This window comes from Vibrio sp. MED222, from assembly GCF_000153005.1.
Lineage (GTDB): Bacteria > Pseudomonadota > Gammaproteobacteria > Enterobacterales > Vibrionaceae > Vibrio > Vibrio tasmaniensis_A.
Genome location: NZ_CH902606.1, coordinates 613,934 through 729,276 on the forward strand (window position 1 = coordinate 613,934; position 115,343 = coordinate 729,276).

The 115,343-nt window shown below is 43.2% G+C and carries 90 protein-coding genes, 2 tRNA genes and 1 pseudogene (1 of these 93 cut by a window edge); 37 read left to right on the forward strand and 56 right to left on the reverse strand.

The window, feature by feature from the left end; translation table 11 throughout:
• From MED222_RS18815 to MED222_RS18795, 5 genes are all read left to right on the forward strand, one after another.
• Positions 1–449, forward strand: a 449-nt coding sequence (locus MED222_RS18815; protein ID WP_009845489.1) for an FKBP-type peptidyl-prolyl cis-trans isomerase, incomplete at its 5' end; no start/stop codon positions are given.
• 154 nt (positions 450–603) lie between these two features.
• Entirely contained in the window at positions 604–1,194 is a 591-nt protein-coding gene (locus tag MED222_RS18810) for a TetR/AcrR family transcriptional regulator (RefSeq protein ID WP_009845490.1), read from the forward strand.
• 137 nt (positions 1,195–1,331) lie between these two features.
• Positions 1,332–2,363 (forward strand): NADP-dependent oxidoreductase, encoded by a 1,032-nt coding sequence (locus MED222_RS18805; RefSeq protein WP_009845491.1) that lies wholly within the window; start codon positions 1,332–1,334, stop codon positions 2,361–2,363.
• Between the two features lie 34 nt (positions 2,364–2,397).
• Positions 2,398–3,018 carry a glutathione S-transferase family protein gene (locus tag MED222_RS18800; RefSeq protein WP_009845492.1) on the forward strand — a complete coding sequence of 207 codons (621 nt, stop codon included), beginning with the start codon at positions 2,398–2,400 and terminating at the stop codon, positions 3,016–3,018.
• Positions 3,019–3,169: 151 nt separating this feature from the next.
• Positions 3,170–4,852, forward strand: a complete 1,683-nt coding sequence (locus MED222_RS18795; RefSeq protein ID WP_009845494.1) for an RluA family pseudouridine synthase — start codon at positions 3,170–3,172, stop codon at positions 4,850–4,852.
• A gap of 80 nt (positions 4,853–4,932) precedes the next feature.
• Here the strand turns inward: MED222_RS18795 and MED222_RS18790 are convergent, their stop codons facing one another.
• The gene (locus tag MED222_RS18790; protein ID WP_009845495.1) at positions 4,933–5,313 is read right to left on the reverse strand and encodes a DoxX family protein; all 381 of its coding nucleotides are present in this window, start codon (positions 5,311–5,313) and stop codon (positions 4,933–4,935) included.
• 116 nt (positions 5,314–5,429) lie between these two features.
• Here MED222_RS18790 and MED222_RS18785 point away from each other — a divergent pair, with 116 nt between their 5' ends.
• On the forward strand, positions 5,430–6,326 hold the full coding sequence (locus MED222_RS18785; RefSeq protein ID WP_009845496.1) for a LysR family transcriptional regulator: 897 nt from the start codon (positions 5,430–5,432) through the stop codon (positions 6,324–6,326).
• Between the two features lie 51 nt (positions 6,327–6,377).
• Here the strand turns inward: MED222_RS18785 and MED222_RS18780 are convergent, their stop codons facing one another.
• The 3 genes from MED222_RS18780 to MED222_RS18770 all read right to left on the reverse strand — a co-directional run bounded on the left by MED222_RS18780 (position 6,378) and on the right by MED222_RS18770 (position 8,816).
• Positions 6,378–6,671, reverse strand: coding sequence for a YkgJ family cysteine cluster protein (locus tag MED222_RS18780; RefSeq protein WP_012600484.1), 294 nt, complete (start codon positions 6,669–6,671; stop codon positions 6,378–6,380).
• A 197-nt stretch (positions 6,672–6,868) separates the two neighbouring features.
• On the reverse strand, positions 6,869–8,053 hold the full coding sequence (locus MED222_RS18775; RefSeq protein ID WP_017097507.1) for a D-alanyl-D-alanine carboxypeptidase family protein: 1,185 nt from the start codon (positions 8,051–8,053) through the stop codon (positions 6,869–6,871).
• A gap of 178 nt (positions 8,054–8,231) precedes the next feature.
• Positions 8,232–8,816: a DUF4136 domain-containing protein gene (locus MED222_RS18770; protein WP_009845499.1), complete on the reverse strand. Its 585-nt coding sequence runs from the start codon at positions 8,814–8,816 to the stop codon at positions 8,232–8,234.
• 268 nt (positions 8,817–9,084) lie between these two features.
• On the opposite strand from MED222_RS18770, the gene MED222_RS18765 reads away from it, so the two are divergent.
• Positions 9,085–9,339, forward strand: coding sequence for a YgjV family protein (locus MED222_RS18765; protein WP_009845500.1), 255 nt, complete (start codon positions 9,085–9,087; stop codon positions 9,337–9,339).
• Positions 9,340–9,429: 90 nt separating this feature from the next.
• Here MED222_RS18765 and MED222_RS18760 read toward each other — a convergent pair whose 3' ends face one another.
• The gene (locus MED222_RS18760; RefSeq protein WP_009845501.1) at positions 9,430–10,893 is read right to left on the reverse strand and encodes a sensor domain-containing diguanylate cyclase; all 1,464 of its coding nucleotides are present in this window, start codon (positions 10,891–10,893) and stop codon (positions 9,430–9,432) included.
• A gap of 292 nt (positions 10,894–11,185) precedes the next feature.
• The gene (locus MED222_RS18755; RefSeq protein WP_032555055.1) at positions 11,186–14,344 is read right to left on the reverse strand and encodes a chitinase C-terminal domain-containing protein; all 3,159 of its coding nucleotides are present in this window, start codon (positions 14,342–14,344) and stop codon (positions 11,186–11,188) included.
• A gap of 450 nt (positions 14,345–14,794) precedes the next feature.
• Between MED222_RS18755 and MED222_RS18750 the strand changes: the two genes are divergently transcribed.
• Positions 14,795–16,381: a BCCT family transporter gene (locus MED222_RS18750; RefSeq protein WP_009845503.1), complete on the forward strand. Its 1,587-nt coding sequence runs from the start codon at positions 14,795–14,797 to the stop codon at positions 16,379–16,381.
• A gap of 142 nt (positions 16,382–16,523) precedes the next feature.
• Here MED222_RS18750 and MED222_RS18745 read toward each other — a convergent pair whose 3' ends face one another.
• Positions 16,524–16,886, reverse strand: a complete 363-nt coding sequence (locus MED222_RS18745) for a RidA family protein (protein ID WP_009845504.1) — start codon at positions 16,884–16,886, stop codon at positions 16,524–16,526.
• A gap of 281 nt (positions 16,887–17,167) precedes the next feature.
• Here MED222_RS18745 and MED222_RS18740 point away from each other — a divergent pair, with 281 nt between their 5' ends.
• Positions 17,168–17,614, forward strand: coding sequence for a DUF417 family protein (locus tag MED222_RS18740; protein ID WP_009845505.1), 447 nt, complete (start codon positions 17,168–17,170; stop codon positions 17,612–17,614).
• Positions 17,615–17,727: 113 nt separating this feature from the next.
• On the opposite strand, the gene MED222_RS18735 is transcribed toward MED222_RS18740, so the two are convergent.
• The 7 genes from MED222_RS18735 to MED222_RS18710 all read right to left on the reverse strand — a co-directional run bounded on the left by MED222_RS18735 (position 17,728) and on the right by MED222_RS18710 (position 26,046).
• Positions 17,728–18,246, reverse strand: coding sequence for a GNAT family N-acetyltransferase (locus tag MED222_RS18735; protein WP_009845506.1), 519 nt, complete (start codon positions 18,244–18,246; stop codon positions 17,728–17,730).
• A gap of 210 nt (positions 18,247–18,456) precedes the next feature.
• Entirely contained in the window at positions 18,457–19,911 is a 1,455-nt protein-coding gene (locus MED222_RS18730) for a hypothetical protein (protein ID WP_009845507.1), read from the reverse strand.
• A 128-nt stretch (positions 19,912–20,039) separates the two neighbouring features.
• Positions 20,040–21,449, reverse strand: coding sequence for an EAL domain-containing protein (locus MED222_RS18725; RefSeq protein ID WP_032555056.1), 1,410 nt, complete (start codon positions 21,447–21,449; stop codon positions 20,040–20,042).
• 954 nt (positions 21,450–22,403) lie between these two features.
• Positions 22,404–22,556, reverse strand: a complete 153-nt coding sequence (locus MED222_RS22405; RefSeq protein WP_009845509.1) for a hypothetical protein — start codon at positions 22,554–22,556, stop codon at positions 22,404–22,406.
• Between the two features lie 94 nt (positions 22,557–22,650).
• A complete protein-coding gene (locus tag MED222_RS18720; protein WP_009845510.1) occupies positions 22,651–23,007 on the reverse strand; it encodes a hypothetical protein in 357 nt (118 codons plus the stop codon).
• Positions 23,008–23,250: 243 nt separating this feature from the next.
• Positions 23,251–24,498, reverse strand: coding sequence for a RidA family protein (locus tag MED222_RS18715; RefSeq protein WP_009845511.1), 1,248 nt, complete (start codon positions 24,496–24,498; stop codon positions 23,251–23,253).
• Positions 24,499–25,161: 663 nt separating this feature from the next.
• Positions 25,162–26,046: an AraC family transcriptional regulator gene (locus MED222_RS18710; protein ID WP_009845512.1), complete on the reverse strand. Its 885-nt coding sequence runs from the start codon at positions 26,044–26,046 to the stop codon at positions 25,162–25,164.
• Positions 26,047–26,239: 193 nt separating this feature from the next.
• Here MED222_RS18710 and MED222_RS18705 point away from each other — a divergent pair, with 193 nt between their 5' ends.
• The 6 genes from MED222_RS18705 to MED222_RS18680 all read left to right on the forward strand — a co-directional run bounded on the left by MED222_RS18705 (position 26,240) and on the right by MED222_RS18680 (position 32,186).
• Complete coding sequence (locus MED222_RS18705) at positions 26,240–27,388, forward strand: iron-containing alcohol dehydrogenase (RefSeq protein WP_009845513.1); 1,149 nt, start codon at positions 26,240–26,242, stop codon at positions 27,386–27,388.
• A 235-nt stretch (positions 27,389–27,623) separates the two neighbouring features.
• Positions 27,624–28,370 (forward strand): amino acid ABC transporter ATP-binding protein, encoded by a 747-nt coding sequence (locus MED222_RS18700; RefSeq protein ID WP_012600470.1) that lies wholly within the window; start codon positions 27,624–27,626, stop codon positions 28,368–28,370.
• Positions 28,370–29,167 carry an amino acid ABC transporter permease gene (locus MED222_RS18695; RefSeq protein WP_009845515.1) on the forward strand — a complete coding sequence of 266 codons (798 nt, stop codon included), beginning with the start codon at positions 28,370–28,372 and terminating at the stop codon, positions 29,165–29,167. The genes MED222_RS18700 and MED222_RS18695 overlap by 1 nt, the downstream gene beginning before the upstream one ends.
• 12 nt (positions 29,168–29,179) lie before the next feature.
• Positions 29,180–29,989, forward strand: coding sequence for a transporter substrate-binding domain-containing protein (locus MED222_RS18690; protein ID WP_009845516.1), 810 nt, complete (start codon positions 29,180–29,182; stop codon positions 29,987–29,989).
• Positions 29,990–30,122: 133 nt separating this feature from the next.
• On the forward strand, positions 30,123–31,049 hold the full coding sequence (locus tag MED222_RS18685; RefSeq protein WP_032555058.1) for an amino acid ABC transporter permease: 927 nt from the start codon (positions 30,123–30,125) through the stop codon (positions 31,047–31,049).
• 192 nt (positions 31,050–31,241) lie between these two features.
• Positions 31,242–32,186, forward strand: coding sequence for an ADP-ribosylglycohydrolase family protein (locus MED222_RS18680; protein WP_009845518.1), 945 nt, complete (start codon positions 31,242–31,244; stop codon positions 32,184–32,186).
• Positions 32,187–32,358: 172 nt separating this feature from the next.
• Here the strand turns inward: MED222_RS18680 and MED222_RS18675 are convergent, their stop codons facing one another.
• Positions 32,359–34,365: a TonB-dependent siderophore receptor gene (locus tag MED222_RS18675; RefSeq protein ID WP_009845519.1), complete on the reverse strand. Its 2,007-nt coding sequence runs from the start codon at positions 34,363–34,365 to the stop codon at positions 32,359–32,361.
• A 20-nt stretch (positions 34,366–34,385) separates the two neighbouring features.
• Here MED222_RS18675 and MED222_RS18670 point away from each other — a divergent pair, with 20 nt between their 5' ends.
• Positions 34,386–35,495: a helix-turn-helix domain-containing protein gene (locus MED222_RS18670; RefSeq protein ID WP_032555060.1), complete on the forward strand. Its 1,110-nt coding sequence runs from the start codon at positions 34,386–34,388 to the stop codon at positions 35,493–35,495.
• Between the two features lie 47 nt (positions 35,496–35,542).
• Here the strand turns inward: MED222_RS18670 and MED222_RS18665 are convergent, their stop codons facing one another.
• The 3 genes from MED222_RS18665 to MED222_RS18655 all read right to left on the reverse strand — a co-directional run bounded on the left by MED222_RS18665 (position 35,543) and on the right by MED222_RS18655 (position 37,739).
• The gene (locus MED222_RS18665) at positions 35,543–36,013 is read right to left on the reverse strand and encodes a GNAT family N-acetyltransferase (protein ID WP_017101368.1); all 471 of its coding nucleotides are present in this window, start codon (positions 36,011–36,013) and stop codon (positions 35,543–35,545) included.
• Between the two features lie 44 nt (positions 36,014–36,057).
• The gene (locus tag MED222_RS18660; RefSeq protein WP_004731484.1) at positions 36,058–36,396 is read right to left on the reverse strand and encodes a zinc ribbon domain-containing protein YjdM; all 339 of its coding nucleotides are present in this window, start codon (positions 36,394–36,396) and stop codon (positions 36,058–36,060) included.
• Between the two features lie 179 nt (positions 36,397–36,575).
• Complete coding sequence (locus MED222_RS18655) at positions 36,576–37,739, reverse strand: threonine/serine exporter family protein (protein WP_009845522.1); 1,164 nt, start codon at positions 37,737–37,739, stop codon at positions 36,576–36,578.
• Positions 37,740–38,263: 524 nt separating this feature from the next.
• Here MED222_RS18655 and MED222_RS21380 point away from each other — a divergent pair.
• The 3 genes from MED222_RS21380 to MED222_RS18650 all read left to right on the forward strand — a co-directional run bounded on the left by MED222_RS21380 (position 38,264) and on the right by MED222_RS18650 (position 39,026).
• Positions 38,264–38,338 (forward strand) — tRNA-Gly (locus tag MED222_RS21380).
• 38 nt (positions 38,339–38,376) lie between these two features.
• Positions 38,377–38,451 (forward strand) — tRNA-Gly (locus MED222_RS21385).
• Between the two features lie 317 nt (positions 38,452–38,768).
• Positions 38,769–39,026: a hypothetical protein gene (locus tag MED222_RS18650; protein ID WP_004731488.1), complete on the forward strand. Its 258-nt coding sequence runs from the start codon at positions 38,769–38,771 to the stop codon at positions 39,024–39,026.
• A gap of 108 nt (positions 39,027–39,134) precedes the next feature.
• On the opposite strand, the gene copI is transcribed toward MED222_RS18650, so the two are convergent.
• From copI to MED222_RS18625, 5 genes are all read right to left on the reverse strand, one after another.
• Complete coding sequence (gene copI / locus MED222_RS18645; protein ID WP_009845523.1) at positions 39,135–39,707, reverse strand: copper-resistant cuproprotein CopI; 573 nt, start codon at positions 39,705–39,707, stop codon at positions 39,135–39,137.
• A 107-nt stretch (positions 39,708–39,814) separates the two neighbouring features.
• Positions 39,815–42,958, reverse strand: a complete 3,144-nt coding sequence (locus MED222_RS18640; protein WP_009845524.1) for an efflux RND transporter permease subunit — start codon at positions 42,956–42,958, stop codon at positions 39,815–39,817.
• Positions 42,955–44,697, reverse strand: a complete 1,743-nt coding sequence (locus tag MED222_RS18635) for an efflux RND transporter periplasmic adaptor subunit (RefSeq protein WP_009845525.1) — start codon at positions 44,695–44,697, stop codon at positions 42,955–42,957. The genes MED222_RS18640 and MED222_RS18635 overlap by 4 nt, the downstream gene beginning before the upstream one ends.
• 11 nt (positions 44,698–44,708) lie before the next feature.
• Positions 44,709–46,151 (reverse strand): TolC family protein, encoded by a 1,443-nt coding sequence (locus MED222_RS18630; RefSeq protein ID WP_009845526.1) that lies wholly within the window; start codon positions 46,149–46,151, stop codon positions 44,709–44,711.
• Positions 46,152–46,250: 99 nt separating this feature from the next.
• On the reverse strand, positions 46,251–46,715 hold the full coding sequence (locus MED222_RS18625; protein WP_009845527.1) for a hypothetical protein: 465 nt from the start codon (positions 46,713–46,715) through the stop codon (positions 46,251–46,253).
• Positions 46,716–46,948: 233 nt separating this feature from the next.
• Between MED222_RS18625 and MED222_RS18620 the strand changes: the two genes are divergently transcribed.
• Positions 46,949–56,431 carry a VCBS domain-containing protein gene (locus MED222_RS18620; protein ID WP_009845528.1) on the forward strand — a complete coding sequence of 3,161 codons (9,483 nt, stop codon included), beginning with the start codon at positions 46,949–46,951 and terminating at the stop codon, positions 56,429–56,431.
• Positions 56,432–56,527: 96 nt separating this feature from the next.
• Here the strand turns inward: MED222_RS18620 and MED222_RS18615 are convergent, their stop codons facing one another.
• The 12 genes from MED222_RS18615 to MED222_RS18560 all read right to left on the reverse strand — a co-directional run bounded on the left by MED222_RS18615 (position 56,528) and on the right by MED222_RS18560 (position 73,776).
• Positions 56,528–57,841 carry an HlyD family type I secretion periplasmic adaptor subunit gene (locus tag MED222_RS18615; RefSeq protein WP_009845529.1) on the reverse strand — a complete coding sequence of 438 codons (1,314 nt, stop codon included), beginning with the start codon at positions 57,839–57,841 and terminating at the stop codon, positions 56,528–56,530.
• On the reverse strand, positions 57,834–60,086 hold the full coding sequence (locus MED222_RS18610; protein ID WP_009845530.1) for an ABC transporter transmembrane domain-containing protein: 2,253 nt from the start codon (positions 60,084–60,086) through the stop codon (positions 57,834–57,836). The genes MED222_RS18615 and MED222_RS18610 overlap by 8 nt, the downstream gene beginning before the upstream one ends.
• Positions 60,083–61,729: an ABC transporter transmembrane domain-containing protein gene (locus tag MED222_RS18605; protein WP_009845531.1), complete on the reverse strand. Its 1,647-nt coding sequence runs from the start codon at positions 61,727–61,729 to the stop codon at positions 60,083–60,085. Before MED222_RS18605 ends, MED222_RS18610 begins: the two co-directional genes overlap by 4 nt.
• 178 nt (positions 61,730–61,907) lie before the next feature.
• A complete protein-coding gene (locus tag MED222_RS18600) occupies positions 61,908–62,543 on the reverse strand; it encodes a CatB-related O-acetyltransferase (RefSeq protein WP_009845532.1) in 636 nt (211 codons plus the stop codon).
• Positions 62,544–62,963: 420 nt separating this feature from the next.
• Positions 62,964–64,076, reverse strand: coding sequence for an NADH:flavin oxidoreductase (locus MED222_RS18595; protein ID WP_032555063.1), 1,113 nt, complete (start codon positions 64,074–64,076; stop codon positions 62,964–62,966).
• A 323-nt stretch (positions 64,077–64,399) separates the two neighbouring features.
• On the reverse strand, positions 64,400–65,089 hold the full coding sequence (locus tag MED222_RS18590; RefSeq protein ID WP_009845534.1) for a hypothetical protein: 690 nt from the start codon (positions 65,087–65,089) through the stop codon (positions 64,400–64,402).
• Positions 65,089–66,279, reverse strand: a complete 1,191-nt coding sequence (locus MED222_RS18585) for an OmpP1/FadL family transporter (RefSeq protein WP_009845535.1) — start codon at positions 66,277–66,279, stop codon at positions 65,089–65,091. The genes MED222_RS18590 and MED222_RS18585 overlap by 1 nt, the downstream gene beginning before the upstream one ends.
• A gap of 93 nt (positions 66,280–66,372) precedes the next feature.
• Positions 66,373–67,185 (reverse strand): crotonase/enoyl-CoA hydratase family protein, encoded by an 813-nt coding sequence (locus MED222_RS18580; protein WP_009845536.1) that lies wholly within the window; start codon positions 67,183–67,185, stop codon positions 66,373–66,375.
• A gap of 253 nt (positions 67,186–67,438) precedes the next feature.
• Positions 67,439–69,433, reverse strand: a complete 1,995-nt coding sequence (fhuB, locus tag MED222_RS18575; RefSeq protein ID WP_009845537.1) for a Fe(3+)-hydroxamate ABC transporter permease FhuB — start codon at positions 69,431–69,433, stop codon at positions 67,439–67,441.
• Positions 69,433–70,386, reverse strand: a complete 954-nt coding sequence (locus MED222_RS18570) for an iron-siderophore ABC transporter substrate-binding protein (protein WP_032555065.1) — start codon at positions 70,384–70,386, stop codon at positions 69,433–69,435. The genes fhuB and MED222_RS18570 overlap by 1 nt, the downstream gene beginning before the upstream one ends.
• Before the next feature lie 90 nt (positions 70,387–70,476).
• A complete protein-coding gene (locus tag MED222_RS18565; protein WP_009845539.1) occupies positions 70,477–72,606 on the reverse strand; it encodes a TonB-dependent siderophore receptor in 2,130 nt (709 codons plus the stop codon).
• A gap of 261 nt (positions 72,607–72,867) precedes the next feature.
• Positions 72,868–73,776 (reverse strand): AraC family transcriptional regulator, encoded by a 909-nt coding sequence (locus tag MED222_RS18560; RefSeq protein ID WP_009845540.1) that lies wholly within the window; start codon positions 73,774–73,776, stop codon positions 72,868–72,870.
• Positions 73,777–73,995: 219 nt separating this feature from the next.
• On the opposite strand from MED222_RS18560, the gene MED222_RS18555 reads away from it, so the two are divergent.
• Both MED222_RS18555 and MED222_RS18550 read left to right on the forward strand, forming a co-directional pair.
• Positions 73,996–74,754, forward strand: coding sequence for a siderophore ferric iron reductase (locus tag MED222_RS18555; RefSeq protein ID WP_009845541.1), 759 nt, complete (start codon positions 73,996–73,998; stop codon positions 74,752–74,754).
• A 76-nt stretch (positions 74,755–74,830) separates the two neighbouring features.
• On the forward strand, positions 74,831–75,616 hold the full coding sequence (locus MED222_RS18550) for an ABC transporter ATP-binding protein (RefSeq protein ID WP_009845542.1): 786 nt from the start codon (positions 74,831–74,833) through the stop codon (positions 75,614–75,616).
• A 148-nt stretch (positions 75,617–75,764) separates the two neighbouring features.
• Here MED222_RS18550 and MED222_RS18545 read toward each other — a convergent pair whose 3' ends face one another.
• Positions 75,765–76,958: a multidrug effflux MFS transporter gene (locus MED222_RS18545; RefSeq protein WP_009845543.1), complete on the reverse strand. Its 1,194-nt coding sequence runs from the start codon at positions 76,956–76,958 to the stop codon at positions 75,765–75,767.
• Between the two features lie 297 nt (positions 76,959–77,255).
• Between MED222_RS18545 and MED222_RS18540 the strand changes: the two genes are divergently transcribed.
• From MED222_RS18540 to MED222_RS18520, 5 genes are all read left to right on the forward strand, one after another.
• Positions 77,256–78,341, forward strand: a complete 1,086-nt coding sequence (locus tag MED222_RS18540; protein WP_009845544.1) for a PQQ-dependent sugar dehydrogenase — start codon at positions 77,256–77,258, stop codon at positions 78,339–78,341.
• A 448-nt stretch (positions 78,342–78,789) separates the two neighbouring features.
• Positions 78,790–78,999 carry a cold-shock protein gene (locus MED222_RS18535; RefSeq protein WP_004731543.1) on the forward strand — a complete coding sequence of 70 codons (210 nt, stop codon included), beginning with the start codon at positions 78,790–78,792 and terminating at the stop codon, positions 78,997–78,999.
• Positions 79,000–79,114: 115 nt separating this feature from the next.
• Positions 79,115–79,654 (forward strand): YaeQ family protein, encoded by a 540-nt coding sequence (locus MED222_RS18530; protein ID WP_004731545.1) that lies wholly within the window; start codon positions 79,115–79,117, stop codon positions 79,652–79,654.
• Complete coding sequence (locus MED222_RS18525; RefSeq protein ID WP_009845545.1) at positions 79,647–80,228, forward strand: hypothetical protein; 582 nt, start codon at positions 79,647–79,649, stop codon at positions 80,226–80,228. Before MED222_RS18530 ends, MED222_RS18525 begins: the two co-directional genes overlap by 8 nt.
• A gap of 509 nt (positions 80,229–80,737) precedes the next feature.
• Positions 80,738–82,210, forward strand: coding sequence for a C69 family dipeptidase (locus MED222_RS18520; protein ID WP_009845546.1), 1,473 nt, complete (start codon positions 80,738–80,740; stop codon positions 82,208–82,210).
• 65 nt (positions 82,211–82,275) lie between these two features.
• On the opposite strand, the gene folE is transcribed toward MED222_RS18520, so the two are convergent.
• A complete protein-coding gene (folE, locus tag MED222_RS18515) occupies positions 82,276–82,929 on the reverse strand; it encodes a GTP cyclohydrolase I FolE (RefSeq protein WP_004731548.1) in 654 nt (217 codons plus the stop codon).
• A 216-nt stretch (positions 82,930–83,145) separates the two neighbouring features.
• On the opposite strand from folE, the gene moeA reads away from it, so the two are divergent.
• The 3 genes from moeA to MED222_RS18500 all read left to right on the forward strand — a co-directional run bounded on the left by moeA (position 83,146) and on the right by MED222_RS18500 (position 87,535).
• Positions 83,146–84,381, forward strand: a complete 1,236-nt coding sequence (moeA, locus tag MED222_RS18510) for a molybdopterin molybdotransferase MoeA (protein ID WP_009845547.1) — start codon at positions 83,146–83,148, stop codon at positions 84,379–84,381.
• Between the two features lie 12 nt (positions 84,382–84,393).
• Positions 84,394–85,143: a molybdopterin-synthase adenylyltransferase MoeB gene (gene moeB, locus MED222_RS18505; RefSeq protein WP_009845548.1), complete on the forward strand. Its 750-nt coding sequence runs from the start codon at positions 84,394–84,396 to the stop codon at positions 85,141–85,143.
• Positions 85,144–85,399: 256 nt separating this feature from the next.
• Positions 85,400–87,535, forward strand: coding sequence for an LruC domain-containing protein (locus MED222_RS18500; protein ID WP_009845549.1), 2,136 nt, complete (start codon positions 85,400–85,402; stop codon positions 87,533–87,535).
• Between the two features lie 111 nt (positions 87,536–87,646).
• Here the strand turns inward: MED222_RS18500 and MED222_RS22805 are convergent.
• A pseudogene (locus MED222_RS22805) lies at positions 87,647–87,865 on the reverse strand (hypothetical protein); the annotation flags it as partial.
• Between MED222_RS22805 and MED222_RS18490 the strand changes: the two are divergent.
• The 4 genes from MED222_RS18490 (at position 87,762) to MED222_RS18480 (ending at position 92,541) form a co-directional block, all read left to right on the forward strand.
• A complete protein-coding gene (locus tag MED222_RS18490; protein ID WP_442852139.1) occupies positions 87,762–88,376 on the forward strand; it encodes a hypothetical protein in 615 nt (204 codons plus the stop codon). The pseudogene MED222_RS22805 and the gene MED222_RS18490 overlap by 104 nt on opposite strands.
• A gap of 227 nt (positions 88,377–88,603) precedes the next feature.
• The gene (locus MED222_RS21770; protein ID WP_083784002.1) at positions 88,604–88,918 is read left to right on the forward strand and encodes a hypothetical protein; all 315 of its coding nucleotides are present in this window, start codon (positions 88,604–88,606) and stop codon (positions 88,916–88,918) included.
• A 35-nt stretch (positions 88,919–88,953) separates the two neighbouring features.
• The gene (locus tag MED222_RS18485) at positions 88,954–89,802 is read left to right on the forward strand and encodes a sulfurtransferase (protein WP_009845552.1); all 849 of its coding nucleotides are present in this window, start codon (positions 88,954–88,956) and stop codon (positions 89,800–89,802) included.
• Positions 89,803–90,237: 435 nt separating this feature from the next.
• Entirely contained in the window at positions 90,238–92,541 is a 2,304-nt protein-coding gene (locus MED222_RS18480) for a putative bifunctional diguanylate cyclase/phosphodiesterase (protein WP_009845553.1), read from the forward strand.
• A gap of 137 nt (positions 92,542–92,678) precedes the next feature.
• On the opposite strand, the gene MED222_RS18475 is transcribed toward MED222_RS18480, so the two are convergent.
• The 13 genes from MED222_RS18475 to MED222_RS18415 are packed head-to-tail and all read right to left on the reverse strand — an operon-like array spanning position 92,679 to position 103,855.
• Positions 92,679–93,245 (reverse strand): OmpA family protein, encoded by a 567-nt coding sequence (locus MED222_RS18475; RefSeq protein WP_012600426.1) that lies wholly within the window; start codon positions 93,243–93,245, stop codon positions 92,679–92,681.
• Position 93,246: 1 nt separating this feature from the next.
• Positions 93,247–94,563 carry a vWA domain-containing protein gene (locus tag MED222_RS18470; RefSeq protein WP_009845555.1) on the reverse strand — a complete coding sequence of 439 codons (1,317 nt, stop codon included), beginning with the start codon at positions 94,561–94,563 and terminating at the stop codon, positions 93,247–93,249.
• A gap of 1 nt (position 94,564) precedes the next feature.
• Positions 94,565–95,149, reverse strand: coding sequence for a tight adherence pilus pseudopilin TadF (gene tadF, locus MED222_RS18465; protein ID WP_009845556.1), 585 nt, complete (start codon positions 95,147–95,149; stop codon positions 94,565–94,567).
• On the reverse strand, positions 95,139–95,675 hold the full coding sequence (locus MED222_RS18460; RefSeq protein ID WP_009845557.1) for a TadE/TadG family type IV pilus assembly protein: 537 nt from the start codon (positions 95,673–95,675) through the stop codon (positions 95,139–95,141). Before MED222_RS18460 ends, tadF begins: the two co-directional genes overlap by 11 nt.
• On the reverse strand, positions 95,672–96,802 hold the full coding sequence (locus MED222_RS18455; protein ID WP_009845558.1) for a tetratricopeptide repeat protein: 1,131 nt from the start codon (positions 96,800–96,802) through the stop codon (positions 95,672–95,674). Before MED222_RS18455 ends, MED222_RS18460 begins: the two co-directional genes overlap by 4 nt.
• Entirely contained in the window at positions 96,799–97,665 is an 867-nt protein-coding gene (locus MED222_RS18450) for a type II secretion system F family protein (protein ID WP_009845559.1), read from the reverse strand. Before MED222_RS18450 ends, MED222_RS18455 begins: the two co-directional genes overlap by 4 nt.
• Complete coding sequence (locus MED222_RS18445; RefSeq protein WP_009845560.1) at positions 97,665–98,579, reverse strand: type II secretion system F family protein; 915 nt, start codon at positions 98,577–98,579, stop codon at positions 97,665–97,667. The genes MED222_RS18450 and MED222_RS18445 overlap by 1 nt, the downstream gene beginning before the upstream one ends.
• Positions 98,576–99,841 carry a CpaF family protein gene (locus MED222_RS18440; protein ID WP_009845561.1) on the reverse strand — a complete coding sequence of 422 codons (1,266 nt, stop codon included), beginning with the start codon at positions 99,839–99,841 and terminating at the stop codon, positions 98,576–98,578. The genes MED222_RS18445 and MED222_RS18440 overlap by 4 nt, the downstream gene beginning before the upstream one ends.
• A complete protein-coding gene (locus MED222_RS18435; protein ID WP_009845562.1) occupies positions 99,838–101,031 on the reverse strand; it encodes an AAA family ATPase in 1,194 nt (397 codons plus the stop codon). Before MED222_RS18435 ends, MED222_RS18440 begins: the two co-directional genes overlap by 4 nt.
• Before the next feature lie 2 nt (positions 101,032–101,033).
• Positions 101,034–101,495, reverse strand: coding sequence for a hypothetical protein (locus MED222_RS18430; protein WP_009845563.1), 462 nt, complete (start codon positions 101,493–101,495; stop codon positions 101,034–101,036).
• Positions 101,495–102,820, reverse strand: a complete 1,326-nt coding sequence (locus MED222_RS18425) for a type II and III secretion system protein family protein (protein WP_009845564.1) — start codon at positions 102,818–102,820, stop codon at positions 101,495–101,497. Before MED222_RS18425 ends, MED222_RS18430 begins: the two co-directional genes overlap by 1 nt.
• Position 102,821: 1 nt before the next feature.
• Entirely contained in the window at positions 102,822–103,598 is a 777-nt protein-coding gene (locus tag MED222_RS18420; protein WP_009845565.1) for a pilus assembly protein CpaB, read from the reverse strand.
• Positions 103,599–103,648: 50 nt separating this feature from the next.
• Positions 103,649–103,855, reverse strand: coding sequence for a Flp family type IVb pilin (locus tag MED222_RS18415; RefSeq protein WP_009845566.1), 207 nt, complete (start codon positions 103,853–103,855; stop codon positions 103,649–103,651).
• Between the two features lie 210 nt (positions 103,856–104,065).
• Between MED222_RS18415 and MED222_RS18410 the strand changes: the two genes are divergently transcribed.
• The gene (locus MED222_RS18410) at positions 104,066–104,524 is read left to right on the forward strand and encodes an A24 family peptidase (protein WP_009845567.1); all 459 of its coding nucleotides are present in this window, start codon (positions 104,066–104,068) and stop codon (positions 104,522–104,524) included.
• Here the strand turns inward: MED222_RS18410 and MED222_RS18405 are convergent, their stop codons facing one another.
• The 3 genes from MED222_RS18405 to MED222_RS18395 form a co-directional block, all read right to left on the reverse strand.
• Positions 104,525–105,409, reverse strand: a complete 885-nt coding sequence (locus MED222_RS18405; protein ID WP_009845568.1) for a LysR family transcriptional regulator — start codon at positions 105,407–105,409, stop codon at positions 104,525–104,527. It lies immediately after the preceding gene.
• Between the two features lie 548 nt (positions 105,410–105,957).
• Positions 105,958–108,975, reverse strand: coding sequence for a M6 family metalloprotease domain-containing protein (locus MED222_RS18400; RefSeq protein ID WP_009845569.1), 3,018 nt, complete (start codon positions 108,973–108,975; stop codon positions 105,958–105,960).
• A gap of 269 nt (positions 108,976–109,244) precedes the next feature.
• Positions 109,245–110,237 carry a sugar-binding transcriptional regulator gene (locus MED222_RS18395; RefSeq protein WP_009845570.1) on the reverse strand — a complete coding sequence of 331 codons (993 nt, stop codon included), beginning with the start codon at positions 110,235–110,237 and terminating at the stop codon, positions 109,245–109,247.
• A gap of 459 nt (positions 110,238–110,696) precedes the next feature.
• Here MED222_RS18395 and tal point away from each other — a divergent pair, with 459 nt between their 5' ends.
• Positions 110,697–111,647: a transaldolase gene (gene tal / locus MED222_RS18390; protein WP_009845571.1), complete on the forward strand. Its 951-nt coding sequence runs from the start codon at positions 110,697–110,699 to the stop codon at positions 111,645–111,647.
• A gap of 87 nt (positions 111,648–111,734) precedes the next feature.
• Positions 111,735–113,726, forward strand: coding sequence for a transketolase (gene tkt / locus MED222_RS18385; protein WP_009845572.1), 1,992 nt, complete (start codon positions 111,735–111,737; stop codon positions 113,724–113,726).
• Positions 113,727–113,911: 185 nt separating this feature from the next.
• On the opposite strand, the gene MED222_RS18380 is transcribed toward tkt, so the two are convergent.
• Both MED222_RS18380 and helD read right to left on the reverse strand, forming a co-directional pair.
• Positions 113,912–114,262 (reverse strand): VOC family protein, encoded by a 351-nt coding sequence (locus MED222_RS18380; RefSeq protein ID WP_009845573.1) that lies wholly within the window; start codon positions 114,260–114,262, stop codon positions 113,912–113,914.
• Between the two features lie 87 nt (positions 114,263–114,349).
• Positions 114,350–115,343: the end of a DNA helicase IV gene (gene helD / locus MED222_RS18375; RefSeq protein WP_009845574.1), read on the reverse strand. It continues 1,082 nt past the right edge of the window; the window shows 994 of its 2,076 coding nt (coding positions 1,083–2,076); its start codon lies off the right edge, out of view — the gene reads right to left on this strand; its stop codon occupies positions 114,350–114,352.

Here is a 115,343-nt window from a genome sequence, read left to right on the forward strand (position 1 = left end):
TTGTCTTTATTTTGGCTGGCTTCATGATCTACCGCACTTGGATGAACCATAAATCTGGCGAAGAAAATATTGAACAAGGCCAACAATTCCTTATCGAAAACGGCGCTAAAGAAGGGGTTGTTACGACTGAAAGTGGTCTTCAATACCTAGTTCTTGAAGAAGGTACTGGTACAGAGCACCCAACTAAGAACAGCAAAGTAACGGTTCATTACCACGGTACACTTATCGACGGCACTGTTTTCGACAGCTCTGTTGATCGTGGTGAGCCAATCTCATTTGCTCTTAAACAAGTGATCAAAGGCTGGCAAGAAGGTTTGACTTACATGGTCGAAGGCCAAAAAGTTCGCCTGTTTATCCCAAGCCAATTGGCTTACGGTAAAGGTGGTTCAGGCCCTATCCCACCATCAGCAACTTTGATTTTTGATGTTGAGTTAATCTCTATCAAATAATTGAAGAGACTGATTTAAGCCCTAACATACGAGCTATGTTGGGGCTTTTTTATATGTGAACGTTTGAATATTTGAAGCCACTTTTGTAACGACGGAATATACCTCAAAAAGCCGAAGACTAGACGACTGGTCTAATTTAACTTATGGTAAGCCCATGAACGATAAAACGAACGACACACGCCTGCATGTTTTAGATGTTGGCTACCAATTAATAGTGAACAACGGCTTTAACGGCGTTGGCTTATCGCAATTGCTTAAAGAAGCGGATGTTCCAAAAGGATCGTTTTACCACTACTTTAAATCTAAAGAGCAATTTGGCGAGGCTCTGATCCAGCACTATTTTGAGACCTACATCAGCAGAGTTGAAACTATTTTGGTTCATGGTGAAGGCAACCATTACCAGAGAATTATCAGTTATTTCACTCGATGGTCACAGATTGAAAACGGTACTTGTAACGCTCATAAATGCTTAGTCGTTAAGCTCAGCGCCGAAGTTTCTGATCTTTCTGATCCTATGCGCCAAGCGCTATTGAAAGGTGCTGAGAAAGTGACGCATACCATCGAGCAGTGCATTGTCGGTGGTATTGATGATGGCTCGATAAAGGTTGAAGAGAGCCAAGAAACCGCTCAAAATCTATATTCTATGTGGTTAGGCGCAAGCTTATTAAGCAAACTAAGCCAGAGTTCACGTAGCTTAGAATCAGCTTTAAACCTAACCCAACAGATTTTAAAAGGTAAAAACTAACCACGTACTGTGTTTAGTCTTTACTAACGACAGATAACCCGCCCTCTTATCATTTGATGACGGCGGGATTTTTAGACAACAAGACTAGACGACTGGTCTAATTCTAAATAAACATAATATAAAATTAAGGATACCCAATGACTCAACAAGACAACCGCCGCATCGTATTGGCTTCTCGCCCAGTAGGCGCACCGACTCAAGATAACTTCCGTTTGGAGGCAGTAGCCGCACCAACAATTAAAGACGGCGAGATGTTACTTCGCTCAGTTTACCTTTCTCTAGACCCGTACATGCGTGGCCGAATGAGCGATGCTAAATCTTACGCAGACCCTGTTGCGATTGATGAAGTGATGGTCGGTGCAACCGTGTGTCAGGTTGAAGAGTCAAACAATAGCGATTTTGAAGTTGGCGAATGGGTACTGGCTTACACCGGTTGGCAAGATCTTGGTGTGTCTGATGGTGAAGGCCTAATCAAACTAGGTAAAGAGCCTACACACCCTTCTTACGCACTAGGCATCATGGGTATGCCAGGCTTTACTGCGTACATGGGCTTACTTGATATCGGCCAACCTAAAGAAGGCGACACTCTAGTCGTTGCGGCTGCAACAGGTGCAGTAGGCGCAACCGTTGGCCAAATCGGAAAATTAAAAGGCTGTCGTGTCATTGGCGTTGCTGGTGGTCAAGAGAAATGTCAGTACGCGAAAGAAGTGCTTGGTTTTGATGAATGTATCGACCACAAAGCCGACGACTTCGCGGAGCAACTGGCTAAAGCATGTAGCAACGGCATCGACGTTTATTTTGAAAACGTTGGCGGCAAGGTGTTCGATGCGGTAATGCCGTTGCTTAACACTGGTGCTCGCATTCCTGTTTGTGGCCTTATTTCACAATACAATGCGACATCACTTCCTGAAGGCCCAGATCGCATGTCTAGCCTTATGGGCACTCTTTTGGTCAAGCGTATTAAGATGCAAGGTTTCATTATCTTTGATGATTACGCACACCGTTACAATGAGTTTGCTGTTCAAATGACAGAATGGTTGTCTCAAGGCAAGATGCATTACCGTGAGCACCTAGTTGAAGGCCTAGACGAGGCGCCACAAGCATTCATGGGTCTATTGGAAGGCCAAAACTTCGGTAAGCTTGTTATCAAAACAAACGAAGCTAAATAAATTCAAAAACTGAACCAGTTAACTAGGTAAAATCATGATTACTTTGCATCACCTAAACAAATCTCGCTCAAAACGCATCATCTGGCTATTGGAAGAGCTTGGAGTAGATTACCAAATCAAACCATACCAACGAGACAGTGTAACGTTTCTAGCGCCACCAGAATTGAAGGCCGTTCATCCTCTTGGTAAATCTCCGGTTATTGAAGACGATGGCGTCGTGATCAGCGAATCTGGTGCTATCACCGAGTACCTAATCGACAAATACGGTCAAGGTAAGTTCGCACCAGTGCGCGGCACCGCTGACTACGTGGAATACTCACAGTGGCTTCACTTCGCTGAAAGCTCTGGTATTCTGCCAATGCTACTTAAAATCTTTGTGATGAAAGACGGTTGCGAGACTAATTTCCTTGGCGGCTACGCTGATGATGAAAACCAAAAGATCCTAACCTTTGTCAACGAAGCGCTTGAAGGTAAAACTTACCTTGTTGCTGATACTCTGACGGGTGCCGATTTCATGATGTCGTTCATCGTAGAAATCGTGGGTAACTTCGGTGCCACTGCGCTCTACCCTAACATTGCTAAATACGGTGATCTTTTAACGAGCCACCCTGCTTACCAAAAAGCCGAGCAACTAGAGCTAGAACACTCGAACTGATCGAGTTTCAATCAAGCTCGGACGCGCTTCGGATAAGCAAAAGCAACTAAATGAAGCCAAAGCCGATTTATCTTTCGCTTTGGCTTCTCATTTGCCTTCATTTCGACAACAATACCGAACTCTAACTGAACAGCCATAGAGTTTGATCTTCATGTCAGCAAACCTTGCTCAATACACACCACTGCACCTAAAAAACGACAATACGAATGTAGACTTACCGCTACCGACTCGTTTTACGTTTCCGTACTACTACACACCACATCCAACGTGTGAGTTTGCCATGCAGCAACTTCAGCAGTCGTTACTCGACTGCGGTGTGAATGAAACATCGCAAGGCAACCTCTACGCCGTGCTTCTTGTTCAGAACCCAACTACACAAGAGCTAGGTTACCTTTCTGCGTTTTCAGGTTTGCAGTTATATCCGTCTTTGGCCTCTCAGTTAAACAACATTAACTTTGTTCCATCAGCCTTCGATTCAGAACAGTTTCAATCTCACAACAGTGCAAACCTTGCTCGCCAATCGCAACTAGCGGATGACATTGAAAAACTACAACAGTCGCACAACCTAGACGCATTATTGGCTGAATTTGAAGAGTTAAAAATCGAATCAGCACAAGCTATCGAAGCCTTTCAATTAGCCTTGGCAGCAAACAAATCTCAGCGTAACGAACTCAGAGAACAAGCCAATCAAGAAAAGGCATTGGGGAATCTAGAGTCAGCAGCGAATTTGCTCAAACAACTGGGCAATCAAAGCAGCCAAGAGAAACGCGACTTAAAAGCACTTAGAATCGAGTGGAAACAAAAGATCGCAGAACGCCAGTCGCAAGTTGATGCTATCGAAAGCGAACTCACGAGCCGCAAGCAAGAGTACCAAGCGATCTCAGCCGAATTAGAAGCGCAACGGTTGTCTCATTATCGCTTTAACAACCAAGCTCTCGAATCAAAGAACCTGCTTGAATTGTTAGATGGCAAAGACGCTCTTGAAGGCTCTGGCGACTGCTGCCTACCTAAGCTGCTTAATTTTGCTTTTGAACACGGCTTTCAGCCATTAGCATTGTCTGAGTTTTGGTGGGGATTGCCTCCAACGGCTGTCATTCGCCAGCACGCAAACCTGTACCCGGTTTGCCAAAGTAAAAGCTTCGAGATCCTCGACCACCAGCTAAACGGCATCGAATTAGAAGAGAACCCGCTTATCGTGAACCCTGCGGTTGGTAAGTCGTTTGATATTGTCTATGAAGATGACGAGATCGTGGTGGTGAATAAACCCGAGGAGTTCTTGTCGGTTCCTGGTAAGTTTATCGAAGACTCTGTTTATACCCGTATTAAAGCGCGTTATCCCGATGCAACAGGCCCTTTGATTATCCATCGATTGGACATGTCGACGTCAGGCTTATTGATCTTGGCGCTGACCGCAGAGTCCAATAAACACATCCAGAAGCAGTTCATTGATAGAACCGTAGAGAAACGATATATAGCTCTGTTAGATGGTGAAATCGACGGCAAATCTGGCGATATCAGCTTGCCCTTGCGCGGCGACATAACAGACAGACCAAGACAATTGGTTTGCCATGAACATGGACGTAATGCTGAAACTCATTGGGAAGCGGTCAGCACCAACAATGGCAAAACCAAGGTTCACTTGTACCCTAAAACAGGACGAACCCACCAGCTGCGCGTACACTGTGCTCACCCGTCAGGCCTTGGTGTACCGATTCGTGGTGACGACTTATACGGATACAAACGTGAGCGTTTACACCTTCACGCTGGCTACTTAAAACTGATTCACCCAACAACCGGTGAATGGCTCGAGTTTGAAGTGCCTTCTGAGTTCTAAACCGTTTCCATTTGGTAGGGCTTCGTGCCCTACTCTTATTTCCTTTGCCTCTCATAGCTATCGCTACATGTCGAATAAACTTAGTACGATGCAATGACCAAGAAGCCAGAACCCAACAGAGTAACCATCGCGGGAATACCATCCTTCCACGTATCGAATCTCAAATGAAAGTAAATCGCCCCTAGTGAAGTACTCGCTAATATCAAACCTCCCATCAGTTGCGTATGTTCAGGTGCTAAACCAACCAAAGCACAGAGCAACAATACAGCTCCAGTAAACTCAACCATGCCAACTAGAAACATGATGACGCGATTTAATCCATAGCTTTTAAAAAAGCCAAGCTGGATTTCAAACACTTTCTTTTGCCAAGCAATTGTCTTGATTGAACTCGCCAATAAAAAGAACACCACTAGTAATACACTCACTACTGTACTCATGTTGCCACCTTTCTTAAGAATCATTAACGTAGTGGAATCATTTAACCATTCATAAATAGAACGATAAATGCTAGTTTTATGATAGTTAGGATTCCAATTTGGAATGATTGGGTTTAGGTACAAGATATAGGACAACTAGAATGGATAAAATTGAGTGTATTCGTATCTTCGTGGAAACTGCGCAGCTGAACAGTTTTACTGCTACTGCCAATAAACTCGACGTGACACAAAGTGCCGTAAGTAAAAAGATTGCGTGGTTAGAAAGTGATTTAGGAATGACGCTGTTTCAGCGAAACAGTCGCAAAATATCCCTAACCCATGCAGGCAAAGACTACCTGACTTATTGCTCCCGTTTACTCGAAGAGATGTCTACCATAGAAAGTAGGCTCAAGCGTGAAACAGAATCCGTGGAAGGTGAGCTTAAGATATCTGCGCCAAGTGCTTTTTCATCGATGTTACTCAGTGAGCCACTTCAAGCTTTCATTGAACAGCACCCAGGTATCCGCATTAACCTCAGCATCGATGACCGCATCGTCAACCTTAATGAACACAATATTGATGTTGCCATCCGCGCGTCACAACTCAAAGACTCAGGGCTAAAAGCACGCTTCTTGTTTAACAACAAAGTTCACTACTTCGCATCACCAGATTATCTAGAAAAACAAGGGATTCCTCTGTATCCACAAGATTTGAGCGAACACCAATGCTTAACCTACTCCCTGATGAGCCCTGCGAATGAATGGCGTTTTACCGACAAGAGCGACAAAACTAATACCATTAAAGTAAATCAAATATTCACTTCAGATAGCCCAGATATGCTACTTAAAATGGCTCGACAAGGTTTAGGTATTGTTGCTTTACCGGATTGGATGGGCAAAGAGTATGTTGAGAAAGGAGAACTAAAAAGGTTATTGGAAGATTGGAGTAATAACCAGCTACCAATGTACGTGGTGTATCATGCGAGCGATTATTTGCCCCAAAGAATCCGAGTGTTTATCGATTTTCTTGCGAAGTATTTGAGCGCAAGGAATAGTTAAAGCTCTAAGAACAGTTAGAGCTCAACTAACATCGATAGCTAAGATAAAGTCTTAACCCATTACATCCTTGCGCTGATCAACACATTCAAAAGAGGCCATTTCGAATTCACGACAGATCCAAGGTCGGTTTTCGTAAATAGTACACATCAGTGTTTCTCTATCTACAGCAGAACACCAACCGTCGTCGAGTCGCAACATCGTTTCGCCGCCCCATTCATCATAAGCGATATGCTCTTCAGGTACGCCTGTATCTGTGATGATCATAACCTCTAAACGACAACAGCATGCCTGACAATTAGCACATGTTACTTCGGGTTCGGTTACGTTCTTTATCTCAATCGTCATAAGTGACTACGCTGCTAAATTTTGCGTATAGTAATCGAAACCGACCGCTACGGCTAATAAAGATAGTGCGGCGCAGTGTTTTGATTGATGTAGAAATAAAAATAGGCGCTGTGATTTACTCACAACACCCATACTATTTATGGTTTTCCATCGCGACTTGTCGCCACTATCTCGCTTTACAACAGACTAGCCTCGATTTAGAACAGACTAGCGAAAAATAGCTTTACGTAGTCCATCAAGCGTTTGAACAAGCCAGCCTGCTCTACCGCTTCCAACGCGATCAAAGGTTGAGTTTGAACATCTTCACCATCAACGGTGTAATGAACAACGCCTAAGGTTTGGCCTTCTGAAATCGGGGCTTTCAGTTCAGATATTAGTTCAATCGATGCCGTTAACTTTTTGCTGTCTGACTTAGGCAGCGTAATAAACGTATCTTCTGCAACGCCTAGCTTCAACGTATCTTGAGCACCAAACCACACCTTCTCTTCAGCGACTTGGTCACCGCCTTGATGAGGGTTTAGCGTATCGAAGAAACGAAAACCATAGCTCAACAATTGTTTGCTGTCTGACTCACGACTCTTAACGCTTGATGCGCCCATCACAACCGCAATAAGTCTCATCTCACCTTGTGTCGCCGAACTCGCTAAACTGTAGCCGGCACCAGAGGTGTAGCCTGTTTTCATGCCATCGACCGTCAAGCTTCTATCACGTAATAAGCCATTGCGGTTGTGTTGTGTAATCTTGTTGTAGCTAAACGAGCGTTCGCTGTATAAACCATACACATCCGGTAAATCGCGAATAATCGCACGGCCTAATAGAGCGATATCATAAGGCGTTGAATAGAGATCGTCCGCATCTAAACCATGTGCATTCGCAAAATGGGTATTTTCCAGTTTTAGCGAAGCTGCCCAAGAGTTCATCAAGTCAACAAATGCATCTTGTGAGCCAGCAACATGTTCTGCAATCGCAACACTCGCATCGTTCCCTGATTGAATAATCAAGCCACGGTAAAGATCCATCATCGCGACATCAGTGTTCACTTCGATGAACATTTTTGAAGAATCAGGGAAGTTTTTCGCCCATGCGTTTTCGCTAATTCGCACCTGATCATCCGCAGAGATGTTACCTCGTTTCATCTCTTGTCCAGCCACATAACTGGTCATAAGCTTGGTTAAACTCGCTGGGTTCAACTTAGTGTGTGCGTTTTTTTCTACCAGCACATCACCAGAGTTAAAATCAATTAACACATACCCTTTTGCGCCTAGGCTAGGTGGGCTTGGTACTATAGAAGGTGCCGCGACAGCAGTATTTGCTACGATCGCTGCGTTACTTACAATGAACATACTTAATAGAGGGAGAGAGTATTTTGAGAACCGTTTCATTGAATTAAACCTAAGTTAACGTTTTGTTCAGTATAGACAAATGCTAGCAAAAGAAGCGCGAACTTTACGTTGCTTTACGTATTTGTACGGTTCGTTACAAATAAAAAAGTATAATCTGCGACCTGTCCGTTTTTTGCACAAAAACGATTGACTCAATGAATGCATTCAACACTTCGCTTTACCTCTCGGGCATACGTCTAAATAACATTTCAACAAAGCCCATAACCCGCTGTTTGCTTTCGCTCGGCTCTAAATCAGGTTGGATACCAGACTGCGCCAGTGCTTGCCACTGTATAACTTCCGAATTAGGAACAAAAAAAGCAATATACAAAGATCCTTTCTCGCTTACCTTTCCATCATCACTATAAAATGGCACACCTGTAGATAGCTGAATCGCATCAAAGATCGATTCATCGTTCAGTTCAGATTCTTCAGCTAATCCAAAACCCACTACGACATCACCAGCCCCGGATTTCAACTGATAACCTTTCAATGAAAGTTGTTCTTTAATCGCTTCGCGTACAAGATCAGTGACGACCGTCTTGTCATATTTTTCAGAAAGGTACACTTGCTCTGATTCGGGATGCCATGAGTACGTGACTACCCCATGCTTCATGAAATCAAAGTCACCACTGGTCACCACGCCATAATTGTGAGTTGGAGTCGTTTCATTGGTTGTACACGCTGTCAGTCCAATCGCTATCAAAGCCAACAACGCGACTTTATTTACGCCTTTTGTTGCACATATGAATCGTTTTATCATTCGCGGCTTCCTTTCCTATACAAGAATAATTATCAATTTGACCTTCAACATAAACAGTAATTATATTAATAGAAAGATCATTAAACGTTTGCGTAATCGCTAACCTTCACTTCTACTCATTTTGGGGGTTTAACCACAGAAATAGACTCGGTATAGTAAACTTAGTTAAACATAACCAAACCATTCGGGGCACGGAGCTTCCTCAATCATCTCATGAAGAGAAGAATTGGTACCGATAAAGCATCGGCAAATTTAAGAGGGTCACACAATGGAATTCAATATGGTTGAAATTTTAGGTTACGCGGCATCTATTATGGTCGCAATTTCATTAACAATGAAAGATATCGTGCGTCTGCGTGTCCTTAACTTTGTTGGCTGTACTCTATTCACAGCATACGGCGTTATGATTGATGCATGGCCAGTGGTTGCAACCAACGGTTTCATCGCTTGTGTGAACATCTACTTCCTTGCAAAAATGCAAAAGGAAAAAAAAAATGAAGCGATGAAAGCAGCAAAAGCTTAGATTAACGGCTAGCACTTTCAAACAATTCTAAAAAAGCCCAAATAGAACGTTCTATTTGGGCTTTTTCATGCTTATCAATTTTAGAAAACTTCAATGCCAGACAATACGATATTGACTCTCTCTGTATACCTGTGTGTTATTGCGTCCATTCTTTTTCGCTTGATAAAGTGCTTTGTCAGCTTGGTCTATCGTGCCTTCTATGTGGAACAGTGCATTTGCATAGCGACACCCAACACTGACCGTTACAGGTAACACTAACCCCTCAATTTTTTCGACGCTACGCCTAAGCTCTTCCGACAACTCGTACAATTGATATTCATTGCAATCAAAAGTCACAAAGATAAATTCCTCACCGCCATAGCGAGCAATTAGACGATTTTCATTTGCAAATTGCTTCAATACTTTTGCAACGGCACAGATCACTCTATCGCCTTCATTATGCCCGTGTAGATCGTTTACCGATTTAAAATGGTCAATATCTAGAAGAATGATACCAACACCTTTTAACGGATAAGGCGAACACTCTAAAATTCTCATCTTAACCTGAGAAATAAAGTCCCGCCGATTACTCAACCCCGTAAGATAATCTAAGCTAGCTACATCTAAGATCTTTAAATGACGGTGCCGCAGGTAAAGCACCAAAACGGCGATGATGCTAAGCAAACTTATAACCAAGGTCATCAAACTAACTAGCAATAAACTGTGGTTCTTATTGAGCTCTTGCTCCAAAACTCCAGCAGAAATGATCCAATTCAGATATGGGTAGAACTTATAGAAAATGTTTTTGTTTGTCGTACCGTTGTCATCTGAAATTGAGTAACTAAAATGCCCTTCAGGCTCAGCAACGACCTTATCGATGAGCAACTCTGATGAATAACCAATTAAGGCTTTCAAGTGTTCGTGTTCAAAATTGGGTCGGAGGACTAGCTCGCCTTGCAAATCAACAATATATACATAACCACTATCGCCATATGAATACTTTCTTAGTTTATCTTTAAGCGCTTCGAGATCGACCAAGTACATGAGTTCATCTTTATAAGTGGTCGCCACCAATGTATTACCACTCGGTAGCCTCACTGAATACGCGACCTTCGCACGCTTGCCGACTTCATGTGGATTAGCATGAGAATACTGAGTCATTCCAGACTTTGAGGTCAGTTGCGTTTGAATATGGGTTAAATGCGCGCGATTTTGCCCTTGTAAAAACGGATGATACAGGTGGACACCTTGTGGTGACATCAAATAGATATAACCTGACTCTCCAATCACCAATTCGTTAGCAATTCGGATGACTTCTTTAACTTCTTGTTCTGGAGTGACACCTAGTGTGTGAGAAGCGACAGTATCAGTCACACCTTTGAGATAGGTTTTAATAGCTTCGTTAACGGTAGTATCTACGATGTCGTAGCTTGCGTTTACAATAGTACGGAAGAAGAATTGATTAGACTCTAAAAGTGATTCTTTGGTTCGGTTAAATTGAATAGCGGAGAGGACCAGAGATACTAGGGCCAACACGATGGAAAAGTTGAGGATATACTTACGTCTTACTTTCAAAATTACCTCATAGCTTTTAAATTTTAGGTAACGCTAATGTTCTTATAAGCAGACTGTTTTATATCACATTTATCTATTTTACTGAACGATAGTCGATATTAATAGCGCCCTTCATGTGCAATCTGTGACTTATAGCAAAAACGCCGAACTGGATTCAGTTCGGCGTTTTGATTTTACGTTTAAATTGATAACTTAATTTATACTAAAGCCCTGATAAATCGACTTAAAAGCATTCGCATTTATTACCTATTACTACGCTCTATTGTCTATAAATACATTGCTTAGCCTTAAATTAAGAGCACACTTTGGTCCAACTGCCGTCACTACCCGGCTCGGCACTTGTCCACCAGTTTGCTTGGTAAACACTACCGTTATGAACCACTTGGTCGCCCGTGTTTGCGTGGCTTGGGTTACCCGCCCAATCTTTCTGAGGTAAGTCGGGATATACAGCTAAACCCGCAGTATCGCATGTACCTGGGTTGGTACCGCCATCACCAGGATTACCGCCACCAGTACTGATATCACCCAGTGGTAGATCCGGCTGCTCAAAGCTAAATGCATAATCGACACTATTCACATTCACTGTATAGTTTGCAGGGCCAGAAATTGGCAAGTAATAAACCATATCGAGTTCATACACACCACCAGCAGGAAGCTCTTTCCATGCAGGTAATGTAAACGCTACTCTGTGCATCGGACCATCTAGACCACCAATATTATTGGCACGAGTGTGACCAGAAGCAATCACAGACAAACCACCGCCCGATTGATCTTTTGCGTTATCAGGTGCAGACACTGGGATATCGAACTGGAACTCAGTACCACCAGGAAGCGCTTGACCTGTATTGTTTGTAAACGTGATCTTAGGGTTAATTGGATAGTTTTGATCACCGACTTTGAAGCCACCTACAGAAACAGTAATATCTAATGCTTCCGTTGGGATAGCACCCGTTGCAACCTTGTTTCCATATGGAGTAGCTGACTTAAACTTATCGTAGATAGCTTTCGTCATAGTGTTACCCATATGGAACTCACCGTTTCCGCTATTACACGCCTGTTCGGTTGTATCGATTGAAGTTCGGTTACCGTTCGCATCGAGTACGTAACAGTTGTAATCCCCTGCTAGTTCCCAGAACATGATGCCACCGATTTCTTTGTCGATAACGTAATCGGCTTTCACATCGATAGAATCTTTATCTTCCGTTGAAAGGAATACGCCCTTCTCTGCGTTCCACAACCAAGGAGCAACAGCCACGCTGTCATAGTTACGCGTGTAAGTCCCCATTAGAACATCTGAAGGATCGTTAACAGGATCAAGCTTGTAAGCTGCTGCATAAGAACCCCAAATGCCTTTCTCTAAGTTCTTCGCATGCCACATTGGGTTTGAACCTGCACCCATTTCGTTGCCTTTCGGATCAGTATCGTGCCACATGTTATCGATACCAATTGCGCCATGGCCACAGTTGTTCTTCTCGCCTTCACCAGTACCTGCTGAACATTCAGCTTGGTTTGGCAGTGCTGCTCGGCCCCAAAGACCATTCTCACCACCAGTTACACCTTGCCAACCACGTGTGTAGTAAGGCACACCGATGTTAATACGACCTGCTGGCATAGAACCACGGAAGTAGTGGTAGGCCCAATCCGTATTCAGGTAACCGATACCGCCGTAAGCCGCTGTGCCGTATACGTTCCACTGTGCTAACTCTGAATCTTTACCTGTATCAAACAACGCAGCGTTATGGCCTACGTGATCGTTCCACGCACCGTGAAGGTCATAAGACATGATATTTACGTAATCGAGATATTTGGTTACATCGAATGTTTCCATACCACGCAGTAGGTAACCCGAAGAAGGCGCCGCGATCGTTAACATGTAGTGATTGCCATCTTGCGAAGAGGCTGCATCAAGCTTCTCACGCAACACTTTCATCAACACTTGGTAAGAAGCCCATAGGTATTGACGACGTGGTTCCATAAAGTCTTTATCGTACGGATTACCTGCGCCCGCCATTGACGTCGGGTATTCGTAATCGATATCTAGACCATCGAACTGGTATTTACGAAGCATTTCAACCGCTGAAGTTGCGAATGTTTCGATACCTTGATGGTTAATAGAACCGTCAGCATTGGTCGTCATGGTATAGAAACCACCATCAGCCACTCGGCTACCATCAGTGGCGAAGTGGCCACCGGTCTCCGCCCAACCACCGATTGAGATTAAAGTCTTAACATCGTGTTTTTTCTTCGCTGTCGCTAATGCACCGAAGTGACCTTTGAAGCCTAATGCTGGGTCAACTTCCACGCCCGGCCACTCTTTACCAACCGCTGCGTTGTTCGGATCGTTCACATCACCCACGTTTACTTTGCCATCTGAGCCGATGCTCACGAAAGCGTAGTTAATGTGTGTGAGTTGTTCCCAAGGAATGTCATTTACTAGGTAAGCAGCTTGTGGGTCATCCCCTGCACGCCAGCTGGTGAAGTAACCAATGACACGACGTGGGTGATCCGCGCCCATTTTCTCACGGCCTTCATCATCGTAAATCGTACAATAAGGAACATCGACACCTTGAGTTTGATACAAGCCATCAGGTCGACAAGTGCTCACCGTTGGTACGCCATTCACCGTCAAAGAAGCCAGCGCTGAATCTGTCGTTGCGCCTTGATTGTCAGTCGCTTTTGCGTAAACCGCTAAAGAACCCGCTTGAGTGGTTGTGTAGTTAAGCGTGTATGGGCTTGTCGCAGCCGTTCCGACTAAAGAACCTGCCACATAAAAATCGACCTTATCAACCGTACCATCGCTGTCTGTTGCCGTTGCGGTAAGCGTTACCACACCACCAACATCAACCGAAGATGCAGAAAGCGCAACCGATACTGTCGGCGCTTCATTTCCAGGTGTAACTGAATCGACAGAAATAGAGACCGCGCTCGCTAAGCTAGCCGCGCCTTCATTGTCTGTAGCAACAACCGAAACCTGATGGCTACCAGACGTTGCAGCCCAAGCCGCTTCGAAAGGTGCAGCTGTTACAACCGCAACTGAAGTTCCATCAATGAAGAATTCAACCGAGGTAACACTGCCGTCAGAATCTAGCGCCGTTGCACTCAACACCACGTTATCGCCTTCAGTGATTATGTCAGAGGCTGATGGAGTCGTTAACGAAGCCGTTGGCACTTCATTGGGCGTACCACCACCGCTACACACATCAACCTTCTTCCATTGTGCATGGTCACCTTCGAATTGGTTTGGGTTGTTATTTTGATTCCAATAATTGGCTTTGTAAGCACTACCGTCATGTGAAACTTGATCGCCGCCGGTGTAAACCGTGGCAGGATCCCACGCTTCTAACGTTGAGCAATCCACAGCCGCATAGCTATTGAAAGCCATTAAGCATGACGCAGTGAGAGTACTGAGTGTAAAAACCTTTTTGGCCACTCTTCCTTGATTTAGGTGCATGTTTGCAGTCCCTTAAGTTGTTGTTTTAAGATATTTAAAGTAAATGACACTTTTTTTGCCACTTAAATTTCTTCGCAAAACAACTGTAGGTAACAGTGCCAATTAAACACCTAAAATATTCCTTATTTATAAAATGACTCGCATTAATTTGTTTATAGCATGCAATGACTCGACACTTATTTTGCACCAACAACTAATATTAATTTATTTCGCAAAGCTAAAAAAATAGTGTCTCAAAATTTAGAAATATGATTTAGATTCGATGAGAATTCGTATCAAAACTAACCAAAAAGTAGGGAATTAGGGGCGATTTGAGATTATTTTATGAAATTGCCCACTTTTGGATAACAAATATGTTAGTATCAGCGGCTTTTTTGACGAGCCTCACATTTTTATCCGAATGTGGGAGAAATACATAGGCTTGAAAGAGCCAAATATAGCGAAGAAATAATGTCCAACTTGACGCAAGTCGCCAACGAAAACATCAACGCAGAATCTACTTCTATCGATTTCAATAGAGCTCAATCTTTGGGTGAAAAACTGGAACTCGGAAACCCAGTCTTTTGGCTGAGTGGCAGTTTCCTGACCCTCTTTGTCATCCTTGCTTTCACCAACACCTCCGTATTGTCCGAACTTGTCAACATCGGCTTTAGTTACTCAACTAAATGGTTCGGTGCTTTCTGGCAAGTCCTACTACTACTCAATTTCATTATCGGTTTAGTGCTTGCACTAAGTCGCACAGGCCATGTTCGTTTAGGGAAGCTTGCCCTACCAGAAATGACCACGTTTAAATGGATGTCTATCGTCCTATGTACACTCCTTGCGGGTGGTGGCGTGTTCTGGGCAGCTGCAGAGCCAATTGCTCACTTTGTTTCAGCTCCACCGCTGTATGGCAATGCAGACCCTCAAGCGATGGCATTCAATGCACTATCACAATCTTTCATGCACTGGGGTTTCCTTGCATGGGCTATCTTAGGTGGTCTCTCTTCGATTGTGCTTATGTACTTGCACTACGAAAAAGGCCTTCCTCTTAAGCCACGCACCCTGCTTTACCCAGTACTGGGCGACAAGGCAATCAACAGTTGGATTGGTAACGTCGTTGATGCGTGCAGCATTGTGGCAGTAGCCGCAGGTACAATCGGCCCTATCGGCTTCCTTGGCCTACAGATCAGCTATGCGTTGAGCGAGCTGTTTGGGATTTCTGATAGCTTTGCTACCCAAAGTGTCGTTATTCTATTCGCTATTGCAATGTATACGCTGTCGGCATTAAGTGGTCTAAGTAAAGGCATCCAACTGGTAAGCCGTTACAACATCATCTTATCGGTGTGCCTAATCGTTTACATTCTCCTTGTTGGCCCAACCAGCTTTATCATTGATGGTTACCTACAAGGCATCGGTGAAATGGTCGACAACTTTATCCCAATGGCGCTATACCGCCAAGATACTGCGTGGCTAGGTGGCTGGACTGTATTCTTCTGGGGTTGGTTCTTAGGTTATGGCCCAATGATGGCGATCTTCATTGCTCGTATCTCACGTGGCCGAACTATTCGCCAAATGATCGTTTCTATCAGCATCGTTGCACCGCTTGTGACTTGTTTTTGGTTCAGCATTGTTGGTGGTAGTGGCTTAGCGTTTGAATTAGAGAACCCAGGCGTAATATCTAGCGCATTCGAAGGTTTCAACCTTCCAGCTGTACTACTAGCTATTACTTCGCAACTACCGTTCCCGACTCTGATTGCAATCCTGTTCCTTATCCTGACGACCACGTTCATCGTGACCACAGGTGACTCAATGACCTACACCATCAGTGTAGTAATGACTGGCACAACAGAACCTAACTCAGCAGTTAGAACATTCTGGGGCGTCATTATGGGGGCAGTGGCTATCGCGCTTATCTCAATGGGCTCTGGCGGCATCTCAGCTCTGCAGTCGTTCATTGTGATCACTGCCGTTCCTGTTTCGTTTATCTTGCTGCCATGTCTATGGCATGCACCGAAGATCGCGAAGCAGATGGCAAGAGATCAAGGCCTCGCTTAATACCTAATCCGATTTAGTTTCGGATAGCGTAGAACACTAAAAAGCCACTCAAGTGATTCACCTGAGTGGTTTTTTTATCTGTTCGCTGTCGACTTTATTAATAGTTATGTCTACTAGCGCTTGTATCTACCGAGATTTCGGCTTATTGAAACTTTTCACCAGCAGCAACCATGAATGACATCTCAACCAATAGTTCAGGGTTAGCGAGTTCTGCTTTCACGCACGCACGGCTTGGCGCGCAGCCTTCAGGGAACCACTCTTCCCACACTTCATTGAGTGCATCAAAGTTAGCGAAATCCGTTAGGTAAATAGTCACTGACAATACACGAGATTTATCGCTGTCTACCAAACTCATCATTTCTTCAGCTTGTTCGAAGATTTGCTGAACCTGACTCTTAATTCCTGCCGTTGTATCCGTCTCTGGTACTTCAACAAAGCTTGCAATACCGTTAAACACAGTCACATCAGACCAACGCTTGGTCGGGTTAATTCTATGAATTTTCACTGGTTATACTCTTCTTATAATTAGGGTGCACATCAGCGTAATCTAATCCAAATTCCTAACATTGAAAACAAAAATTAGAAAGCTCGTAGTACCGGCTAAACAGCACTATCGCCAACCTATGACTTTGGTGTTCAACATCACTAGCCTACGCATTAATATCAAAACAATAAATCACCATCTATTGAGTTTCTAGATAAATATATTAAGTATTACTCTCAACGCGAAATTTAATCTGAACTCTTGCGGTCATATTCAGAGATTTTATTAAATGGAGTACTTTTATGCATGTTCAAACCTATGATTTAAAACAGAGTAACGTCGGATACAGCCTAGGCGTGATTGGTGTAGCATTAGTGTTAGCTTGGATTGGTATTTACAAGTTTACGCCAACTGAAGCGATGCTAATTGAGCCTTTAATTGCAAACCACCCAGCAATGAACTGGCTTTACAAACTGTTCTCAGTACAAGCTGTCTCTAACATGGTGGGTGGCGCGGAAATCGTTGTTGCGATTGGACTGCTCGTTGGATTTAAGAAACCGACAATTGCTTTCTATTCAGGTATTGCAGCAGCGGCTATCTTTGTTGTGACACTGAGCTTTCTAGTCACCACGCCAAACGTTTGGAAAGTATCGGATGGCATCTTAGTCACTAACTTCTTCCTAGTGAAAGATATTCTGTTTTTGGCTATCGCTATTAGCGTAATCGAACGTAACAAGCCTCAGAAGTAAATGTAAATCTAATAAGTGGCCGTAAACCTAAAGATCTATTTTAAGTAACATAAAACCATAAGCTGGCTAGAAGGACGCTGCCAGCTTCTAATGAATAAGGCACTGATACTCACCTACTCAGCTAATACCTTACGATAATAATTAGCGTCTTGATTTTGCCCTTTGAATAACGCGTAATTCTCTACACGCTCAACTAAGCCAAAACCGGCCTTGGATAAAATCTTGTTGGAACCAACATTACCCCCTAACGCATAGGCATCCACATATTTAAGGGAAGAGTGCTCCGCCAAATAGATAAGTAACTTCCTCACCGCGTTAGACGCAATGCCTTTAGAACTAAAGGAGTGACCCACTCGATAGCCTAGCTCTCCTCGTTCTCCGTGTTCGTCGATGTCACGTACATTAATCCTACCGCAGATAATCCCTTGTTCATCTTTTATCAACATAGGAATCATCTCATCACTTTCATATTCCGCTAAAAAACTAGCAATCTGCTTCTCTACACCTGAAAGTGAATAAAAACTTTCTTCCCGTGGTGGTACAGACATCTCGAACCAATCTCTATTGTCTACTTCAAATTCCAAGAGCGCCCTAGCATCACTTGTTTGAAGTAAATGCAAAAATACATCCATACGAGTACTCCCAATGGTTATTTCGAAAGCCTTGCCTACGATTGAAATTCGAGTACCCAAATCTCTGAGTAAACGGTACGTCACTACTTATTTCAGAGTTAGCAGCTGAAAGTGAGGTTCTAGTGGGCATAGGAAGATATTTTTTAATAGAAGTGAATGGGGCGTGACATTTAAGCAACCCACCCCATCAATTATATACATACTTAACGACTACGGTTTACTCGATACTACCCAATTAGTTCCGTCAGTACTTTTTTCGTATACAGAAGTTTGATCTGACGATGTTATTCTTCGTGAATATGTCGTCGGAGATGCACGAAAGAGTGTTTTCCAATAGGTGATTTCTTTACTCTGATCATTAACTATCTTTGACCGTATGACCTTAGATGCGTCACCTAATTCATTACTAGAGTAATCTTTATATCTACCCATAATGTTTGTTTTGATATTTTCAGTATCTAAACTATTTAAATGACTTTTAACATTAACGACTGTCGATAATCCAAAGTCATCGCCTTTTCCAAAAGTATGCTCATTCCAGTCGACATAAGTACGATTTAATTGTTCTTTGATGCTCTTGTTATATTTCCAAGTTGAAGTAGTTCTAGAGACTATTTTATTTGTTAGATCCAGAGATTGACAATTTACTAAGTTATGTATATTACCATCGTAGGCAATGTTAGATAGTACATTATCAAATTTATCATCTTTAATAATGATTTTCTCTGTGAATGTACACCCCGGACGGATGCTGCTATTAAAGTTGTTAATACTAGCAATATCAAAAGTATTGTTGTAAACACCCCACTGAGTTGAAAGGTTAACCGATGTGGACTCAGACAACACTTCCACCTCTGTTAACAAATCATCGCTCATTTTTGTGGTTGTTTGCTTTGCTGATTGATTAGTACCTAGAGAAGAAATATAAACCTTTTTATACCAATTCCTAGCGCCGTTTTCATCTTTGAAGTAGTAATGAACTTGCACATAGCTATTGGGGTTGGTTTGTTGTAAATCTTTTGTATCTGTGAACGATTTCTTTAGACCTGTTACGATATTTTGGGCCTTTAAGGCAAGGTCACTATCTTCGGATGCAATAAAGTCACCATAAATTTTAGCCTCAGAAATATTATATGTGCGAATTGTTTCTGTAAGAGCATGCTCTAACGCTTGAGCCTGTTTAGTTTGTTTTTCTATATCGCTCATTAGATCCTGACACGTATAGTTACTTTTACCATTACTGGTTTCTACTGTCGCCCATAAAGATGAAGTTAAAGGGGTGATAAAACGGTTTTTGAAATCGACCTGTTCTTTAAATTCAGGGGGTAAGACCATACGATAAGCATTTTTTACAGGCCCCAAATCTTCATCAATAGCGCCAACAGGAACATCTACTATCGTTGGAGCATAACCAAGGCATTTATCTTGGGTTTCATTTAGGTCAAGCTCATAACTACCACCTTTTGTAGTTAAAGCTCTAGGTTCAGTGTTTGCGTTATACTTACCATCATTATTTATATCTAGAAAAACGGTAGCGCCTACAATATAACCATCGATTACTTTTCCAGTAGCTTTTTTGTGAATTGTCGGATTACTCCCACCATCACCGCCACCACCACAAGCTGATAAAGCCAGAACGCACAAAATTGGTATCATCATTTTCATTTAAATGGATCTCTATTATTTGTTGAGATTTAAAAATATTAAAATAGTAATACTCTTAAATTAGTTAACGAATTCGATTTTGTTTAATGTCATTTACAGCCCTTCACATATTATTGCCCATACATATATCAACCTGTTTTCACATTGCTAATTAACCTTCTTGGTTTGGAAAAGTGAAAGCCTTGGAATAAGATGTTAGATTTTTTTGGAAGTAGTCGTAGATGTTGAGGATTTTCAACGCCTTCGACAATCAAGGTTACATCAATACGCTCAGATAGCTTAACCATAAACTTAAGTGTCTCATTGGCCACAATATCTTCCTGACATTTTTGTAGTAACGACTTATCTAGCTTAATAAAATCAAAATATTTTTCTGATAAAAGGTTAAAATTGGAGTAACCACATCCAAAATCATCAATAGCAAATCGAAAACCTGCCCCTTTAAGAGCAATTATATTTTCTTTAGCATAACTATGTAAAAGACCCTCACTATATTCAACTGTTTCAAATATTATCTTACTTCTTAACTCTGGAACTAATTTGGTTAATTCCATTACATCATCATAAAAGTCAACGATACTTAAATCTGCATGACTAATGTTAACACTGATATTAGGAAGTGTATCTTGAGTGTTTTTTGCGTATTCAATTATTTTTTTAAAAATTATAATGGTTAATGAGTAATGTAGGTGCGGCTCCGTTGCCAATAATGGCATAAATACACCAGGACCTCCGAACTCTGTGCGTTTCCACCTAAGCAATATTTCCCAAAGGTACTCTTTAGAAGTATTCATACTATAAACGACGGGTTGATAAAAAAGCTCGAACTGAGTCCCTCCCTTTTTTATATCGTGATGTAAAGCTTGGATTACCGAACGGGTTCTAACGTTTTTTTCATAGTCATTAATGTTATATATGTAGACACCATCAATAGATTGAAGTGACTTTTTAACACTGTAAGCCATTCTTCTAAACAACTGATTTTTATCTTGGGGTTTATCAAAATTAGATAGGATCATGCTAGCAAGAGAATAATCAAAAGTTAGGGTTTTATCGCCTACTTTCTTTTCATGAGGCAAAGAGAATTGAATTTTTTGTTGCTGCTCAAGGATTTTTTTTTCTTCCCAGGGAGTATCGCTTTCAAATACAAGAACAATGTATTTGTCTTCAAACAAACCGATAACCCTTGGTGAAAGTGTCTCACTTAGGTAGTGATGTAATTCTGTTTTAACTATTCGACTAGTTTTTGAATCGAAAAACTTATAGAAATCTGCAGATCTCCCAACACAGATTACATGCATGATCTTGTAGGTACTTCTGTTTGTTCTTAATAATTTTTCTTGAATATAGTTGATGTTAGGTAAATCTGTTTCTTCACAGAAAAAACGTTTGAGCCTTTGTTTATTTTGTTCTCGTTCAAGTCTTTGCTGAACAAAAGATAGCTTTTTTTTACCTTCCGACGACTTCAGATGAAATGATGTGCATATTATTAGTAATGTAATAAAAAACAGACAAAGTAAATTAACAGTAGACAACACGGCACCCCGAATAAAGTGATATGCATCGCATTTTGCGATGCAACAGAATGATTGTATTCTTACTTATGAGACTCACACAAATAAAAACAAATCTGACCACTTAATAGTCATCTACTTGAATTGAGTGTAATTGTGCAAATTTATAAATATCATGCACGAAAACACCACTAACCGCATATTGTACATCCCGTAATATCCCGACAACTTCATCACATAATAGCCACCAAATTACGCCACAGTGCCATTTCAGGGGGGTAATGATTGCATCGCTTTTTTTAGTATTTATTTACGCTATAAAAAACTGACAGTGATCGCGATATTTAATGGGGAGGAATTGAAATCAGCAACTTTATCTGGGTTACATCACTACATACCCTTGATGAAACCAATCTGTTTGGAAGTGAAACAAACCATAAATTTAATCAAATGCACGCTAGAGGGTAAGTTAAGTCCTAACGCAAACACCTAATCCTAACCTCAACTATCTGAATAGATGGGAAATCTCAATTGAAAGGAGAACAGGACATTTTGATGGATAAAACTAAATAAAAGAGGGAGTCGTTCTGTATAATTAACTGAACAATAATTGATGATGGGGAAACTAACGAAGAGTCATAGTTCGTAGCGACGTAAAGTCGTCAACAGCTAACGTTGTTGTAGGTATTAGCAGAATCATCCAGTACGAATCAGCACTGAGGTAGTAAAGCTACATAAAGGCTGGTCAAGGCAATCTGCAATGAATGGTTTAGTGTAATTACACTAAGTTACTGTCGAATGGGTAGTCGCTGGATATATTTGGCCAGTATTACTGTGAGTTTGCCAAATCATCGGTAGAAGATAACGCAATTAAGGTTACTATGTTTATCTCGGTACCTCTGATTATTTTAGCTTTCACAACAATTCGGCTATCAGTATCCTGTAATAAGTTATCTCAATGGCCTGTACGCTTTCAAGTCAATAAAACAACCCAACCAACACGACTGACAACAGTACACCGCCGATAAAACTCGGGCCGTGGAATGGCCTAGCTTTAGATTTAACGTACTCTTTCTTAAGGTCTTCTTGGTAAGTTTTAACGGCGAGTTCTTTTACGTAGTTATTTTGCATAGTAAGCTCCTTCTTATTGGGTAAGAGAAGCTTAAGACTTGAAGTTAGGTTGAGGTAAATAAAAATTTTGCATTAATTGATTACTTCGGGATTGTTACTCTAAAATGACTCTGAACACATCATTGTTCACACCGCCAACATCCACTAACTCTCCCGGCTTCATAAGAAGTAAGGTGTTTAATTGGCGCTTTGAACGTGGTGCTCTATTTTCTCTGATCACTAACATATCAACTAAGTAACCTGAGTTTTGCTTTGATAGTGAGCCCGAGAAAGTAACACTCTCTCTTCTATCGGCTAGAACCGAATTAAATGTTTTATCTTCTAACACACCCGCCGAGATCGACGTCTCACCATAAAAAAGCGTGATAGTTGTTGGGTCGAGTACCAACTCTTGATTGGACGAACACCCTACTAGGGTAAGGTATAGCAGTAAAATGGCCCGAAATTGCATAAACTGGTTTTCTTTCTTACGTTAAGCATCTGTTTTTCATATTAAGACACTTCGACTCAATAAGCACCATATGTCGAGTGTAAGCTTAATTGTATCGCTTCGAATAAGTTATGTAGCGAGGCTTGGGATTGGCAGTATCTGTGGTGAGTTAGCAGATCAGACCGCCGGCTTATGTTTCGACTCAATGTTTAAGAGCTAAAGCCGAGATCTGATCGCTGTTATTAGGAAAGGTTACAACTATGTTTAAGCAATAACATCTTGTGGTGGTGTACCTTCGCAGTTGGAAACGACTGCATCAATTTGAATTAGAGCATTCATAGGAATCTCTGAAACCCCAACCACCGTTCTTGCCGGTAATTCAGCATTAAAGAATGTTGTGTAGACCTCGTTCACTGTATCAATGTCTGAAACATTTTTAAGCTGAATATTAATTTTCACAGTATCGTCCATACTATGATCAACACTTTCAATGATCGCCTTAATATTTTGTAAACATTGTTCCGCTTGCTCTTTTACACCACCAGCAACCATTTCATTTGTTTTCGGGTCTAAAGGTAATTGGCCTGAAATATGATTGTAGTGAGAGAAAGCAACGGTGTGCGAATAAGCCATGAAAGGGGCATCGACAGTATTATTAGCTTCAATAACCAACAAGCGAGTGTCTTCTGGTAATTGCGGCGGTGTACCGTCGCCATGTGAAACGGATGTATCAATTTGAATTAAAGCGCCCATTGGTAGTTCAGCAGCATTAACAACCGTTCGCGCTGGTACATAACTTGGGAAGAACTTAGCGCAAACTTCATTTACCTTTTCTGCATCTTCAACATTTTTAAGGTAGATAGTGGTTTTAACCACATCATTCATGACATGACCGATACTCTCTAGAATCGTTTTAATGTTTGCTAAACATTGTGTCGTTTGCTCTGTGATACCACCTGAAACCAACTCACCTGTATTTACATCGATAGGCAATTGAGCTGAAAGGTTGTTGTAGTGAGAAAAAGCCGCTGTCTGCGTCGATACAGCACTTTGAGGCGCATTATCTGTATTTCTTGAGACCTTAACTAGTGCGCAAGGTGCTTGTGGTTTAGTACCTTCGCCGTTCGAAATAAGAGCATCCATTTGAACTAAAGCGTCACTGTTCGGTAGCGCAGCTACACCCACGACTGTACGTGTCGGCAGGCTGTTGTTGAAGAAGCTTGCGTAAACCTCATCAATAGCATCGATATCAGAAATATTCTTAACGAAAATATTGATCTTTACGACATCATCCATAACATGGTCAATGCTTTCAACAATAGATTTAATATTACTCAAGCATTGTGCTGCTTGGTCTTTAATATCTCCAATAACTATTTCACCTGTTTTAGGGTCAACAGGCAGTTGAGCAGAAAAGTTATTATAATGAGAAAAAGCGACCGTTTGTGTAGATACAGAATTAATTGGTGCATTTTCAGTATTTCTTGAAATTTTAATGATATCGCTACTCATCGGAATTATCCTTTTAATAATATAGGAATACGTATTTATATTTAACAATCGTATTGGAAAGAATGATTAAAGTAGCGCCATGTTAAGTGAATTATTTTAGGGTAAACGTGATATACATCAGACTCTCAGTTGACTATAAATCAGCAAGTTACAGGATAATTAGTCATCAAGCGACTAATTATCCGTCACATTAGGCTTTATCAACTGCTAAATTCTCTTTAATTTTAAGTCTATTCAATAATCCTGAATACTCTCTCAGGTAATTGAAAGGATAATTACCAAAATTTAGATGATATTTGATAGGTTGTTCACACTAAAACTCCGTTACTAGCTAGGTTAGTAACTTTATCCCTTATACCCGTGCATAAACTCTTAGGCTATTTAATTAATTATTTTCGAGAGCTTATTTTATATAAGTACGTTAATAATATATTCGAGAATCAAATACCTACAATCTGACAATGCCTATGATTAGATACATTTACTCATATAATTCAACAAATATGAGACTCAGGGGGATGACATGAGAAGTATGGTGTTCAGCCAAGACATGGGCTTTCAGGAATCACGATGGCATCAACGAAGAGCAATCGACACCATAGCTTTTGGCACCATAGCTCTCAACACCATAGCTCTCAACAGATAGTTTCGTTGAAAGAAGAGCTAAACCGCTCTTGGAGTGGTATTGAAGTGGCGCTTAAATTCGCGACTGAATTGGGATGGGCTCGAGTAGCCGACTCGGCGAGCAGCATCGCTGATTCGTAAGCCTTCTAGTTGAATCAGTTCTTTGGCTTTGTTGAGTCTTACCTTCTTCAAATATTGAAGAGGAGATTCAAAGGTGACATTACGGAATGCATTGTGGAAGGCAGACACGCTCATGTTGGCTTCGTCGGCAAGCGATTGAACAGTGATGGTTTGGTCGTACTCTTCATGCACTTTAGACAGCGCTTTAGCGACACGTGCGTAATGGCCGTCATGATGAGCTAAATCAAACAACACACGCCCTTCTGAACCGGTTAGGGCGCGGTAGACAATTTCGCTGACCATGGCATCGCCCAATATATTGGCTTCAATGTCACAATGTAGAGTTTTGACCAATCGAGTAAAGCTCTCCAGCATTTGCTCTTCCATTGGCGTCGATTCTAAGCCGCTCGAATTCTGCTTGTGCTTGTTGCAGTAGCTCTCTAGAAAGCCTTGGTCTTCCAGCTTTTTGACTAAGCTGTGCAAGCGCTGAGAATCGATGCTTATCGACAAACCAAGCAATGGTTCGCCATTTACAGGTAAGGCTTCACACTCCAATGGCATTGGCACGCCTACCACAAGATAATCACCAGCAGCGTAAGTAACGGGTCTATCGCCAATATAGATGTTCTTTTTGCCCTGCCCGAGCATGATAATACCCGACTGGTAAGTGAATGGCTGACGTTGATTCCCGCCACTGCTTCTATACAACCACACACCGCCAATTTCAGTTTCTCTGATCCCTTCGAGATCATCCCAACCTTTGTGTTCTACATAAGACTGTAACAACTGCGCGAGTGTTTTCATAAGTGGCGACTTTCCATTCCAAGTGCTAAGAGTAAGTAAGCTAAAGCAGAGAAAGAATATCAACTTTGTAGAAATAGGCAATTTATTTGGAGAATCAGCTCTTCATCACCCTAGATTACTGTACTAATATGCAAATATAGAAATTGAGCAATCAAATAAAATAACAAATTGAGCTTTACACAAGGAATCTCTAATGCAATTCACTTATGTTAACCCTACAGTTATCCACTTCGGCCAAGGCCAAATCAACGCTATCAACCAAGCGGTTGATACTTCGAAGAAAGTACTAGTCATCTACGGTGGCGGTTCAATCAAAAGCAACGGTGTTTACGACCAAGTTGTCGCTTCTCTAAAGGATCACGCTTGGATTGAGTTCGCTGGTGTTGAAGCTAACCCAACCAAAGAGACGCTAGATAAAGCCGTCGCTCTTGTTAAAGAAGAAAACGTAGAGTTCATTATCGCTGTTGGCGGTGGTTCAGTAATCGACGGTTCTAAGTACGTTGCTGCGGCAGCTAAATACGACGGCGACGGTTGGGATATCCTAGCGGGCAAACACCAAGTTACTGAAGCAACCCCTATTGGTGCTGTACTGACACTCCCTGCGACAGGTTCTGAATCTAACATGGGTGCTGTAATCACTCGTAAAGAGACTCAAGAGAAACTGGCGTTCATGAACCCTGCAGTACAACCTAAGTTCGCGGTTATGGACCCAGACGTAATGAAGTCTCTGCCAGAGCGCCAACTGATCAACGGTCTAGTTGATGCGTGGGTTCACGTATGTGAGCAATACATCACAATGCCAACAGACGCGATGGTTCAAGACGGTTACGCAGAAACACTGCTTAAGAACCTACTTGTACTGGGTAAGCAATACGACGAGCGTGACAACGACGCATGGCGTGCAAACCTAATGTGGACTGCAAACCAAGCGCTTAACGGCCTGATTGGTACTGGCGTTCCTCAAGATTGGGCAACACACATGATTGGCCACGAATTCACAGCACTATGGCACGTAGACCACGCACGTTCTCTTGCGATTGTTCAACCTTCACTACTTCGTAATCAAATCGAAGCGAAGCGTGGCAAGCTAGAGCAAATGGGTCGCAACGTATTTGGCCTAGAAGCGGGTGCTGATTTAGCCGAGCGCACTATTGCTGCAATCGAAGCCTTCTACCACAGCCTAGACGTTGCAACTATGTTCGACGGTTACGAAGCAACGAAAGCGGCAGCAATCGACAACGTTGTTGCTCAACTTGAATCACACGGTTACCTAGAGCTTGGCGAGAACAAAGCAATCACGCCTCAGAAAACACGCGAGATTCTAGAGTCTGCAATTCAATAACAGTCAAAATTAGAGCAAGGAAAACAAGGTTCTAAAGAAAATCACCATAATCTAAAAATTTATTCCGTGAAACTGAACCAAATTCTTTGCCTTTGCGTATATCCTCAAGCAGCGTCCAAATCAGGCGCTGCTTTTTAATTAGCCCTACAAGATGCTATTAAATTCTCATAAGTCCTTAATTTAATGTGCAATCATATTTCTATATTGTTAAGGTAAACCTGTCTCTTTATTAGGTATGAACAACGATTTGAACAATCTCAAGGAAATGGTTAAGTTTAAGTCACTTAACAAGTGGTATGGTGATTTTCATGCCCTAAAGGATATCGATTTAAAGATTGAACAAGGAGAGATACTGGTGATTTGCGGGCCATCAGGTTCGGGTAAATCAACTTTAATCCGTTGTATCAATCAGCTAGAACCTTTCGAAAGTGGCGAGCTTTGCGTGTTAGAACAAGTACTTCCGAGTAAATTCAACACACCTGGCCAAGTCGGAATGGTGTTTCAGCATTTTCATTTATTCCCCCATCTTACCGTGCTTGAAAACCTGACTCTGTCTCCAATACGTACGCTGAAAAAAAGCAAACGAGAAGCCGAGAAGCTTGCAATGCACTATCTCGAGCGCGTACACATCGCTGAACAAGCCAACAAATACCCAGTACAACTTTCTGGCGGTCAGCAACAACGTGTAGCTATCGCCCGTTCGCTGTGCATGAAGCCTGAATTACTGCTTTTTGATGAACCGACTTCAGCGCTTGATCCGGAGATGATCAACGAAGTGCTCGACGTGATGGTTGAACTGGCGAGCGAAGGTATCACCATGGTGTGTGTGACCCACGAAATGGGCTTTGCGAAACAAGTGGCCGACCGCGTTATCTTCATGGATGAAGGACAAATTGTGGAATCGAATACGCCACAAGCGCTCTTTGAAAACCCTCAACATGAACGTACTCAAGCGTTCCTAAATCAGATCCTGACTTATTGATGTTGATTCGAATTATTAAACCCGCCCTATCTGCTTTGGTACAGATTGTTGTACTGGTGGCTGCTGTTGTTTGGATTCTCGACTCTGGTGCACAAACCATGGGATACAGCTGGCAATGGGAGCGTGTGCCGGACTATATTGCTTTCTATGAAGATGGTGAATGGTGGCCTGCAGAATTAGTTGAAGGGCTACTGGTTACCATCAATATCTCTTTGATTTCTTTGGTTGCTACGCTGATCATTGGTTTAACGACAGCACTATTGAGAAACTCAAATTCTGTGGTTGGACGCACCTTAGCCACCAGCTATGTTGAGTTAATTCGTAACACGCCGTTATTGGTACAAATTTATTTGCTCTATTTTGTATTTGGCCCCGTGTTAGGGCTGGATCGCTTTAGCACTGCCGTTTTAGCCTTGGCACTTTTCCAAGGCGCTTACACCGCCGAGATATTTCGTGCCGGTTTAAATGGTATTGCGAGAGGGCAATTTGAAGCAGCTCAATCCTTGGGCTTATCAAAGACCTATACTTACTGGGATGTGATTCTTCCTCAGGTGGTGCAACGTACCTTGCCACCTTTGACTAATGAAGTGATCTCTCTTATTAAAAACTCTTCAATTGTGAGTGTCATGGCTATTTTTGACCTGACGACTGAAGCCAGAAACATTGTTTCTGAAACCGCGATGCCATTCGAGATTTGGTTCTCTGTGGCGATCATTTATCTTGCTCTTACACTTTCACTTTCTGCCGTTGCTGCTTGGCTTGAGCATAAGCTCGGGGCTAACTGGCGAACACAATAAGGATTTATCAGCATGAAGCTATTTAAAACCGCGATTACAGCCCTACTTGCGCTTGCCGTAAGTTTGCCTGCACTTGCTTCTGAAACGCCTAACCTCGATAAAATCAACGAACGTGGCTCACTGCGCGTTGGGATGTCGACATTTGTTCCTTGGGCGATGCGTAACAAACAAGGCGATCTCGTTGGCTTTGAAATCGACGTGGCGAAACGCCTTGCCGAAGATTCTGGTTGGAAAGTCGAATTTGTACCTACGGCATGGGACGGTATTATCCCTTCTCTATTATCGAAAAAATTTGATGTAATCATCGGCGGTATGTCTATCACTGAAGCGCGAGCTAAAAGCGTATTGTTCACTGAACCTTACTCGCACTCTGGCGTTCAACTGGCGGCTAACAAAGAGCTAGCGGAAGGTTTTACTCAGATCTCTGATTTTGATTCTCGCCGCGTAAAAATTGCAGCACGTCGTGGAGCATTCACGGTTCAAGTCGCTCGTGAAACCTTCCCTAAAGCGAAAGTTCTACAGTTCGATGACGATGCTCAAGCATTCCAAGAAGTGTTAAACGGCAACGCGCACGCGGTTATCGCGTCTAGCCCGAAACCAGAACACGAAACGATCAAAAATGCAGACACGCTATTTATTCCATTTGAAGAGCGTCTATCAAAAGGTAACGAAGCATTTGCAGTTCGCCTAGGTGAAACTGACAAGGCAGAATTCTTCAACGAATGGATCAAAGCACGTACTGAAGACGGTTGGTTGAAAGAGCGTTACGAGTACTGGTTCTCTACTCTAGATTGGCAGGACCGGATTGCTCAAGGTCAGTAATCTGAACTTTTGCTAGTGAATCGAGGCAGTGCGTTGTCTGCACTGCCTCGATTCGGCAACTTGATTCGCTTTAATGATGATCTAAAACTCAACAAAACAGCCTACTAATTATTATTGTTTAAACAGGAATGACGTGAGTAGTACTAGCGCATTAACAACACCTAAGCCCAACGTTTATATGAAGCCTTGGTATCAACGCCTTAACCTTTTGGATGGCGTGTTACTCGCTGTCATTTGTGTGTTTGCAGGCTGGCTTTATTATCGTTCTGCTGTTGGTATCAACTACCAGTGGCGCTGGGAAGATGCGTTTACCCTAATTTTCATTCCACCTTCTCAAGGCAGTATTCCCTACTTCTTCCAAGGCTTGATCGCTACACTGCGCTTGAGTGTCTGGAGTATGGTGTTAGCACTCTCTTTTGGCACATTGTTAGGTGTAGCAAGACACTCAAAGATCGCTTTCTTCAAAACACCGGCACTGATTTTTATCCAGTTGGTTCGAAATATTCCGCCACTGGTGTTTATCTTCATATTCTATTTCTTCGTTTCTAACCAACTGATTCCATTACTTGGTTTAGAAAGTATCTTACGTGAACACAATGGCGAGATTAACGCTGTTCAAGCCTTTCTGTTTGGTCCTGCTAACCTTTGGGAAAACTTAGCGTCTGGTGTTATCTGTATTGGTTTGCTCTCTTCGGCTTACATTGCGGAAGTGATTCGAGCGGGTTTAGAAGGTATTCCTAAAGGCCAATGGGAAGCGGCCGATTCGCTTGGCTTGTCTGCATTGTCTAAGTATCGATTTGTGGTTGGCCCACAAGTATTAACGGCCATCACCCCACCATTGGCAGGCCAAGCAATCTCCTTGATTAAAGACACGTCGATTGTGTCTCTGATTTCGATCCAAGAGATGACGTTTGTTGGTACTGAGATGGCAAACTCATCGGGGTTGATCTTCGAGATCTGGCTGATTGTAGGCTTCGTATATTTTGCTTTATGCTTTGCGCTTTCGCGTCTGTTCAAAGTGATTGAACAACGTTCTAGTGTTTACCTTAACCATCAGTAACGTCATTAATTAATAGTACCGACTCGCCCGACCATTCCTTTCCCTTATCAAGTTCACCTGATTGTTTTAAGCTATTGACCAATCGGGATTTATCCCTTCATATTTCTTCTTAGAAACACAGCGAAATACTCGTCTAATCACTATACTTGAAGTATCGAACTACGTTGATTCTTCTCAAGGACATCACTCAGCATGGACAATCATAAAGAAAGAGCTTTTTACGCCGTTGTCGGCGCATTGGTTGGAGACGCCGCTTCCATGGGGTTGCACTGGCTGTATGACCAAGAGAGGATCTTACACGTGGCTGGTTTCGAGCCAGAATTTCGCTCACCGAATCAGTTCGATTATCAAGACAAAGGCTACTTTGCGCACCAAGGAAAAACGTCCGGTGAGCACTCGCAATACGGTGCTCAGTTATTGGCGATGGTCGATAGTTTAGTCGACAACCAAAAATACGATGAAGCGAGCTATATTCAACATTTCCGCAAATGGTTTGATTTCGGTGGTAGTTGGCAAGGCTACATTGATAAAGCGACGCGCATGAGCTTGCTGAACATCCATCAATTAGAACTAGAGGGCGCCCCGATTACTGCCTGTGGCGCAGACGATACGCAGCTCCCCGCAGTTTCAAAGATCATTCCATTAGTAGCCTGTACTTATACCTCTCACACCTTACCAGCGATGGTAGAGAGCGCGGTACGAGTGACCAACAACAACGACAAAGCCGTGGAATGGGCGCAAGCCATCACCCTGTTGATTCAAGCAGCGATTCAAGGCAACTCACCATTACAGTCCGTAGAAATGGTGCGACAAACTTGCAGCAGATTTATACATGATCAAATCGATGAAGCATTGGCTGAACCTGAGCTTTCAATAACAGATGCCGCGAAGAAGTTTGGATTGCATTGTGAACTGAGTGCCGCATTTCCCTTGCTAATTCGCATCATTGCGGGTGCTCAGAGCTATAAACAAGGTATTCGAGACAATATCTTATGTGGCGGTGACAGCTGCGGGCGTGCGATTGTGATTGGCGCGGTATTAGCGGCGTGTTTCTACGAAGAAGACGGAGCGATTCCAACAGAATGGCTGAGCCAAGTAGAACTCAATTGTGGTGTGCTGTCTTTGCCTATTGAGTGATTCCCACAATAACAAATAAGGCGAAAGCGCCTCTCGACTCCTTGCTCGAGAGGCGCTTTTCTTTTCACTAGAATGACTTAAACGGATAACTTCAATTTCGAGCAATACCCCTTCCGGATCTCTACGACCGCCAGTTTATTGCGCTAACCAAACCTAAACGCTAAAGCCTTCTCTAGAACTGATAAGCAGCAGAAAGCTTGTAGTTACGGCCTGGTTCATAGTCATCCAAGGTAAAGCCTCTTGCCGTACCTGAACGAGAAGCGTGTGAGGTGTATTGCTCATCAAACACGTTATCGATACCAAAGGTGACAGACAATCCATCAAGATTCGATGGCACCCACTGAGCAAACAGGTTATGAACGTCATAGCCTTCTTTTTTCGGCTGACCATCGAATACGTTGTCTTCGTCTTTAACAAACATCGAATTCCAACCAAAGATAGTCTCAAGCGCTTCAGACTGATAATCGAGTGTCAGCGTAATGCTGTCACCCATATCAATACTTCGACCATTGCCACCTGCGACTGCACCGCCTGTATCTTTATTTTTAGTCTCTAAAAGCGCATAGGACAGCTTACTGTTAAACATCTCGTAGCCATAAGATAGGCTCGCCTCGAAGCCCTTTATCTCAACGTCACCTAGGTTATAAATCAAATAACTCTTACTTGCACGTTGATACTTTTCGGCAATATAGTCATCAATATTAGTTTGGAATACTGTCAGGTTGGCACCAATAAAGTGATTATCCAAGCGCTTATCGAAACGGACACCACCTTGCGTGTTCTGCCCTGTCTCAGCCTTCAGATCGTTAGCCAAATAAGCGACATCTTGGTAAGCAATAAAGCTCTCCATCAACTCCGGGCCTTTGAACAACGAACGTGTACTCGCGAACAGCGTCCAATCTTGAGTAACATCCCATTGAGTGGCCAACGACCAAGTTACATCGTCAAAATCTTCGCTACCAACTTCTGCTTTACGTTGGTAATCATCAAAACGAAGCCCTGCCGTGACCGAGAATGCTTGAGTAAAGTAGAACTGATCTTCAACAAAAAGGGCTGTAGAGATTGCTGACTCGTCCATAAACTTGCTGCTGCCGTAATAGCTGCTCGATGACTTGTCCATATAGTCAAAGCCATAAGTCGCGATGTTATCAAACGACATCAGGCGATAATCGGATTGGAACTTTGCGTTGAGACCAAAGTTTTGGTTTTTAGCCGTGTTTTTGGATAAGCGATTAGCAGGCCAACGTGGTGCCATAACACTTTCATCTCGCTGAATCTCAGTTTCCGTGTTGTATAGAGTCACGTTACCTTGATGACTTTCACCACGCAGCTCATAGCTGGCCGTGATGGTGTCACGGTTGTAATCGGTGGGAATGAGGATGTTTTTAGACAAACCCACGTTCGTACCACCCGACATATCAGGGCGTGGGCTGTAATCACCGTTATCACGGTACATATCATAAGAGAGTTCAAAACGGTGTAAGTCACTTGGCTCAAAACCAATCTTACCTAGAATATTGTATACATCCCCTTCTGAGCCAAAGGTTTCAGTGCCATCACCATCTTCAAAGTTGTCACGGCTCATGTAATGACTGTAAAGCATGGCATCGACGTTATCTGACAACAAACCATACACAGTAAGTGAACCTTGCTGGCTTGCATTCGTGGCATACCCGCCATAAACACGAGCGCCAAAAGTCTCGTCGTAGCGAAGTAGATCTTTGGCATCTTTGGTTTCAAACAGCACTGAACCGCCTAACCCATTTTGCGTCACCGAGTTGTTACCTACTTGGATATCAGCTGATTTCAATATGTCAGGGTTAAGAGTCAAATTACCAATATGATGGAACATGTTGGCGTGCTGAGAAGCGCCATCTAATCGAATGTCTAAGTCAGTTTCGCTTAGGCCGCGAATCGTAATTCGCTGGTTGATCGAGTGCGTTCCCCCAACATCAACACCGGGGATTTCGCGCAGCAAATCTGACATATGGTCAGCTTGCTTCAGTGACATGTCATCTGCAATGATCGATTCAGTGTTGCTTGAGACTTTCGTTCCCCAAACCACAACTTCATCGAAGTGCGATGTACTTTCTTCGGCCATAACAGAGCTACTAAACGTGCTGGCAATTGCGATATAGAGGGCTGAAAGCTTAATTGTTGATCTGACTGGGCTTTCCATAGATTCAATCCTAGATGTAAATGATAATAATTATCAATCATGATAGAGTTGTAACCTATAAATGCACAGATGATTTGCTTATGCAAAAACGCACAGCTGTTATGAGGAACGGTCAAATGAGTGAAGTAACGTCTAAACGGGCTAAAATTGGCAAAGTCACTCTGACTAAAAAGTTGGAGCAAACAGAAAAGCAGATTATTGTCACACAAGGTCAAACTACACAGACATCACTGGCTGAGGGGAAATTTCTTTCTTATCAATATAATGAACTAATATTTATCCACGGTGGCCGCTGTATTGAGCTCGTCGATACTAAGATCATCTCTACCGCTCACGCTTCAGTTCTGATCACCATTCTTTTGGAAGGTAAGCTGTCATTTGGTTACGATGATCTCGAATTTGATCTCGATGCCACTCATCAACCTCAAGGTGTGGTGGTCAACCTCACTAAACCCGCCAATTTCCGTCGAGTGATGACAGCAAGCAATAAACTCAATAAGATTAATATCTTAGTCAAACCAAAATGGTTCGAATCTCGAGTAACCGAAGAGTGTAAATGCCGAAATTTCATCAATACACATAATGCCAACTTCCAATTAGAAGTGACGGAAGAAATCTGGAAGCTTACACAAGACTTGACAACTTGCTCTTCACCCAATAACTTCCATCAGAAGTTGCATATAGAATCCTTAACTCAACAGATCCTTGAGAATTCGATGCATCAACTACCACAAACTTGCTGTCTGGCTTACCAAACTAAACCAAAAATAATAAAACCAGCGACACGTGTAACTAACATTGAACATCAAAGTTATGACGAACGAATTGAGGCTGTAATCTGCTTTATTGAAATTCATCTCGACCAAGAGCTGAGCCTAAAAATGCTTGCTGAGCATTTTTCGATGAGTGTATCTAATATTCAAAGGCGTTTTAAGCAGTCATACAACATGACAATCAACGGTTACATCCGTTTGAGACGATTAGAGATCGCACGCCAGCATTTAGAACGAGGGTTGGTTTCAATCACCGAGGCCGCCTATGAAGCGGGTTATCAGCACCCTTCTAATTTCACCAATGCTTTTAAGAAAACCTTCGGTGTGCCGCCACAAGACATAGCGATTAAGACTTAGTTACATTGATATAAAACTATTTGTTCTATAACTTTAAAAGGCTATATCTAACATCTGCTATGTTGGCCAGGTGACCGCCACATATAAACAAACTGGTCATTCTGCGAAGTAATTTCAAATCCAAACCTCAGATACAAATCTCCAACTCGATTACCTTGTAAATAGCATAGTTCGACGGGTTTATTGAGGCTGTCAGCCTTAGTTAAGCAATCAGCCTTAGTTAAGAAGTCTTTCAGTACTTGGCTACCAATTCCCTTTCCATGATACTCAGGCAGCAAGAAGAATCGGCAAAAATAGAAGTGGTCGCCTTTGTCTTGCAGCAACACACTGCCAATCGCTTTGCTTTGATATTCAATGATTTCAGGTCGTTCTTCTGCCCACTCTTCGGCGTGTATATCTCGTTGAATTTGCTCATCCCAGCCAAAAACAGCTTTGATTGGCTCAAATTCAGCCGCCTTTTTCAGCTCGAACAGAAATTCATAATCTGATGACTGAGCGGGTCTTGTCGAATACTTCAAAATATCTCCAACAATAATCAATGAACTATATAGCCAACGCTCGACTACTGCTTCTTAACGTACTTCGCTGTAACGAGCATTTCACCACCACCATCAAGCTTGCAATCTAACTGATGATCTTTGCCTTCATTTATTCGTCTGATTACCGCTTTAGTGCCGATTTTCAGTACAGAAGAACTGCCTTTAATTTTTAGATCTTTAATGAAGGTAACTTTATCGCCACTTTCCAATACAACGCCATTTACGTCCTTAACACGCGCGGCTTCTCTTTCTAAACGCTCTTCTTCTGGGTTCCACTCATAGGCACACTCAGGGCAGATTAGGTTGTTTTGGTCTGGGTAGACATATTCAGATTGGCATTGCGGACAAGGAGGTAAAGACATACGTTAATACTTCATTTAAATAAAATTTGCGTCCATTTTAATGACTCTTGTTAGGCTTAGCGAGCACAAATCGAACCAATTTTCAGTAGCGTAATTTAACTTAGAAAAGAGCAGTACCTAAAACGAACAAACACAGCCGCTAAGCTGTGTTTGTTTAAGGGCTTGGGAGGCGAAACGGATTAACGTTCGACTTTTGGTGAGTAAATCGAGTAAGCGGTGATTTGCCCTGCCACAATTGCAGAGAACATGAACAACGCCGACAAACCAATACTCGGAATAGGTAAAATCGATTGTTCAAACACCGACTGGCTGGCACTCACTAATACTCGACTACCCGGAACCAAGATGATGATCCCCTGCACGATATAAATAGAGCCCGTGAGCTCCATCTTCTTGGCAATCCAAGTCCCGTACAAAGTAATAAGAACCGTCGTAACCCAAGTACCGACAACCCAACCACTGTCAAAACCTAGATAGAACGGCCCCCACATACCCAGAACTGCCACTGGCAAGCCAAGTAAGATGTCTTTAGGACGCGCATTGAACATCACACCAATCGACACCGAGATCAACACCAAACCAGATATGTGCATCCATGTCGGAACCGCATTCGTATAGTCAATGGAGACCGCTTGTCCCCATATCGCTTCACCAATGTTGAGCCCCATAATAATCCCGACAAACAGCTTTATCAGGGTTAATGCGCTCTGCCCTAACAAACTGGTACCAGAGACGAGATCATTAAACGCCAAACATTCTAGTGCGTTGGCTATGGATAACCCGGGGACAAACAAGACAATCGAAGCGATACATAACGCCCACACCGGGATCGGCAACCCTGTGCTTGCCAAAAATGCCACGAAGATACCCGTTAATAGTGCCGAGATGAATTCAACCGCAATAGCGCGACGTGAATGAAGAACTTGCTGACATACCCAAACCATCAGACCCAGTAATGCAGAAAAGCCAACCGCTTCTAACGTACTGCCAATTAGCATCAGATACGCTGGCGGAATACCCATATTGGCCAGTGCCGTCACAAGTTTAGAGTAACCGACAGGCTCTGGCACAGGCTCACTGCTCGGTTGGTTAATACGAATGATGGTATTGGCCAACAAACTCAAGTTAATCGAAGCAGGCTTTAGACGCTTAAGAATAACGGCGTTGTTATCGTCTGGAAATTGATAATTAATCGCGGTTGGCGTTGCTTGGATCATCACATCAACACCATGCTTTTTTGCATAGAATTGGGTGTATTTCTCTAGCTTGTAAGGAGCACAACCACTGCGATGAAGAGTGTCACCAATTTCAACAATTTTGTTAATTCGGAACTGAGAAGGCATGGGAATTTTAGGGGAGACAAAATGTGCGGCAAATGTACCAAACGATAGACGTAATGACGAGAGTTTTGCATGAATTATCAACTAAATTCGTTACTTTTTCCTTCGAACGCTTAGAGGAGTCTATAACTCCACCCGCTTCGGATTCACTTGATGAATACTTTGGCAGACTGGCAAGTTAAAACAATGCATCCAGATTGTTATTAATGGGCATCAAAATACGAATGGAAATCAGTTTATGTTAACGGTCAAATTGCCTGTATTTATGTTAATTTTGTGATGAGGAAACACCACTAAAATAGGTTTATAAATCCAACTGAGTGGGTCTTAGAAAGAGTGGAGGGTTCTTTGTTGTTTCTCGCCCTACGTTTAACGAGAGTTTAGTCACATTTTATTCACTCTAAAAGCGCCGAACATGATGGAAAAACTAGCGGAGTGGTGGTTATGCGAGCACTTAGAATAAAAATGAAAGAAAAAGGTTTCGTTTTCAGTTAGATGTGGCATTATCAAACTCGTTAAGACGATGTGCGTACATCGTATAATGGCTATTACCTCAGCCTTCCAAGCTGATGATGCGGGTTCGATTCCCGCTGTACGCTCCAGTCTTCTTGATGTTTCAGTCTTACTCTTAAGACAGTGTGCGTGCATCGTATAATGGCTATTACCTCAGCCTTCCAAGCTGATGATGCGGGTTCGATTCCCGCTGCACGCTCCAATTCCTCCTTATGTTTTGTTACGTGTTTTCTTCCAGCGATACCCTATTCAAAAAACTTCTCCGCTCGTTAAACCTATAAGCATTAATCCATATAGCTTAAACCCATTTTGTTAAGTCTAACCAACCAACGCTAATTAAGCAGCTAGCGCTATTAACTCCTTAAATCGCTTCGAATTTCTTAAACCTTTCCCATTACATATTGCAGTCTAGCTTTTAACGATTTTCAAAATTGTTCCAATTTAATAATCTTGGTCAATATCTGCAAAAATCATTGTGTTAATGTGCGCGCATTAGCAACAACCCATAAATAATAAAAAATGTTTAAAAGCAATGAGTTAACAATTAACATCGAAGCAATTAATGTCGCTTTAGCAAAAGTTGAAAATGCCAATAAAATTCAGCTAGATACATTGAAAGGTTATGTGAACAGCGAGCCTGAACAAGCTGTACTGGCTTTTCGATCGCTGAATGAAGCAGAATCAATCGACGACAAGTTTAAAAAGATCATGGCAGAGCTACCGCACCTGAGCGGCGAAGCACACCACCTACTGGAAACATCGATCCTATTACAGTAATGGCCAAGAAAGATAAGTCTCAACTAGCGCGATGAGCTAAGACTTATCTTTTAGCTTTCTGTTTTTAGTACTTTCCCAGCAGCTATTTCTAGCTCTATTAGATAATGCCTAAAGCGTTATCGACTTCGCCATACCCGCTTCAGCGTGACCAGGAATATTGCACGCGAACTCTACGTTATTATCACCATGGAAATGCCAAAGCATCTGTTTCGCTTTGCCCGGCTTAACTGTAACTGTGCTGCCCGAGTCATGAGCGTGATTACCCATGTTTTTCATCATTTCACGGTGCTCTAACTGCTCTGAAGCAGAACCAATCGAGAATTCGTGATCAATCTTGCCCGTGTTCATCACAACGAACTGCACCACGTCGTTCGGCTCAATATCAACCTTGTTCTTAAATGTAATTTTCATATCGTCACTTAGCAGAACATGAACCACTTTATCCGGCTTTGCGCCTGTCGCAGGCATACCCACTTCAGACATGCCTTCCATATTCATCATCTTCGAATGGTCCATCTTTCCATCCTTCATCATGCTGAGATCCATTTTTGAATGATTCATCTCTCCACTCTTCATCATCGAGTGATCCATATTTGAGTGGTCCATATTCGAATGGTCCATTTCAGCAAAAGCCGTTGCAGTAGTTAACATCAGTGCAATCGCAATAAGTGTCTTTTTCATGATCGTTCCTTAGATTAATTCAGTTATTTATTTGTTAGTTTCACATGTTCATGTGGTACGCCCTTACTCACTCTGTTTTTGGTCAGTAAGGGCTAATAATCAATACGTTATTTGTTTGGTTCGTTTTGGCTATGCGTAATCTCACGCTGTTTCCAGAGCTTAAAGATTGCAGGCAACACCAGTAGGGTAAGCAATAGTGCAGACGCCATTCCGCCTATCATCGGCGCAGCAATTCGCTGCATCACTTCAGAGCCCGTACCCTCGCCATACATAATTGGAATGAGGCCAATAATCACCGTAAGTACTGTCATCATAACTGGGCGAACACGCAGTCCTGCGCCCTCACGAATAGCATCCGTTAGGTCTTCACGCTGAAGTGCTTTCTGGTTCTGCTCCGCATCCAACTTCTTGTAGTGCCATGCTTGATTTAGGTAGACCAACATGATCACACCTATCTCAACAGCTACCCCGGCAAGGGCGATAAAGCCCACCCCCACTGCAATGGAGAAGTTGTAATTGAGGACATGCATCAGCCATAAACCACCAACCATTGCGAGTGGCAACGTCAGCATGATCATCATCACCTCACCAACGCGGCGGAAGCTGAGGTAGAGCAACAACATGATGATTGCGATGGTGATTGGCACAACGACACTTAAACGTTCTTTGGCGCGCTCCATGTATTCGTATTGACCAGACCACGCCAATGAATATCCAGCAGGCAAGACGATTTTATCTGTAACGACTTTTTGCGCCTCTGCCACATAAGAACCAAGGTCGCGACCTTCGATGTCAACGAACACCCAGCCATTAGGACGCGCGTTCTCCGTCTTAATCATTGGTGGTCCATCTTCATAGCGAATATCTGCAACATCAGACAAAGCAATTCGCGCTCCGTTTGGTGTCACTAACGGCAGGTTCTGCAACTTAACGACAGAATCACGATAGCTTTGCGGATAACGGACATTGATTGGATAACGCTCTAGCCCTTCTACCGTTTCGCCGACATTCATACCGCCAACTGCGGTCGAAATAACCTGCTGAACCTCTTTGATGCTTAATCCGTAACGAGCAGCAGAGCGGCGCTTGATGTCTATCGTCACATAACGACCACCCGCAACACGCTCAGCGTAGACAGAAGCAGTACCACTCACGCTATTGAGGATGGGTTCAAGTTGAGAGCCAATATCCTCAATCACGCTCAGATCTGGGCCTGCGATTTTGATACCAATTGGCGTTTTAATACCCGTCGCCAACATGTCGATACGTGTTTTGATTGGCATGACCCAAGCGTTGGTCAAACCGGGGAATTGAATCAGATCATCAAACTCTTTACGCAGAGACTCAGTAGTGACACCGTCACGCCACTGTTCTCGCGGTTTAAGCTGAATAACCGTTTCAATCATGGTCAGTGGCGCAGGATCGGTTGCCGTCTCTGCTCGACCAATTTTGCCCCACGTGGTTTCGACTTCTGGAATGGTTTTGATGAGCTTGTTGGTTTGTTGCAACAACTCACGAGCCTTACCTATTGAGATGCCCGGATACGTGGTTGGCATGTACATCAAATCCCCTTCGTCCAAAGGAGGGATGAACTCGCTGCCAAGCTTACTGGTTGGGTAATAAGCAGACGCCATTAAGCCAAGTGCGATAACAATCATCACCTTGGGATATTTTAGGCTGAGGTTTAGAAGCGGTTTATACATCGCCACTAGGCTACGGTTTACTGGGTTTTTATGTTCAGGTAGCACGTTACCGCGAATGAAATAACCCATTAACACAGGCACCAGCGTGATTGCCAAACCGGCTGCTGTAGCCATCGCATACGTCTTGGTAAACGCAAGTGGCGAGAACATCTTGCCCTCTTGCCCTTCTAGCGCGAACACAGGCACAAAGCTCAAGGTAATGATAATCAGAGAGAAGAACAGCGGTGCGCCAACTTCTTCTGCTGCCTTACCAATCACCTGCCAACGGTTTTTGTCAGTGAGCGGAGTCCGTTCAATGTGTTTATGAACGTTCTCAATCATCACGATGGCACCATCCACCATGGCGCCAATCGCAATCGCGATCCCGCCAAGAGACATAATGTTGGCGTTAATACCCTGCCAATGCATAACGATGAATGCGCCTAAGATACCGACAGGCAGACTTAGCGCGATAACCAGTGATGATCGGATATGGAACAAGAACAGCGCACACACGACGGCGACCACGATGAACTCTTCAGCCAGCTTCTTCCAAAGGTTTTCAACGGCTGAATCAATCAAAGTAGAACGGTCATAAGTTGCGACAATCTCGACACCATCAGGTAAGCCAGCTTGCAGTTCAGCGAGCTTGGATTTCACCGAGTCGATCACTTCACTGGCATTTTCACCAAAGCGCATCACAATAACGCCGCCAACCGCTTCACCCTCACCATTGAGTTCCGAGATACCACGACGCATTTGCGGGCCAAGATTAATGTCAGCAATGTCACCTAATAGCAGCGGAGTACCTTTGTCGGTCACTTTTAGCGGCAGAGATTGAATATCTTCGATGCTTGTCAGGTAACCGGTGGTACGAACCATATGTTCGGCTTCCGCAATCTCAACAACAGACGCTCCTGTTTCTTGATTACCATCTTGGATCGCCTTGTTGACTTGCTGAAGCGTCAGGTCATATGCACGTAACTTGGCAGGATCAATCTGTACTTGATACTGCTTCACCATGCCGCCAACGGTCGCCACTTCAGACACGCCTTCTACAGTTTGCAATTCATACTTCAAGAACCAATCTTGCAAACTACGAAGTTCCGCTAAGTCGTGCTGACCTGTTTTATCTTGCAACACGTAGCTGTAAACCCAGCCCACACCGGTTGCATCGGGTCCTAGTGTTGGCTTGGCACTCGATGGTAAGTTAGGTGCAACTTGGCTTAAGTACTCCAACACTCGTGAACGCGCCCAGTACATATCGGTATCGTCATTGAAGATGATATAGACATAGGAATCACCAAAGAACGAGTAGCCACGAACTGTTTCAGCACCCGGTACAGCTAACATGGCGGTGGTCAATGGATAGGTCACCTGATCCTCGACCACCTGTGGGGCTTGACCCGGATAACTGGTTTTGATGATTACCTGAACATCTGACAAATCAGGAATGGCATCGACAGGTGTATTTTTAACGCTGTATAAACCGCCAAATACGATGGCGACAGTGGCAACCAGCACTAAGAAACGGTTGCTAATAGACCAGCGAATAATTGCATTGATCATAGTTCGCCCTCACCCGTGCTATTCGTCGGTTCGAGAGATTTGAGCACATAATCAGAACCTTGCTTCGCCACTAGAAACCGAATGGTTTGACCCTCGGCAAACTCAGATAAATCAAGGTCATCACTGGCTTGGAAATTCATTTCACCCGCTTTCCAATTCCACTCAGGGACTGGCTGATGTTTTACAGTGATCATGCCAAAATCTGCCATCAACATGGTAATGTCACCCGTTACCCAAACTTCGCCGGCGATCTTGTGTTTGTTGACCTTGTAATCAACAACCTCGTATCGCCCTGACTCTGTCTTTCGCATCTCAAAGTCAATTGCCTTACCACGTTCCACGTCACTCATGTCCAAGCCTTCCGCAAAGGTGAAGTTCATCACCATGCCCGGCCAATCCCATTCTGGAACAGGCTGATGGTTAATCATCACCATACGACTGCCTTGCATAACGTCGGAAATTTCACCGTTCGCCCATACGGTTTCAGCTTCTTCCTCAACACTATTGATGCGTGACAGATCAGCAGATTGGCTCGATTCAGAATCCAACATGAAGTGCGCAGAAGTGACAATGTTTTCACCTTGCTCCAGCCCTTGAAGCACTTCTATTTTTTCGCCAGCTTCACGACCAACCTCAATACGAGCAGAGCGATACTTGCCAGAACCTTCTGACATCACCACTCGAGTCATACCACCGGAGTGAATCACCGAAGATCTTGGGATAGTAAGGACAGCTTCATCACTGATGGGTTTCAGCGCAATATTGGCAAACATATTTGGCTTAAGCTCGCCATTTGGGTTGGAGAACTTCAAACGAACACGCAAGGTTCGAGTTTTTGGATCAAGGATTGGGTACACGTAATCGACATTACCTAACCACTCTTTGCCGGGAATGGCATCTAGAGTCATCACCGCATTGCTGCCTGACGAGATCCAGTGCGCTTGACGCTCAAACACCTCAGCATCAACCCATACTTCACCTAATGGGCCTGCACTGATCACCGCTTGTGCAGGTGAAAGGTAACCACCTTCTCGGATATTCAGGCTTGCGATGACACCATCAGCTGGCGCTTTGACTTCAATGGTTTGCGAAGCTTTGCCTTTGCGCGTAATAGAGCGGATTTGAGTCTTATCAACACCCAAGGTAATTAAGCGTTCAGTCGAACCTTTGATCAAACCTTTACGACCCGTTTTATAAGCACTGATCAACTCGTCTTGTGCTTTAACAAGCTCTGGAGAATAGAGTGTGAAAAGCACATCACCTTTGTTTACCTTCTCACCTACTGCGTTGATGGAGAGTTTTTCCACCCAACCAGAAACACGGACGTTGGTTTGCCATAGCGCACTTTCATCAAATGCCACGTAGCCAACCGTTTCAATGCGTGGTGATAGCGCTTCTCTCGTGACTTGTGCGGTTTTCACGCCAAGGTTATTTTCCACAAAAGAATCAATAAACACGGTTCCGGGCTTATCTTTGGCTCCGCCGTTCACATCGTCAGCATATACAGGGATAAGATCCATCCCCATTGGTGACTGACCCGGCTTGTCTCGCTGATAATTTGGGTCCATCGGAGCCACCCAATACAGAGGTTCATCCTTGGTTTGTTTACTTACTTCGGCGCCTGTACTCGTTGCCATTGCTGACATGTTATGTGCTGACCCAACGACAAAGTGATTCACACTAAAACCCAATGCACCACCGACCAATAAAGCGATTGTTGCTACTTTTACTGTACTCATTGTCTATTCCCTTATTGATTGGCTGTGTGTTTAGTTGCGCTTGAGTTGAGTTGTGGTTGGTTTACTTGGTATTCAAAGCCACTGACTAACGCCGCCAGTTTGCTGTTAACGATGTTGAGATCGGTGATCAAACGTTGTTGCTCTAACTTAAGCGCCAACTCATCGGTCGTTGCTAAAATGACATCGTTAAACTGAGCGGTATTGTTTTGATAGCCCCTCTCAACCGCACTGATTCGTGCTGCGGTTTGAGGAAGCAAAGACGTTTGATAGCGCTCTAATCGCTGGATCAGATTTGATCTGTCCACCAGCAATGCGTTCACTTGTGCGTTCATTTGGGAAAGTAAGGTGTCTTTTTGAGATTTAGCCGCACCAACTTGATACTGAGCAGCCGATAAGTTTTTATCTTGTCGGTTCCCTGTAAACAGCGGGATGTCGACTGTCAGATAAGCACTCACCAGATCAGAAGCAGGTTCACCCGCCATGTTGTTGGCTTGACGGTGTGCATACATCACTTCGACCCCAAACTGTGGCGTATAAGCTTGCTCTGCTAACTCAACCTGAGTTTGATTGGAGGAAATACTGACATCGGAGATCTTAACCAAAGGATGGTCAGTCAGTAGCTGGTAGTGCTTGGATGAATCGATATTGGTCGCTAATTTGCTTTCCAACAACGACCAATCGATTTGGTTAGTTGCATTCAGTGTGCCCTGAGAATCAAGAACCTGAGAGCCTAGCCAATCAGAACCCAACCATTCAGAAAGCTGAGAGATTAGACGACGCTGAACCTGCTGGTTTGCCTGAAGTTTCTCATCAAGCTTGCTCACTTGGAGCTGAGCATTAAGCAGATCTTGCGCTTCACTTTTACCAATCGAGTAATTGGTTTGTACATAGTTTTCAAGCTCAACCAACAAACGACGATTTTGACGAATCACCGACTCAGCCTTTTGCTGATAACCTAACTCAAGCCAAAGCTGCGTCATGCTATTCGCAACCGTCAATTCTCTTGCTTGCACCTGCAAAGCCAAACCATCCGCTTGCTGCCCCGCTTTTTTCTGCTGTAGATCCAGCGTATCTCCACGTTCAAATTGCTGCATCAGACCAACCGAGATATTGGTCATTGGGTCTTCATCAAACTGGAAGCGATCGACTGGCAGACCACCAAATCCGACTTTTAGTTTCGGATCCATCAAGGTTGCGCTGGCAATGCCCGTTTCTCGCATCGCTTGAGACTGAGCAAAGTACTGTTTGCGATTTCCATCTTCGCTTAAAGCAATCTCAATCAGTGTATTGAGTTGCTGCGTCGAGCTTGCTTGGTCATGTGCTGAAATGTGTTGAGCATTTGAAGCTGACGCCGTGGTAGCCGCGAGCGTAGCACTTGAAAACAAGGCCATAGGCAAGGCAGCAGCAACCACTAAGCTCGTGTTCATGACAAACACAGAGGTTGTTGGTTTCATATTCACAATGAATGTCCATATCTAGCGCTAATTAGCGCATAAAAAAGAATGGCTTATCAGATTTATCTAACTGATATAACTGTATTTTTAGATATAGATTTATGCGGAAGGTGGGCGTAGCAAAGATTGAGCGCGTGCGACTTTCTGGCCAATCGTGACCGATTGAAAACGAGCTAATGAAAAGGAAAGTTGATCAACGGCTTGAACAGCCTGGATTGGATAGGGACTTGCAGAACACATTGAGGCACAGCAATCGGCACTCGAACAATGGTTACCCATCATCGGACTGCCGTCTTCGCTCATTGAAGACATATCGAATTGAGCCATCAAAGCATGGGCACTCATGTTAGAGTCTTCAGCGTGTACTTCTTCACTCATCACATGGCATCCCGCCTTTGAGTCATTAACCGAAGTATCGCTGTGGTAACAAGCCGACTTACCCGAGCTCATTTCCAACATCATTACTTCAGTCATCAAGGCTGAGGAGCTTGAGGCATAGCTAGACATCAACATCGCAATGATGCTGAAAACAATAATCCAAGTTTTTCGGAATGTGTTTGTCATAGCTTACCTTTGAATTTACAACGCAACTATAAACGTTCCCCTTAGGGTAAGGTCAATGCCATTGTGCCGATATTTGCCTGACCGTTGAAAAAGTATTCATCCTCTCTTTCATCAAAATGAGATAATTCTTCGACTTTGCAGTTTTTTCTTTAAAAATTATCCAATTAGCTAGCGAAACCTCTATCTGTGTATTTTACTTAAGATAGTGCAACCACGATTCACGGATGATAAAAATGGCTAACAAAAAAAACGTCGAAGCAAACAAGAAAAATACAGAAATCAAAAATAAGAAAAGTAACAAGCTAGAACAAAAGAAACCAACACAAAAAAAGAAGCGCAGACTGCATTCACATCTAAAAGTGAATATCCCACTTTTTCAGTCACTCATGATGATTTTGCCATCATTGGCTAAACACGCTGCTGCAGAGAGCATAGACAATTCCAGTGACGCTGCAGATCAAGTAACCGCAAATAACGTGACAGCAAAAGATTCCAGCGACCACCATGGAAAAACCGACTCATCAGCGGTTACTCATCAAGAGGCTCAAACGAGCGACAGCGACGTAAACTCGACCTTAAGTGCAAGTCATGCCGCCCATGGTTCGAGCTCTCACCTGGTTCCTTCTCATCATTTATCGACGCTTTCTCACCCGCAAGTCCATTACATTCCTTCGGTATCGATGCCTACTATCTCCTCAGGGAGTAACGGTCAGCCGACTCATTCGAATGCGCCTACGACGCCCGCTTTACCCGTCACCTTTATGCCAGAAGTTATAAAAGGTACCTACGGAGAGCTTCATGTTGATGCCAATGGTCAATACACATTCGTATTGAATCCAAATTCTCCTCAATACATCCTGTTAAATCAGCACCAATCAGGTACTGACCATTTTGCGTTACATCTATCTAATGGCTCGAGCATCATTGTTCAGGTACCGGTAACAGGTAAGCAAGACACGCCAAATATTTCTGGAGACCTAACAGGTGTCGTAACAGAAGATCACAATATTGATTCACAAGGCTTGTTACATGCGAACGGTAAAATTGATGTCATAGACCCTGATCAAAATGAAAGTTCGGTTACGCCGGAAGTTATCTCAGGTAAATATGGTTCATTAACTATCGATGCTGATGGACACTGGCAGTATCAAGTTGATAACTCGCTCTCTAATGTTCAAGCTTTAACCGCAGCCACTTCATTGCACGAAAGCTTCACTATTCACACCAAAGACGGCACACCGCAAACCATCGATATGACGATTGGTGGGAACGACGACAACGCCGTAATTACGGGTGTGGATGCTGGCACGTTAACTGAAGATTTAACGACACAAGTTCAAGGGCAGCTTTCGGTAACGGACTCTGATCTTGGAGAGGACCACTTTCAAGCCTCACAAGTGACTAGTAATTTCGGTACGCTAAGCATAACCAAAGACGGTGCGTGGACATACAGCTTAAACAACAATAACCCAGTAGTTCAAAGACTTGGCCAAGGTTCAACTGCGACAGACATCGTCACTGTTCACTCAGCTGATGGTACAGCGCATCAAGTTATGGTTACGATCAATGGCACCAACGACCATGCAGTAATCACGAGTAGTACAGCAAATTCACCAAGTTCGTTTTTCGCTATCGGGACAAGTAATGGCTCAAGCCAAGTTACTGAAGATAAAGACCTAACGGTTTCAGGCCAACTCAACATCACCGATATCGACTCAAAAGAGGCGCATTTTTCTAATTCCGACCTCAAGGGGACACTGGGTACTTTACACCTTAAAGACAATGGCGATTGGACCTACGATCTAGATAATAAAAACCCACAAGTTCAGGCTCTTGGTCAAGGCTCTGCGACAACAGACATCATAACCATCCACTCCGCCGACGGCACTCCTCATCAAATTGCAATTACCGTTAACGGCACCAATGATAAAGCCGTGATAAGCGGAACCAGTGCCGGCGTGGTAACCGAAGAGTCCCAACTTCAGACCTCGGGCACACTTGCGGTAACGGATGTAGATACTGGCGAAGCGCACTTCGCTACTTCATCCACAGGAAGTACCGATATTGCAGGCTCGTTTGGTATGCTACATCTAACCGATTCGGGGGCTTGGACGTACGATCTTGATAACACTAACCCGACCGTTCAAGCATTAGGTAAGGGCTCGACAGCTACTGATACCATCACCGTTCATTCTGCTGATGGCACGCCGCATCAAGTGACTATCACAGTAAATGGCACTAATGACGCAGCTACTGTCAGCAGTGCGACCGTTGCCATCTATGAAACCGACAAAGCGGTAACCACCTCAGGCACCCTCACCAGTACCGATGTTGATAACCCAGACAATACCTTCACACCAGATTCTATCTCAGGCACCAACGGTGATCTCACCATTGATACCACTGGCCACTGGGTATTCACCGCCAACAGTGCGTTTAATCAATTAAACGTCGGCGATAAAGTAGAAGAAACCTTCACGGTGTCGTCTGTTGATGGCACACCGTCCACTATCAAGGTGACAATTAACGGTACTAACGACACAGCTACTGTCAGCAGTGCGACCGTTGCCATCGATGAAACCGACAAAGCGGTGACAACCTCAGGCACCCTAACCAGTATCGACGTCGATAACCCAGATAACGCATTCACGCCAGATTCCATTGTTGGATCTAACGGCGACCTAACTATTGATGCTAATGGGCATTGGGTGTTCATCGCCAACAGCGCGTTTAATCAATTGAATGTCGGCGATAAAGTCGAAGAGACCTTCACGGTGTCGTCTATTGATGGCACACCTTCGACCATCAAAATTACTATTAATGGTACCAATGACAAAGCCGTGATAAGCGGAACAAGTGCTGGCGCGGTCACCGAAGAATCTCAACTTCAAACCTCTGGCTCACTGACTGTGACTGATGTTGATGCCGGTCAAGCGCACTTCTCCAATACCGATATTGCTGGGACTTTAGGCACCTTACACCTCACTAATTCGGGGACATGGACTTACGACTTAGATAACACCAACCCAACCGTTCAAGCGTTAGGTAAAGGAACAACCGCTACCGATACCATTACTGTTCATTCTGCTGACGGCACACCACATCAAATTACTATTACGGTTAATGGTACTAACGACAAGGCCATCATTGGCGGGACAAACTCTGGTGCAGTGACTGAAGAATCTCAACTTCAGACGTCAGGTACACTGACTGTCACTGACGTAGATACTGGTGAAGCACACTTCTCCAACACTGATATTGCAGGCACATTAGGCACTTTACATTTAACTGATAACGGCACTTGGACTTACGATTTAGATAATACGAATCCACAAGTTCAAGCGCTAGGCAAAGGAGCAACCGCTACCGATACCATCACTGTTCATTCTGCTGATGGCACGCCACATCAAGTGACTATCACAGTAAATGGCACCAATGATACGGCTGTAATTGGCGGTACAAGTGCTGGCGCAGTAACAGAAGAGACACAACTACAAACTACTGGCACATTAACCATTACTGATACCGATAGCGGTGAAGCACACTTTGCCAATACTGATATCCAAGGCTCCTTAGGTACATTACATCTAACAGATAATGGCGCTTGGACGTACGATCTTGATAACACCAATCCTATCGTTCAAGCGTTAGGTAATGGCGCAACCGCTACTGATACCATTACCGTTCATTCAGCCGATGGCACACCTCATCAAGTCACCATTACAGTGAACGGCACTAATGATAATGCTGTGGTAGGTGGAATAGATACTGCAAGTGTCACTGAGAAAGCTGCTGGAGATAATATGTCACCAGATCATGCTCAATCGGGTATGGCGACACTTCGAGTTAGTACACTAAACGCTAATGGACATTTATCTGTGATTGATCCTGACTCTGGTCAGTCTGGCTTTGCTGATAATAATGTGGGGTATAACTATCACGGTACATATGGTGACTTAATTTTAAATCCAAATGGCGATTGGAATTACTATGCCGATGCTGGAAGTCTCAGTCACATTGGTGGAAGGCCCACGACCAGAGGCTCCGCTATCGATAAGTTAGGTGAGGGTGAAACACTCACAGACACTATCACCGTTCACACAAAAGATGGAACACCACATAATATAGTCATCACTATCAATGGTAGTAACGACAGGCCTTATTGCTCTTCAGAAGTACAACTCAACGCAGGTACTGAAGATACGAGACAAACCATTACAGCTGCACAACTGTTACAAAATTCAATAGATGTCGATAAAAATGACTCTGGACTGCTTACAGTAGCAAACCTTCATCCAGATCACGGCTCGATTTTAGATAACCAAAATGGTACATACACTTTCACACCAGAAAAAGACTATAACGGTAAAGTTCATTTCACCTATGATGTCAAAGATGCACATGGCGGTGTCACTCATACTGGAGCTACCAGCAGTTTAAGTGCTGTTGCTGATAAAGCGGTTATAAGCGGTAGTGATACCGGAACGATTATTGAAGATCATAATGTGGGTCACAGTTCATTACAGCCTGTCGTTGCATCGGGTTTGCTGAGTGTGACAGATCCTGATGCAGGGCAAGACCATTTTCAGGTCAATCTGTTATTAGGAGAACAGGCGATTCACGATCCCTTTGGTGGTTTTTTACGCATTACACCAAGTGGCGCTTGGGGATATGAAGTAGCCAATAGTCGCTTGCAATCATTAGCTGAAGGTGAAGTAGAAAAAGTTGTATATCGTGTTTACTCTGCAGACCACACTGCCCACGATATAACAATAACGGTGACAGGCACCAACGATCAACCGAGCATTACTGCGACGACACTTGCACATGGCACTGAAGATACGCATTACCAAATGCAAGCCAGTCAGTTTGGATTCAGTGATATCGACACAGGCGATACGTTACATTCCATCGCAATCACAGATCTACCATCAGCAACACAAGGTAAGTTTGTACTTGATGGACACGATGTTACAGCGGGGCAACACATCCCTACAGCTGACATCAGTAAACTTCAGTTCGTTCCTGCGCAAGATTTTAATGGCGATGTTCAGTTTAAATATACTGTTAACGATGGGCATGTTGACTCACAAGAGGCTACTAACACTCTTCATATTGATGCGATTGGAGATAAAGCCGTTATATCAGGTGTGGATACTGGCGATGTTTATGAAAACAGAAACCCTGATATGTCGCCAGACTTTGCCCAGTCAGGTATGGCGCATTTAACTAATAGTATGATTCATGTTGAGGGGCAACTAACAATCATCGATCCAGATACCGGCGAGAATAGTTTTGATTCTAAAGGTATTGGTTATACCTATCATGGAAAATATGGCCATTTGATTCTTAATACAGATGGTAAATGGTTTTATGGTGTTGCGACCGGCACTGCTGATGTAAATGGTGGATTAACAACAAAGGTAGGATCGACGATTGATCAACTTGGTGCAAATGAGACACTCACTGATACGATAACGATACAAAGTAAAGACGGTACCAGTCATGATATTGTTATCACCATTCATGGCGACAACGACCGTCCATACTGCTCTTCAGAAGTGCAGCTCAACAGCGGTAAAGAAGACCTCGCGCAAACCATCACGGCCACCGAACTCTTAGCAAACACTATAGACGTGGATAGCAACGACCTAGGCAAACTCACCATTGCTAATCTGCTAGTCGATCACGGGTCTGTTGTCGATAACAAAGACGGCACCTACACTTTTACTCCAACCAAAGACTATAACGGCCAAGTTCATTTTAGCTATGACGTCACAGATGCGCATGGCGGAGTGACTCATACGGGGGCAATCACAACCCTTGCAGCAGTTAATGATGCCGCCACATTTGCCGGTGACTCCAGCAGCATAAAAGAAGATACAAACATTCACCATAACGCGCATATCACTGGGTCAGCAACTATTCCAGATGCCCTTTATTGCCATGGGCACCTGATTGTTTCTGACGCTGATGGTCATGGCGAAGCTGCATTAGATCTTAAGGGGCAACCGAAAATATCTCTGGATGGAACCTATGGTCATTTCGACATCACTAGTACTGGGACATGGGTTTATAAAGCAGACAACAAGAGTACGCAGATTCAAGACTTAGACAATGGACAAACACTCACAGATAGCATTGAAGTCACATCAAAAGACGGTACCAAGCATTCAATTACCGTCACTATTAACGGGACTACTGACGCTCCTACTCTACACAGCCTCAGTGATTCTGGTGTTCAACATAGTGGTCCAGTTGAAGGGAATCTACTTACTGGCTCTGGGACGGATCAAGGATTGAGTGGTGCAGCAACAGACACCGATTCCAACGCACATCTGGTGTTGCAAGATATTCAAATAAAGGACCCCGTGTCAGGTTATGTCGCGGTAAGGCCTGGGCAACCACATACTATGGCCGGTATCGGTACACTCGCGATCGAAGCGAATGGTCATTATACCTTCACCCCGGAAGCTGGCTTTACAGGTAAAGTGCCAAGTATGGTTTATCGTGTCGGTGATGATGGGGGTAACCCAATAGGAGACTCTTCTCAAAACTCTCTCTCTATTGAAGTCACCCCTCCTCTACAACATGCGCCAACGGTGACAGGGCAAACTGTTTCTACAAATGAAGACATCACCAGAACCTTTACCACCAGTGAATTTGGTTACAGTGATCAAGATGGCGATGCGTTACAGTTCGTGACTATTAGCAGCTTACCGAGTCATGGATTATTACTTTTAAACGGTAACGTCGTAACCGCCAACCAGCAAATCAGCAAGGCTGACTTAGACGCAGGCCATTTAACTTTCACGCCGAGCAATAATGAAAACGGCGCCAACTATGCGCAATTTACATTTACTGCGAATGATGGCCATAAAAATTCGGCAAGCGCAACGATGGTAGTGGATGTCAATGCGGTCAATGATGCACCTATCGTTGGATCGAGTTTTATTAGTTCTTTAGAAGATAAGCCTCATGCGTTCACCACCGCAGACTTTAAATATTCTGATATTGATGGAGATGCGTTAAACCACATCACGATTACCAATGTCGCCCATGGCGTGTTATCGCTGAATGGCACCACAGTGAATGTTGGTGATGACGTCAGCGCCTCCGACGTTTCATCACTCATCTTCACCCCAACTCACAACTACTTTAGTTCTGGTGTCAGCGGATTAGGGGCGGTGCAATTTACCGCAAACGATGGTCATCTTGATTCAAAAGAAGGGTCAATACTCATTAATATAGCGAGTGTCGCTGACCCTGCAACATTCAGTGGAGACTCCACAGGAGTGGCAAAAGAAGACATAACACTTCAAGCTTCAGGTACGTTGACGGCGAGTGACCCTGATGGAACCGCAGGGTTTACCGCGGTACAGGGTGGAGCTGGAATAGCCGGAAGCAAAGGCTATGGGCACGCTCATATCGATGTAAATGGTCACTGGACTTACGACCTTGACAACAACCATCCTATAGTTCAACAGCTTAGCGAAGGTCAGACAGACACTGAAACCATCACGGTTCAATCTGCAGATGGCACGCACCATGATATCGTGGTTACCATTACCGGAACCAATGACGCACCGATTCTCGGCGTTAACCAAACATCAACAGCAGCAGGTACATTAACAGAGACAGATTTAGACACTAATGACACTCATACCTTCTCTGTCGTTAGTTCTAACGGTCAATTCGGTTCATTGTCGGTCGACCCAGACACTGGTGACTACATCTACACACCAAATACGTCTATCACAGGAATGAGTTATAACTCTGCCACCAACTCCTATCATGGTGTCGATGTATTCGAAGTAAAAGTCAGTGACGGCCATACTGAAGATTCGAAATTCATCACCTTTGATGCCTCGGGACATGTCACCATGTCACCAACGGGTGGCCTAGTAATATCAACCACAGTGCCTCAACAACCTACGGTTACAACGACACTACCAACCTTGCTAATGATCACCAACGTAGCGCCAACAAACTCGGTGACATTGAATTTGGCATCAACGAGTGACTCGGGTTCGTCGAACACTGACAACCTTACCAACGACACTACGCCAACGATTACCGGACACACTGATATTCCATTCTCGAAAGTCACTATTTACGATGGTTCAACACCCGTTGGACACGCGGTATCAGATGCTTCTGGCCAATATAACGTTGTAGTAAGCAGCTTACCGAATGGCGATCATAATCTATCCGCCAAAGCATTGGCTCCTTCATCAGTGCTACCGGCTACATCTTCGCTTCTTTCCGTCCATATAGATACACAAGTACACGTCGGTATTCAAACAGACCCAATTACCGCCGACAATGTGATTAATGCTCAAGAATCCAGCAGCTCCATTGACATCACCGGATCCGTTTCTGGCGATTTTAATGCAGGTGACATTGTGACTTTAGATGTAAATGGGACACAGCATACTGGCGTGGTCGATGCAAAAGGACACTATTCAATTGCCGTACCTGGCAGTGAACTCATTGCCGATGCTGACCAAAAAATAGAGGCATCAGTAGCGATAACAGATACCGCAGGTAATAGCGCTCATGCCACTGCAGATGTTACTTACCAAGTCGATACACAGGTTAGCGTTCCTACGATTACCTTTGAAAACGCAGGGGCAGACAACTTATACAGCAAAGCTGAAATCGCCCGAGGACAAGCAAACACGATCACAGCAACCGTTACGCCTCCTGGTGATGCCAAAATCGGTGAGCATCTTGTCGTCAATGGTCAGGATCATGTATTAGATGCTCATACTCTACAGCACGGAATACAAATTGAAGTTCATCCCGGTTCTAATGTACAAGCAACAATGACTGACGAACACGGTAATACCGCAGGTAGCCAAGGTTTCGCTGCAAGCGCTATTCCTGAACCTATCATTGTCAGACCACCATCGGGAAGCCACCAAGTATCTGGCACGCTTGGGGTTCCACCACTATTACCATCGTTAACTCCGGTACCAACAGCACAAAGCGGTTGGCGAATCCATTTACCTAACGGACAGTACGTCACTAGTCATCATGGCCAATACGGGACATTAACTATTGATCCTCAGACCGGTCATTTACATTATCAAGAGCAAGCCCAAGTTCACACGGGCCCTCATGGCAGCGCTTCTGGTATAGGTCAACATGAAGATAAATTTGAAGTGGCATTGCAAGGGACAAATCAAGATGAAGTTGTCGCCCATGTGAATATCCAGATACTCAGTCATGGGCCAGGAAATAGTGGAAAGCTGACAGTTGGAACTGAAGTGGTTGATATGACAATCACTCCTGTCGTCCATACATCACACCCTGCTCCACCACCACCGCCTCCTGTTCAACATGACGAGCCAGACATGGCTTCGCAAGCCGACTTTACGGTCACACTAAGCGATGATAGTAATCTGGATTTAACCCAGCAGACCCATCAAGAACCCGAACAGAAAACCAGCCACCATGGTGCAGCCGCTTATCTGGATGCATTGGGCATTAAACCCGATGCGACATCGACAACGGTTCACGATCAACCTGCGGATATGGATATCGTACTTGCACAAGTCGACCAACCAGATGCAGCAACACATGACCAAGCGCACTTGGATATGTCAGACGCGCTGGAACACCATGATGCAAACATCAACCATAACCAAGATGATGAGCACCATCATCACAACGATATCGATGGGTTACCGGACATAGATCCAAATAGTTAACCGATAACGAGACTAAACAGAAGGGAGCACATGATGTGCTCCCTTTTTATTATTTGCTGTTGTTATTCGTTTACTCTCAACGACTCTTTATAACGATTACCTTTCACCAAATGCGACACTCACATTGGTGTAAATCGGTTTCCATAAATACTGGAATACAGATTTCTCACCAGTAGTTATATCTACCTCTCCCGTCATACCTGGCAAAATAGAAAAGCTCTCTGGGTTATCGCGGAAGTATGGCGTATCAACCGACACTACGACTTCATAATAGATCTCGCCACGCTCGCTTTGACTTGTGGTCGGAGAAATACTCTCAACCGCCCCTTTTAGCGCCCCAAAGCGGCTGTAATCAAACGCATCAATCTTGATACGAGTCGGCTGCCCTACACTCACAAAACCAATATCTCTTGGCGACAAACGAGCTTTAAAGTCTGCTTTCCCACCAACAGGAACGATTTCAACCACAGTACCACCAGGCTGAATAACACCACCGTTTTGCGTGCTTGGCAGGCTTTGCACCAAGCCTTGTAGCGGTGACACCAACATGGTGTTGGTCAATTTAGCTTGGCTTGAACGAACTCTTGCATTCAATGCCGATAAGTCAGATACGGCTTTAGAACGATCGTCACTGACCTTCGCCTTAGCCTCTGCTAAAAGCTGTTCAATTTTTTGCTCAGTGCTGTCTGCTTGCTTGATTAACACAGCTTTCTTACCACGAGCTTCTTCAATTTTCTGCTCAATACTGGCCAGTTTCTGACGCATTTCAAGCACACGTAAACGTGAAATGTTACCCGCTTTATAACCCTTCTCCAGTATGTTCAACTCTTGCTTAGTCGCATTTAACTCTTTCTCATAACTCGGCAAGGCCTTTTCTACGCTACGAAGCTGCTCTGCAATTTGCTCGCTCTCTTTCTCAAGCACCACACGCTTTTGGAAGTAGAGGGCTTTTTGCGCGTTCAGCTGCGCTTTTTGTTGGCTGACGATCTCTGGGTAATCGACCTCAAACTCAGCAAGGTTAGGCTCACGTTGCTCAAGCAGCGCATTCATACGTTCCACACTGGCTAGAAGCGTCACTTGTTGGGACTTTAGCTCTTCAAGGGCGGTACGCTGGAAAGTGGCATCAAACTCAACAAGCGGCTGGCCTTTCTCAACCAACTGCCCTTCTTTAACGAGAATTTGCTTTAACTTACCGCCAATCGCGCTTTGTAATACTTGCTTCTCGCCTTCTGGAATCACAGCACCTTTGGCTTTGGCGATTTCATCAACTTGAGTGACTACAGACCAAGTGGCAAAAGCAATAACACATAAGGCAACCGACCATGTGGCCAGCGCCAATGTACGAGCCGTATTTTGTGATTCAACAAGTTCACCGTAGCGCTTGCCCTTCTCGATAGATTGTTTAGTCATTAGCGACTCCTTGCTTAGACTTTGATTGTTCTTGTTGGGCTGCATTTTGTTGAGCAGACGCCTCTTGAGTTGACGGCTGTAGCTCTTGAGATAACGGTTGCTCAGATAACTGCGGTTCTTGAGAAGCTTGAGGCTCTGAAGGCTGTTCCTGCTTCAAAGACTGCTCCGGCTCTAATGGACCGGCATAAACCACTGCACCTTCATTTAATACCACCACTTTATCGGCAAGCTTGATTAAATCCGGATCGTGGGACGTGTAAATCACCGTTGCTTTTCCTTTTTTCGACTGCACAAACTCACCAAATATACGTTTAGCATTTGGGTGAGCATCAGGCACAGGATTATCCATTAAGAACATTGGGTAGTCATAAACCAGCGCTTTTGCATCAATGAGGATCTGCGCGACGCTGCCAGACAACATGTCAAAAAGGCTGTCCGGCTGAATACTGCTGATGGAAGTATCGAGCCCACCTGATAATGTCTCGAACCAACGCTTTCCGCCCACCATTTCAATTGCAGATATCATTTTCTTATCTTCGACTTTGTGACCGTCGTTTAGCCACTCTCGAATACTCAGCGTAAGCAAATCAGGATATGCGGCTCGAATGAAACACCAGTGGCGATAAAGCTGCGGATCATATTGAACGAGGTTAACGCCTTCAAGCTCGACCATACCGTTTTGGATAGGCTGCAAGCCAGACAGCACTTCAATTAATGTTGATTTACCGCTCCCAGAAGGGCCGGTAATCGCGACAATTTCACCGGCTTCAATATCAAAACTCACACCATTCAAGGCCGGGCGACTCTGTTTGGGATAGCGCAGCGTCACTTGGTCTAATTTCAAGTTAGGCGCTACCACGGGTAACGGGTGATGCTGGTAACTGAATTCACGCTCAGACGGCTGAGACAAAATACGGTTCACTTGCAGCTTGGATTGATTAAAGCTATTAAAACGCATCGCACTGTTTGCCAACACCTGAGCTGGGCCAGTCACCTTAGATATCAACATCATTGAAGCAATCAAACCACCAGGGGTCATCACTTGTTCAAAAATAAGTCCTATACCTAACCCCATCACGGCGAGTGTCGATCCCACACCAATAAAATAGTAAATCGAGGTGTACCGGCTCTGGAGAACCGATTGATTAAAGGTCACTGTTGAAGCAAGAAGATTGGCTTTTTTGAAACGTTGAATCCAGTGCTCTGAGAACCCAGCACTGCGAATAAAGGCAAGCTTGGATGACAGCTCATTAGTCATGTTTTGACGATTCGTACCTGCCACTGTCGATTGCATAGAGCGCTTGCTGCTAGAGCGTATCGAGCGTTTTGCTAGCAAGTAATAAAGGATTAAAGAGACGACTGGAACCAGTACCAACCACCCGCCTAAAACACCTATCGCAAGTACAAAAATAAGAATGAATGGTAGGTCAAATAACGCATTTCCTAATGGCCCCGATAGCACACCTGAAATACGCTCTGACAACATCACTTGGTTTTGCTGACTAGAAGAAGCTGTTTGCTGATTTTGAGCATAGCTATTACGAAGCAGACGCTGCACGAGGGATTGAGAAATCTCACGACTTACTCGGTTGGAAACTGAAGCAAACACTCGGCTACGTAATGTTCTCAACCAACCCATCATCACAAACAACAACGCCGCGCCAATGGCGATACCTTGCAACTCATGCCCTGCATCACCACCAATCACATGGTCATAAATCGACATCGTGATGAAGGGAACAGCAAGCGCAAATAAGTTAGTGATAAAGCTGACTAGCAGCAATTTAGGAATAATGGGGCGAAACGCATGTAGTCGTTCGCCAACCCAATCAGGAGAAGCCTTCTCTAGTGGTGGACCTTCGATAACAATACAAAACTGAGGGACATCGGTAATGTCGTCATTGGCATTAAAGGCAACAAATTGCTTGGATTCTAAATGACCAGAGACCAGCTCATGTTCACCAAGTACCAGTAAGACCAATTTATGTTCACCAACTTCATCTAGGTTGGCAACCAAGCGATAAGGCAGTGCAAGCCTGTCGAACAAGGCAAACATATCGTCGATTGATTCAATGCCATTTTCATCGACCCATTGATGTGCGAACAACTGGATATTAGCATTAACTTCCAATTGCTTAAGAACGGAAAGGCTCTCGGTTTCTAAATGATTCATCACCTCTTGTCGACCGCTGGTATCTGCACGGTTGTTCGTACCTGAAGGGTTACCAATATCTAAACGATTCATACGACGGCCTCCTGATTGCTCTCGCTGTCGACCGTAATAGCTCGACTTTCCACTGTAATGATTCGATTGGCCAATTCGCGAAGTTTAGAATGGTAGCTCACCATCAGTATCGTCCGTCCTGCCGCCACTTCTTCTTCCAACACCTTCGCTAGGTTTCCAAGGGCATCTAAATCAAGCGAGGAATCTGGCCTTTCTAACATGATAATGGGCTTATCACTTGCCAGTTGAGTCGCGATATTGAGCATTTTCACGTTACCCATACTCAGCAGAGACGTACTCGTATGGCCAATTTGTGTCTCTAGTCCATCGGGTAATCGAGTGATTTCCTTGATTAAACCCAAACGCTTTGCATAGTCACTGGCGCTTTGTGTTTTCTCAGGGTCAAAGCCACACAAGTTGTCGAGAATAGTACCCGACACCAACTGCCCTTTAACGCCACAGTAGGCCGCAATATTGGTTACGGATGCGATTGAAACTGCAGCTCCATTAATGAAGCACTCCCCCGCTTTTAGATCATCAATACCTGCAATCGACGACAATAAATGACTGTTGGTGTGGCGATCCTCACTCTCTAACAATACCAATTCACCTTTATTCAATGTGACATCCGCATGAGCGAGTTCACCGTATCTTTCAACGGTCGCTTGCTTGATTTCCAACACCTCAAAGTCAGATAAGTGGTTCTCAGCTTGCTCAGAATCTGAAGATTCCGATAGTGACAAGTCACTCAATTTTTCTATTGCCTGATTGGCACTGTGTATTGAATTAAGCTTGATTCGAACTCCCACTAAAGCACTTAAAGGTGCAACCGCTCTGCCCGATAAGATAGAACATGCCGCCAATCCACCTGTGGTTAACTGGCCATCCAACACCCATAAGCTGCCCGTGATCACCAGTAAAACTGACGTAGCTAGTGCAGCAAGCTGAATACATTCTTGGGCGAAAGCGTTCTGTTCTTCTTCTCTCGCTTTAGACTGAGAGCGAACATTATTGAGGGATTTAAACTGATTAAAGATTCGAGACTCAACGGCCTGGCGTTTGATTCCCTGAATGGTTTGGCTTAGCAAAATCAAAAACGCTTTTCGCTCCTGCTCATCTTGGGAAGCCTCTTCACTCAAGCTTTTAACACGAATAGAAGATAACCAAACGATTCCAAGAGTAATCAGCCAAACTGCCAAAGGTATCGCCACCAGCTCACCGCCGATGTAAGCCACCAAGCCCAAGAAGATCAAGGCAAAAGGCAAATCAATAAAGCCTGCAATCACACCACCGGAATACCAATCTTTGACTTTTGATACTGAGCCCAGCCCCTCTTCCACGCCGCCAACACCAATGTGGCGAAGATGTCCTGATGAAGCCGTTGTTACTCTTTCAACCAAGGTTTGATAGGTCGCTTTCTCGGTATTGCTGGCCGCGGCTGACAAAAGCCAAGTACGCACAAACCGGATCAATGCTTCCATGGCAACAGCCAACGCTGCACCCGCCAACAACAAAGTGGCAGTACCGTAACTTTGGTTAGGTAAAATACGATCGTAAATTTGTAAAACCGTTAACGGAACGGCGAGAGAGAGAAGATTTATGAGTAAAGAAGGCAGTAGGACTTTCCCCACCACCCCTTTGTTTTTCATTGAACTTGCGGGCATACACAATCCTTATCCATGCTTATGAAATAAGATTGGTACACCATGTTGAGTATTGCAAGGTAACGGACTGATTTAACGTGTTTTTCAATATAAATATGACACAGATCTTTCTACACAAATCTGTGGCTATACCCGTACCTTAAAAACGCACCTTACAAATGCTCGTTACAAGCGCTCCTTACAAACAATTGTCGTAATCCGTTATCGCCTGCTTTAACTTTGAAAAGTCTGAGTTACATAAATGCTTCCTCAACGCTTCAAACTTCTCTTCTGGCCACTCGTATATTTTGAATGAAATGAGTTCGTCAATAACGGACTCATCAAAGCGGTATTTGACGACTTTAGCTGGAGAACCACCGACAATGCTGTAGGGAGCGACGTCTTTTGTCACAACACTGTTCGCTGCAACCACAGCGCCTTCGCCAATCGTCACACCGGGCATCACCATCGCTCGCATGCCTAACCACACCCCATCTTCAATGTGAGTATCGCCTTTGCCAATGTAGGCGTCTTCAATCACATCCATAAATGGATACAAACAGAACCAATCGACTCGGTGGGTATGGTTACCGCCCATCAGAATTACGACTTCAGCCCCGATACAAACATAGTCACCGATGTACAGTTCATCGATTTCCCAGCGAGGCTCCCACTGGCGGCTGACTTCGTCGCCGTGTAAATAGCGAACTACCGATTGTTCAAAACCGTTGTCCCAGCAATCGCTGTAATAACTGTGTTGACCTTTTACGTGAATATTGGGGTTGGTTACGACTTCATGCAGCAACTCGAATTTGGACCAATGCTTCTTTTGCATTTTTACCTCTGAATGATCTATTTAGTTTTATTCGTTAACTATCAAAATGTTCGACGATGCAAATCCAAGGTGCACAAACTAACGCCCTAAAAAAACAGGGTTCACTGGGATGAATAGTGAGTATCACGCTTAAATCATAGCAATGTCGCTAAAACTAAAGAGTCGTCAGTGGATTCGAGGTTGCTTAAGAAGAGGAAGTAATTTCACAGTTTGCTCAATTTGTTATCGATAACTTGGTTGGATAATTTACAGGCGCAGTGTATCTGTTTAATCGCGCCAATTTGACAGGAAGATGTGATTAATAAGGTTTCAAATTTCGTTTCGTGGAATACGGAATAAACAAGAGCCTGCGCGATTACACAGGCTCAAACTTAGACTCGGCTATAAACTTCGGTTCTCGCTTGAAGCTAGGTTCAGCGACTACATGCGAGCAAGCTGTACTTTTCTGTCTTTATTCACCACGCAGAAGTTGCCGCGCTTAGTGCGACACTTAGAGCATCGTTCGCATTCAACAGGGCTTCTATCCCCTTCCTTCCAACGCTTAACTAAATGCGGTTCAGAAAGCAGCGGTCTTGAAAGAGCGAAGTATTCAATACCTGTGTTGTTTGCAATCGCTTCGATAGCATCAAAATCCGTCAATCCACCCACAGTGATCACCGGAATATTAACGTCTTGGCTGATCGCGTGACCATACTCATGGAAGTAGCCTTCAGCTTGAATGGTAAAGCCATCGTGCGACTCGCCAATCATAGTGTCTGCTTTACCATGAATATTACCTGACAGGACAATGCCATCCACGCCCACTTGTTCAAGCTTTTTACAGACAATACGTGTTTCCTCAAAGGTGACACCACCTTCAAAAAACTCCGATGCAGTGAGTTTAACTAAGATAGGGAAATCATCACCCACCAGCTTACGCGTCGCGATATAGATCTCTAACAAGAATCTCATGCGGTTTTCTAAGTTACCGCCGTACTCATCTTCACGTTGGTTGTAGTAAGGGCTTAAGAACTGATTAATCAGGTAAGTGTGAGCAGCATGAATTTCAACGCCATCAAAACCTGATTTTTGTGCTCTCAATGACGCTTGAGCAAAGGCATCAACAATGTAATCAATTTCGTCTTTGGTCATCGCTTTACCCAGTGTTTGAGTCCCTTTTTCAGGAACTTCACTTGGTGCAAAGATCACTCGTTCGCCAAGATCATGCGTGGTCTTTGTGCCACCGTATGCCAATTGCATGACGATTTTAGAGTCGTTGTCATGAACCAATTGAGTGAGCTTTTGATACTCTGCAATGAATGAGTCGTTATACATACCAATCATGCCCGCATTTGGCTTTTCTTCTTCAACGATGTTCGCGTAACCCGTTACGATCAGGCCGACTTCACCTTGAGCCAACTCTTCATAGATAGCGTACAGTTTATCTGTCATATGCCCATCTTCGGTGGCCATATTTTCCCACGTTGCACTTCTCATGAAGCGGTTCTTCAATGTCATGCTGCAGATGCGTGTTTCTGTAAACAAAGTGCTCAAGTCTTATCCTCATTAAATCTTTATGATGTTTGGCCATTATAAAAGACAAAAGAGAACCACTTCTTTTTCACAAAGTGACTCTCTTTTGTCCATTACTGAATGGGCGTTGATTTATGCGGATAGTACAGAGAATAAGACGAGGAAAACTTAATCTAGATTAAGAGAGCAGTACTCTCACATTAGAAAAAGGAAGAAAGAGATAAAAAAGATTGGGAAATAGAATAAAAGAAAGTCGCTCAGTTTTAACAAGCGACTTTGTTCAATTTAATCCGGACTAAGTGAATGGTTCTTACGAGAGACGTCCACCTGCGGATTGCTAACAGCTATTTAAACTCATAGGTGTAAGACGCACCAACACTGTTATTTTCACCAAAATCGTCCTCAGCAAAAATAGTGAAGACGTTGAATGATTGAGCATCACTCAACTTGTAGCTAGCACCGACACCTGCCCAATACCCTGAATAATCGTCAGAACCCATTGAACCACCACCAAAGCCCATGATAGACCATTCATCGGTTATCGTTTTTAAGCCAAACGCTCCGATATAGCCACCATGTGTCGAGCTCGGCATCAATACATAATCAGAACCCACATTCTCACCATCGAATACGGCTACTTCACCATCGTTGTAGCTGTAACCAGCCATTGGGAAGATTTGCCAACCGAACGGCTCAATATCGAAATAGCTCAGTGGTATAAATGTGCCAATACTGTAGTTGTTCTTATAAGCATCGTTATCATATTCAGAACGGCTAAAGTTGAAATTCACGATACCCATCGGCAACAGCCATGAACCGCCTAATCGCCACTCTTCGCCGTCCGCATTGACACGAGCGTTGATCATTCGCGCTTCATCCAGCCCAATAGAGCCCGAAAACTTAAGCTCTTCGTTATAAGCAACGCCAGCTTTGGTTACAATCTTAGTCGGGTCGTCAGGGTGCTTCTCTTCAGCAAAAGCCCCCATCGACCCGAGCGTTGCCGCAGCAACAAATAATAGAGTACGTAATGTCATTAGAAGGTCGCACTAAGGCCAACAAAGTGGATACGGCCATCGAAAGAACCATTGAGCAAGTTGCGCCCTTTAGGTCCATCACGATTCATCTCAACCGAACCTAAGTCCGCGTATTCGTAGAACACATCGATCAAGATATCATCCCAATACGTTGAAGCACCTACCGAGTAGCGATACTGTTCGCCTACAGGGAGATCAACCCACTGCATTGAAGGATCGTCTTGTGGAGAGGTTTCGTAAGAGAAGCCCGCCTTTAAACGCCAGTCAGAGTTCAGCTGGTAGTCAGCACCAACAGCAAATTTCCAAACATCATCCCAGTCACGTTGTAGAGTTTGACTAATTGGGAAGTCCCCATTTTCGTTGGTACCTAGATCCAAAACAGTATTGTCCCATTGGCTCCAACGATGAAACTGGATGCTTGCCAATAAATCTAATTGAGAATTCAATGCATAGCTTGCACTGACATCAACGAGTTCAGGTACATCAATACCAGTATTCAATGAACGTTTACCGCCAGTAAAGACATTCACATCATTGTTAAATTCGTGCTCTAGTTTCGAGCGGTAACTCGCACCCAATTTTAACTTCTCTGTTGGAGTGTACATAACACCAAGGTTATAACCATAAGCCCAGTCAGTATCTTGCTTGGCTATAAAAAGAGAAGATGACTGTTGTAATGCAGCCCAACTCAATTGAATACCTGCGCCAACAGACCATTGGTCATTCAGCTTATAACTCAGTGATGGATTCACTTGCATTGCGGTCAGAGTAATTTCTTCTAGAAGGGCAGCACCTGCCCAATCGCTACCGTAATCAAGGCTTGAGCCACCAACAGCGCCAAGTGCGATACCAAGGTGCAGTTGGTCTGTTACTTGATGCGCGTGGAAAGCACCAAATGAAGGCAACACTGAATGGCCTTTACCATCACCGCTAGAGTCTTGGTTGTCTTGATATTTCATCTCAAGGTCAAACGCCATGGTATTGATAGTCGTTTTGCTTTCGCCCATGTGAGACATGGTTGCTGGGTTGGTCCACATCGCAGCAGCTGAACGAGAGTAAACACCGTCACCTGCGCCAGTTGTACCGGCATTGGCGACGACAGCTTCTTGTAAAAATAGACCACTTGCGAAAGCATTTAAACTTGTAAAAATTGCGGTGGCAGCTAGCGAGTAAGTAAAAGTTTTGTTCATCAGATTGCTCATTTAGCCTTAGACATTAAATTGATCTAAGGTTACCGCAAAGCCCTATAAACAATGGGAATACCCGTTATTACTTTACAAGCGCTATTTGAACCTTCTAGCGGCGTATGGACGCGCCTTGTCTCGATGAATTTCACGTTGAGCAGCAATTGCTCTGTTCTTACCTACCCCTACCTTTATTTGATACCAAGTCTCGTAAAATAAGGCGAACCCAGGACTGGACCACCAAGTCTTGTTGTAGAGTTTCTTATTAGCAGCGACAACATCTGGCGACCGATTCGCGCACTCAAGTGCCAACGCATAGGCTTCAGCGTAAGGGTCTTCAGCGATTTTAGTCACCAATCCATATTCTTTCGCGGTTTCACAGTCGATCACTTTGGCCGTCATTGCCATTTCTAAGGTGTGATCTTTACGCATCAGCTCGCGAAATGCGATGGCGCCTCCCATGTCAGGAATCAGCCCCCACTTCGCTTCCAATATCGAGAAGTTCGCGTCTGGGCTAGCGATTCTAAAATCACCACCACTGGCTAATTGAAGCCCACCTCCCCAACAACGCCCGTGAATCGCAAAAATGACAGGGCAAGGGATCTCTCGCCAACCAATAGAAAAATACTGAGCCGCATTTGGCAACGTCGGCAACCATTTGAACAAAAGCTTCATCGCTCCAACTTTACTGTTCAATAACGATTTAACATCGAGCCCTGAACAAAAATCCGTACCATTACCTTTCACTATCACAGCGCGAATCTCGTTATTCTTTTTGAGTTCTCTGATCATATTATTGACGCCTTCAAACATCGCCATATCAATAGCGTTGAGCTTATCGGGTCTATTCAGCACAACGGTGGCAATTTGGTTTTCATCAATGGAACAAGTGATACGATCGAGGTTTGGCATGGTGGCTACCTTATAAGTGGTCAGACCTTTAGGTTATACATTTTATTAACATATGCCAAACTTGCACATTAAGAAGCGAGACCTGTGTTGCTTAACACCTCCCCCTTACACAAACGACATCAATAAAAAAGCAGTGATGGTTCGCTCCATTCACTGCTTTTCATTCGTAGCTTTTATTGCGAATCGCTTTGATTGCCAGTAGTTTTGAATACCAGTAGCTTTGATAATCAAGGGCTCTCTGTTTTGACAGAACCTATGTTCTTCGAGATTTCAGTAACAAGAAGATGAAATAACTGCCACCAATAATTGAAACTAACGTCCCTGCGGCAAGCTGCGCTGGGAACACCACCACTTGCCCTAACCAGTCTGCAAATAGCATCAATGCTGCACCAATCAAAAACGACAAGATGATCTGCTCTCGAACCAAACGAGCGCCCACCATTGCTGCGATATGCGGAGCTAACAAGCCGACAAACGCGACTGGTCCCATGGTGGTTGTCACGACCGAACATAAGATCGCAACAATACACAACAGTGCCACGTAGGCGATACTGATATTCAGCCCTCTGGCACTCGCGAACTGTCGGCCAGTCGCAATTAAGGTCACCCAACGGCTCAATAGCAAAGCAGCCCCGATAGAAGCCGTTATCACCATGGTCATAATCATTGCCGACTCAGGTTCAACACGATAGGTAGAGCCTGCCAACCAAGCCAATAAAGTGTATTTCCCCTCACCCACTCGCGTTAAAGAGAATTGCACCAAAGCTTCCAAAACTGCGGTTAATGAGATACCTGTGAGAATCAAGATCGAAGGTGCAAACTGATGCTTCTTGCCAAGGAATAGCAATAAACACAGTGCAATCGCGCTGCCTAAGAAAGCAATCCAAGGGCTCAATGAGTGAATCGAATAACCCATAAATAGGCTACTGAAAATCAACGCCAGAACAGCGCCCGCCGACACACCAAGAATGTCCGGGCTTGCAAGCGGATTGTAGACTAACCTTTGTAAAATCACGCCCGCCACCGCCAAACCGCCACCAGCGAATATCGCCGTTAATATTCTCGGCCAACGAATCGACCATTCAAATGCGTCTGGGATAACAAAATAGCCCATATCAGAAGAAGGCTGTGAGAGCGTACTCAACGCCAACAGCCCAAAAATCATTGTGCCTAACAAGAAGTAAGCCAAAGGTGAAATAAACTTTGGGCCTTTAGGCATCGAGAAAAACAGCTGATCTTGAGCCGATAATTGCTTTCTCGCAATTATGATCAACGCTGGAGCGCCAATCACCGCGGTTGCCGTTCCTGTTGGAATCATATCCAAAGACCATTGCGCCAAGAAAATCGCCAAGCTGTCGGTCACACAAAGCAGTAGCGCACCTAATACACAGCTTGCGACGAGTTCAGATTTGGCCTTTAGAAAACCTAAATGCCTCGCAATGTTCGGAGCTATCAAACCAATAAAGCTGATCACGCCCACTGAGGTAATCGACACTGAGACCAACCAAACGCCAATTGCCATTAGCACAAAGAATGTTGCGCCAATATTGAGCCCGCGTGCTGCTGCCCCTTCAGTGCCAATCGAAAGCAAAGTCAGGACTCTTGGCGCCAATAAGAAGATGGCAAAGATCGGAAGTAGCTTAGGCATCAGCCAAATTACTTGTTCCCAACCGTTCTGTCCTAGATCACCCGCTCCCCATACAAACAAGTTCTGGGCGTACTGGTCATTGAGCAAAATAATCGCAGTCGCAAATGCGCCTAACAGTAAGTTAACTGCCATGCCCGACAAAACAATTGGCAAGCCGCTCATGTTTTTGATTCCGACAATCGAAACAATCAGCCCCATCGCCAGCAGTGCACCGATCAGAGCGAACCAAACTGAATACTGAGCGACCAACATCGGCGCAACCACATTCAGAATAACCAAACCAAGCCACGCCCCTGACGACGTACCTAAAGTAAGCGGCGACATCATTCGGTTCTGCGTCAGTTGTTGAAACAGGCTACCTATGGTGCCGAGTGTTCCACCAACCAAAATCGCCATGACCAAGCGAGGCAAGTTGACATAGATTAACGCCATCAACTCGAATGAATCATCAACCATTGAGTTGAATGTCACGCTGTCACTGATCAGTGAAACTTGCTGGAGCAGCTCACCGATAGGGCCAAATTCAGATTGCCCTAACCATAAATGAACAAGGGAAGCGAAAAACAGCGCTGCCCCCATCACCAAACCACTGGATTTCATTACTGCTCCGCTAACGTCAACAGCGATTGCGCCATAGCTTCTGCGTTATACAAAATCGACATTGCACCACCGTAACTCCAACTTGCCGCTACTGGACTAAATTGACCGTTACGAACAAAAGGCATGCTCTTCCAAACCGGGGATCGGTCTAACTTTTCTTGATATGGAAAAGGTTCAAAGTAAAGCGCAATGCCCTTCTTTACGTTCTTAAGCTCTGTCATTCGTTTTTGACTGATGCCCCACTGACTCGCAGGAAGATCCATCGCATTTTCAAAACCTAACTGTTCAAGCGCATATTGCGGAATCGAATTATCGCCGTAGATAAACACCGATGTGGTACTCGCAAAACGGAAAGAAGTAACTTTTGGCTTGTCACCCGGATACGCTTTGTCTAACTCAGCTTTTAGAACAGCGATACGTTCATCCATCACTGCCAATTTGTTGTTCGCTTGTTCTTCATTGCCAAGCAATTTACCTATCTTCTTGAAGTTCTCTATAGCAGCCGCTGCATTGTTGTGTTGTTCACTGTACGTTTGGTAGTAAAGTACGGGCGCAATTTCCGAGAGTCGATCCTGAAGATCTTTCTGAGGCGAAGCGATAAGAATCACATCAGGGTTTAGCTTCTTCAAAGCAGAAAAATTAGGCTCAGTTCGAGTGCCAATGTCCGCCACGCCTTCTGGAATGGCAGGCTGAACAACCCAGTCGGTATAACCAGCAATATCAGGTACTGCTACTGGTGTTACACCGAGTTCAATCACTTGTTCGGCTATGTCCCAGTTCAGCGCCGCCACTCTAACAGGCTGAGCTTCAAGGGTTTTAACGCCCTCGCTGTCTTCAACTTGGTAATCGGCCATCGCATTAAACGATAAAGCGCTCGCTAATACGGATACCGCCAGCTTTATATGCAAGCTCTTTATTTTAGAAACATGGGAAGCGATTCGTTGTAAATTCATATTGTTGCCTACTCAATCTAAATTCTATATTTATTCAAACGACAAAAGCAGCCCAGTAATGGCTGCTTTAAATTGATAACCCTAACTTAGTTAGAATTCGTAATTAACATTAAATTCTACAGTTTGCTCTTGACCGTACCAGCAATAGCTCTCATTCCAACAAGTGTAATACTCTTCATTGAATATGTTATTTGCAACGACATTAGCTGTTGCGTTCTTAAGCGAGCTGTTAACCTCTCCTAAGTCATAACCTAGAGACAAATCAACTAAAGTATATGATGGTACTTGGCCTTTATTTTTGTCTGACGTATCGTTTAGAACAGTTTCTCCCACATAACGCACGCCACCGCCGACTCTAAGGCCACTCATTGTACCACTACGTACAAAGTAGTTAGCCCAAACATTTGCAGTATGATCTGGTACAAATACTGGTGTTTGTCCGATATTTGACGCATTTCTATCTTCCGTAATTTCCATATCGGTGTATGTGTAGTTCGCCAACACATCCAAGTTTTCAGTGACTTGTGCTCGTCCTTCCAACTCAATACCTTGTGAGCGAATCTCGCCAACTGAAGTCCATGGTGAAGCGCCATCAGGACGAACTCCAACATTTTTCTTATTCACTTGGAACAGAGCCATCGAACCTGAAATCATATTCTCATATGAGTCATACTTAAGACCAAACTCGACTTGTTCACCGGTTTCAGGATCTAAGTTATTACCGTTAGTATCTAACTTTACACTCGGTTCAAAACTGGTAGCAAAGTTAGCAAATGGAGATAAACCATTATCAAATTTGTACAAAGCGCCTAAGCGGTATGAGAAGTTTGTATCATCAGTATCCGTTTTGCTTGGTGCACCACCCAATACTGATACTTTTGTCGTTGTTTCGACTTTGTCAAAACGACCACCAGCAATGAACACCCAATTATCAATCAACATCTGATCTTGGAAATAGAATCCAAGCTGACTCACTTCAATGTCGTTATTTTGATAATACGTTTTTGTAAAATCATTCGGATTCAGCTTATTGTTATTTGGATTGTAAAGGTTGATGCTATCAACACCTGCGAAAGCGTCGTAGGCTACATCACCCTCTGTGTTTCGATAATCCACACCAAAAAGTAAATAGTGATCCAATGAGCCAGTCGACACTAAGCCCGATAGTTGGTTATCAACACTAATACCCGTAGAACTTTCATCGGTGCTATATGCCGAACGAGCTAATGAGCCAGTTGAAGCATCAAAATTGCCACTGCTAGTACTTTCTTGATAAAAGTCAGTTTTCATATAACGGAAATTCTGAAGAAATGCCCAATTTGAGTTGAAATCATGGTTAAACTTATAACCAGTAATAAAGAAATCACGTTTGATGGTGTTGTAATTAACATCCCCGGCAAATGTCGAAGGTGATACTTTTCCTGATTCAATCGCCGCTAATGGGAGTGTCACGTTCTGACCTAATGCAGGGTCATTCTGATAATAAAGATTGAAGTTAATAAAGGTTTTATCAGACACATACCAATCGATTGATGGCGCAATCACATAGCGCTCTTCCTCAACACCGTCTACTTGCGTATCTTTCTTACGACCCAGAGCAACCAAGCGATAAGCAACGTTGTCACTCAAAGCACCCGTTGTATCCATTGAAGCTTCAACTAAGTTATCTAAACCCGTTGCTAAGCCAATTTTCGTAGACTCTTCGAACTTAGGCGCTTTTGCAATGATATTAACCATGCCTCCTGGTGGCATTGATCCGTAAAGAACCGATGTTGGACCTTTAAATATTTCCAAACGCTCCATCGCAATAGGATCAATCTGAGGTTGTACGTTCCATCCAGGAAGGATTGGCAACATCATTCCGTCATAATAGTTATTCGTAGAGTCAAAACCGCGAATTTTAACCCAATCACTAAGAACCACTGCACCACCTTTATTCTCGGTTGATACACCTGGTGCATAGCGAAGAGCTTGCATTACAGACTTAACACCACGTTGTTCCATCTGTTCGCTTTCGATAACGTTAAGTGTTTGCGGCGTTTCTTCTGGTGCTAAAACGGTTTTCGTTGCTGTATTACGGTAGGCTTTACCCATAACAGTAATAGTTTCTACATTCGAATCTGCCGAAGTAGCGGTATCTTCCGCGAATGCTTGCGCTGAAAACGCAGTCAGCAACGCGACTGCCAATGATGAATACTTAAAACGAGTGTGAGTGGTCATGATTCCCTCGGTACCAATGCTTAATTGTAAATAGTAATAAATCTCATTTGCATTGTATGTATCTAGAGGTAGGATAATTAACAATTTGGTGCAAGTTCAAAAAGAACTTGGCCTATTTTGAGTAAAACTAGGTCAATTGCTGATTAAACACACAATTGATCTAGTAACATTTGACCTAGTAGCGTTTGACCTTGTAGCCTTTGACCTTGTAACACAAAGGCTTTTGAGAAGGGGGGAGAAAGTCGGAGAGCTGAAATATGACTACGATTTAATAATAGGAACCCAGTACTCCATTTCCGCATCAGAAGCATGAGCTTGATAACCAAATGGGTACATCTCAAGTTCATAACCATCAACGCCACGATAACCTGAATTTGGAAGCCAATTAAGCACAAACCAACTTAGAGTATGGGGTAGATGCTCTATAGGACCACGGTGCTTCACTACAGCATAGGTTTGCTTCGGAATCGTCAGCACCTCTAACTTATCAGAGATAATACTAGGCAGTTGCGGGATAGAGATCTCGTCATGAAGCTCAACGCCCGCCCAATAGTAAATATTGGTTCCGTCAAAACAAGACTGAGTCAGGTCAACAACGCCAATAAACTGGAGCATGTTGGCGTCAGGGATTTCAACCTCACCTTCTAAACGTGACCATAGCTGAGGGACTTTCTGCGCGAAGTCTTGCGTGAGTGAAAACAAGCCACTGATTTCTGATGTCATTCCTTTCACTAAGAAAGACTCTCTTTCATCAATGCGTACTTCCACAAAGCTTAACGCCCTATTTTCTGAATTACTCGCCGTTTCAGATACTTGTATCGGCTTTTTTAACCCTACTCTTTTGCCTGCTTTTCTATACTGACTTGGGCTTACCCCAAACATTTGCTTAAACGAACGGCTAAAGCTTATTTCTGAATTGAATCCGAGACCAAGCGCAATATCGATAACACGATCTTTTCCATCAAGCAGCTCTTCGGCAGCCTGACTTAACTTTAGCTCTCTCACATAGTTCGCCACGGTAAGCCCGGTTTCGGCTTGAAACACTCTTTGCAGCTGCCAACGAGACCAACAGCTTTGCGTCGCTAAATCTTCTAGCGATAACGCAGAGCTAAGATTCGCATGGATATAAGCCAGAACGCGGCTGATACGGTCAAATGCAGGTGTGTTCATATTCAAGCTTTCATCTTCTCTATTTTTGACTAGGGCGTGTTGGGTTCAACAATACTTTTATCACTTAAAGTGGCTTTTATCACTGAAAAAAGGACAGCCCATCCAAACTTTATAAATCTCAAAAACGTAAAAAGCACCGAGTAGATGCTCCATTTTGTATGGTTATCCTCGACTATGTTCGTTATGATAACGCAACTGATTCTCATTTATTGATTTAAGATGCTTCCCCAACTGCACAATATTATCACTCGTCGGAAAGCCCCGTCCCTACATCAAAAAATCTTCGCTTACTCAAAACAAGTGACCCCTTATTTAAGCGGAAGCTTTGGTGCACTTAATAACAAGAGCATTGCGGTAACAAATGAGAATAGCCATAAAGAGCTCAAACGAGTTTACGATGGTCTTTCGCAAAGCCACCCAGAAGCAGGCAAAGCGTATTGGTTAACACGAACCTGGGATCTCGTGTGTTGGCAGCCTATCTATGTGACTTTCATTTCTATCTATGGGCTTCATTCATTGCCCGACATCAAGAATATCGGTCAATTTAGATACAAAGAGTTCATTACTGGCTACCGCTTCTTTAATGGTGATCATCAACATGGCTCACCAGAAGAGCTGATTCCCGATGCTGGTGAAGCCATTCTTGCACTGACTGAGTTTTATCGAAGCCAGATCAGTGAATGGACACGTATTCGCCCAGGATTTACCAATCATTTATTGGCCGATCTATTGTTAGGCAGTTTGATAAAACTTCAGCAACACGAACCAAGCCTGACCAACGATTACATTACTGCGCAAGCTAAACTTTGGCTAGAAGCATGCCAGTTGTCTGAAAATCATTTAGACAGCCTTAAAGTGGATTCTAGTTCGGGGATGTTAAAACTGATCAGAATCAGCTGCTGCCTGGTTTATAAGTGCGATTCAAGAAAGTACTGTGATAATTGCCCTAGGCATCCAGACAACAAAAAAATCGCTTAGTCACGCCATTTATTAAAGTTCAATACGACGAGCCTTCTCCATTGAGCTTCGCTACTGACCTAATTACAGGACTGACATGTTTCAGCTTTCAAACATCAAAGTTATTCGTGATGAACGAACCATTCTCTCAATCGAAGACCTCGCGATTCCGACCAATGAACTGACAGTCGTTCTTGGCCATAATGGTTCGGGTAAATCTACACTCGTTAATTTGCTCTCTGGGCAGATGTCGCCGGATCACGGCAGCGTGGAACTAGACGGCACTTCCCTCTCTTCATTCAAAAGCAAAGATTTAGCGAAAAAAATTGCTTATTTACCGCAAAAGCTCCCCGCTTCTGCTGGCTTAACCGTAGAAGAGTTGGTTCGTTTAGGACGTTTCCCATGGAGAGGCGCGCTAGGCCGTTGGAATTCAGAAGATAAGTCGATTATCCAACAGGCGATGGAAAGAACCGGTGTCACTGAATTCTCGCAAGCCTTGGCGGATGATTTATCTGGAGGAGAACGTCAACGCGCGTGGGTATCGATGTTGTTGGCTCAACAATCACCAGTACTAATCCTTGATGAACCAACTTCGGCACTGGATGTGCATCATCAGTTTCAGCTTATGGGTTTACTGTCTGAACTCAACAAAACGGAAAATGTTGGGGTGATCGTCATTTTGCACGATTTGAACTTAGCACTGCGTTACGCGACACACATCGTTGCACTGAAAAAAGGTCAGATTGCTTTTGAAGGCAGTGCGGATAAGTTACTTGATGAACAAGCGCTATCAGCTTTGTATGAGTCTTCGATTCGACTGATCGATCATCCAGTTCCAGCTAAGACAGCAGCAAGCGAGAAGGTTGCAGTCGTCTGTGAATAGTTCGGGCATTTCAGCTTAAGTCTAAGCTCTAAGCTCTAAGCTCTAAGCTCTAAGCTCTAAGCTCTAAGCATAAAGAAGGCCATTGAAGTCTCAGAACTTTAATGGCCTTTTCGTTTTTCACTCGCTAGCTAAATAATTAACTAATTAACTAGCTCAGCTGCGACTCTCTCGCTTCTTGACTACTGAAACCACGCAAAATATTAATCAGAGTAATAATAGTGAACAACATGATGACAAGCGATAAATGCCACGCTTCTCCTAGCCCTAATTGAACTAGCCCCATACTCACCATTGAAGACACCACCATCTGCCCGCCGCCAGACATCGCAGCAGCCGCGCCAGCGTTCTTCTTATAAGGCAACATCACCAACGCCTGAGCACAAGGCAATGCAATACCATTGCCAAGAATCATCAAGAACTGGCCAAGCATGAGATACAAAGGCTCAAGTGGGCAAAAGAAAAGCCACAACGCCGCAGAGATATGCAATACAGGGGTACATAACAGAGTTTTCTTGTTGCCCAACATGGGGCGAATACGGTTACATAAACTTGTTCCACCCAGCATGCCTAAAGCAGGAATCACCGCCCACATCGCGTATTCATCAGACGTCATACCAATCTGATTTTGCATAATAAATGGCATCACTGATACGGTAGTGATCATCAAACTAAAGTTAAGCCAGCCAATACTCGCAAAACTCATAAAATAGCGAGAAGTTAGCAACTCTTTGTATTGAGAAACCATTTTCTTTGCCGAAGGAATAGCGGAGATCTGAGTGACGGTTTCCTTAAACTTGAACGCCAAAACCACCCAAGCTAATGAGACATAGCCAAGTAGCGAGATGAACACCATGCTCCAGCCAAAATGGAAGTTAATAAAGCCGCCGATTACGGGCGCAATCAAAGGTGTAATAGACGCGACCATCGCAATGTAGGACATAGCTAAAGGTAAATCTGCCCCACTGAATCTATCCCGCGTGGAAGCACGAGCAAGTACAGCGCAACAACCCGTTCCTAAGCCTTGCAGAAAACGCCCCATCACCATGCTAGTAAATGAATGGCTAAAGAAGATGATCATTAATAGTCCCAGCATGGCGATTAATAATCCGCTCAGCAGTACTTTCTTGCGCCCTAGAGCATCGGAAATTGGACCATAAATAAACTGAGAAGGTCCAAAACCTAACAAATAGACACTCACCAGAAGCTGAGCTTGCTCTAGCGAAACATCAAAGTCTTTCGCGATCCAAGGTAATGATGGAAATACCAGCCCCATACTGAGTTGGCCGATGCTGATGACCAAACACGCAAGTAGGATCGATTTAAAGTCAAATCGACGACTCATGATGTAAAGTATCCAACATAACAGCTGTTTTGAGATCGGGTGGTTTGAGAATAGATAGCTTGGGTATCAACCTGACAACATACAGACAGAGAAAACAGCGAAGATGTTGCAAGGGTAGTATTCATTATGCTCCGAAGGAATCGAATAGAGAATGGCAGGCTAAACATACGTGAGCTTGCTTACTCATACAACACTGGTTGAACTAAATAAATGAATAGTCACTTTTCAGTAACCCAACCTTTGCACCTGTCGACCACAAGCTAAACTAATACCACGTCATGAAAACAAAGGACTCCCATGAACAATCATCATCGTATTCTTTCCTATGCTTTGGCACTCATCGCATCAAGTCCAATATCCTCTGCTTTTGCATGGCAAGTAGAGAAAATCACAGACGGCCTTGAGGTTCCATGGGGGCTCGCTTATGTCGATGACAGTACTATGCTTCTCACAGAAAAAGCAGGCGTCATTAAACAGGTTGATTTAAAGACGGGTGAGCAAAGCACACTGTTCAGGCTGCCCAATGTTTGGGCGAAAGGCCAAGGTGGTCTGTTGGATATCGCGCTCTCCCCTTTTGAAAACGAAAAGTTCTACGTCACTTACAGTAAAGACGTCGATGGTGAAGGAGTAACGTCACTGGCTTCTGCTAATTACAGCAATAATGAAGTTACCAATTGGACAGACGTGTTTGTATCTAAATCCAGAACGGACACCGGACGTCACTTTGGCAGCCGTATCACCTTTGATGATAGCCACCTGTATTTTTCAATCGGCGACCGTGGTGATCGAGACAACGGCCAAGGCACCATGACTCACGCCGGATCAATATTACGATTGAATGCTGATGGAAGCACACCAAGCGATAACCCGTTCTCGGATAACAGCAAGGTACTCAATGAGATTTGGAGCTATGGCCATCGTAATCCACAAGGCTTGTATTACGACTTCCCGACCCAGAAGCTGTGGTCGATTGAACACGGCCCGCGCGGTGGTGACGAAATCAACTTAATAAAAGCAGGTGCCAACTACGGGTGGCCTGTCACATCACACGGAAAAGAGTATTGGGGCCCAATTAGCGTAGGCGAGTCTGAAACTAAAGATGGCATTGAAGCGCCTAAAAAAGTCTACGTTCCTTCAATCGCTCCGGGGAGCTTGATTGTTTACCAAGGGGATAAATACCCAGAGTTAAAAGGAAAGCTGCTGGCTGGCGCACTTAAGCTTACCCACATCAATATTGTGACAGTCAATGGACAAGGTGATGCAATCAAGGAAGAACGTATTTTAGAAGATTTAGGCGAGAGGATAAGAGACATTGAAACTTCACCAAGCGGCGACATCTTTTTCAGTACCGATAATGGCAACCTGTATCGCTTGAAAAAGTAGTCAAAACCTCGTTCCAATAGAAACATGATACTTACCGTGAGATTTATAAATATAAGCCGTTAAAATTAGGTTCAGGCACCAATTAGCGGCTTAATAATTTGGAAAATAAATGTGCCAAAACAGTGCAATTACTCCAAATTCGTCATCAATTTCGACCACCTTTTTCACAAAAACTACAACAAATCACCATACAACTGTAACTCCATGATATTTAAGGAATGCAAAGTTTGACTACCCCCAAGTTTCTGCAACCTTTCACTATGGATTCGATTGACTATCCCCTAATTTGATTTAGACTTCATCTCGGCTAGAAAGAAAGTTCTTTGTATATAAACATTTCGTTGGATTACTAGTAACCCCGTTGTGTTGTACGCAATAGCAATAAACTTTTCCGCGCTATCAGTGCCACAATTGGCTCAAAATAAAAATTTAATTTTAGGATATCATCATGTCTAACACAGTTACTGGTAAAGTAAAATGGTTCAACGAAACTAAAGGCTTCGGCTTCATCGAGCAAGAAAACGGCCCAGACGTATTTGCACACTTCTCTGCAATCACAGGCGACGGTTTCAAAACTCTTGCTGAAGGCCAACAAGTTGAGTTCACTGTATCTCAAGGTCAAAAAGGCCCACAAGCTGACAGCATCAAAGTACTTTAATTTAGTATTTTAAAGCTTTCTAAAAATAGCCAGCCTCTGCTGGCTATTTTTTTACCCGCTATTCAGAGATTTAAGGTAACATCCCCCCACTATTTCTATCTAAGACACCCTATCAATGGCTCTCAAACCAACAATCTATAAGTTTCGTATTTCTTTAACCGATATGAATCGCGACTATTACGACTCTTTTAATCTAACGGTTGCACAACACCCTTCTGAAACAGAACAGCGCATGATGGCTCGTATCATTGCTTTCTGTATCAATGCATCTCCTGAACTTGAATTCACTAAAGGGTTGTCTAGCATTGAAGAACCCGATTTATGGCAGAAGTCGTTAGATGACCAAATCTTAGAGTGGATTGATGTTGGTGAACCCGATCCAGAACGCGTTAAAAAAGCGACTCGCCTATCTAAGTCTGTGAGCGTGTTTAGCTTCAACACTAAATCGAATGTTTGGTGGGAACAGAACAAAGGTAAATTCGGTTACCTGAAAGCTCAGATCGTTCGCCTAGACAACGATGGTATTGAACAACTAGCAGCGATGACACAACGTACGATGGATCTTTCAGTGATGCTGTCGGGTAACTCTGCGTTCGTAAACAGCGACACTCAATCGGCAGAAGTAACGTGGGAAGAGCTACAGAGTAATGACTGAGATCCAAACTCAGACTGAACCTCAGCGCCAAACTAAGCTCGAAGCGTGTCTGCAGCTCGCAGGTCTCGATTCAGTCAAAGCGCTGACGACTGGCTATGAAAAAGAGTTAAAGTCATTTATTGATGAAAACCATGCTCTATTTAGACACGCTTGCGAGAACAAGCCGGACAACTCTGCACGTCAGACGTTGCTTGGCTTGTTAACCAAGGTACATATCGATGCAAGCTATCGCTTTGAAAGCAATAAAGAAGCGAATGAGGCAATGCAAAATGTATTCGATACTACAGTGGGCACTGAGCACAGCGACAAGTTTCAAAATTCTAACGCTCAGCAGTTAAAGTTAATCACTCATTTGTGGTTGTTCATTCAAGGACGACTAGGAATGGATTACAGCCTTGCTAATGATCATGCCGCTGTAGCCGCTACTCTGTTGTCTCGCATATCGAGAAGCAGTGATGATGAGATTCGCATAGAGTTTATGGCCAGTTTTTATGATGGTTTAAACCTCTATCAAGCTGAGAATAAGCCGTCCGGTTTTGTTCACCACTTTAAGCGTTTGTTTAATCTTTCTTAAGCATTCCCACCAGCGACTGACTCTAGATACGCTCTATATTTTTATAGAGCGCACTTATTCTGCTTAGCCGCCAGAGATTCCCTATTACACTCGTTCCTCGCTTTAGAGAATGACGACATTCTCAGTCATTGCAGTTTACTTCATTGCAAGCACAAAAAAGCCCCCACAAGATACCGCGCTTCAGCACTGTTGTTTATCCGATTGCAACCCAAAAACCATACGTTAGAGACGAACAAAGTCTTGTTGTGATAATGATACTTCTCATAACACGACGAATTAAAGCTACGTATATGGCAAGGTTACTTTACAACTATAACTTATCAATTTATTCAAAAAGTGCATATTTTTCAGATAATTATTCTCAAATGGAAATATCAGTTATGTGACGAGCAGAAGCATTTTCTCTTGTGATGGTAAGTACACTGATTTTTATAAAATGATAATAAAAAACCTGCAAATACAACTAACGTTAACTTTAAATTATCTTGTTTTATAAGCGGAGAATTAAAATGAAAATATGGTCTGTATCCTTTCTTGCAACTGCAGTAGCTGTCGCTCTAAGCAGTAATGCGATAGCTTGTACTGGGCTTATTGTTGGTAAAGAAGCGTCGAGCGACGGTAGCATTATGATTGCTCGTAATGAAGATTTTAGCGTTAACAACTGGAACAAATACCTAAAGTATCGACCTGCGCAAGATAACCAAGAAGGTGACTGGCAGTTAGGTAACGGGTTAATTGTTCCGATGCCAAAGCACTTCTTTGCTTACTCTGCGATACCAGACTGGGATGCGGATACCGTTAATCGCGACGGAAAGTTTTATGAAGAACGTGGGATTAATGAACACAACGTTGCCATTTCAGCAACAACCAGCGCAGAAATAAACGACAAAGTCGCCAAGGTAGATCCTTTAATCGACAATGGCGTAATCGAAGCCATTATACCTACGTTAATCCTTCCTCAGGCAGAAAACGCAAAACAAGCCGTAGAGTTACTCGGTCATTACATCGAAACCTATGGTGCTGGTGAAGGAAACAGTCTCTATATTGCAGACACCAATGAGGCGTGGTTATTTGAAATTGGTTCAGGTCACCATTGGATTGCTGTAAAAGTGCCAGATGACAGTTACGCCATGATTGCAAATGGCTTACGTGTACATGGTGTGAACTTGGCAAACAAAGAGGTACTGCATTCAAAAGACATATTCGAGTTTGTAGAACAAAACAAACTGCTTGATAACGCAGATGAAAAATCTTTCAATTTTGCAAAAGCATTCGGAGTTATTGGTGATGAGTATAATATCGATCGTGAATGGTTAGGCCAAAAAATACTGACACCTTCGCTGCATCAACAAAGTCGCATGACGCAATACCCTTTGTTTATGAAACCTGATACAAAAATCTCAGTTGAAAATGTGGCAGAGGTACTTAGCGCGACTTATAAAGACACGGTTTTGGAAGGAAAATCGAAACGACCAATTAGAGTTGAGCGTCAACTAGAGTCGCATATTATTCAGCTTCGCCCTGAGATGCCAGAAGAGCTTCAAGGTATTATTTGGCAAAGCTTCGGCGTGTTACCAGAATCTGTTTTAGTGCCGTTATACTCAACCCTACAAGATTACCCAAAAGCGTACCAAGTAGGCGATGATAACTACAGTGATGATTCAGCTTATTGGCAGTTCCGTAGCCTAACCGCCCTCGCTTCTACAAACCCAGATAAGTATTTACCAGTACTAAAAGCAACTTGGGACAAAGAAGAAACTCAATTATACAAGCAGGTCGCACACTTAGATAAAACGTTAACAGACATGTATAAAGTAGATAAACAAGCGGCTCTGAACATGGCTGCCGACTACTCATACGGACAGCTTAAGCGTACCTTAGATATGGCAACTGAGCTTAGATACAAAATGATTACAGATTTGACTAAAAGCACAGAGAAGAAATACTCAGAGGAAGAGTTTAAGAAAATAGTAAATCTGTAGGCTTATGAAGCAACCAATAAAAACGGAGCATAATGCTCCGTTTTTTTATCTGAATAGGTTTAGTTCTAACGCAGGCCGTGTAAGAACTCATGGCGCGTTGCTGGGTTTGATCTAAAAATACCCCCCAGAGCTGTTGTTGTTGTTTCGCTGGTTGCGTCCATTACACCACGAGATTTCACGCAGTAATGAACCGCATCCATGGTTACAGCAACATCATCCGTTTCTAGCAGCGTTTGTAATGCTACAAGGATTTGCTGCGTCATACGTTCTTGAACTTGAGGACGTTGAGCAAAGAAACGAACGATTCGGTTGATCTTCGAAAGACCAATGATCTTACCTTGAGGAATGTAAGCGACTGCGGTTTTACCATCAATGGTGACTAAGTGATGCTCACATGTGCTGGTGACGGTAATGTCTTTTACACGAACCATTTCACGAACACCCATCTTGTTTTCGATCACGGTGATTTTAGGGAAATTGGCGTAATCCAAACCAGAGAAAATCTCATCCACATACATTTTTGCAATGCGTTGTGGTGTTTCTTCCAGACTGTCATCTGCAAGATCAAGTTCAAGGAGAGTTAGAATCTCACGCATATGGTGTTCGATTCGTTCCTTTTTCTCTTCTCGGCTAACCTGGTTAGGACGCATTGGTGTCTCTAATCCGCGGCTTGCTAGCGCATCTTTAACCAACTTCGCTGATTCGCTAAGACCTGACATTGAACTTCCTCTTTTAATACCCCTTCTGGATGGCAAACAAGGATACTCGGAATTTTGATTAAATACACCCATATTTTAAGGGAGGTCATTATTTACGGGGCTTAAACTATGCTAAAGTGGCTGCAATTTCGTTGGCGAACAACCGTGATTTGATAATTATTGAGTCACCATTGCCAACCACTAAATCAAAATAATAACGACCAAAGGATTTCAATCATGGGCTGTTGCGACGCTCCGGGCTTAATGCCAATTGAAGAAGCACTAGATAAGCTGCTATCACCAATCAAACCAATCCAAACGACTTTATCTCTACCTCTTGCTGAAGCATTAGGTTATGTCCTTGCTGAAGATATTCTTTCCCCTATTTTCGTACCTCCTTTTGATAACTCAGCAATGGATGGCTATGCACTGCGCTTAGCAGACCTAGAGAACGGTAAAGTACTACCATTAGCAGGCAAATCTTTTGCAGGCCAACCGTTCGAAGGTGAATGGCCAAGCAACACCTGTATTCGCATTATGACTGGCGCAAAGATCCCTGAGGGTTGTGACGCCGTAATCATGCAAGAAAATACGGCCGAAACTGAGGCTGGTATTGAGATTCAACAAGACGACATCAAGCTAAACAATAACATTCGCCCTACTGGTGATGACATCAAACAAGGTGATATCGTTCTTAGCCGCGGTGAACGTTTAACACCTCGTGACATTCCAATGATTGCTTCGCTGGGTGTGAGCCACGTGACAGTGTTACAGAAGCCTAAAGTCGCGTTCTTTTCTACCGGCGATGAGCTAAAGCCACTAGGTCAACCGCTTGAAGACGGTCAGATCTACGACAGCAACCGCTACGGCATTAAGCCACTAATTGAAGCGTTTGGTTGTGAAGCTATAGACCTAGGCATCACCCCAGATTGCACTGCAACGCTTAAAGAGACGTTCGAGAAAGCACAGCAAATAGCAGACGTGGTTGTGACTTCTGGCGGCGTAAGCGTTGGCGAAGCTGATTACACGAAAGACATTCTTGAAGAACTGGGGCAAATCGGTTTTTGGAAGCTAGCTATCAAACCCGGTAAACCGTTCGCATTTGGTGAGTTGGATAACGCGTGGTTCTGCGGCCTACCGGGTAACCCAGTATCGGCGATGATGACCATGTATGTTTTGGTTCAACCTATGCTTGCTAAATTGGCTGGTCACACAGCGTGGACAGCTCCGGAATCTATTCCTGCTATCACCAAGTCTGCATTCAAAAAAGGCCCAGGCCGTACTGATTACCAGCGTGGCATTTACTCGATTGAAAACGGTCAATTTGTGGTAGAAACAACGGGTAACCAAAGCTCTGGCGCTTTCCGCTCAATGAGTTTAGCAAACTGCTTTGTGGTACTAGAGCGCGAACGCGGCCGTGTTGAAGTCGGTGAAACGGTTCAGATCCAACTGTTTAACTCGACGCTTTACTAACGAGGCTTACTGATGGAAATACTGTCTGACGTAGAGATGCTTCGCTACAACCGTCAAATCATTCTTAAGCAGTTTGATTTTGAAGGCCAAGAAGCACTAAAGCAGAGCTCAATCTTAGTATTAGGGGCTGGAGGCTTAGGTTGTGCCTCCGCTCAATACCTTGCGACTGCGGGCATTGGTAAGCTAACACTGATCGATGATGATATTGTCGAGCTTTCTAACTTGCAACGACAAGTCCTTCACACCGATGCTGACATTGGTAAGAAGAAAGTCAATTCTGCCGCTGAGTCGCTGCAGGTATTGAACCCTCATCTGACAATTGAAACTGTCGACCACAGGCTTGATGACCAAGCTCTTGGCAAGTTGATTGAAACTCACTCGCTTGTTCTCGACGCAAGTGACAACGTAGAAACACGTAATCAGTTGAACCGCTTGTGCTACGCATCGAAAACACCATTAGTTTCTGGTGCTGCTATTCGTATGGAAGGCCAGATCAGCGTATTCACTTATCAAGATACTGACGCACCGTGTTATCAGTGCTTGAGTGCTCTATTCGGCAACGCTGCACTAAGCTGTGTTGAAGCCGGTGTGATGGCACCGGTAGTTGGCATGGTGGGCGCAGCTCAGGCTTTGGAAGCTATCAAAGTTATTGCTAAGTTTGGACAACCAAAGCAAGGCAAACTTTTAATTCTCGATGCCATGTCTCACAGCTGGCGTGAAATGAATTTAATGAAGATGCCTAATTGCTCGGTGTGCGGATAGACTAAGCATATCCCCCCTCTAATCGACAGCCTAAGCCTTGACTAAAAGTCAGGGCTTTTTTAGGTCTCAACATCAGCTTCTCAAATCGATTTATCAATTTGAAATGATCTATAAAATATTAGTTTCATTTGAATTCTCATTTTGAGAATATATTGCACATCTCAGCAGTTTAGAATATAAACAATAAAAATCAACAACTTAAAAGTGGCACGTAACTTGTAAAAGTATCTAGACCTTCTATGACAAGGATGTAGATATGAGAATTACAACGTTAAGTTTGCTATTAAGTGCGCCTTTGGTCGCCAACGCAGCGCCATTCGATACCTGTCCGAGCCAGGCTTACCTATTCCAATCGACACCCGTACAAGTTTGGGGCGTGAACCTAGTGACAGGCTCAACCACCCTGTTAGAAGACGATACGGGCATGAACGCCAATATCAATGGTGTTGGTTTCGACTTTCAAGACAGATATATTTATGGCTATGACACTACCAACAAACGCTTGGTGCGCCTTGGACAGGATTTCCAAGCAGAAGTGATCAATACCAGTGGATTACCAACCGATCACACTTTCTATGTCGGCGATGTCTATGACCATGTGTATTACCTTTACCGTACAGGAAAAGGCTTGTTCACCGTTGATCTATCGCCGTTAGACGCCGACCCAAACGCGACTGTTACAGTTAACAAAATAGCTGGTAGCCCGGCAACCGTAAAACTGACTGATTTCGCTTTCCACCCAAGTGATGGTTCTTTATATGGTATCGATAATAACTCCGGAGGCTTATACAGCTTCAATCCTACAACCGGTGCCGAAACTTACATCGGTGATACTGGTGAGTTAGGTACATTCGGAGCGGGTTATTTTGATGTAAACGGCTATTACTACGTATCTCGAAATCAAGACGGGAAAATCTACCGTATCAATCTGTCTCCAGACAACGCGAGCAATATCGCAGCAGGAATTGTTCCAGCCGTTGAATTTGTATCGAATGGACCTTCTTCCGGCCAAAACGATGGCGCTCGTTGTGCCAACGCCCCAGTTGTTGATGAAGATTCCAACATCGACTTTGGTGATGCGCCAGACAGCTACCTAACCCTACTCGCCAGCAATGGTCCTCGACATGAACTTGATGGTGTGACTTGGTTAGGCACTGATGCACCCGATGCCGACCTTGATGGCTACGTAACTCCACAATCGGATGAAAGTGTTGGCATTGATGACGAGTGGGCAAACGGTGGTATCGGTTTTGTTACGGCGCTTGAAGCCGGGCTTGATTCAAAAGTGGTGATTGAAGCTTCAACAACCGGTTACCTTTCGGCGTGGATTGACTGGAACCAAGATGGCAGCTTCGATGGTGCTAACGAGCAAGTATTTACCGACTACCAACTGGATGCTGGTGAAAACGATCTGTTCCTAAATGTCGATATCAACGCACTAACGGGGACTACTTGGGCTCGCTTCAGATTCAGCCAACAAACCAACCTGAGCTACTTTGGTGGTTCGACATCTGGTGAGGTAGTTGATATTCAAGTTGATGTTCTTAACGACGGCGCTACAGCCCGTTACTTCCCAAGTGCTTCTGGTTACGCAACCTTGGCGTATGAAGATAACTGGCCTTATAAAGCTGATTACGACATGAATGATGCTGTGATTATGTATCGCATTACCGAGATCCTTAAAGATGGAAAAGTCGTTAAATCAACCATCGATGGACGTCTTGCTGCAGTAGGTGCTTCGTACAGAAATGGTTTTGCGGTTCGACTTCCTAATCTAGACCCAAGCTTAGTGAGTAGCGGAAGCTCTTACATGAAGCACAATGGTGTGTTCACTGATTTAGACTTGGAGCAAGGACGTAGCGAGGCAATCTTTGTTATTGCTAACGACCTTACAGAGAAAATCAGTACTAGTTGTACCTTCTACCGCACCATCAGCTCTTGTAAAGAAGATGAGCAATTCGCTTTCCAAATCGGGATTACTTTAGCTGGCGATGGAGTGAGTACTGGCAGTTGGACTGACATGCCTTACGACCCATTTATTTTCGCGACGCCTGGGTATTATCATGGTGAAAACCTACCTCTACATCCAGGGCGCAGCTGGGAGGTGCACTTGCCAGACCAAGATCCAACCGAGGCGTTTGATACCGCTAATCTCTTTGAAGCAGGACTAGGCGTTGATGACAGCAATCCATCAACAGGCAAATATTTCAAAACTGCAGACAACCACCCGTGGGCACTGCTGATTACTTCAGACACGGAATGGCAATGGCCACTGGAATATGTAGATATCGTCACCGCCTATCCAAACTTTGCGAACTTTGCTGAATCCGGCGGTACTCAATCCACCGATTGGTTCCAAACACCTGCCGCTGACCAATGTTACTTGCCTTAGGAGAATGATTATGAATATGCCAATTAAACAGACAGTAACAAACGGTCGCCGGAACTTTAACAATGCTATCTTATCTAGTCTGTCGAATGCTGCACTTAAGAAAAATACGGCTCAGTCGCAGTCAATACGTATTCCATTACTAATCGCATCACTAACGTTGGTAGGGTGTGGTGGCGGAGGCGGCGATGGAGGAGCATCAACTCCTAACCCATCGCCTTCAACACCAGTGACGTCAACACCAGTGACGTCAACACCAGCGACGTCAACACCAGCGACGTCAACACCAGCGACGTCAACACCAGTGACGTCAACACCAGTGGCGTCAGCGCCAGTGACGTCAGCATCAGTGACGTCAACACCAGTGACGTCAACACCAGTGACGTCAACGCCAGCGACGTCAACACCAGTGGCGTCAGCGCCAGTTACATCACCATCAGTGGTCTCATCACCAGTCACCGTCGCTATAAATCCGGCACCGACACCAGTTAATGCGGTTATCTCCAACGGCCCGCAAGCGTACAAAATGGATGAGCTCGTAATACCTGATGGTTTCGATTATAACTCTGTAGATCAATTTGACCTCAATATTGATATCAGCCACATCTCAACCGATCGTTCGTTCGTATCCGTATATAGTCGATTTACCACAAGGACAGACTTAACTTACAAGCCTGATTATTCAAGTAAGGTCATTGGAGGCCCTTTAGACAACGGTACATTTACGTCCAACTTTTCGGCGCCGCTAAGCGAAGATATTCTGTTAATTGAGATCTGGTTTTATGATGGTCAAGCGCCGCTGCAACAAGTCGTTGCAAGTGACGGATCACAAATCACTTGGTAAACGTAAAGGAATGAAAAGCGCTGAGTTCAGTTTAACAATAGCTAAATTTAGTTGGAGTTAGTCAGCAGTCTCGAAGTTGAAAGTCGAAAGTCGAATAACAATGCATAAAGGTGAGCAATGAGGCTCACCTTTATATTTGGGCGCTGTTTCAATTTTCAGTACTGGTTATGTTCACTTTATCGAAAGCCTGTCTTATCTTTTAAAGATGACTTTCAAAGGCTTACTTTATGAAACAGTTGAAAATAGGATTCGTTATATTATCGATTGGTATTGGGCTACTTTTATTTCTCACCTATTTCCCAATGACATCTTCTACCGGAGAACGCATTGAAGCCAGAGTCATCTCCAATACGCTCACTCAATCCCTAGACGGACATAGACGCTACCTCACGGTTGAAACTCAAGACAACGAAATATTTCGCGTTTCCATTCCACCAACAACAGACTGCCCTATTGATTCTATTGTTGTGCTTGATACATTAAACAATCAAATAACCGGACAAAGCAGCTATCAGTTCATCCACTGCCGGGCTGCGCCTTAGTCGCCGATATAACAACAAGAATGGATATAAGAAGAATGAATCAGCCACTCATTTCACCAGAACAACTTCAACAACGTTTGCTAGAAGAAGACAACATTGTAATCCTCGACGCCAGTATCGAATTTCAGATCCCAAGTGAGTCAGAAAAGATCAAAGGACAAGTGATACCTAGTGCGATTCGTTTCGATTACGACAAAGACTTTTGTAACAAGCACACTCTGCTCCCTCACATGTTCCCGACCGAAAAACACTTCAATACACGCGCACAAGAAATTGGTATCAATCAAGACAGTACGATCGTGGTTTACGATAACTCAGGAACTTTTGCCTCGCCTCGCGCATGGTGGATGTTTATGGCAATGGGACATAACAACGTTTATATCTTAGATGGCGGTTTACCTGCATGGATAGATGCAGGCTACGTAACAGACACTAACTATAAAACAGAAGTTCAAGCCGGGAATTTTGATGGGAGTATTCAAGACGACTATTTTGTTAATGCTCAACAAATTGAAAGCTATTCCGATAACAAGAACGCGAACATTGTAGATGCGCGTTCTCAAGCTCGCTTCGATTCAGAAGTTCCTGAACCACGTGAAGGCTTACGTAGTGGCCACATCCCAAACTCAGTTTGCTTGCCGTTCGCACAAGTCTTAAATGCAGGTAAATTGAAACCTCAAGAAGAGTTAGTTGACATTTTCTCGACCCTAAACTTACCCCCCTCTCAACCTATGTTCTTTAGCTGTGGCTCAGGTGTGACGGCTTGCATCATTTTATTAGCCGCTAAACTGGCTGGTTATTCAAGTGATATGGGCGTTTACGATGGCTCATGGACTGAATGGGGCGCAAATGAAAAACTACCTATTGCCGTAACTAAAAAGTAATTCAGCTTCGCTTAATGATACTGTTAGAATATACTGCGCATGCATACGGAGCTTACTAAAGGTTATGGCTGAAGCCCATGACACTTAAGCATCTTATTGCTCAATCAGCTAGGCACTTATTAACTCAAGCGTTTAACACGGTTGTAACTTGAAGACGTAGTCACTTGAAGACACCTAGGTAGTGACAGAGTTAACACTACCTATGTGTAGAGCCATCCGATTGCTAACAAAAACTGTGATTAATCATGGGTTAATTGTCAGCACGTTTATGAGTGTTAATATTTCATTCAAGAATCTCTGTTCTTAGCCGTTACACTATTTAATCATTGATATATTCATCTCTGATGTTTTATGCCTCGTTGTATTAATCACACTGGCGATATAAACGTTGTCACTTGCAGTCTGTTAAAAGTAGTCACCAACAAAAGGCATCTCATGGCTCTATTTAAGAAAAATATCTGGTCGCTGTACGCTATGATCGTGCTGCTTACCCTGATACTTTTCAGCGCCTTTGGCATAACCAAGTGGCAATCAAACAGAGATGACTTTACTAAGCAACAGCATATCCAAGTTGAGATCTTCTCTAGCTCAGTAAACTCTCTATTAACTAGCCAAGAAGCACTGCTTGAAGTGGTTGGGCATCAACTTGCTCAGCAGTCCGACTTTACCCGCACGGCTTCGATTCAAATTCGACCAATATTAGATAAACTGCTTGATACTCATCCTGCAATAGCCGCTTTCGGGTTACTAAATCCTCAAGGGGATTACCTATCAATCAGCTCAAACCTACAACTGTCTGATCAATTTAATTTACTGGATCTCCCGTACACCAGAGACTCATTTCTAGAGGCTATATCGAGTAATAAAATGGTTTTAGGGCGCACCTATTTCCATGATTCTCTTAACAGCCTCGTGATCCCATTAAGAAAATCCATTTCTCTCGATGGCAAGAACGTTGATGCAGTCATGACCGCAGGTTTACGCTTAGACAGTACAATATTGTTTGAAAACAATGCGCACGCAGGCAATTACAACACGTTAACTCTACTTAGAACCGACAACTATCGTCAGTTTTTTTCTAGCGATATCGAGTCGCTAGACGCTTATTTAAAACCAGTTGATAACGATCTAATGGATCGCATTACCAAAAGCTTTTCTGAGCAAGTGACTGTCAGCGTCAAAGAAGCGAAAACAGGAAAATACACATATTCTTTCTGTATCGATGATAGCGCTTTCCCATCGCTCGTTAGCGCTAAATACATTCCAGACTACAAGCTTTGGGTTGTCGGCCGTACAGACCTAGAACACGTTGATGGTATATTCGCAAAAGAGTTCGGTACTCTTTTCTTTGTTTTTGTTGTTCTTCAGTTTGGTTTCTATTTTTTAGTAAAATCGATTGCGAAGAACGAGCAACGAACTCGCAGCCAATTGATTTACCAAGCCAATCACGATCCATTAACCTCTCTCCCCAACCGCTCCTATATGCGTAAAAACATTGGCAAGTGGATTGAAGATGAGTCAGAGCCATTCTCACTGCTGTTTATCGACATCGATAACTTCAAATGTGTTAATGATACCCATGGACATGACTTCGGAGACAAGGTGCTCAAACAAATTGCATTACGTTTGATGCGGTTTCGCTCCAGAGTCAGCCTATTGGTACGAGAATCCAGTGATGAGTTCTTGTTTTTAACAACGCTGAATAGTGAATCTGAAATTAAGCGACTATCAGAACGAATTATTGAAGTACTTTCTCAACCTTATGAAGTTGAAAGCGCTCAATTTTTGTTGAGTTGCAGTGTAGGTATTGCCCGCTTCCCAGACCACGGAAGAGATTTAGATAGCCTGTTACGCTCTGCCGATATTTCGATGTACAAAGCGAAACAGCAGCAAAACTCATACAGTATTTTTACTACTGAGATGCAAGACGCCCACCTCTACAAAATGAGAGTAGAACAAAGGCTTCGTATCGCTATCGATAAACAAGCTTTATTTATGGTTTTTCAACCATTGGTTCGTGCCGATGAAAGTACTCACGGTGTAGAAGCGCTTGTGCGTTGGGTAGATGATGAACTGGGTTTTGTCCCGCCAGACGTATTTATTCCTATTGCTGAAAGCACAGGTTTAATGCAAAAACTCGGCACCTTTATTATTGAATCCAGCGTTATGCAGATCGCTCATTTACACCGAACGATAGAACAAAAGATCGGTCTTTCGATCAATATATCCGTACGTCAGTTTTCACATAAGTCGTTCTCAGAACACCTATTCACTACGCTTGAGAAATATCAGTTCTCACCAAGCTGTTTAACGCTCGAGATTACTGAAAGCTTGTTCATTGAAGATGTGGCTATAGTGAAACCACTATTTGAAGCCCTCAAAGAAAACGATATTAAGATCTCTCTGGATGACTTCGGTACGGGCTACTCGTCATTGAGCATGTTAAAAGCACTCCCTATCGACGAACTTAAGATTGATAAGAGTTTCATTGAAAACATAGCAGTCGATCAACAGTCACTAACAATGGTCCAGAACATCATCGCTATCGGTAAAAACTTCGGTATGGTGGTGTTGGCAGAAGGCGTAGAATCAAACGAACACTTCGCGATTCTAAAAGCATGCGGATGTGACTTAATGCAAGGTTACTACTTCTCTCGCCCTATTCCTTATGATGAGTTATGCAAGTATCTAACACCGGCTCAAGTTATGGCTACAGAACTACCAGAACCCACGTTGTAACTGTTTGGGTACTTTACCTGGTTAAACGAATAACGCTATAGATTAAAAAGGGAACCCAAACGGGTTCCCTTTTCTTTACACACCACTTAACAGAGCGGCCCAAAAAATAAAAATACAGACAACGACAACAAAGCCCATTACGACTTAACTGTTATCACAACTCGTCGGTTACAACCTGTTGCCTTATTGTCTGTGACTTTACAAATTGGTGCACTTTCGCCATACGCATATTCAACAATGCGATTCCCTTGATGAAGATCTTTCTTCAAGTAGCTCGCCACTTGTCCTGCTCGGCGAGATGACAGTGCTTTGTTGTAGCTTTTACTGCCTAAGCTATCTGCATGACCTTCTATATAAATCTTGGATTTATCTCCCACCAAGCTAAGGTACTGCCCTAATACTTGTTTATGGTTTTCATCCAATAGGTACACGTTAGTTGGATAATTGAGCACCAAAGATTGCGTCGCTTTATCATAGAAACAGACATCATCTTGAGCTGCGATTTGAATGACTTCACTCTCTCTATTGAGCACCTCATTTTGAGGTTTTTCATCAAGCTTTATTAGCTTTCCAGTCACTTGTGTCGTAACAGTATGAGAAGACACCAACGTTTTCGAAGTGACGTATTCGCCGACATTGCCCAAGCAGTTTGCATAGCTCAATGGAGACAGTAGTATCGTAGACATAATTACTAGGTATCTCATGTTAATCCTTTAGTTTTCCGGTTTCTTCATTAATCAAATTCAGAATGTACTTGTACACATCTTCACCATCTTTTGCGTGGTAGATGTTTTTCTTACCAAAACAATCCCCAAAGCCATCACTTTCATTTACTTTGTAATTAATACCAATGACGCCCATCGTGACTTTGGTTTTTTCAGCTTCAGTCGGCGAGTTACTTTGGAAGCGATTTCGTTTGGCCGATATAGTTGAGCGCAGCTTTTTACACAGCCCTTGGTCCACTAGTTTTTGTAAATAGTTCTTGTCGCCATCCTGACCATCAGATAAAACAATAAACACTTGCTCAGGGTTTAGATTCGTTGCTTTATTAGCTTCTTGGGCGGCAGCAATGATCCCATTCCATGACGACGTTCCTCCACCAGCTTGCAGCTTGGTATTCATTAGTTGAGACCGAAATTCATCATAGTCTTCAGTCAATGGAATATCATAAAACTTATAATACTTAGCAAAATTAACGTTGTGGGTATGGAGACGTTCAACCTCGTATCGACTCATACCCCTCTTTGGCTCGAGTATTTCGTTATACAGTTTGGGTTTGTCAAACATTCGCCTAACCGTTGTTCCTGGCGAGGAACGAGCGTAATTGTAAGCGTATTTTTTTCTCCATGAACCGTAATAGCCATAAGCGTTAACTCTTACAGTTTTATCGGTCTGCTTAACATGAAACGGGTTGTAACCAAGTAAGGCGACTCGACTCTTTTCTTCCGTATTAAATTTTTCGATGTCATCAACAACTCGTTTAATGGTTTCTTTTACAACGTCTAACTTCATTTTTCCGTTCTTCCACGAGTTACCCATAGAACCACTAAAGTCACCGATGAAGTAAACGTCGACAGATTGAGGAAGATACTTTCGCGTGACCGCTCGTCCACTAACCGTAAATTCAGGTTCTAAATCGACATCTTCATACGAAATCCATGATGTATATTTGGCGGTAGCACTAACGACAAAGTCACTAAATGGCGCTAATTCGCCGCTAGCTTGAACACAACCATCTTTATATTCACATTTACGGGTAAATACGGCGACATCCACATCCTCTGAATTGTCTAAAATGTATCTATCAACCAAGTAACGTGCATACTTTACGTTTTTATCTTCATCCTCTTTAGGGCTTGCAATAAGTGCGAGGCTCGCAACCTCTGCAGCTTCTAATAACCGAGAGTGAGCCAACATCTGTTGCGACATTTGCATCGAAAACGCCATAAAAATAACCATCGCTGGTAAGAGACCAACGAACAAAATACCTGCGACACCTCGGTTTTTCTTTATCGATTTCACCTCAAACCCTCGCAAATGAATAAGATGTACTTACAAGGCGAAAGACTTCACCGTTAGCAACACCAAGCACATTGATTGGTGTTTCATAACATAATGAAACCTGATACATGGGTAATCTGCGACCTCGTGATGTGATTGGCAGTATTTCTATCGCTTTTTGCTTAGTTATATCGCTCATATCAGGAAAGTCACACCCATGAATGCTCCCTTTGGTTAGAGTTTTTTGAACCCTTCGGTAATTCACTCTACCTCCAGATAAAGCGGTTTCTTCAAGCCTTATTTCGTCGATGCGCATCCCAAACTTGGTTTTATCAAAGTTTGGAATCATTCGTTTCATCGAAGCAGAAGCAATCACAAACGCGTTGTGTTCTGTCTTTCTACAGTCACCCGCACATATATCCATGTTGGCATTAAACAATTGTTTTCGTTCAGCAAAGATAGTGGTCAATGAATAAGAAGCTCTGTCGAGTTGGCCCTTCTTATTAATAGCTAGCATATGATTGACTACGGCAACGAAGATCCCTGAAGCAAAAACTAATACCATCGCCAATTCAACAGCAAATGCGCCTTTTTGTTTAGCTTGCACAACCTGCCCCCTGACCAATTTTGAACGAACATCTTTCATATTCTTGGATAGTGATGACTTCACGTTTAATAGCAATATCTGGAAACCAAATGGATACAATCGGGTCGTAGGTATACTCTAAAGCATAGACAGCTAATGCCATGTCTTCGGGTTCATCTTTCTTATCTGGGCACTCATCTGTAGAAGCGTAAGTATCCGTACATTTGAGAAAGCCTTCGTAGTCACGAAAGTAGTTAACATGAATAACTACACTCCCCTCTTTGACTACATTACTCCATAATGCCCCGCCAGCTTTAGTTAACTCATCATTGATCATTTGGCCGTAGTTGATGGAATTGCTACTGCTTGAGTCGCCCGCTTTTTTGGTACGCATTACCGCTGTGGTCAAAGCATGGTCTGTCATGCTCATTGAGAATGTCAAAATACAGATCTCTACCCAGCCAAAGGCAATAGCCAGAAAAATCGGAATCCCCATAGCGACTTCAACCGTCAATGACCCCTTTTGCTTTCGCTTAAACCTTCTCATAGTCGGACATACCTTTTCTTAGTGTAATCAACAACGAATGCTCCCTTGATATCGATACTGTTTAAAAACGCTTTCGCTTCATCTAAGTCATTAAAGTCACCAATGCAGTAACGCTTCCATAAACCATGTGTATACGAATAAACAGAGCCGTAGTTTGTTTTCAAATAGTTCAAAAAGTCAGAGGGGATCGCCGTATACGTCGCCAATACTTGCACACGATAAATGGGTTTTGCCCCGGGCTTAAGTTTTCTTGGGTCAAGTACAGAACCATCGACACTGTGTCTAGATGCTTGAAACTCTGTGGTAGCATCCAATTTACTTACGCGAGACGTCGGGGCTACAAAGCCCCCTGAATTAGCTTGAGAGCCAATAAAGTGTTGTTCCATTTCTATCGTTGACTGTGTCACGGCCTTCTTCCCTTTGCTTTTAGATATTGACCTCATTAATGCAGACAACTGTTTGTGAGCTTGCTCATCGCTATTCGAATGCTTCAAAACCTCTAGCGCGATATCCGGTCGCTGAGATTTAACCGAAGAGAGAATCAAGTTAGAGCTCACTCTCTGATCATTCGGATTCGAAAGGTAAAGGTCATATAAAATGTCTGTTGCACCCAAATAATCAGACTGCATTATTTTGACGACTGCGATATTGTTGCCAGCCTCCCTGTCTGAAGCCCCTTGTTTTCTACTTTCCTCAAAATGTTCGATCGCTTGGGCAAATCGCTTTTGCTGAGCCAATATTTTTCCAGTTAAAAGTTGATACTCATACTCTTTGCCACCTTCATCCCGATACTTACTCAGCTCTTCCAGTGCTTTCTCAAAATTCTTTTTTTGATAATAAAGCCTTGCATTAGTTAAAATGTATTCAGGTTCATCAAGATCATTATCATTGTAAGTGCTGCGATACAGCTCAGCAGACTTGATATCTTTTAGATCTAAATACAAATTAACCAATTTAACTTTATATTCAGGTTCCGATTGTATATTTGCCTTATAAAATTCAATGAGTTTCTGTGAGTCACCCGACCCTAAAAGCAGTTGTTCTTTGGTATCAAGTTGGTTATTAACCGTTGAACAACCGGAGAAGAGAACCAAAACAATAACGGACAATACAAAATTTCTTATCACATCAACGCCCTCATAATACCTGGAGCTGCAATTAAAATAATAATCGGAACCATGATAAAAGCGATAAGTGGAATCGACATCTTCGCCCCCATTTTCCCGATTCGTTCTTCTAAATCCATCATATTAAGCTCGCGAATATCGCTTGCTAAAGTCACTAATACCGGACCAACTGATGAACCAAATTGGAGGCTCTGCACCATGGTCATTACAAAACTTTGTGATTCACTAGTTGGAACAAGCTCATAAAATTCTTCTAATGCCTTTTCAAGGCCCACCAGGCGAGATCGTTCGACAGTTACTCTGACCACATGAGCAAGGTTACTGTCTACTGAGTGAAGTTCTTTCGCCAAGTACTCCAAGCTAGACTCGATAGTCATCCCCGTATGGACGCAAACATTCATTAAGTCGAGTAAAAATGGCAATCGTGAACTTATGTGCTTGATGTTAGATTTACCTCGAGCCGACACATAAGAATCAGGACCAATGATAAATATTAATAAAGCCCCCATTAGATATAACAGTGCGAATACCGTTTTCGTGTCGCCGCTATAAAAATCAAAGCCAATCAGTGCTAAGCAAACACAAAAAGGAACGATTTTTAGTAAGTAATAAACGTCGGCCAGGAAATCACTGTAAAAGCCAGCTGCGACCAATTTTCTTTTTGTTTCATGCTTATTAAAACTAATCCTAGACAATATAGCCTTGAATAAATCTGCTCTTTTCTTCTCTTCTCGTGTCGAACCGATTATTTTTCGAGTCTCTATATCCGCTCTCGTATTATCCCAAAACCGTAAACAATACGTTGCTAGGACCATCGATATAATGAATATCACACTCCAAATAATAACGGTTTCAAAGTCCATCAATTCACACCCCGCAAAATCAGCCAAATGCAAAAAAAACCAACTAGCTCACTGGCTAATACATAATAAAAAATAGGTTGACCAGCTTCTTCAAACATCACAAAACTGTAGTTTTCAGGACTCGTAAACTTCAAAATAATAAGAAAAATAACCGGTAAGCAGGCAATTATCTTTGCCGAAGCTCGAGCTTCTGAGGTCAAGGCATTTTTCTTTTTCTCCACAGCTCTTGAATCGAACATAAGTCGGTTTATTTTGTTGATCACATCTTTGAGTTGTCCACCTCTAGCCAAATTGATTCTTATCGTTGAAGCAAAGAAAAAGTACTCTAAGTACGGAAACGTATTGCTACTTCGTTCAAGAACGTCATCAGGGTCTTCACCAATAAGTAAACGCTCAGCCATGAATTTGAACTCTTTGCCCACTTCGTTATCAAGCTGCTTACCTACATACTCGAAGGCATGAATGATGCTTTGCCCTGAAGAAATGGCCCCACTCAAAATGTTCAAAGCGTCTGGAAAGTTAGTTTTAAAACGCTCTACTTGCCTTGCTTTTAGATTGTTATAAAAGACAAAGAACAAGAGAGGCTCAACAACAATCAGACAAACTATAAAGTCCTGACGTAAAAAAAACTCATTGAGAGCATAAGTTGCAGATGTCGTCACAGAGATAAACAAGACCAGCTTCAAGGACATATTAGGTTGAAATACCTTGATTACCTTCTTGTACATTTTCCTGATTCTGGCTTTATAGCTCTCTTCAAACTGTTGTGAATCGATAACAGAGCGAACACCTTTAACCCCTTCAAACTCAGCTTCCATCTCAATTAAGCTACTCAATTTTTTGCTTTGACGAGAGCGATGGATAAGGAAGTAAAGTAGCAAAGCGCTCCATGAAGCAATCAGTATTAAGGTCATGTAAATATCTCCTTCACTGCTTGTTCTAAACCAAAGAATTTTGCGCGTTCATAAATCACAGAACGAGTCGATAAACCGGGTGTTCTGAACTCACCTTCCATTTTTCCATCTTTGAAATTTGAAGTCGCTTCGTAACGAAAAATGTCTTCCATCACCACGCTATCCCCTTCCATCCCGATAATTTCAGAAATGTACATCACCTTGCGGCTACCATCGTGGAGGCGCTTAACTTGAACGATAAGGTCTACTGCACTAACGATGGTTCTACGTATTGCGGATATCGGCAGACTGGCTGTTGCCATCATTACCATGCTCTCAGTACGAGCAATGGCATCACGCGGTGTATTGGCGTGCAATGTCGACATAGATCCATCATGCCCTGTATTCATCGCTTGAAGCATTTCAAAGGCTTCACCACCACGACACTCACCAACAATAATTCTGTCCGGGCGCATACGAAGGGCATTAATCACAAGGTCTCGAGCGGTGATTTCTCCTGTTCCTTCAACGCTAGCTTGTCGAGTTTCAAGCCTAACAATATGAGGTTTTTGTAGCTGTAGTTCCGCAGCATCTTCAATAGTAACAATACGTTCAGTTTCGCCAATGAAGCCAGATAATGCGTTCAATAACGTTGTTTTACCTGAACCAGTACCACCGGAGATCAATATGTTGCACTTGCAATGGCTCGCAATGGACAAAAGCTTAGCCATTTCGACAGACATCGCACCAAACTCAGCAAGATTCTCAAGCCTAATTTTTTGCTCTTTGAATTTACGAATCGAGATAGAGGTACCGTCTATCGCTAACGGGGGGATCACAATATTTACACGGCTCCCATCCATTAAACGAGCATCACAAAGGGGTTTTGATTCATCGATACGACGACCCACATTTGATGCGATTCGCTTAGCGATGGTGTTCAGTTGTTTTTCGTTAACAAATTGAATGGGTGATTGTTCAACCTTGCCATTGATTTCTATGAAGATATCCGAAGGACCGTTGATCATGATATCCGATATATCATCGTTATCGACTAAAGCTTGCAGGGGCCCAAGGCCTTTCAACTCATCGAGTAACGCTTTGACTAAGTCGACACGTTTCAATGAGCTGACTTGCAGCTGCTTCTTATCGATCAATATATTAACCGAGTCTTTGAGTTGTTCTTCTAGCTCTTGATTACTAATTTCAACAAGCGTAGCGGCATCTAGAGCATCAAAGATCTCATCTCGAAGCTGGATGTAAATTTCTTTTAATTGATTCATTTTCTAAACAAACTGAAACGTGATTTAGTTTTAATTTTCTTGCCTGTCAACGTGGCAACCATAGTTAGAACGGCAGTGGCAGACTTAGATTTAAGCAACTCATTAATACCTTGCTGTACCACGATTTTTTCTAGCGACGGCTCGTACATGAAATCAATACTATCTTTGGCTTTGATTCTCTCTTTCGCACTCGCGAGTGTCATCATGAAGTCTTTCGCTGGCCGATTAAGGTTGAAGATGATTTGGTGTTCAGATTTCCCGATCTTCTTCTTCAAAGAGTTATAAGAACGCAGTGAAGAAACCGAAGGTTCGCAGACAATAAAGATGCGATGGTACTTATCTGATAACTCCTGATCATGCATCTCTTCATAGCAAGATAAGGGCGCCGAATCTATGATAAAGTTATATTGATCAATGAGTTGATTGGAAAGGTTGTACAATGTAGATGCGTGATCAGTAAGGCAAGCAACATTTTTCTCTAGTACCAAGTAATCAAGCTTATCTTTCACACCATGTACATAGGTCTTAGCTATCGCACTGTCGATATCGATCTGATTCAAATCTATACTGTTGTGCTTGGCTTTCAAGCCTTTTACACCTATATAAATGTCACTATTTAGTGCTCCTGAATCATGATCCACCAAGAGTGTCTTTAGATTTGCTTGCTCTGCTAAGGAGTGTGCTAAAACAGAACTTACGCAAGATACTCCAATGCCACCTTTGGTACCCAAAACTAATATACGTTTGGCTACACGCGTTTTTTTAACGGTGCTTTCACCTTCTTGCGTCGTTTTAATTGCCGCAAGTAATGAATCAAGTTCAGGATCCCAAAGAACATAACTAGCACCTAATGCATGCACTTGGTTACGCAGCTTTATCGAATCAACATCACAGAGAACAAGCAAAGATATATTCACATCCAAACGAACCGAAATCTCGGAAACTTGCTCTATAACGTTGGAGGCACTACGAAGATCCAACACAACGTGGTTAAGCTTAATGTTTGACTGATTCCAAACGCCATCTAAATCAATATCGGTGACTTCAAGTGGTTTAGGGAAACCTTCAATAGCGTACAAATCATTAATAGATTCAGTTAGGGTATTATCATCAGACACAATGAGATCGGTAGCCTCAACCGTCGACTTCACTTTCGACGACGAATTACGAAACAAGATATCCAAGTCCATTACTATTTCGCCTTCTTAATTGGGTTAACCAAGCTGATGTTTCGGTTATGTTCAACACTACAACCAAATTGATAATCTTCCCTTTTCGAGAACACCATCACTCCACATTCGCTGCTTTTAATTCGGACATATCGACCTATGATTAAGATGTTTTTTTCTTGGTCATGATCGGCAAGTTCGATTTTATATCTGTCTTTTGCGATAGATTCCGACTTAAATCGATCTCGTAATTTGGCAACAAACTCACTCGCATCCGGTTTATATTTAACGTAGAACGTCGCCTTAGGTTCTCTCGCATTGAGCTCACGAATAAAGGCCACCGAGCGAGAGATTGAATCTTCACTACTCGCCATATCAAATTCAAAGCGCTCCTCCAGTTGCTCAATCACACTAGAGTTTGGGGTATCAACATGAGAACAAGCAGAAGCAATAAGAGCGATTAAAGTAATAACGATCCATCTCATTAGTTGAATCCTCCTTGGTTTATCGTGTTTTCAAGCTCTGGTTCGTCAAGTTCCGAAAGATCAATTCTAAGGAGTCTTTCGAGATCACTTGTGCGTCTAAAGCTTGGCAATTTGACCTGCTCTTGCTCAACCGGATCAACCAAGTTTACAGTCGCAACAATGATCAATTCAGTCTTGGAACGGTTGGTGGAAGAGTGGCTAAACAACGCACCTAGAATTGGAATATCTCCCAAGATTGGAATCTTGGTTAACGATTCACGCTCTTCCGATGTCAATAGCCCCGCCAAAACAAAACTTTGCCCATCTTTCAAGTGAACCGTTGTTTGAGCTCGTCGAGTTCGTAAAGAAGGCACAGAAATTAAGCCTGTCGTGGTTTTGTTTGATTCATCAATCGAGCTAACCTCTGGGATCAAGGTTAGGCGAATATTCTCTGTGTCAGTTACCTTTGCAACCATGGCCAACTTAACGCCGTATTCTTTATAAGAAATGGTAATCCCGTCTTCATCTCTGATAGCAATTGGTATCTCGCCACCGGCTAGGAAACTAGCCTGCTCACCTGAAATAACAGAAAGGTTGGGCTCGGCCAATACACGCCCGATTTTGTCATCACCACTAGCGGAAATAACTGAAACGATATCTTGAGCCGTAAAATCAAGTAGCTTATTTACAAAAGTACCCGGATCACCACTATCGCTATAAGTAACACCTAATTCTGTCAAAAATGAGCTAGATACTTCCGCGACCGTTAGCTTGACATTGATCTGCTCAGTAGTGAGTACTTTCAAGTTATTAATGACTTGATCGTAGTTGTACTTTGCCGTGTACTCTAGCTCGTCTAAGGCTTCACCGTCCGCATCCTTTAGTTCATAAGCTGCGCGGCGACGATCTTTCTTCAACATTTCACCAACAAGTCGATTGATTTTTTGTTTAATCTCTTCACTACCGACAATGCCATCTAATACAACTTGGTCACCTACATTGGAAACCACAACGTTTTCATCAGGGAATCTAGCAATGAGTGTTTGCTTCAATAGTCTTAAACTTTGGTTGACTACCAATTCTGCGTTATAAATTTCGTTTCCACCGCGATCATAAACAATCACAGAGGTCGTTCCTTGGCCAACGCCATAAACTACAACCTTATTTTCATCGATAATTTTGTAGTCTGCTATTTCTTGATTCGCGACAAACACCGTCGATATCTGTCTCTTCAAATTAATGGTTTTCGCAGCGCCTTGATCCAAGTTCATTAATTCTGATGCGAGCAATGGACATGAAAGAATCCCGCACAATAGCAAGGCTATATTTTTCTTCTTTAAAGTCATGTTATTCCTTACCACGTAATTCTCTGACACCAAACTGAGTTTCTAAAAGGTCACTACTGCGGATAGATAAATAGCGATTTTCTATTTCAGATGGAATAATATTCACATCACCAATTTTTTGAGCCATTTCTAGCTTCAAAACACTCCGCATATTCAATGCAATGACTAAACTGTATTTTTTATCCTCTGCATCTTCGGAGTCACTATCTTCACTGCCTTTTATTACCTGCAAAACACGCGCCCCACTGATAATTACTCGGCTAACGAGATCGCCAATATCACCATACCCATTCTCAACCAGGTTTGATTTTGAAGACGTTGTTGAAACAAAACTCACTTTATCGCCAGGAGTAAGAGTTGCCGTTTGTACGACTCCAATACCTGTTACTTCATAAAAATAAGGTAATTCACCATCATTTAGTGACAAGTACATATAATCTCGGTCTCCCGGATTGGAGATCATATCTTGTGTTAAATAAGTACCTTTACTGATGTCATCTTTAAAAAGAGCACCAGGTTTAACAACTAAATCGTCTTCTAACGTATAGTAGTAACCATCTAAATCAGATATGTGAACAAACTTCTGTTCATAATACTTGGGGATTAAAGGTTGAGAACGTCTAATTTCTTTTTGAGTAACTAAAATGCTGACTTTAGGTTCTTCTTTTTCGTGAACCTCAAGTGGCTCTTCGTCAGTTGAAATATAGTTAATATTAATATATACCAGCGTTGAAAAAATAGATAAAGCAACAAAAAGAAGAATGATTATTCTGTTCATATCAAGCCCAAAATAGGGGCACAAGCCCCTTATAGATTATTATATTTCAATTACTTACTAGCTGCGTCTAAATCAGCTTTTACAGCGCCAAGTGCTGCGTCTATTCCTCCTGATATAGTATCATTCTGGAACGCAGTTAATATAATTCCTGACATTACAACGGCAATAATTGCATATTCAACTGCAGTCACACCACGAACATCATCTTCGAACTTCATTTTAAGTTCAGCCATTTTTGCTAAAGTTTTGTAGTACATAATAATCCTATAAAAAGTATGTTGACCATTGGTCTAATTGAAATTGCGAGGAAAATTTACCTGATACAAAAACATACATCAAATTAATAGTTATTATGGACACATAACACAAATTTATTGGGTATTGAGATAATGTATATTTATAAAGCCATAAATAATATAAAATCGACATCTGTTGAAATAAAAACTTATTGAGTATACCCTCTAACTATGAATATAGATTTATTAGTTAACATTGTATTAATATCAACAAATTTTTTAATACTGTCGTTTGTATGCTTCTTTGATGGTTGGCATAGAAAAATCCCAAACAACCTAAACAAAATTGCTTTGATATTTAGTAATATTGTCGCGTTAAATAACGGTTACTTGATGTCATCACTACCCATTGCGATTTTATGTTTCGTGGTGTTTTTTATACTTTGGTATCTAAAAGTGATAGGAGCTGGAGATGTGAAGTTACTCTGTGCCTTAATCATTGGCATACAGCCAAATCTAGTTACGATAACATTGATTTGTATAGGCTTTCTAGGAGGCTTTTTGGTTTTCGCAATGTACATAGTAGGAAAGGTAAGAGGATTACCTAGCTTTACAAAAGGCATTCCTTACGGAATACCTATTGCTATGAGCTGTTTCTTTTTTAGCACTATATCCATTTTAGCAAACTGACTACATAATATTGTGCTCTAATATAGGGCTAGAAATATCACTGATTTGAAATAATTGTTGAATCTTATCTTTAATACCTAACGTCTCTAACTCTTGTGAAATTTCATCACTACACCAAACGTACGTGTTTACTTTTTGACGTAATGGTATTGTCTTGCATTTATTGTGACGTATCGACCATTCAGGAAATATTAAAATAGTTCCATTCGTTTCCAGTTCATTTTTAAGGAATTGGCATGAACTTGTCTTCACCCAACTCGTCACATGATTTGAGTCAATTTTATAATCGTTGAGTATCTCTTGTACATAAGATTTGGGAAGAGAACTACAAAAAACAACTCTCTGCGGATAACACTCATGCGGATCAAGTGAATTAGAATGCGCGATAACATAGTTAACGGTATTCAGTTGATAGGATTTTCCATTCTCTTGTGAAATTCTATCCATTGTAAAAATCAAATCGTAACGAGAAGAATCCAATAAAGAGGACTTTGTGAAACTATTTATGGACAAGTCTATATTGTTCAACATTCGAAATTCATTGATTACACGCTCAACCATATCGAAGCAAAAAGATTCAGAAATCGCTATATTGAATTGGTCTCTTAATTCAACCTTTTCCAAATCTTCAAACAATCTTTCGTACATAGACATTGTTTGGTCTGCATAATCAAGTAATACTTTTCCGTGTTTAGTGAGTAAAAATCCCTCTTTCCTATCAAAAATACTCGCCCCGATTGTACTTTCGATCTTTTTAATATGCTGAGATACAGCGGGTTGTGTCATAAATAAAGACTCAGCGGCTGCTGTAAAACTTTTGTGTTTAGCAACGTGCGAAAATGTTCTTAAATATTTGACGTCGATAGACCTGTTGACGTTTTTCATGGTGCAAACTACCCCGATGTTGCGTTATTTTATTAATTATTCTTATTAAAAATCAGCGTCAAAGTAACAATAGTGTCATTCAGATACAAAAAAACATTATTTATATACTCATAAATAATGTTTATATGCACCTATATAAATAAACACACCCACCACAACCAACAACTGATTCACAAATCCTTATGTGCTTTTACAAACAACATGTTTTGTGTGTCATTCACATACCAAAGCCCTTACACAACACCTTTCCAATGCAAATGACAATCAACACAATTATAACCAAAACCTATGCACTCTCCACCTTTTCGTTGACGAAAATCGTTGAAATTAATGTAAATATTCCCACTGCATAGGATTAAAGCTCAAAAAACACTCAAAGTAACCATTATCTATTTTTGTGATCAGCGTTACACCAAAATGCAACCAAACACCTATTAATGTAACCTAAGGGAAAGAAGTGCGACAGAACATTCTTTTTCCGATTATCTCATGTATGTGCAGAAAAATAAAAAGAGCCAATAAATATAGCTCTTTCATTTCAATTTATTCTATCGTTGCTTTCGTAGTCGAAAGAGCATACACAATATAAAGAGGATAGGTAGTGAGGAACTTCCTCCGGATGAATTATCTTGACTTAATGGCACAGATGATGCGTTTGAAACACTCGGTAAAACTTCTATATCAAACGATCCGACCCACTCATCACCATCGGCCGATAAAACCTTATATTTGATAGTGTCATATAAAGCCAGCTTACGTTGAGCAGGAGCATTATAAATGATCTTACTATCGACAATTTTTGCAATACCACTGCGTGGGAATTCTAAAATATATAATGTGTGGTTAGCTCCGTTAGTAATAGGAACTAAATCGATTGTATCTCCATATTTTACTTGCAACGATTTGGTGCCTAATAATAAAGCTTCCGTTCTTTGCACATCCAGAACTACAGACTGCTTTGCATAACCTCCTGACGAGTCCTGTACCAAAATTGTAAATCGGTATCGCTCTCCTTTCGAAGCATCACTAGGTACTATCACTTGTAGGACTTTGGAGCGTGATCCACTTAATTTCAGGCTTGGACCTTGAATTTGAGACCACATAATTTCATGTTCAGAAGAATCGACGTCGGTAATATCGGTTACCGTAAAAGTAACAGTTTCACCAGGCTTAGACGTCACCTCGAGCCTATCTATTGTTAACTTTGGCGCGTCATTCACAGGCTTAATATCAACTTCCACACTAGCAAAATCCGTCTCATACCCTAGCTTATCTACCAAACGGTATGTGAAGCTGTCACGGCCAAACTGGTCAACCTTTGGGAAGTAGGTTCCATCCTTTATCACGCCCTTCATTGGCTTCTGAGCGATTTCAAAAGAGTAATTATTTGGCTTCGGTAAATTGATATCATTAGCCAATAAATTAAGCATAAAAGGGGTATCTTCCTCGGTCGATATCATGTCATCGACAGCAATTGGCCTCGCATCTATTGGCAACTCAAAAAGCGCTGCAAAAGGGAAATTCTGACCGAAACCGCGACTCAACCCTCGAGTTTTGTAATCAGAAATAGATCCTGAAAATTGACTTTTCCTTTGTCCATCCCCTAAATACGCATCTAAAAACTGAGTTGAGTATTCAGGGGTACCATTCTCAATCTCTAAGACAATTAACTTTGTGCCTAGCCCAAGCTTAATTTTCTCGTCGAAAATGATTTGTCCGCCGCCCTGCCTCGCGATGCCTCTGTGTAACAATCGAGCTGCTTGCTCGTCAATAACTGCATTGCCGAATCTTGATTGATATGGATATTCCACCAAACGATAAAACATCGGCATCGCGGCGCTCGTTGCTTTCGCGTAAAAGTGAATTCCTCCAATACTTTGGTTTCCCTTGACCACATCAATGGGGAAACCTAGAACATTAATATTCGCGTCATAACGTGGGTATGTTCTCCCAAAAGAGGTTACCCAAGATGATTTGTTGTTGGTGTTAGGTACCAACAAAGAGAAACTCGCTTTGGTATCATCGCTAACAATATTGGTTATTGAGATATCCGTCTTTCGCCCCGCCGTAATCGCTGTTAAGGAAGGTTCTGAATCATCGGAGAGATTGGTAACCGATTCTCTACCTGGGAAGACATCGCCAGAGTCTCCAGAAGAGAATCCATTTTCTAATAACCCCTCTCCATCGGCTTGGAATACCTGTACTTGCATCGGACCAGAACTATTGAATTGGTTATCTATATTCACGGCTGTGATTAATAACCCCTCACCACGGAGCGCTTGGTCATAATCGTTTTTGCGTCTATTTTCCACATAAGCACGAGGCCCAAACTGTTTAAGGTAAGGGTCAAGGTGGATAACGCTTTCACCCTTGATTGTACCAACTTCAATACTCCCGTTATTGGAGAGAACTTTCGGCTTTAAAAAACCAGATGCCTCTTTACTCCAAGCCAACATGTTGACCGGAGTTTCGCCAGCATACTGATCCGTCGGTTTTCTCCCCCAACTGCCCCCTCCCATTAACCCCCAATGACCAATAGAACCATCATGCTGATAAGAATATAAATCTGGAAGTCCTAACATCAGATGTCCAAGCTCATGTGCTATCACCCCCATTGTTGACTGATGGTCACCTTGATAATCGGCGAACAAGCAATAAGCACTAATGCGTTTTCCATCGATCTCGACAGTGCTATGAGCATACTTATGAGGCCAAATTGTCGGGGTTTTTCGTGTACCACTAGATTTGTCATTCCCAGCAAAGACAAACATGACTGACAGCTCTTGAGCTGAGATGCTATTATCGTTGTTCGAATCATATTGAGAAAGGTCGAAGTCAACATCTAGCGCTTCATATGCCTTTGTGAACACATTATTAAGCTTAGTTTGGCAGTTTTTCTCAGACTTTGAATGGCAGTTAGGATGATCTATATCCAGCGTGATATTAATAACACCATCATTTTTTGTTCCTTCATTTTCTTTGGCAGGAACAACTTTATAATTCCCATAACTATTTTTTAGGAAATAATCTTGAACACTTTGTTGGTTTTCACCAAATATCGTCGACTGAAAATCATTTTCAATCTGTTCGTCTAAAAAACTGACCTGTATTACCAATAAGGCCTGCTCAGTGATCCTTTTTTTCGAAGGACTGTTTAGGTGTGAGCGTTGAGTATTCATTGGGGTAAATCTTTTGTGGTTCGCAGCGGGTGAGTCAAAAGATTCATTGATATGTATTGGATCAATCTTTAGGTTTTTTATGTTTGATTCAACGGGTATTTCAGTATCACTCGAAGCCAACACCCCAGTTGAAACAACACTCCCCCCTCCTTTTTCACTTGTTTCATATTTAGCAAAGTACCACTGATTATCAACCCCCTGAACGTATAGGTGACCATCATGGTCTTGGTACCAAAACATATATTGAGACCCCATTAAGCGCAGTTCTTTTGTACTGCCATCAATAAAGGTCATTGTGTGCCAAGTTGGCGCAGGTAAAGTAGTCGCTTGTACAGAGCAAACAGCAATGAGTGCTGTAATAAATGTACAAATTAATTTTGTCCTCATTAGGATAATCTCGTTATTTTAATTTCTCTGAAAGAGATAATTAATTTATTAAATAAAACGAGACTTTATCAATGAGGCATTATATTAACCAATTAACTTTCTAACTAAACCTATAAATATTATTTATAGGTCAAAGTATAAGAATTAATTATGATCGTATAAATTTATAATAATAAAATATAGATAATGGATAATTCTATCTTTTATTATTGGACAGTTTAATTAATCCACGAACTTATTAAAATAATAGATATTTACAAAAGAGTTAACTATGGAGACGCATGTTTCAACTGCTCATCCAAGTTAAGTACCGTCAAAGCATTACTTACGCTGGTTGCAATCACGTCTACTACGCCGGTTCTTAATGCACCTAATAAAGCTAATGGCTTACTGTTCTCGGCAGCGATGGCAATTACCTCAGCGATTGGGCGGAACTCTTCCAGGCCTAAGCCGATGACTCGGTCACTCATCACAGTGTTTGCGGCTTTGCCGTGTACATCAAAAAAGTCATAACCCGCAAAGTCACCGACCACGCCTTGTAGTAAACGAGATTGGACGACCTCTCCCGCCGTAAACCAACCTAGGTCGACCATGTAGCTGTTTTCACTCATATCACCAATACCCACTAATGCAACATCGGCTTTTCGGGCAAGATCGAGCGTTTGCTTGACGGTGCTATTTTCCATGAACGCAGATTTTTGTGCTTTGTTTTCAGCATAAGCAGGCGCGTACAAGGTTTCAGAAGATCCACCGTATTTCTTGGCGAGTTGTCTACATATATGATCGGCATTAAACATACCGCCTCTAGGGTGAATACCGCCGATACCACACACAAATTTACAGTCACGTGGCGTAATGACGCCAGTGTGGTGAGCAACAGACGATACGTTCCGCCCTTGTCCTACTGTCACCACCATGCCGTTTTTCAGTGTACTGGTAAGATAGTTAGACACTAAACCAGCAACCTGTAATCGCTGCTTCTCTTCATTTGGTTGGTCTAGTGCCACAAGCGCACGCTTCACACCAAACCGTTCGATCAAACGTTGCTCGATCTTCGCACTAAAGACGGGGTGATATTTCACGGTGATCTCAACAATGCCCTCATCTCTGGCTTGCTTGAGCATTCGACCAACCTTTGCACGAGAGATAGAGTACTTTTTAGATATCTCTTCTTGCGTGGCACCATCTTGATAATAAGCAACCGCTACTTCAGTGAGGAGATCAGTGTTTTCTTCGGAAACATCTTGGATATTCTTACTCATATACCACTCAACCAATATTTAACAATTATTTTACCTGCTTGAAGAACAAGTGTTCGATGCTTAAGCAAGTGATACACAAGTTTACACCCCGAACATATGTAACAGCAAGGTACATTTGCTCATCGCCATAACCATGGTTTTGTTGTTGATTAATTCACCTCACTTTGCTCGTTAAACGTTTGCTTGCATACCCCATGATTACTAGAGCGAAATATATTTGACTGAAGTCACCATACAGCACTATTTACCGTTGACTTTGGGGCTAGATCGGATAAATATGGCTACATCATTTACTCATCGAGCGATCAAATGTTCTGTGCAAATGTTCGTTCGGAGAAAAATTTAAATTAATGTAAGTTTGGCTCACTGGTACAACCATTGAGAACTTCATTAGTTAGCTTGCAAATGCCCGCACCTCTCCCATTAATGAGGTGTTATGCGATACATAGGATGATCAAAATGAGCAATAAATTAGAGCAACTTCGTAAACTAACAACTGTTGTAGCTGACACTGGCGATATCGAAGCTATCAGCAAGTACACTCCTGAAGATGCAACAACTAACCCATCTCTAATTCTTAAAGCTGCTCAAATTGCTGAGTACGCTCCTCTAATCGATGCTTCTATCGAATACGCAAAAGCGCAAAGCGGCGATAAAGCACAGCAAGTTCAAGATACTTGCGACATGCTTAACGTGAACATCGGTAAAGAAATCCTGAAAGTTGTACCTGGCCGTATCTCTACTGAAGTAGATGCTCGTCTTTCTTACGACATGGAAGGCAGCGTTGCTAAAGCTCGTCAACTTATCAAAATGTACAACGACGCTGGCATCACTAACGACCGCATCCTTATCAAACTGGCTTCTACTTGGGAAGGTATCCGTGCTGCTGAAATCCTAGAGAAAGAAGGCATCAACTGTAACCTAACGCTTCTATTCTCTTTCGCTCAAGCTCGTGCTTGTGCTGAAGCTGGCGTATTCCTAATCTCTCCTTTCGTAGGTCGCATCATGGACTGGTACAAAGCGAAAGAAGGTCGTGATTTCGAAGCTTCAGAAGATCCAGGCGTAATCTCAGTTTCAGATATCTACAACTACTACAAAGACCACGGCTACAAAACTGTTGTTATGGGCGCAAGCTTCCGTAACATCGGCGAGATCCTTGAACTTGCTGGTTGTGACCGTCTAACTATCGCTCCTCAACTTCTAGCTGACCTAGAAGCAGCAGAAGGCGAAGTAGTAGAGAAGCTTATCGACTCTAACGGTACTAAAGAGCGTCCAGCAGCGATGACTCACGCTGAGTTCCTATGGGACCACAACCAAGATGCAATGGCTGTTGAGAAACTGGCTGAAGGCATCCGCAACTTCGCCGTTGACCAAGGCAAACTAGAAGACATGATCGCAGCTAAGCTGTAATCACTCTTACCAAATTCAAATAGGGGAACGTTCAGTTCCCCTACTTTTATCAATTTTGTTTTTCTTAATTTTTATTCGGAAGTTCTTATGAATCGCAAACATCTAGCTAACGCTATTCGTGCTCTAAGCATGGACGGCGTACAACAAGCAAACTCTGGTCACCCAGGCGCACCTATGGGTATGGCTGACATCGCTGAAGTACTTTGGCGTTCTCACCTAAACCACAACCCAGCAAACCCAGAGTGGGCTGACCGCGACCGTTTTATCCTGTCTAACGGCCACGGCTCAATGCTGATTTACTCTCTGCTTCACCTAGCAGGTTACGAGCTTTCAATTGAAGACCTTAAGAACTTCCGTCAACTGCACTCTAAGACTCCAGGTCACCCAGAGTACGGCTACGCACCAGGCATCGAAACAACGACTGGTCCTCTAGGTCAAGGCATTACTAACGCTGTTGGTATGGCTATGGCTGAGAAAGCGCTAGCTGCACAGTTCAACAAAGAAGGCCACGACATCGTAGACCACTACACTTATGCATTCATGGGTGATGGCTGTCTGATGGAAGGTATTTCTCACGAAGCATGTTCTCTAGCAGGCACGCTAGGCCTTGGTAAGCTGGTTGCTTTCTGGGATGACAACGGTATCTCTATCGATGGCGAAGTTGAAGGTTGGTTCTCTGACGATACACCTAAGCGTTTCGAAGCTTACGGCTGGCACGTAATCCCAGCAGTAGATGGCCACGACTCTGACGCTATCAACGCAGCGATTGAAGCGGCTAAAGCAGATCCTCGCCCTACTCTAATCTGTACTAAAACAGTAATTGGCTTTGGTTCTCCAAACAAAGCAGGTACGCACGACTGTCACGGTGCACCACTAGGCGCTGAAGAAATTGCAGCAACACGTAAAGAATTAGGTTGGGAGCACGGTCCTTTTGAAATTCCGTCGGAAGTTTACTCAGAGTGGGATGCGAAAGAAGCAGGCGCAGCTAAGGAAGCAGCGTGGAACGAGAAACTTGCAGCTTATGAAGCAGCATACCCTGAGCTGGCAGCTGAATTCAAACGCCGCGTAAACGGTGACCTACCAGCTGAGTGGGAAGAGAAAGCATCGGCAATCATCGCTGATCTTCAAGCTAACCCAGCAAACATCGCATCACGTAAAGCATCTCAAAATGCTCTAGAAGCATTCGGTGCTATGCTACCTGAATTCATGGGCGGCTCTGCTGACCTTGCGCCTTCTAACCTAACTATGTGGTCTGGTTCTAAGTCTCTTGAAGCAAACGACTTCTCTGGTAACTACATCCACTACGGTGTACGTGAATTCGGTATGACGGCTATCATGAACGGTATCGCTCTGCACGGTGGTTTCGTACCATACGGCGCAACGTTCCTAATGTTCATGGAATACGCTCGTAACGCTATGCGTATGGCTGCTCTGATGAAAACTCAGAACATCCAAGTTTACACGCATGACTCTATCGGCCTAGGCGAAGATGGTCCAACTCACCAACCAGTTGAGCAGATCGCTTCTCTACGTCTAACTCCAAACATGAGCACATGGCGTCCATGTGACCAAGTTGAGTCTGCAGTGGCTTGGAAACTAGCAATCGAGCGTAAAGATGGTCCTTCTGCACTTATCTTCTCTCGTCAAAACCTTGCACAACAAGATCGTGACGCTGAGCAAGTAGCAAACATCGCTAAGGGTGGTTACATCCTGAAAGATTGTGAAGGCAAGCCAGAGCTTATCCTTATCGCAACGGGTTCTGAAGTTGAGCTAGCGGTTAACGCTGCTGCTGAGCTAACAGCTGAAGGTAAGAAAGTACGCGTAGTTTCTATGCCTGCGACTGACGCGTTCGACAAGCAAGACGCGCAGTACCGTGAGTCTGTACTTCCATCTGACGTTACAGCACGTATCGCTGTAGAAGCTGGCATCGCTGACTTCTGGTACAAGTACGTTGGTTTCGGTGGCAAGATCATCGGTATGACAACGTTCGGCGAGTCTGCACCAGCAGGTGAGCTATTCAAGATGTTCGGTTTCACTACTGAAAACGTAGTAAACACAGCGAAAGAGCTTCTAGCTTAATCTTGATTAAATTGCCTCGCCCTTAAATGGGTTGATGCATAATTAGTTCTACAATACCAAGCGTATAAAGTGAAACTAAAAGGCCTGACTTCGATAGTCAGGCCTGATTACCGCTTAACAGAAATGTCCAACGTTACAGGATCATTTCGCATAGCTGGCTTTTTGTTTACCAGAACCTTAATTCTCTACTTATCACTCCACACAGCCATTTCGTTACCACTTGGCTCTCTAAAATGGAAACGCCGCCCACCGGGAAAGCTGAATATCTCACGGTTTATCTCTCCACCAGCATCCAACACCTCACGCACGGTTTGCTCAAGATCTTCGCTATAGAAAACCATCAACGCCGCACCACTTTCAGCATTGGACGCTAGATCCGCTAAATAGAACCCACCCATTAAGCCTTTACCTTCAAAAGCTGAATACTCGGGACCATAGTCTTCAAAGATCCAACCAAACACGTGGCTGAAAAACGTCTTAGTGGCGGCGATGTCTCGCGCTGCAAATTCAATATAGTTAATAGAGCCGTGTTCCATAGCGGATTCCTTCTGCTTTATACGTTTGCCTTGTGATATTAAGGCAGGGCTTGAAGATCTAATCTTAGACAATTACGCCAAGTGACATCACTTTTTACGAACGACAGGGCAATCAGAGCCATGCAGTTCTTGCACAAAGCCAGAACCATCGCCACTGTGCGTTATCCATACTTTTTCTTTTGCTCGCGTCATTGCCACGTAAAACAAACGACGCTCTTCCGCATAAGGGAACACATCCGAAGATTCAGTCAACGCGCCATCAATGTGCAATTGTTTCTTCTTCGCGGGGAACTGTCCTTCATCAACGCAAAGAATAATCACGAAATCCGCTTCTTTACCCTTACTCGCGTGACAAGTCATGAAGCTGATATCAATTGAGGTATAGATCTTTTTCCAGTCTTCCAACAGCTCTGGTTTGTGGTAATGATTTCGCCCAAGCAACATCACTGATTTATTGGCTTTACCTTTTGCTTGCCTGTTTATCTGATCGAGGATCTTCTCAACTTCTTTGCTTGACGCACTATAAACCGACTTCTGCTTCTGTTGTTTGAAGCTGTTGAGCTCTTTTGGTAGTTGAATCGGGTTTTCCTGCACAAAGCGATTGGCAACCGAACCTAACTGATTGTTAAATCGATAAGTCGTATCTAGATGATGAATTGTCGAGCTCTCAAAACGATCTTTAAAGCCCGTCGTTAGATCAACATCTGCACCCGCGAACTGGTAAATTGACTGCCAGTCATCACCTACGGCAAAAATAGAAGCTTGGTGCTGCGCTTTCGATTGATTGCACAAGGCTTCAACCAAGGCTAAACGATCTGGTGAGATATCTTGATATTCATCGATCATGATGAACTTCCAAGGCGAAATGAATTTCCCCTTCTCGACATACTGTGTCGCTCGGCTGATCATGATTGAGAAGTCGATATGATTCTGTTCTTTCAATTCCTTTTGCCAAGCGGTTACGCATGGCCAACACAGTGAAAGCTCGCTATTGAGGCGCGTATAGTCACGGTGATCAATCAGTTGTTGCTGTACTTCTTTTTTCGTTAAACCCGATGCATTCAACTGTTCAAGTTGCTTT

Excerpts from the sequence above, each read along its gene's own strand:
- MED222_RS18810 (WP_009845490.1), top strand. The coding sequence starts at position 604 with ATGAACGATAAAACGAACGACACACGCCTGCATGTTTTAGATGTTGGC.
- MED222_RS18805 (WP_009845491.1), top strand. The coding sequence starts at position 1,332 with ATGACTCAACAAGACAACCGCCGCATCGTATTGGCTTCTCGCCCAGTA.
- MED222_RS18800 (WP_009845492.1), top strand. The coding sequence starts at position 2,398 with ATGATTACTTTGCATCACCTAAACAAATCTCGCTCAAAACGCATCATC.
- MED222_RS18795 (WP_009845494.1), top strand. The coding sequence starts at position 3,170 with ATGTCAGCAAACCTTGCTCAATACACACCACTGCACCTAAAAAACGAC.
- MED222_RS18790 (WP_009845495.1), bottom strand. The coding sequence starts at position 5,313 with ATGATTCTTAAGAAAGGTGGCAACATGAGTACAGTAGTGAGTGTATTA.
- MED222_RS18785 (WP_009845496.1), top strand. The coding sequence starts at position 5,430 with ATGGATAAAATTGAGTGTATTCGTATCTTCGTGGAAACTGCGCAGCTG.
- MED222_RS18780 (WP_012600484.1), bottom strand. The coding sequence starts at position 6,671 with ATGACGATTGAGATAAAGAACGTAACCGAACCCGAAGTAACATGTGCT.
- MED222_RS18775 (WP_017097507.1), bottom strand. The coding sequence starts at position 8,053 with ATGAAACGGTTCTCAAAATACTCTCTCCCTCTATTAAGTATGTTCATT.
- MED222_RS18770 (WP_009845499.1), bottom strand. The coding sequence starts at position 8,816 with ATGATAAAACGATTCATATGTGCAACAAAAGGCGTAAATAAAGTCGCG.
- MED222_RS18765 (WP_009845500.1), top strand. The coding sequence starts at position 9,085 with ATGGAATTCAATATGGTTGAAATTTTAGGTTACGCGGCATCTATTATG.
- MED222_RS18755 (WP_032555055.1), bottom strand. The coding sequence starts at position 14,344 with ATGCACCTAAATCAAGGAAGAGTGGCCAAAAAGGTTTTTACACTCAGT.
- MED222_RS18750 (WP_009845503.1), top strand. The coding sequence starts at position 14,795 with ATGTCCAACTTGACGCAAGTCGCCAACGAAAACATCAACGCAGAATCT.
- MED222_RS18740 (WP_009845505.1), top strand. The coding sequence starts at position 17,168 with ATGCATGTTCAAACCTATGATTTAAAACAGAGTAACGTCGGATACAGC.
- MED222_RS18735 (WP_009845506.1), bottom strand. The coding sequence starts at position 18,246 with ATGGATGTATTTTTGCATTTACTTCAAACAAGTGATGCTAGGGCGCTC.
- MED222_RS18730 (WP_009845507.1), bottom strand. The coding sequence starts at position 19,911 with ATGAAAATGATGATACCAATTTTGTGCGTTCTGGCTTTATCAGCTTGT.
- MED222_RS22405 (WP_009845509.1), bottom strand. The coding sequence starts at position 22,556 with ATGCAAAATAACTACGTAAAAGAACTCGCCGTTAAAACTTACCAAGAA.
- MED222_RS18720 (WP_009845510.1), bottom strand. The coding sequence starts at position 23,007 with ATGCAATTTCGGGCCATTTTACTGCTATACCTTACCCTAGTAGGGTGT.
- MED222_RS18715 (WP_009845511.1), bottom strand. The coding sequence starts at position 24,498 with ATGAGTAGCGATATCATTAAAATTTCAAGAAATACTGAAAATGCACCA.
- MED222_RS18710 (WP_009845512.1), bottom strand. The coding sequence starts at position 26,046 with ATGAAAACACTCGCGCAGTTGTTACAGTCTTATGTAGAACACAAAGGT.
- MED222_RS18705 (WP_009845513.1), top strand. The coding sequence starts at position 26,240 with ATGCAATTCACTTATGTTAACCCTACAGTTATCCACTTCGGCCAAGGC.
- MED222_RS18700 (WP_012600470.1), top strand. The coding sequence starts at position 27,624 with ATGAACAACGATTTGAACAATCTCAAGGAAATGGTTAAGTTTAAGTCA.
- MED222_RS18695 (WP_009845515.1), top strand. The coding sequence starts at position 28,370 with ATGTTGATTCGAATTATTAAACCCGCCCTATCTGCTTTGGTACAGATT.
- MED222_RS18690 (WP_009845516.1), top strand. The coding sequence starts at position 29,180 with ATGAAGCTATTTAAAACCGCGATTACAGCCCTACTTGCGCTTGCCGTA.
- MED222_RS18680 (WP_009845518.1), top strand. The coding sequence starts at position 31,242 with ATGGACAATCATAAAGAAAGAGCTTTTTACGCCGTTGTCGGCGCATTG.
- MED222_RS18675 (WP_009845519.1), bottom strand. The coding sequence starts at position 34,365 with ATGGAAAGCCCAGTCAGATCAACAATTAAGCTTTCAGCCCTCTATATC.
- MED222_RS18670 (WP_032555060.1), top strand. The coding sequence starts at position 34,386 with ATGATAATAATTATCAATCATGATAGAGTTGTAACCTATAAATGCACA.
- MED222_RS18660 (WP_004731484.1), bottom strand. The coding sequence starts at position 36,396 with ATGTCTTTACCTCCTTGTCCGCAATGCCAATCTGAATATGTCTACCCA.
- MED222_RS18655 (WP_009845522.1), bottom strand. The coding sequence starts at position 37,739 with ATGCCTTCTCAGTTCCGAATTAACAAAATTGTTGAAATTGGTGACACT.
- MED222_RS18650 (WP_004731488.1), top strand. The coding sequence starts at position 38,769 with ATGTTTAAAAGCAATGAGTTAACAATTAACATCGAAGCAATTAATGTC.
- copI (WP_009845523.1), bottom strand. The coding sequence starts at position 39,707 with ATGAAAAAGACACTTATTGCGATTGCACTGATGTTAACTACTGCAACG.
- MED222_RS18640 (WP_009845524.1), bottom strand. The coding sequence starts at position 42,958 with ATGATCAATGCAATTATTCGCTGGTCTATTAGCAACCGTTTCTTAGTG.
- MED222_RS18635 (WP_009845525.1), bottom strand. The coding sequence starts at position 44,697 with ATGAGTACAGTAAAAGTAGCAACAATCGCTTTATTGGTCGGTGGTGCA.
- MED222_RS18630 (WP_009845526.1), bottom strand. The coding sequence starts at position 46,151 with ATGAAACCAACAACCTCTGTGTTTGTCATGAACACGAGCTTAGTGGTT.
- MED222_RS18625 (WP_009845527.1), bottom strand. The coding sequence starts at position 46,715 with ATGACAAACACATTCCGAAAAACTTGGATTATTGTTTTCAGCATCATT.
- MED222_RS18620 (WP_009845528.1), top strand. The coding sequence starts at position 46,949 with ATGGCTAACAAAAAAAACGTCGAAGCAAACAAGAAAAATACAGAAATC.
- MED222_RS18615 (WP_009845529.1), bottom strand. The coding sequence starts at position 57,841 with ATGACTAAACAATCTATCGAGAAGGGCAAGCGCTACGGTGAACTTGTT.
- MED222_RS18610 (WP_009845530.1), bottom strand. The coding sequence starts at position 60,086 with ATGAATCGTTTAGATATTGGTAACCCTTCAGGTACGAACAACCGTGCA.
- MED222_RS18605 (WP_009845531.1), bottom strand. The coding sequence starts at position 61,729 with ATGCCCGCAAGTTCAATGAAAAACAAAGGGGTGGTGGGGAAAGTCCTA.
- MED222_RS18600 (WP_009845532.1), bottom strand. The coding sequence starts at position 62,543 with ATGCAAAAGAAGCATTGGTCCAAATTCGAGTTGCTGCATGAAGTCGTA.
- MED222_RS18590 (WP_009845534.1), bottom strand. The coding sequence starts at position 65,089 with ATGACATTACGTACTCTATTATTTGTTGCTGCGGCAACGCTCGGGTCG.
- MED222_RS18585 (WP_009845535.1), bottom strand. The coding sequence starts at position 66,279 with ATGAACAAAACTTTTACTTACTCGCTAGCTGCCACCGCAATTTTTACA.
- MED222_RS18580 (WP_009845536.1), bottom strand. The coding sequence starts at position 67,185 with ATGCCAAACCTCGATCGTATCACTTGTTCCATTGATGAAAACCAAATT.
- fhuB (WP_009845537.1), bottom strand. The coding sequence starts at position 69,433 with ATGAAATCCAGTGGTTTGGTGATGGGGGCAGCGCTGTTTTTCGCTTCC.
- MED222_RS18570 (WP_032555065.1), bottom strand. The coding sequence starts at position 70,386 with ATGAATTTACAACGAATCGCTTCCCATGTTTCTAAAATAAAGAGCTTG.
- MED222_RS18565 (WP_009845539.1), bottom strand. The coding sequence starts at position 72,606 with ATGACCACTCACACTCGTTTTAAGTATTCATCATTGGCAGTCGCGTTG.
- MED222_RS18560 (WP_009845540.1), bottom strand. The coding sequence starts at position 73,776 with ATGAACACACCTGCATTTGACCGTATCAGCCGCGTTCTGGCTTATATC.
- MED222_RS18555 (WP_009845541.1), top strand. The coding sequence starts at position 73,996 with ATGCTTCCCCAACTGCACAATATTATCACTCGTCGGAAAGCCCCGTCC.
- MED222_RS18550 (WP_009845542.1), top strand. The coding sequence starts at position 74,831 with ATGTTTCAGCTTTCAAACATCAAAGTTATTCGTGATGAACGAACCATT.
- MED222_RS18545 (WP_009845543.1), bottom strand. The coding sequence starts at position 76,958 with ATGAGTCGTCGATTTGACTTTAAATCGATCCTACTTGCGTGTTTGGTC.
- MED222_RS18540 (WP_009845544.1), top strand. The coding sequence starts at position 77,256 with ATGAACAATCATCATCGTATTCTTTCCTATGCTTTGGCACTCATCGCA.
- MED222_RS18535 (WP_004731543.1), top strand. The coding sequence starts at position 78,790 with ATGTCTAACACAGTTACTGGTAAAGTAAAATGGTTCAACGAAACTAAA.
- MED222_RS18530 (WP_004731545.1), top strand. The coding sequence starts at position 79,115 with ATGGCTCTCAAACCAACAATCTATAAGTTTCGTATTTCTTTAACCGAT.
- MED222_RS18525 (WP_009845545.1), top strand. The coding sequence starts at position 79,647 with ATGACTGAGATCCAAACTCAGACTGAACCTCAGCGCCAAACTAAGCTC.
- MED222_RS18520 (WP_009845546.1), top strand. The coding sequence starts at position 80,738 with ATGAAAATATGGTCTGTATCCTTTCTTGCAACTGCAGTAGCTGTCGCT.
- folE (WP_004731548.1), bottom strand. The coding sequence starts at position 82,929 with ATGTCAGGTCTTAGCGAATCAGCGAAGTTGGTTAAAGATGCGCTAGCA.
- moeA (WP_009845547.1), top strand. The coding sequence starts at position 83,146 with ATGGGCTGTTGCGACGCTCCGGGCTTAATGCCAATTGAAGAAGCACTA.
- moeB (WP_009845548.1), top strand. The coding sequence starts at position 84,394 with ATGGAAATACTGTCTGACGTAGAGATGCTTCGCTACAACCGTCAAATC.
- MED222_RS18500 (WP_009845549.1), top strand. The coding sequence starts at position 85,400 with ATGAGAATTACAACGTTAAGTTTGCTATTAAGTGCGCCTTTGGTCGCC.
- MED222_RS21770 (WP_083784002.1), top strand. The coding sequence starts at position 88,604 with ATGAAACAGTTGAAAATAGGATTCGTTATATTATCGATTGGTATTGGG.
- MED222_RS18485 (WP_009845552.1), top strand. The coding sequence starts at position 88,954 with ATGAATCAGCCACTCATTTCACCAGAACAACTTCAACAACGTTTGCTA.
- MED222_RS18480 (WP_009845553.1), top strand. The coding sequence starts at position 90,238 with ATGGCTCTATTTAAGAAAAATATCTGGTCGCTGTACGCTATGATCGTG.
- MED222_RS18475 (WP_012600426.1), bottom strand. The coding sequence starts at position 93,245 with ATGAGATACCTAGTAATTATGTCTACGATACTACTGTCTCCATTGAGC.
- MED222_RS18460 (WP_009845557.1), bottom strand. The coding sequence starts at position 95,675 with ATGAGAAGGTTTAAGCGAAAGCAAAAGGGGTCATTGACGGTTGAAGTC.
- MED222_RS18450 (WP_009845559.1), bottom strand. The coding sequence starts at position 97,665 with ATGGACTTTGAAACCGTTATTATTTGGAGTGTGATATTCATTATATCG.
- MED222_RS18445 (WP_009845560.1), bottom strand. The coding sequence starts at position 98,579 with ATGACCTTAATACTGATTGCTTCATGGAGCGCTTTGCTACTTTACTTC.
- MED222_RS18440 (WP_009845561.1), bottom strand. The coding sequence starts at position 99,841 with ATGAATCAATTAAAAGAAATTTACATCCAGCTTCGAGATGAGATCTTT.
- MED222_RS18435 (WP_009845562.1), bottom strand. The coding sequence starts at position 101,031 with ATGGACTTGGATATCTTGTTTCGTAATTCGTCGTCGAAAGTGAAGTCG.
- MED222_RS18430 (WP_009845563.1), bottom strand. The coding sequence starts at position 101,495 with ATGAGATGGATCGTTATTACTTTAATCGCTCTTATTGCTTCTGCTTGT.
- MED222_RS18425 (WP_009845564.1), bottom strand. The coding sequence starts at position 102,820 with ATGACTTTAAAGAAGAAAAATATAGCCTTGCTATTGTGCGGGATTCTT.
- MED222_RS18420 (WP_009845565.1), bottom strand. The coding sequence starts at position 103,598 with ATGAACAGAATAATCATTCTTCTTTTTGTTGCTTTATCTATTTTTTCA.
- MED222_RS18415 (WP_009845566.1), bottom strand. The coding sequence starts at position 103,855 with ATGTACTACAAAACTTTAGCAAAAATGGCTGAACTTAAAATGAAGTTC.
- MED222_RS18410 (WP_009845567.1), top strand. The coding sequence starts at position 104,066 with ATGAATATAGATTTATTAGTTAACATTGTATTAATATCAACAAATTTT.
- MED222_RS18405 (WP_009845568.1), bottom strand. The coding sequence starts at position 105,409 with ATGAAAAACGTCAACAGGTCTATCGACGTCAAATATTTAAGAACATTT.
- MED222_RS18400 (WP_009845569.1), bottom strand. The coding sequence starts at position 108,975 with ATGAGGACAAAATTAATTTGTACATTTATTACAGCACTCATTGCTGTT.
- MED222_RS18395 (WP_009845570.1), bottom strand. The coding sequence starts at position 110,237 with ATGAGTAAGAATATCCAAGATGTTTCCGAAGAAAACACTGATCTCCTC.
- tal (WP_009845571.1), top strand. The coding sequence starts at position 110,697 with ATGAGCAATAAATTAGAGCAACTTCGTAAACTAACAACTGTTGTAGCT.
- tkt (WP_009845572.1), top strand. The coding sequence starts at position 111,735 with ATGAATCGCAAACATCTAGCTAACGCTATTCGTGCTCTAAGCATGGAC.
- MED222_RS18380 (WP_009845573.1), bottom strand. The coding sequence starts at position 114,262 with ATGGAACACGGCTCTATTAACTATATTGAATTTGCAGCGCGAGACATC.